Below are 113331 nucleotides of genomic sequence, written 5' to 3'. Positions count from 1 at the left end.
GGCCGGCCCTTCCTCGCCGATCCGATCCTCGATCCCATCCATCTGGGCTTCACGGCATCGCTCGTGCGCTATGCGGAGCTGCGGCGACTGAAGCCGGACATTCCCATCCTGATGGGCATCGGCAACGTCACCGAACTGACCGACGCCGACACCACCGGCATGAACGCGCTGCTGATGGGCATCATCTCCGAGCTGCGGCTCAATGCCGTGCTCGCGGTGCAGGTCAGCCCCCATTGCCGCACGGCGGTGCGCGAGTTCGATCGCGCGCGACGGGAATATTACGCCGCGCGGGAGGCGGGCGCCCTGCCCCAGGGCTTCGGCGGCGGGCTGATGGCGCTGCGCGACCGGCGCCCCTTTTCCACCACGCCGGAGGAGGTTGCGCGGCTCGCCTCGACGGTGGCCGACCGCAACTTCCGCATCGAGGTGACGCAAGAGGGCATCCACGTCTACAACCGCGACGGCCACCATGTGGCGGCGGACCCCTTCGCCCTCTTCCCCCATCTCAAGGTGGAGGACGACGGCGCGCACGCCTTCTATCTCGGCGTGGAGACGGCGCGGGCGGAGATCGCCCACCACCTCGGCAAGCGCTATGCGCAGGACGAGCCGCTGAAATGGGGCGTCGCGGGAGAGACCGGCGGCAGCGCCGAGGAGGCCCATCGGTTGACATTCAAGGAAGCGGGCTCGACGCTTTCTGCCGCAAAGAAGAAAGGCGACAGCGCGTGATCCGGGAGACCATCGTCACCACCGTCTCGCCCGCCGGGGAGGCGCACATCGCCCCCATGGGCGCGAGCGTGGTGGAAGGCGGCTATCTGCTCCAGCCCTTCCGCCCCTCCCGCACGCTGGACAATCTGGCGGCGGCGAAGAGCTGCGTGGTGAACTTCTCCGACGACGCCCGCATCTTTGCCGGCTGCATCACCGGCCGGCACCGCTCCTGGCCCACCGTTCCCGCCACCCGCATCCCCGGCGCTGCGCGCCTTGCCGACTGCCTCGCCCATGACGAGGTGGAAGTGGTGCGCATGGAGGACGACCCCACCCGCCCGCGCTTCTTCTGCCGCACCATACACCGCGAGACCCATGCGTCCTTCCTCGGCCTGAACCGGGCCGTGGCGGCGGTACTGGAAGGCGCCATCCTCGTCTCGCGCCTGCACATGATGGACCCGGACCGCGTGGACCGGGAGATGAACTACCTCTCCATCGCCATCGACAAGACCGCTGGCCCGGCCGAGCGCGAGGCGTGGGACTGGCTGTGCGAGACCATCGCCGATCACCGCGCGCGGGCCGCCTCATGACGGCGCACGTTCCGACCCGTCCGGGCCTTCTGGCTTCCGTGGCGACCCTCGACGAGATGCGCGTGGCCTTGAGCGCGGGCGTCGATATCGTCGATCTCAAGAACCCCGCCGAGGGCGCGCTGGGCGCATGGGCGCCGGACGCGCTGAGCGAGGCGGTGGCCCTGTGGCGCGCGGCCGGCGCGCCCGGCAGCCTCAGTGCCACGGTCGGCGACCACCCGCTCGACCCGGACCTTCTGCGCGCCGCCGCCGAGCGCACCGCCGCAACCGGCGTACCGCTGGTGAAGATCGGCTTCGCCTTCGGCGATGGCGCCCGCCTGCCGCCGGTGCTCGACGCCCTTCGCCCCCTCGCCCGCGAGACGCGCCTGATCGCCGTCCTCTTCGCCGATCAGGCCCCCGACTTCGCCGTGGTGCCGCTGTTCGCCGCCGCCGGCTTCCATGGCGTGATGCTGGACACGGCGGACAAAGCGGCCGGCGGGCTTCTCGCTCACATGGGCGTGGAGACCCTGGCCCGTTTCGTCGCGACCGCGCGGGCCGAAAGGCTCCTCACCGGCCTCGCGGGCTCGCTGAAGGTCGCCGATATCGCCCCGCTGGCGGCGCTCCGGCCGCACTATCTCGGCTTCCGCGGCGCGCTCTGCGCCGAGGGGCGGACGAGCGCGCTCGATCCGCTCCGCCTAGCCGCCGTGCGTGAGGCGCTGGCGGGGCGGGTCCTCGCCTGAGGCCGCTCAGGCGGGCGTGAGTGTGGCCGCCACCGCGTCGAGGATGTCGCCCGCCGCTGCAATCTCCGTCTCGGTCACGGTCAGCGGCGGCAGCAGGGCAAGGACGTTGCCTACGGGCCGGACGAGAAGCCCCTGCCCGGCCAGAGCCTCCGCCAGAGGTGGGGCGGGCCCTGCACACACCAGCCCCTGAACGAGGCCGGTGCCCGCTGTATCCGAGAACAGGTCCGGACGGCGCCAGCGCAGGGTGGCAAGCCGATCCTCCAGTTTCCAGCCCAGTTCCTGCACCCGTGCCTCGAAGCCGGGGGCGAAGGCGGCCGCGAGGACGGACAGCAGACCTGCGGTTGCATCCTCATCCAGTAGCGGCAGGCCGGAGGGCAGGCTGCGGGCCAGACGCGCGCCGAGCACCAGCGCGGAGGAGCCCTCCCCGTCCTCGGCACCGCCCGACAGATCGCCGATCACCATCACGTCCGGCGCCACGCCGCGCCACTCGTGGGCGAAGGCCATGCCGGTGCGGCCGAGGCCGGCATCGGTCTCGTCGAACAGCAGCACCACGCCATACTCATCCGCCATCTGGCGCGCCGTCGCGAGGATGGATCCCGGCAGGAAGCGCAGGCCGGCGTCGATGGAGGCAGGCGAGAGCAGCAGCGCCGCTACCTGCGGCCCCATGGCGGCTTCGATGGCGGCTTCCTCCTCCGGGATGCGCCGCACGCCCGCATCCGGCGCCAGCGGGAGACGCGGATTGTCGGAGACGACAATAATCTCCCGCCGCTTGGGCCGTCCCGTCGTGCGGTGGTGGAGACGGATGGTCTCGACCGCCGCGCGCCACGCCGTCGGGCGATCGGGAAAGAAGCGGGCGACATCGCCGAAGGAATGATCCGTCAGGAGGGCGGCACATCTGGCGGAGGCGGGAGCGCCCTCCCCTTCACCCACCTCTCCTTCCATGATGCGCGCGGGATCAAAGCGGACGGCGCCCGAGAAATCGAGCACCGGCGCCAAAACGGCGGCGGAGTCGTCGGGCGGCGCTTCGATGCCGTCAGCGTCTGGGGTGGTTACGGACACACGCGCCTCCATGCCCCACCCGAAGCAAGGAGCGCGCCGGGATCAGTCGTACTTGATGTAGGAAAAGCGCAGATCGTGCTGCGGCGTACCTTCCAGCGGCGAGTCTTCCGCCGCACCGGGCTGCCACTGCACCACCTCCTCGATCTTCTTCGCCAGCGCGAGATCGCGCACCGTGATGCCCTTGGCGTCGTGGGACTGCAGGCGCACCTCGACCCAGGCGTAGGAGGCGGTGAGGTCGGGATGGTGCCAGGCCGCCTCCGCCAGATGGCCGACGGTGTTGATAACCATCAGCGTGCCCTTCCAGCTGTTGGTCTTGTAGGTGCGCTTGATCCAGCCGTCCTCGTAGCGCCAGTGCGGCAGCTCGGCGGCGAGGTGGGCAATCACCTCTTCCGGCGGAAATGTCTTCTTGCGGTCAATGCTCATGGTGGGCTCCGAAGACGACCCAAGCGGCCGCCGTTCATCGAGTTGATCTCGCACAGTGCGCCATGGGGCGGGTGATGCTGTATAAGGACGAGGCCCGCGACAGGCCGGCGACGTAACCCGCACTGTCGCAGCGGATGGAGAACCATGTCGAACACGCTCGCCTTTCTCGTCAACACGTCGATCGTGCTCCTCACCGTCGCCGCCATGGAAGGCGTGGCGTGGGCGGCCCACAAATATGTGATGCACGGCTGGGGCTGGGGCTGGCACAAATCGCACCACGAGCCGCGCGAGGGCCTGTTCGAGCGCAACGACCTCTACGCCGTCGTGTTCGCCGGCATCGCCATCCTGCTCATCTATTTCTATCGCAACGGTGGGCCGCTGCTGTGGGTGGGCGTGGGGATGACCGTCTACGGCTTCCTCTATTTCTTCGTCCACGACGGCATCACGCATCAGCGCTGGCCGTTCCGCTACGTGCCACGCAACGGCTATCTCAAGCGCTTGGTGCAGGCGCACCGGCTGCATCATGCGGTGGAGGGCAAGGAGGGCTGTGTGTCCTTCGGCTTCATCTACGCGCCGCCGCCGGCCGCGCTGAAGGCCAAGCTGAAGAAGCTGCACGGCGGCAGCCTCAAGAACAGCGAGCCCGCGGAATAGCCGCGCAATTCCTGATCCTGAAACGAAAAGAGGCGGCCCATGGGACCGCCTCTTTTGCTATTTGCGCTGTCATGCCCAAGCTTGTCCGGGGCATCCACTCCGTCGCAGTTCGGATGCATGGTCACCTGAGAACCAGCGTGGCCGACCCGTGGATCCCCCGGACAAGCCGGGGGATGACGGTAGCCCGACGGCGCGCTCAGGCCTTGACCAGCGGCAGCTTGGGCACCGGGCTTCCGGAGCGGCCTGAGCCGCCGGCCGGCCCGCCCTTCGGGCCCTTGCCCTTGGGGGTGGGCCGGGCCTTCGCCTTGGCCGCGGGCTTGCGGCGCTTGGCGGGGGCCGGGACGATCTTTTCCGGCTTGGGGGTGACGGGGCCTTCGGGGAATTCGAAGCCGAGCTTCGATTCCTTGCCCTCGCCCTCCACCACCACGCGCACATGGCCGCCGTTCTTGAGCGCACCGAACAGCACGAGGTCCGCCAGCGGAGTCTTGATGAACTCCTGGATGACGCGGGCCATGGGCCGCGCCCCCATCTGCTCGTCGTATCCGCGATCCACCAGCCACGCGCCCGCCTCGTCGGAGAGCTCGATGGTGACGCTGCGGTCGGCGAGCTGCGCCTCCAGCTGGAGCACGAACTTTTCCACCACCTGGGTGATGACCTCGGTCGGAAGGTGGCCGAACGGGATCACCGCGTCGAGGCGGTTGCGGAACTCCGGCGCGAAGGTCCGATTGATGGCCTCCGAATCGTCGCCCTCGCGCTTGCTGCGGGTGAAGCCGTAGGCGGCCTTGGCGAGATCGGCGGCACCGGCGTTCGTGGTCATGATGAGGATCACGTTGCGGAAGTCGATCTGCTTGCCGTTGTGGTCAGTCAGCTTCCCGTGGTCCATCACCTGCAGGAGGATGTTGAAGAGGTCCGGATGGGCCTTCTCGATCTCGTCCAGCAGCAGCACGCAGTGCGGGTTCTGATCCACGCCGTCGGTCAGCAGGCCGCCCTGGTCGAAGCCCACATAGCCGGGAGGCGCGCCGATGAGGCGGCTCACGGTGTGGCGCTCCATATATTCCGACATGTCGAAGCGCAGGAGCTGCACGCCCAGGATCGAGGCGAGTTGCTTGGCCACTTCCGTCTTGCCGACGCCGGTGGGGCCGGAGAACAGGTAGCAGCCGATGGGCTTCTCCGGCTCGCGCAGGCCGGCACGGGCCAGCTTGATGGAGGCGGAGAGCGCTTCGATCGCCTTGTTCTGCCCGTAGACCACCCGCTTGAGGGTCGTCTGCAGGTTTGCCAGCACCTCAGCGTCGTCCTTGGAGACGGTCTTTGGCGGAATCCGCGCCATGGTCGCGATGGTCGCCTCGATCTCCTTGAGGCCGATGGTCTTCTTGCGCTTGGCCTCGGGCAGCAGCATCTGGGCCGCGCCCGACTCGTCGATCACGTCGATCGCCTTGTCCGGCAGCTTGCGGTCATGGATGTAGCGGGCCGACAGCTCCACCGCTGCCTTGATGGCGTCGTTGGTGTAGCGCAGCTTGTGGTAGTCCTCGAAGTAAGGCTTCAGCCCCTTCAGGATCTCGATGGCGTCGGGCACGGTCGGCTCGGCCACGTCGATCTTCTGGAAGCGGCGGACGAGGGCGCGATCCTTCTCGAAATACTGGCGGTATTCCTTGTAGGTGGTCGAGCCCATGCAGCGCAGCGACCCCGAGGCCAGCGCCGGCTTCAAAAGGTTGGACGCATCCATGGCCCCGCCCGAAGTCGCACCGGCACCGATGACCGTGTGGATCTCGTCGATGAACATGATCGCGTTGGGATAGGCCTCGATCTCCTTCACCACCTGCTTGAGGCGCTCCTCGAAGTCGCCGCGATAGCGGGTGCCGGCGAGCAGCGCGCCCATGTCGAGGGCGAAAACGGTGGCGGTGGCGAGGACGTCCGGCACGTCGCCGTCATTGATGCGCTTGGCGAGGCCCTCGGCGATGGCGGTCTTGCCGACGCCCGGATCGCCCACGAACAGCGGGTTGTTCTTCTGCCGGCGGCAGAGCACCTGGATGGTGCGGGTGATCTCGCTGTCGCGGCCGATGAGGGGGTCGATCTTGCCCTCATGGGCCTTCTTGTTGAGGTTGATGCAGTAGGCGTCGAGCGCGTCGGCCTTCTTCTGCTTGTCGTCGCCGGACTTGGTCTCGGTCTCCTCGTCGGCGCCGCGCACGGGCCGGCTCTCGGACATGCCGGAGCGCTTGGCGATGCCGTGGGAGATGTAGTTGACGGCGTCGTACCGCGTCATGTCCTGCTCCTGCAGGAAATAGGCGGCATGGCTCTCGCGCTCGGCGAAGATGGCGACGAGTACGTTGGCCCCCGTCACCTCCTCGCGGCCAGAGGACTGGACATGAATGACGGCGCGCTGGATGACGCGCTGGAAACCGGCCGTGGGCTTGGAATCGTCAGAGCCGGACTGGACGAGATTCTCCAGCTCGGTGTCGACATATTCGATGAGATTGCGGCGGAGCTTCTCCATGTCGACGTTGCAGGCGCGCATGACGGCGGCCGCATCCTGATCGTCGACGAGGGACAGAAGCAGATGCTCGAGAGTCGCGTACTCGTGGTGGCGTTCGTTCGCGAGGGCCAGAGCGCGATGGAGCGACTGTTCGAGGCTTCGTGAGAATGTGGGCATCGACACCTCTTTCGCGCGTCGCTCCGGACTTTCGGAATCTTCCCCCAGATCCGGAGCACGTGCACCATTCACACAAACTTCGTACTGGATGCCGCAGTGCGCAAGTCCCCCGCGGACAGGAATGCGCTTTCGCCCGGCGCCGATTTCACTTGACGGCGCGCGAACGGCCCACCCACCCGAGCTTTGGCTCGGGCGCCGAGACCATTATTTTTTCTGCGGGAAATTTGAACGCCGCCGGATGCGGCTCACTTCTTTTCCATCACGCACTGAAGCGGATGCTGATGCTTGCGGGCGAAATCCATCACCTGCGTCACCTTGGTCTCGGCGACCTCGTAGGTGAAAACGCCGCATTCACCCACGCCATGGTGATGGACATGGAGCATGATGCGGTTCGCCTCGTCGCGGTTCTTGCTGAAGAACCGTTCGAGCACATGGACCACGAACTCCATCGGCGTGTAGTCGTCATTCAGCAGCAGCACGCGATAAAGGCTCGGCCGCTTGGTCTGCGGCTTGGTGCGGGTAATGACGGATGTGCCCGGCCCGTCGCCCTTGCGCGGCGGCTCGCCCGCCATGGCGCGGGTCGGCACGAGGTCGGGCGCCGTTGAGGCGGAATGCGCCGGCTGAGACGACTGAATAAAGTGCTTCATGTTCCTCGCGCCCTACCGCGATCTCCGGCGGCAGCCCGGAGCCTCGGCGCAGCCCCTCACGGCTGGCAATAATAGAAAAATAGGTGCCGCTGCGCCAGTACCGCTGCGCACGCGTCACCGGTCAGGTAACTGCCGCCTTTATGTCGGGAGGAACGGCGCGTGGCGCAAGGTCAGCGGAACAATTCCGGCCTGCGGCGCTTTGGCGGACGCCTGAACGCAACAGGTGTGTGGATCGTGCCGCCTTCGATGCCCCTGAACGCAAAATGCCCGGCACGGGCCGGGCGGGGATGGCCTTGCGGCCGCACCATCAAAAGGAGGGCGCCGGGGCGCGACGCGAAACGAGCCCCCGGCGCGGAACCGTGAGGCCGCCCCCTAGGGGCTGGCCTCGCGGCATCATCAAGGCCCCGGCGCGCCTGGCGCGCCTGTGGGCCAAACCTCAGGCCAAAGGCCTTGGCGTCCAGCCTCAGCGGCCGAACTTGCCGAAAGAGGTCTCGAAGGGCTTGTAGCCCTCCTTCGCCAGCTCCGTGTAGAGCTCGCCGAGCTTGGTCGCCTGGGCGACGGCGCCCTCGTAGGCAGTCTTGAGGTAGGACTGCTGGATCTCGATGGCCTGCTCAAGGGTCTTGGCGCCGAGCAGCTTCTCGAGGGCAGCGCTGCCCTGCTCGAAAGAAGCCTTGGTGTAATCGGCGATTTCCACCGCGATCGCCTGGGCGCTCTTGGAAAGCGTGCCGAAGCTCTTCACGGCGGCTTCGATGTTGTCCTTGCTCATCTTCTGGAGCTCTTCAGCGCTCTGAACCATTGGGTGTCCCCTTTCGCGCCAGCAAACGCGCTGGCATTGCGTCGAGTGGATTATGCCTCCGCTCAGTTGTGGATATTATGCACTGCACAACGAAAGTCAAGTGATTTTGTGCAGCGCACAATATGGCAAGGGCGCCCGGTTTACGCCTTGGTAACTCCGCGTTTTTAGGGTCAGGCACTGGTCGCTTCCCTGGACCTCCGGTGCGACGCACAAGCCTGCCACAAGGCTTCCCTGTCACATCGGTGTTTCGGAAGAGGGGCGGCTTCTGCGACCAGCGACACGGGACAAAAGTACATGCGTTACGCTCGCGGCGGTCTGCCACATTGCTCGAAAGCCCTTGCACTTGCAGTGCTCGCGGCCTTCTCACTGACCGCCACCGTGGCCGACGCGAAGCCGCGCAAGAAGACACAGGTGGAGCGCAGCGCGAAGTCTTCGTCCAAGTCGACGTCGAAGTCCGCATCCAAGGCCAAGCCGTCCTCGAATACCAAGACGACCGCTGCCGCCGATCCCGATGGCGGACGCTGGCGCTACGGCTCGGCTGCGATCATCGTGGACGGGAATACCGGCAAGGTGCTGTACGAAGAAAATTCGGACGCCCTGCGACATCCTGCCTCAGTCACCAAGATTATGACGCTTTACCTCCTGTTCGAGCAGCTGGAGGCCGGAAACCTTCGCCTTGACAGCAAGTTGGAGGTATCCGCGAAGGCGGCGTCACAGCAGCCATCCAAGCTGGGCGTCAGGCCCGGCCAGACCATCGAGGTGGAGGACGCCATCAAGTCGCTGGTCACCCGCTCGGCCAACGACGTGGCGGTGGTGATCGCTGAAAATCTCGCCGGCTCTGAATCCGCCTTCGCCGAGGCGATGACCGAGAAGGCCCGCGCGCTGGGCATGAGCCGCACGGTCTATCGCAACGCCTCCGGCCTGCCGAACGTGAACCAGGTGACCACCGCGCGCGACCTGTCGATCCTCGGCCGCGCGATCCAGGACCGTTTCCCGAAGCAATACAAATACTTCGCCACTCGGACCTTCTATTATAAGGGCCAGGCCATCGGGAACCACAACCGGCTGCTGGGCCGGATCGAGGGCGTGGATGGCATCAAGACCGGCTACACCAATGCCTCGGGCTACAATCTGGTGACGTCCGTGAAGCGCGACGGCCGCTATCTCGTCGGCGTCGTCCTCGGCGGCTCCAGCGGCGGCTCCCGTGATGCGCGGATGAGCAGCCTCATCAGCAAGAACCTGCCCACCGCCTATGCCGGCGGCCGCGTCGCTCCGAAGATCACGGAGGTGGCCGACAACGCCTTCTCCATCGGCAAGCCGGGCAGCTTCAGCGCACCCATGCCGATCGCGGCCGCCCGCGACGAAATCCAGCCCCATGCCGTGGCGCCGCTGCCGAAGCCGGTGGTGGTGGAGGCCAATGCGGAGCCGGCGAGCACCGCCTCCATCTCGGCAAAGCCCGGCGCGCGCAGCGCCAACGCCGTCGTGGTGGCCGCCGCCCCGAGCGTCCCGCTCCCGCAGGCGCGGCCCGAGGTCAAGCCCGGCTCCGCCGAGCCCATCAAGCCGGTCGCCGTGAAGACGGTGGCGATCCAGAAGCCCACCGCCGCCAGCGTCGCCGCAGCGCCTGCCCCGGCCCCCATGCAGGTCGCTACCACCACCCAGTTCACGGCCGCCCCCGCCGGCATGCTCGGCTATCTCGGACCGTCGAGCCTCGCCCAGTCGCCGGCCGCCGCTGCCGCGACCGCCGCTGCCGAAGGCCGCGCCCATGTGAAGCCCCAGCAGGTTGCCGCCCGCGCCGAGGCTGCGGCTGCGACCCCGGCCGGCAAGGACACCTCGAGGCTCGGCGCGCCCGATGCCGCCGCCGAGCAGGCGATGCGGGCCGCGCGCATCGCCGCCATGGAGCCGGACGATCCCTACGCCCGCGCCCTGCGCTCCGCGCGCGAAGGTGTCGTGGACAATGCCGCCCGCGCACAAGCCGCCCCGCAGCCCGCAAGGCCGGTGCGCACCGCGTCCCTCGCTCCTGTGGCGGTCCCGCAGCCCACAGCCGCTCCGGCGCCTTCCCAGCGCAGCCATGCCCCCGCCTCGGCCAAAGCCGGATGGAGCATCCAGATCGGCGCGTTCGACGGCGAGCGCGAGGCCCGCAGCAAGCTCGACGCCGCGCGTGCCCGCGTGAAGTCCGCGCTGACCGGCGCCGATCCCTACACCGAGAAGGTGTCCAAGGGTTCGTCCGAACTCTACCGCGCCCGGTTCGCCGGCTTTGACGAGAAGTCGGCGAAGGAAGCTTGCCGTTTACTCAAGCGTAACGATTTCGACTGCATGCCTATCAGGAACTGAAGTCCTGCCAGAGAATCAGCGATGCTTGCGCAAGATCACGTCCTTCGCTCGGTTGATCCTCGACGCGAGATAGTCGCTTCCCCCGTGATCGGGGTGGAGCTTTTTCATGAGGGATCGGTGCGCCGCGCGGACAGCCTCCGCGCCCGCGCCCGGCTGAAGGCCAAGGACCTGATAGGCTTCCTCCTCGGACATCGCAGCGTCCAGGCCACCGCCGCCGCCCACATCCCCCGCACCCGCGTATCCCTGTGCGTCCTCACGCCAGGCGGGCGCCCGGCGGTCGAGATAAGCTTCGAGTAAAGCGAGCGACTGCGCATCGCACTGCGGGCGCAGCGCCACAAGGGAGGGGATGTCCATCTCCTCCAGACGCCGCCCCGCATGGGCACCGGCGAGGATCGTACCGCCCATGTCGCCGGTGGCGTGGTCCAGTTCCATCTCGAACATCGCCGTGCGGACACCCGAGGTCTTCGGCGCGCTGCGGCGCTTGAACAGCCCGCCGAGATAGCCGCCGATCCCCTGAGGGTCGAGCCGTCCCAGAAGCGCAATGCCGGCGGCGCCGAGCGGAAGCGCGATGCCGATCCGCCCCGTCACCAGTGCCCCGGCGGCGCCGAGCAGCGCCGCATAGGCCAGCGTCCGCATCATCGTCGCGATCAGCACCTTGGGGTCGGCCTTGGTCCAGACCGAGAGGCCATAGAGTCCGATCAGCAGCAGCAACGCACCGGCAACAAGGGTAATCACGCAAAACTCCGGAGCGATCGCCGCGCTGTTGCGCCGGCGGGATGCGTTAAGGGGTGAAGGTCCACCGCCGTCAACGGCCCATGGCCGCGATCAGGCGCCGGGCGCCATCGTCGCGGCGGGAGGTCAGGGCACGCTGCCCGCCGGCCGCATAGGCCGCCACGGCCGCAAGCAACTGCCTCAGCTCGCCGGCGGCGGAGGGATCGAACCGGCACCAGGCACCACCGGTGACCTGCGCCAGGCCGCGAAAGACATCCTCCACGCGAGCGTCGTGCCCCTCCTGGAACATGAACAGCTTCACGCCGCGCAGTGCGAGCTGCCCGGCCGCCTCCTTCAGCGCCGCCGGATCCTCCTCCACCGCGTCGCCGACGAACACGGCGGCCCTCAGCCCAGAGCGTTCCGCCTCCTTGCCGAGATGGCCAAGGACGCGGTTGATCTGGGTGAGGCCGCCCATGCAGGAGATGCGGCGCATCATGCCGCCCAGCGTCGCGGCATCGCGCACGAAGGGGGAGGCGCGGCACTCGTCCTGGCCCCGGTAATAGACGATCTGCATATCAAGGCCGCCGTGGGCGGCTGCAGAGGCGAACATGTCGGCCTGGATATCGCAGGCAAGCGCCCAGATGGGCTGTCGAGAGCCGGTGGCATCGAGGGCGAAGGACAGCCGGCCCCGTCCGTCCACCGGTCGGGCCGGGGGCATGTTGCGGGCCGCCGCGAGAAACGCCTCAACCTCGCCGGCGCCGGAAACGGGCACGGATGCTGCCGCCCGGGTTTCCGCCAGTTTTCCCTTGCTGTCGTCGCGCGTGGCCATCCGATCCTCTCCGTCTCACACATAAGCTCCAACGGCCGCCCCACCAAGGCCCCTGCCCGCCCCGCGACGGACTATGGCTTGATGCCGGGCGGCGCAGGGCCTATCTGCACCCCCCAAGCGGCCGTGCGCCGTGGCGAGGGGATGGGATGATGGCGACTTTGCCGAAGGTTGTGGGCCGCGTGCGCGACCTGCGGGCGGCGGTGGCGGGCTTCCGCGCCGAGGGCTCCAAGGTGGCGCTGGTTCCCACCATGGGCGCTCTGCACGTGGGCCACATGGCGCTGGCGGAAAAGGCACGGGAACTCGCCGGACGAACCGTGGTGTCGATCTTCGTCAACCCGGCCCAGTTCGCCCCGCACGAGGATTTCGACAAATACCCCCGCGCGCTTGAGGCGGACCTCAACAGGCTGGCGGACGTCGGCGTCGATCTCGTCTATGCGCCCACCGCGACGGAGATGTATCCGGCGGGATTCGCCACCCGCATCGCCGTCGGCGGGCCGTCCGAAGGGCTTGAGACCGATTTCCGGCCGCATTTCTTCGGCGGCGTCGCCACGGTGGTAGGCAAGCTTTTCATCCAGTGCGCGCCGGACTACGCCATGTTCGGCGAGAAGGACTACCAGCAGCTCAAGGTGGTGACCCGGCTGTCGAAGGATCTCGATCTCGGGGTGGAGGTCGTGCCCGTCCCGACGATCCGCGAGGCGGACGGGCTCGCCCTCTCCTCCCGCAACGCCTATCTGGACGAGGAGCAGCGCAAGGTTGCCCCGGTGATCTATGCCGCCCTCACCCGCGCCGCTGAACAGATTCGCGGGGGAACCGATCCTCAGGCGGCCGTAGACACGGCTTCCGGAATGATCTCAGCGCTCGGCCTCAGGGTGGATTACGTCGCGGCCCGCCACGCGGAGACCCTGGCGCCGCTGAAGGACGCCAAGGAGCCGATCCGCTTGCTCGCCGCGGCATGGCTGGGCGAAACGCGGCTGATCGACAACATTCCGGTGTGAGTTACGGGCGCGCCTAAACCGCGCCCATGTAGCTCGCGGCAAAGCCGATCACGACCAGCGCGAGGCCCACGGACAGGATCATCAGCACGCGGCCCGAGGTGACCCCCTGCCGCGCCTGGACCGCGGGCTTTACCGGCGCGCCATCCCTCGTGCGGCCATCGGTGCGATGGAATTCCACGTCCTCGCGGACTTCGTTCGGGTCCTGCATTACGGCCTCCTGACGATGTTGTGTCTCGTCAGGACAACGCTCGCCCGCGCCTCAGGTTTCCTCGATTCCGAAGGCGGCTAGCCGCCGGCCACTTCGCGCATGCGGGCGAAGGCGCGGTCGAGGTCGGCCTTGAGATCGGCCGTGTCTTCCAGCCCGATGTGGATGCGCACGGCCGGCCCTTCCACCTGCCACGGCGTCGCGGTGCGGTAGTCCTTGCAGTCGAACGGGATGGCGAGGCTCTCGTAGCCGCCCCACGAATAGCCCATTCCGAACAATGTGAGCGCATCGAAGAAGGCCGCGACCGCCGCCTCGGGCACCGGCTTCAGGATGAGGCTGAACAGGCCGCTGGCGCCGCAGAAGTCGCGCTTCCAGATGGCGTGGCCGGGATCGGACGGCAGCGCCGGATGCAGCACGCGCGACACTTCCGGCCGCGCAGCAAGCCACTCCGCCATCTCCAGCCCCGCCTTCTGGTGCTGGGCGAGGCGCACGGCCAGCGTCCTGAGCCCGCGGGCGGCGAGCGCGATGTCGTCGGGACCGACCGTGATGCCCAGCGCGCTATAGGTGGCGCGCACCTTGCGGAGCGCGTCTCCCACGGCGGAGATGGTGCCGATGCTCACGTCCGCATGGCCGCAGATGTATTTGGTGCCCGACTGGATCGAGATGTCCACGCCGAAGGCATGGGGCTTGAAGAAGACCGGCGTCGCCCAGGTGTTGTCGATCAGGGTGGTGATGCCGCGCGCCTTCGCCACCGCGACAATGGCCGGCACGTCCTGCATCTCGAAGCTCTGGGAGCCGGGCGCCTCCAGGAAGATGGCCGTGGTATTCGGGCGGATCAGCGCCTCGATCCCGGCGCCGATCAGGGGATCGTAATAGGTGGTCTCGACGCCGAGGCGGGCGAAGAGTCCGTCGCAGAAGTTGCGGGTCGGCCGGTATACGCTGTCCACCACGAGGACGTGATCGCCGCTGCCGGCCACCGCGAGCAGCGCCGTCGTCACCGCCGACAGGCCGGAGGGGGTGAGCACCACGCCGTCGCCCCCCTCCAGCGCGGTGAGCGCCACCTGCAGGCTTTCGCTGGTGGGATTGCCGTGACGACCATAGGTGTAGCGGGCGCGATGGTGGATCAGGTCATCATAGTTCGGATAAAGCACGGTCGAGCCGCGCACCACCGGGGTGTTCACGAATCCGTCGAAGCGGCGGGGATCGCGGCCGGCATGGACGATCGTCGTAGCCGCGCCCAGGGTCGCGCCTGACGCTCCGTGTGCCCCTTGGTCATCCCTGCTTGCGTCCGACATGCATGTCTCCTGTGGTCACGGTAGCTTGCGACCGGCCGGCCGCTATTGACCGCTCCGCTGTGAGGGGTTGTGATGGGCGGGATAGACGGCCTTGATCCGTCCGTCGAGCCATCTCGTGCCGGACAGCGGCAGGAGCGGCGGCGGAAGGGCCGACATCGCGAAAAAAGGAACCTTCCGTGAAACGACTCCTCTTCGCAGCAGCAGGACTTCTGTCGCTGGCTGGCGCCGTGCAGGCCGCGACCCTCGACGACGTGAAGGCGAGAGGCGCCCTCAACTGCGGCGTGACCCAGGGCCTGCCCGGCTTCTCCAGCCCCAATGACAAGAATGAATGGAGCGGGCTCGACGTCGACTTCTGCCGGGCCATCGCCGCCGCCATCTTCAACGACCCGTCGAAGGTGAAGTTCACCCCCCTCTCCGCCAAGGACCGCTTCACCGCGCTGACCTCCGGCGCCATCGACGTGCTGTCGCGCAACACCACCTGGACCATGTCGCGCGACACCACGCTGGGCTTCAACTTCGCCGGCGTCATGTATTACGACGGCCAGGGCTTCCTCATCCGCAAGTCGGTCGGCCTGAAGTCCGCAAAGGAGCTGCAGGAAGCCTCCATCTGCGTGCAGACGGGCACCTCCAACGAGCTGAATGTCGGCGACTATTTCCGCGCCAACAACATGAAGTATCGCGAGGTCATCGCCTTCGCGACCCTCGACGAGACGGTGAAGGCCTATGAATCCGGCCGCTGCGACGTGTTCACCTCGGACAAGTCCCAGCTCGCCGCGGTGCGCCTGAAGCTCACCAACCCGGCCGACCATGTCCTCCTGCCCGAGACCATCTCCAAGGAGCCCCTCGGCCCGCTGGTCCGCCATGGCGACGACCAGTGGTTCGACCTCGTGAAGTGGACCTACTTTGCGCTGCTCAACTCCGAAGAGCTGGGCATCACCCAGAAGAACGTGGACGAGCAGGTGAAGTCCGAGAACCCGGACATCAAGCGCCTGCTCGGCACCGACGGCAAATATGGCGAGGGCATCGGCCTCACCCCCGACTGGGTGGTGCGCATCCTCAAGGCCACCGGCAATTACGGCGAGATCTACGACCGCAACGTCGGCCCCGCCACGCCGCTCGGCATCGAACGCGGCCTGAACAACCTCTGGACCAAGGGCGGCATCCAGTACGGTCCGCCGGTGCGCTGAGGCTGACCCGGGCCGTTGGCCCGCGCCTTGCCTGAGAGCTGGGCTTGAAACGGGACGGAGGACGCGGCCATCGTGCCCTCCGTCACCAATAACACAGGCCAAAGGCCTGAGCTTTCGGGGGTTTCATGTCTGAAGTCAGCCCTGCCGCGCCGCCGCGGCCGACGGGCCGTCGCTGGTCCTGGACGGATCCAAAGCTGCGGTCGCAGGTGATCCAGATCACCGTCGCGATCATCCTCGTCTGGCTGCTGTGGTCGTTCTATTCCAATGCCCAGTCCAACCTGACCCGGCTCGGCATCGCCTCAGGCTTCGGCTTCCTCGACAACCGCGCCGGCTTCGCCATCAGCCAGTCGCTGGTCCCCTACAACGAATCCATGTCCTACGGCCGCGCCTTCCTGGTGGGCCTGCTCAACACCCTGCTGGTGGCCTTCCTCGGTGTCATCCTCGCGACCCTCATCGGCTTCCTGATGGGCGTGGCCCGGCTGTCGAAGAATGTGGTCATCAAGGCGCTGGCCTCCGCTTATGTGGAGATCACGCGCAACCTGCCGCCGCTGTTCCAGATCATGTTCTGGTACCTCGCCGTGCTGGCCACCCTGCCGGGTCCACGCCAGAGCTGGGGCTTCGGCCTCCAGCCGCTGCTCGGCGCCATCGGCTCGGGCCTGTCCTCCATCGGCCTCGGCTTCCTCGGCGCCCCGCTCTCGGCCTATGCGGCCACCCTCGCCGCCCCGGGGGTGTTCATCAACAATCGCGGCCTCGTGGTGCCGCGCCCGATCTTCGAGGACGGCTCCATGGCCATCCTCTACGCCCTCATCGCCGCCTTCGTCTTGAGCTTCCTGCTCGCACGTTGGGCAAAGAAGCGGCGGGAGGCGACGGGTCGTTTCTTCCCCGTCTTCTGGACCTCCCTCGGCCTTATCATCGTGCTGCCCCTCCTCGCCTCCGCCGCGATGGGCTTTCCGGTGAGTGTGGAGAAGCCGGAACTGCGTGGCTTCAACTTCGCTGGCGGCCTGCGCGTCATCCCCGAATTCGTGTCGCTGCTGCTGGCGCTCTCCATCTACACCGGCGGCTTCATCGCCGAGATCGTGCGCTCGGGCATCCTGGCGGTGTCGAAGGGCCAGAGCGAGGCGGCCCATTCGCTGGGCCTGCGCAATGGGCCGACGCTGCGCCTCGTCATCATCCCTCAGGCCATGCGGGTGATCGTGCCGCCGCTCACCAGCCAGTATCTCAACCTCACCAAGAACTCCTCGCTTGGCGTCGCGGTGGGCTATCCCGACCTGTTCGCGGTGTTCGCGGGCACAACGCTGAACCAGACCGGACAGGCCATCGAGATCATCGCCATCATCATGGCGGTCTATCTCACCATCTCCATCGTCACCTCGGCGATCATGGGCTGGTACAACAAGCGCGTCGCGCTGGTGGAGCGGTGACATGACGGACATCTCCGCCCCCCGCCCCTCCATCACGCCCGCGACACCCTTCGTCTCGACGGCGTTCCACGAGCCCCAGCCGGCTCCGGTCGCGACCCGTGGGCCCATCCTGTGGGCGCGCCAGCACCTGTTCGGCTCCGTGCCCCAGGTGCTGCTGACGCTGTTCGGCCTGTGGCTGCTCTATGTCACCGTGCCGCCGCTGATCAAATTCTTCCTGATCGATGCGGTGTGGACCGGCACCAACCGCGACGCCTGCCTCGCCGAGAAGCTCGGCCGTCCGGTGGGCGCCTGCTGGCCCTTCATCTGGGCCAAGCTCGACCAGCTCATCTACGGCTTCTATCCGGCCAGCGAGCGCTGGCGGGTGAATGTGGTCTACTGGCTCGGCGCCCTTCTGCTGCTGCCGCTGCTGATCCAGAGCGTGCCGTACAAGCGGCTCAACGCGATCCTCTTCTTCGGCGCCTATCCGGTGGTCGCCTTCGTGCTGCTCACCGGCGGCAACCTCGATCTCCAGCGCTTCGTGCTCGGCTGGCTCGGCGTCAACTTTTCCGCCCTCGGTGGCCCGCAGGGGCTGAGGACCGGCTTCTGGATCGACTATGCCCTTTCCACCGTGCTCCTGACCGCCATCGCCTACGGAATCTCCCGCGTCCTCGCGGGGCCGGAGGGTGGGCGCTCGTCGGCGAAGACCACGCTGAGCATCCTCGGCGTGCTGGCGGTGGTGCTGCTGGCGGTGGACATCGACGTGGGGCTGCCCCAGGTCGAGACGCGCCTGTGGGGCGGACTTCTGGTGACGCTGGTGATCGCCGTCACCGGCATCACCGTTTCCCTCCCGTTCGGCATCCTGCTGGCGCTGGGCCGGCGCTCGCGCCTGCCACTGGTGAAGTGGCTGTGCATCATCTTCATCGAGTTCTGGCGCGGCGTGCCGCTCATCACGGTGCTGTTCTTCGCCACCTACATGCTGCCCCTGTTCCTGCCCGGCCGCTTCACCATCGACGGGCTGCTGCGGGCGCTGGTGGGCGTCGCCTTGTTCGCCTCGGCCTATATGGCAGAGGTGGTGCGCGGCGGCCTGCAGGCGATCCCCAAGGGCCAGTATGAGGGCGCCATGGCTGTGGGACTGCGCTCGGGGCTCATGATGCGCCTCGTCGTGCTGCCGCAGGCGCTCAAGCTGGTGATCCCGGGCATCGTCAACAACTTCATCGGCCTGTTCAAGGATACGACGCTGGTGCTGATCGTCTCGATCTTCGACCTGCTCGGTTCCATGCGCGCGGCCTTCACCGATCCCAACTGGGCCTCGCCCACCACCCTGTTCACCGGCTTCGGCTTCGCCGGCATCATCTACTTCGTCTTCTGCTTCGGCATGTCCCGGTATTCGATGGCGCTGGAGAAGCGCCTCGACCGGGCTCACCGGCACTGAGAGGGGCAACACACGTGAGCGCAGATCCCATCATCGCCGCCGACGAGGCGACCGCCCCCAAGATCGCCGTCGAGATGACCGGCGTGAACAAATGGTACGGCGACTTCCACGTCCTGCGTGACGTGAACCTGACCGTGGAGCGGGGCGAGCGCCTCGTCATCTGCGGGCCGTCCGGCTCCGGCAAGTCCACCCTCATCCGCTGCATCAACCGTCTGGAGGAGCACCAGAAGGGCCGCATCGTGGTGGATGGCATCGAGCTGACCGACGACCTCAAGCGCATCGACGAGGTGCGCCGCGAGGTGGGCATGTGCTTCCAGCACTTCAACCTGTTCCCGCACCTCACCATCCTCGAGAACTGCACGCTTGCCCCCATGTGGGTGCGCAAGATGCCGAAGAAGGAGGCCGAGGAACTGGCCATGCACTTCCTCGAGAAGGTGAAAATCCCGCACCAGGCCCACAAATATCCCGGCCAGCTCTCCGGCGGCCAGCAGCAGCGCGTCGCCATCGCCCGCGCGCTCTGCATGCGGCCGCGCATCATGCTGTTCGACGAGCCCACCTCGGCCCTCGATCCCGAGATGGTGAAGGAGGTGCTCGACACCATGGTCTCGCTCGCCCAGGACGGCATGACCATGCTGTGCGTGACCCATGAAATGGGCTTCGCGCGTCAGGTGGCGAACCGGGTGATCTTCATGGATGCGGGGCAGATCGTGGAGATGAACGAGCCCAACGCCTTCTTCTCCAACCCGCAGCACGAGCGGACCAAGCTGTTCCTCAGCCAGATCCTGCATTGAGGCGCCGAAGAACGTCGTCCTCCGGTTCCGCCGGAGGACGACTCCCAGCAACCAACGCCCCCGCTCAGGTCACGGCGCGGTTGGCGCGCCGTTCACGCAAAGCGAACTGAAGGTTGCGGATGTAGATGAAGGTGGAGAGCGCCTGTCCGGCGATGAACACCGGATCCTTGCGGTAGATGGCATAGACCAGCAGCAGCGAGCCACCGCCGAGCGAGAAGGTCCAGAAGGCGAAGGGAATGACCGAGCGCTGGGCGCGCTCGCTGGCGATCCACTGCACCACGAAGCGCATCGTGAACATGAACTGCGCGACGAGGCCGAGCGCCACCCACCAATCGAATTGGTCGATGAACACCTCGTGGAGGTAGTTGCCGATCTCCGACAGGTAATAGACCATCAGCCGCGCTCCACCACGCGCGGCACCCGCCGCCGACGGATAAGCCAGAACACCCCGAACATGTCGGCGATGCCGACCCAGAGGCGGTTCCAGAAGCCGTACTTCGACACGCCGTGCCAGCGCTCGCGATCCACCACCTTGACGGTGCGGATCTCGTAGCCCTCGCGCCGCACCAGCGCCGCCATGAAGCGGTGCAGGCCGTCGAACACGGGCAGGCGCAAATGCACCTCGCGACGCACCGCCTTGAGGCCGCAGCCGGTATCGCGCGAGCCGTCATTCAGCAGGCCACGGCGAATCTTGTTGGCGAGGCGCGACTGGTAACGCTTGAAGGCGGTATCCTTGCGGCCCTGACGCTCGCCCTGCACCATGCCGACGCGGGGACCGCCCTCGTCGATGACGCGGATCATCTCGGGCAAATAGGCGGGATTGTTCTGCCCGTCGCCGTCCAGAAGCAGCAGGAGCTCGCCGCGTGCCGCCCGGGCGCCGGTGTCCACGCCGGCGGTCTTCCCGCAGGCCCTCTCGTGGACCAGGACGCGCATATAGGGGCGTGTCTGCTGGGCCAGCCGCAGGTTGGCGAGGGTGGCGTCGGTGGAGCCATCATCCACGAAAATCAGCTCGAACGGTTCGAACGACAGCGCCGCATCGATCTCGTCGATGAGCGGCAGCACGTTGTCCGCCTCGTCCTTGACGGCGATGACCACCGACAGGCGGGGTGCCGCGGAGGTTTCGGAGGAAAGGGAAGTCACGGTCTCGCCTCTTCGGCTGGAACGGCGGTGCCCCCGTCCCTCGGCGGCGGCAAAGGCAGGCCGGCGCGCGCGGGAATGACGGGAGCGAGGAGACGGGCGAGCCGCCTGGCTGACGGCCCCGCCATGGGCACGATCGTGCCCGCCGCGTCAACTGCGAAGACGACGCGGCGGGCCGCGAACAGCTTCACGGTCCACAGGGCGGCCGCCGTGCCAAGCACCGCGCCGGCCACCACGTCGCTGGGATAATGGGAGCTCAGCACGATCCGGGTCGCGGCGACGGGAAAGGCCGCCAGCAACAGGATCGTCCGCGCACGCGGAAACAGCGCGGCAAAGGCCACGGCGGCGGCAAAGGTGGTGGTGGAATGGCCGGAGGGGAAGGACGCGAAGCTCGATTTCCAGATGAGGAAATCGAAGGTCATTTCCGGGTTCGGCCCCTTGATATGCATGGCGGCATGGGGCCGCGCCCGGCCAAGCGTGTGCTTGACGATGGCCACCAGCAGCCCGACCGGCGCGATGGCGAGAAAGAGAAAGCCGAGCCGCGCGGCCACGCTGGCGGCGATCTGCCGGCTGACGGCATCGCCGGTGTTGGTGAGCATCAGCGCATAGGCGAGCCCGATACCGAGCGGCCACAGCACCACCCCGCTGAAACCAAGGTCCGTGATGCGATCGGCGAAGATGACCAGCCAGGTGGGCAGCCGGAGCCTGAGGCCGATGGTCGCCGGATCCACGAGCAGCATCAGCGCCGCCACCACGCCCGCCGCCAGGAAGCCGAGCGCCAGCGCTTCCCAGCGCCCGAGCAGGCCGAGGCGCGGGCGCGGCACGCCGACGCGCCGGTCGCGCAGGTAGGTGAGGCCCGGTGCGATGGACAGGAGCAGCAGTGCCGCCGCCTCCCCGACGCGGCGAAGCGCCGCTGTCAGCTCAGCGGAGCGGTCCGCACCGAAGGCCTCCCGGTCCCCGGTCAAGACCCCGCCTCGTCGGAGCGGAACACGGTAATGGAGGTGGGGCGGCCGCCGTTGTAGGTGAAGCCCGAGATGGTCGCGACGGCGTGGTATTTCAGGGCCAGCGCATTCGCGTGCTTCTCGAAGGCCGGGGTGAAACGCTCGTCGATAAAGGCCAGCGCGCACCCGCCCTTCTTGAGCAAGGCCGCGGCTTCGTTCGGCAGCCCGTAATTGATCTGTGTCCCCACGAGAAACACGAGGCTGGGTTCCTGATAGGGGAAGGAGGCGACCTGCGCGGCCGGGCAGCCCTGCTGGCGCACCACAGCCGCGAGGCGCTCGGAAATCCACAGCGCCCGCATCTGCGGCAGCATCACCTGCCACGCCGCGAGATACAGCAGCAGCGCTCCTGCGAGCGCGGTCAGGAACGCCCCCTCGATCCCGACGCGCGGGAACGATCGCGCCGCCCACCACAGCAGGACGACGCCGAGCAGCAGCAGCGGCCACGCGGCAAGGCCAAATCCGCTGCCGAAATAAAGATAGGCGCCGCCCAAAGCCAGAGACACGGCTACGGCGAAGCCCGGCCAGAACCACACGAACCCGGCGAGTCGCGACCCCGCCCGGGCCAGCCCGCCCCGCTCGATGGCGAGCGCGGAGAGGATGGCGAGCGCCGGATAGACCGGCAGCACATAGTGCGGGAGCTTTGTGACGGCGATCTCGAAAATCACCCAGCTCGGCACCAGCCAGCACAGGAGGAAGCGCACCGCGGTTTCGCGCCGATTGCGCCAGACATAGGGCACGGCCATCGCGGCAACCACGATGGAGGGCCAGAACGTGCCCCAGGCCGCGAGGAAGTAGGTGCCGGGCGGCCCCCAGTGGCCTTCCGCCCCCTCGGCGACCTTGCCCATCATGTCCACGCCGACAGCGTGCTGGTAAAAGGCGCCGTCGGTGACGATGTAGATCGCGACGAACCAGGGCAGCACCAGCAGCAGGCACCACGCCAGCCCCAGCAGAGGCTTCAGCGGGCGCAGGAATCCGCCCGAGCGATCGGCGATGGCGAGGGCTGCGATGGCGGGGCCGACGAATAGCGGCGCGACGGGACCCTTCACCAGAATACCGGCCGCGAGGGCCGTCCAGAAGATGAGCGCGAGGGTCAAATCCCCCTGCCGTGCCTCGGGCGGGCGCACATAGGCCCGCGCGAGCGCACCGAAAGTCGCGATCACGGTGAAGAGCAGCACCGCATCCGTCTTCGCGAGACGCGCCTCCACCCCCAGCAGCACGCATCCCGCCATCATCAGCGCCGCGAACAGCGCGCCCCGGCGGGACAGGAAGACGAGCGCCGTCCAATAGGTGAGCAGCACCGCGCCGATGGCGGCGAACAGGGACGGCAGGCGATAAAGCCAGATGGAGGCGCGGGCGGAGGGGCCGATCACCGCCTCGCCGGCCTTCACGCTCGCGGCCTGCAACCAGTAGATGCCGACGGGCTTTTTGTGCCGCGCCTGGATGTGGAAACGGATATCGACGTAGTTGCCGCTCTCCAGCATCTGCTTCGTCGCCTGGGCGAAGCGCGCCTCGTCGCGGTCGATGGGCGAGAGGTTGAAGAAGCCCGGCAGGAAGGCGATCAGCGCGACCGCTACGAGCAGCAGCACGGCGCGCCCATGGCGCTCCGATGCCGCGTCGAGGAGCCCAACGAGGCGCTGCGGCAGGTCGAGATCAAACGCCCGCCTCTTGTCGGACGCGGGCTGTAAAATGGCCATGCTTCGGTCTGGGTCCGCTCGAATTGGGCGCGGACAATAGCAGAACCGCCCGTGCCGAAAAGGCCCGGTGGAGGACGCGGGAGCGACCTTACGCCGGACCAGCCCCTGATGGAGACGAAAGGCGGCGAAGGCAAGGCGACCAAGGCGGAGAAGCCAAGACGCGCGGCAAGACGCGCGGCACGCGCCGCCTTCGCGCCTCCGGTGCTGCCCCAGCCACGACCGTCCCCTTCCGGCTTACTTGGTCAGAATGAGCTTGTTCTGCGCGGTCAGGCGCAGTTGGTAGGTCTGCTCGCCGTGGGTGATGGTCACCAGACGACCGGCGGCGAAGAGATCGCGGCTGTCGAGTTGCGCGCGAACCATCGGTATCGCCCGGCAGGTGTCGTCGGCGGGCCGGAATGTCCACCCTTCACCCGCCTCGACGCCATTCAGATGAGAGATCCTGTGTTCATACCTGCTCATTTTGAATCGCTCCAGATCAGGGCATGCACCCCGACCAGTGCAGCCAGCCGAGGCTCTCTTTAGAAGCATTCAATACTTGAATACCATCATCCTGTCCTTGAGTAATACAGTCCGCCCCGGCGATCAATCCCCGCCGCGGCTTACCGTCTACTTCCGTGCGAACGCGATCTCCCACGACGCTTCGCGCCCGCGCCTTGCGGCGCGCGCGGCATGCCCCTCCAGCGGCGCAGGAGAGCCTCAGAAGGCCTTGAAGGTGATGATGGTGCGGGTGTCCTGGATGCCGGGAATGGTCTGCACCTTCTGGTTCACGTAGTGGCCGATGTCGGTGTCCGGCTCCACGTAGAACTTCACCAGAAGGTCGAACTCGCCGGCCGTGGAATAGATTTCGGACGCGATCTCCGCATTGGCGAGGGCGTCGGCCACCTCGTAGGACTTCCCGAGCTGGCACTTGATCTGAACGAAGAAGGGAACCACGGCGTGCTCCGCTGGCGGCGGGATCGGAAGGCCCTCGCGGGCCGCGCCAAGGTGGACAAATCCGCCGGGACTGGCAAGGGTGGCGCCTCGCCCCCTCTTTCTACGGAGCTTTTGTCCGTCCATGAGCCGGCCCATTCCCATCGCCCTCACCATCGCCGGCTCGGATTCGAGCGGCGGCGCCGGCATCCAGGCGGACCTCAAGACCTTCTCGGCGCTCGGCGTCTACGGCGCCAGCGTCATCACCGCGCTCACGGCACAGAACACGCGGGGCGTCAGCGCCATCCACGACGTGCCGGACGATTTCATCGCCGCCCAGATGGACGCCGTGTTCTCCGATCTCGCGGTGAAGGCGGTGAAGATCGGCATGCTGTCCCGCCCCGGCGCCATCCGCACGGTGGCGGAGGGCTTGAAGCGGCACAAGGCGCGGCCGGTGGTTCTCGATCCCGTGATGGTCGCGGCCTCGGGGGCACGGCTGCTGAGCGATGATTCGCTCAATGACCTGCGCACCATCCTCATTCCCGCGGCTGATCTCATCACGCCCAACCTGCCCGAAGCCGGCGCATTGCTGGGCATCGAAGCCGCGCGGACGGAAGAGGAGATGCAGCGCCAGGGCGCCGCCCTGCTGGCGCTCGGCGCCCGCGCAGTGCTGATGAAGGGCGGGCACGGCGAGGGGCCGGAGAGCATCGACCTCCTCGTCACGCCGGACGGAACGCAGCGCTTCGCCGCGCCGCGCCACGCCACGAGAAACACCCACGGCACCGGCTGCACCCTGTCTTCCGCCATCACCGCCGGTCTCGCCTCCGGCCTCGCGCTGGCGGACGCGGTCGCGCGCGCAAAGAGCTACATCACCGGCGCCATTGCAGCCGCCGACCGGCTCGACGTGGGCACGGGCCACGGGCCGGTGCACCACTTCTTCCAGCTTTGGGACGTCGCAAGCAATTGACACCGCCGGAGCGCGCCATCAATTGCGGAAATTGATCGCCACGCCGAAGGTCATGCCCTTGCCGTCAGGCGGCGCCGGGAAGGGCGAGGCGCGCCGGGCCATGGCCATCGCCTCCTGATCCAGCACGGAATTGCCCGATGAACCCGCCAGCGACACGCCGGTCACCGCGCCCGACCCGGCGATCGTGATGCTGATGCCCGGCCGCCCCACGTTCGAGCCCTGGGGCCGCTTGAAGCGGTTGAGATGGGCGAAGGCGCGCGATTTCCAGTCCGCGAGCGCGGCGGAACGGGCGGCGGCGGCTCCCGGCGATGGCGCGGCCGTCGTCTGGGCTGTCGGAGCGTCGGAACGCGGCGCGGCGGAGGTGACGGGCGCCGAGCGACGGCGCGTGGGCTTCGCCTCCTTTTTCGGCTTCTCCGGCTCCTTCGGTTTTGGCTTCGCCTCCTCCACCTTCTTAGGCTCGGGCTTAGGCAGCACCACCTCGGCCTCGGCCGGCGCGGGCGGTGTCTCCGGCATCTTTTCGACCGTCTGCTGAACCTCGGGCTCCGGCGGCGGTGGCTCGGCGTCCTCGGGCTCGTCTGGGGCGTCGGGCACCGGCTCGGGCGCCTGCACCATCTGCGGGCCGGGTGCGACCTCTTCTTGGGACTGTTGGCTGACCGCCATGGGCGCCAGCTCGATCATGATGGCGGCGGGCGGAGACTGCTCGCCCGTCGGCTCCTTGTTCCAGTTCAGCGCCACATAGACCGCGGCGGCATGTAGTCCGACCACCACCAGCACGCCGACGGCGAGCCGCAGGATCATGTTGCGCAGGTGGTAACGGTCGAAGTCGTGCCAGTGGTGGTGATGGTGAACCGCGCTCACCGGGGCGTTTCCTGGCGCGTGTCCTGGCCCGTTTCCTGGGGCGCTCCCGGGGGGACTGGCGCGGCCGCAGCCGGCGCCGCAGGGCTGGCGGCGGGTGCCGCGGGTACCGCTTCGCCGCCTTCCAGACCCACCAGGGCCACCTTGAGATAGCCGGCGGTGCGCAGAAGGTTCATCACCTCCATCACGTCGCCATAGGGCACGGTCTTGTCGGCGCGGACGAACACGCGCTGCTGGCGGTCGGCATTGGTGCGCCCGTCCAGCATGGCGCCGAGGCCGGTGCGGGTGACGGCGTCATCCCCCAGCGCCAGCGTCAGGTCCTTCTTCACCGAGAGGAAGAGCGGCTTGTCCGGCCGCGGCTGCGGCTGGGCGTTGGAGGCGGGCAGGTCCACCTTCACGTCCACCGTGGCGAGGGGCGCCGCCACCATGAAGATGATGAGCAGCACCAGCATCACGTCGATGAACGGCGTGACATTGATCTCGTGGTTCTCGGCGAGGTCGTCCCCGCCGTGGTCGAGCTTGGCGGCCATCGGGGCTCACTCCGCGGCGGCGCGCAGGCGCGGGAGTTCGGCCTCGCCCTCGATCGCGGCGCGGTCGAGGTCGCGGGACAGATGCCGCATCACCTCGGCGGAGGTGTCCGCGAGGTTGGCCTTGTAGGCGGCGATGGCGCGCGCGAACACGTTGTAGATCACCACCGCCGGAATGGCGGCGACGAGGCCGATCGCGGTGGCGAGCAGCGCCTCGGCGATGCCGGGGGCCACCACCGCGAGATTCGTGGTCTGCGCCTTCGAGATGCCGATGAATGAGTTCATGATGCCCCACACCGTGCCGAACAGGCCGACGAAGGGCGCCGTGGCGCCGATGGTGGCGAGCACGCCGGTGCCGGCCGTCATGCGCCGGCCGGCCTTGGCCTCGATACGGGAGAGCGCGACGGCGACACGCTCCTTGATGCCGTCCACCGGAAGGCCGGCAGAGGCATGCCATTCCGCCAGCGCGGCGCGGACCGTGGCGGTGGCCGGGCTGTTGCGCTTCGGCATCTCGGCGGCCGCATCCGACAGGGTGACGGCACCGCGCAGCGCCTTCAGCGTGCGGGCGACGGCGCGCCGGGCGAACAGCAGCTCAAGGGATTTGGCGAACCACACGCTCCAGGTGAGAACCGAAGCAAAGGCAAGGCCCAGCATCACCACCTTCACCACCATGTCGGCGGCCATGAACATGCCCCACGGGGTCAAGTCATGCGGGAGGCGCCCGTCCACCCCGACTTCCGGCGCAGGCGCGGCGGGCGCGGCCTCGACGGGGGGTGCAGGCGCCGGGTTGGGAGACGCCGGGTTGGCGGACGCAGGCGCGGTTGCGGCATCTACGGCCGGTGCAACTGCGGCAGGTGCAGATGTAGCAGGGGCAGATGTAGCAGTGGACGGAGCAGCCGGCGTCGCGTGCTGGTGCGTCTCGGCCGGGGCGGCCTGCTGAGCCCAAACGGCGCCCGACCCCAGATTCACGGCCAGAAACAGGCCCAGGGAAAACGCCACCACGCCCTTCGGCGCGAGCGAAGATACATGGAAATCAGCACGCCCGGCAGACGTGCGCGAGATCAAGCCAAAGGGCATCGCATCACCAATAGTCGAAACGGACAGGCTGGCGATCCCTCCAACCGGGATTAGCTGGCTACCCTGCTTATAGCCCCAAATGGCTCCGAACGCTAACCCCGCCTGGTCATCGACCGTGAGCGGCGGCATGACGCAGGCGCATGTCTTCTCAACGCCCCGGCTAAAAAGCTACCTTCCGCTTGGGGATATCCGGCTTGCAAGTCCGGACCGCATCTGGGGCTTCATGGCGACGCAAAGGGCACAGCGCACGGCCGCGCGAACCGGGAGCGATCCCGTGCGGGCACCGGTGCGTGCGCCAGGTTCCGTCGCCCGGCTGCGACCCCTGGCGCGGCTGCTGGCGGTCTGGCTTCTCGCCTATGTGCTGCTGCTGCAGTCGGTGCTCGGCGCGGCCGCCATGGCGACCCGCACGGCTACCGGCACGGTCGAGGGTCTTTGCCTTTCCTCCGTCTTGGACGGGGCGGCCGACGGCGTGGCGCACCCGGACGACCCCGGGCCGCACGATCGCGCGCCGGGGGTCCACTGCGCGCTCTGTCCGGCCATCGGCGGGGCGCCGGCGCTTCCGGCTGGTCCCGCATTACCGCAGCCATTTGCGGTCCTGACGGCACAAGAGGCCGGAGCGGTCATCGTGCTTCCCCGCGCCGTGCTGCCCGCGGGCGAGCAGGCCCGGCCCCGCGCGCCCCCGGCCGCCTGACCCCGCACAGCACCGCCCTTTCCCGTTCATCCCGTGGCCGCCGCTGACCGGCGCCAGGAATACCTGTCATGCCCCATTCTTCCCGTGCGCGCAGCGGCGCGCCGCGTCGACGCCTGTCGTCGACGCTTCTGCTGTCCTCGACCGCACTCTTCGTCGTGTTCTCAAGCCCGGTCGCCGCCCAGGATGCCACTTTGCCGGAGGTGCAGGTGGACGGCGGCGCCGGCTCTTCCCTCACCGTCGCCAGCGAGGCGCAGGCGCGCGCCGCCATCGAGCGCACGCCCGGCGGCGCGGAGGTCGTCTCCGAACAGGCGTGGCAGGACACCCGCGCCACCACCGTCAAGGACATGCTGGATTTCGTGCCCGGCGTGTTCGCGCAGACCAAGTGGGGAGAGGACACCCGCCTCTCCATCCGCGGCTCGGGCATTGCCCGCAACGCCCACCTGCGCGGCATCCAGCTGTTCCAGGACGGCGTCATTCCGCTCAATACGGCGGACGGCAGCGGCGACTTCCAGGAGATCGACCCCACCGCCTACAAATATGTGGAGGTCTTCAAGGGCGCCAACGGCTACCAGCTCGGCGCCAATGCGCTGGGCGGCGCCATCAATTTCGTGACACCCACCGGCCGGGATGCTCCAGGCGTCACCGTGCGCATGGATGCCGGAAGCTGGGACTTCTTCCGCCTGCAGAGCAGCGCCGGCGGCTACCAGGGCGCCTTCGACGCCTTCGTTACCGCCTCGGCCCTGACCGCGCAGGGCTTTCGCCAGCATTCCGCAGGCGATTCCATCCGCGCCTCGGGCAATATCGGCTGGCGCCCGACGGAGGCGTTCGAAACCCGCTTCTTCTTCAACGCCAACGACATCGAGCAGCAGATCCCCGGCGCCGTCACCAAGACGGCGGCCCTCACCGATCCGCAGGCGGCCAACCCGACCAACCTCAAGCTCGATTACCAGCGCAACATCCAGTCGGTCCGCCTCGCCAACAAGACAACCTGGGTGATGAGCGACAACACAAAGCTGGAACTGGGCCTGTTCGGCTCCGACAAGGACCTGAACCACCCCATCTTCCAGATCCTCAACTATGATTACCTGACCTTCGGCGGCTTCGCCCGCGTGGTGGATGAACGCCTCATCGGCGGCTACGCCAACCGCCTCACGGCCGGCGTCACCACCGCCATCGGCTCCACCGATGCGCAGCGCTACGCCAGTATCGGCGGCAACGAGGGTGCCCTCACCTTCTTCGCCGACGAGGACGCCACCACCACCACCTTCTACGCCGAGGACAATTTCTACCTCACCAAGGACTTCTCTTTGGTCGGCGCCTTCCAGTATCTGACGGCGACACGCGACCGCGAGGGGTTCTACAAGGCCGCCACCGGCTCCCAGGACTACAATCTGTTCCTGCCGAAGGGCGGATTCGTCTGGGATCTTGGCGGCGGTGCACAGCTCTACGGCAACATCTCCAATTCCGGCGAGGTGCCGACCTTCTCGGAACTGACCAACTTCGCCAGCATCATCCTCTCGAACCTCAAGGCGCAGACGGCCACGACCTACGAACTGGGCAGCCGCGGCCGCACGGAGGATTTCAGCTGGGACGTCTCGCTGTACCGGTCGAACGTGCAGAACGAGCTGCAATGCAACGCCACCACGGTGTCCGGCGTCTGCACGGTGGTCAACCTCGGCTACACGGTGCACCAGGGCGTGGAAGCCGGCTTCGGCGGCACGCTCTGGAAGGGACTGTGGGAGAAGGGCCCGGCGCCGGACAAGCTCTGGTTCAATTTCGCCTACACCTATTCGGACTTCTTCTTCGACAATGACCCGGTGTGGGGCAACAACCAGCTGCCGGGCATCCCCCCGCACTATTTCCGCGTGGAGCTGCTCTACAAGCATCCGAGCGGCTTCTACGCGGGGCCGAACGTGGAGTGGGTGCCCGTTCCTTATTACGTGGACAATGCGAACACGCTGAACACGGCGGCCTATGCCCTGCTCAACTTCCGGCTCGGCTATGACAATGGCGGACCGTTCTCCGCCTACATCGATGCGCGCAACCTGTTCGACACGGCCTATATCGCCACCGTGAGCGTCACTGCGGTCGCCGCGCAGAACTCCGCCTTGTTCGAGCCCGGCTCCGGCCGCGCCGTCTACGCGGGCGTGCGCTACACCTTCTGAGAAGGCCAGGAAACCCGAGCGGGCCAAGAAACCTGAGCGGGTAGAAACAAAAACGGCCGGGCGATGGCCCGGCCGTTTTCATATTTCTCAGAAATCCTTGCCGCCTCCCGAGCAAACCGGCCTGCCGGTTTGCGACCCTCGCGAAGAGGCCGGGCGGCGTCAGGGGTACGCTCTACCTCAGAAGTCCATGCCGCCGCCCGGCATGGCCGGGGCCGCGGGGCCGGACTTCTTGGGCAGCTCGGCGATGAGCGCCTCGGTGGTGATGAGCAGGCCGGCGATGGAAGCGGCGTCCTGCAGAGCGGTGCGCACGACCTTGGTGGGGTCGATGATGCCCGCCTTCACCATGTCCACATATTCGCCGGTCTGGGCGTTGTAGCCGAAGGTGTAGTCGTTGGACTCGAGGATCTTGCCCACCACGACGGAGCCATCATCGCCGGCGTTCTGCACGATCTGGCGCGCCGGAGCCTGGATGGCGCGGCGGACGATCTCGATACCGGTCTTCTGATCGGCGTTATCGACCGTCAGGTTTTCAAGGGCCTTGATGGAACGCAGCAGGGCGACGCCACCGCCGGGGACGATGCCTTCTTCCACCGCGGCGCGGGTGGCGTGCAGGGCGTCGTCAACGCGATCCTTCTTCTCCTTGACCTCGACCTCGGTCGAGCCGCCAACGCGCACCACGGCGACGCCGCCGGCGAGCTTGGCGAGGCGCTCCTGGGCCTTCTCGCGGTCATAGTCGGAGGTGGTGGTCTCGATCTGCGCGCGGATCTGGGCGATGCGGGCCTCGATGTCGGCCTTCTCGCCGGCGCCGTCGACGATCGTGGTGTTCTCCTTCTCGATCACCACCTTCTTGGCGCGGCCGAGCATGGAGAGGTTGACGCTGTCGAGCTTGATGCCGACTTCCTCGGAGATCACGGTGCCGCCGGTCAGGATCGCGATGTCCTGCAGCATGGCCTTGCGGCGATCACCGAAGCCGGGGGCCTTCACGGCCGCGACCTTGAGGCCGCCGCGCAGCTTGTTCACCACGAGGGTGGCGAGAGCCTCGCCTTCCACGTCCTCGGCGATGATGAGCAGCGGACGGGCCGACTGCACCACCGCCTCGAGCACGGGCAGCAGCTCCTGCAGGCCGGCGAGCTTCTTCTCGTTGATGAGGATGTAGGGCTCCTCGAACTCAACGCGCATCTTCTCCGCATTGGTAATGAAGTACGGAGAGAGATAGCCGCGGTCGAACTGCATGCCTTCCACGACATCCAGCTCGGTCTCGGCGGTCTTGGCTTCCTCGACGGTGATGACACCCTCGTTGCCGACCTTCTTCATCGCCTCGGCGAGGAACTTGCCGACCTCGGCGTCGCCGTTGGCGGAGATGGTGCCGACCTGGGCGATCTCGTCGTTGGAGGTCACCTTGCGCGAGTTGGCGGCGAGATCCTTGACGATGGCCTCGACGGCGAGATCGACGCCGCGCTCAGGTCCATCGGATTCATGCCGGCGGCAACCGCCTTGGCGCCTTCCTTCACGATGGCCTGGGCCAGCACGGTCGCGGTGGTGGTGCCGTCGCCGGCGAGATCGTTGGTCTTGGAGGCGACCTCACGCACGAGCTGCGCGCCGAGGTTCTCGAACTTGTCCTCGAGCTCGATCTCCTTGGCCACCGACACACCGTCCTTGGTGATGCGGGGGGCGCCGAAGCTCTTCTCGATCACCACGTTGCGGCCCTTGGGACCGAGGGTGACCTTGACGGCATTGGCGAGGATGTCGACGCCGCGCAGAACCTTGTCACGCGCGTCTACGGAGAATTTTACGTCCTTGGCAGCCATGGGGCGTGCTCCTTCAGATTGGGACGATTGAATGGGATGGCGAATGCCGCGGGACCGGGCGCCTCGGGCTGCCTCGATCCTGCGACCGAAAATTCAGGCTGCCTGAGATCAGGCCGCCTTTTGGGCGCCGGCCGCGTTCTCGATGACGCCGAGGATGTCGCTCTCCTTCATGATGAGGAGATCCTGGCCGTCGATCTTCACTTCGGTGCCGGACCACTTGCCGAACAGCACGATGTCGCCAGCCTTCACGTCGAGCGCCACCAGCTCGCCCTTCTCGTTCCGGGCGCCGGGACCGACCGCGACGACTTCGCCCTGCTGCGGCTTCTCCTTGGCGGTGTCGGGAATGATGATGCCGCCGGCCGACTTCTGCTCGGCCTCGATGCGCTTGACGACCACGCGGTCGTGCAGGGGACGGAAACCCATTGGGAAACCTCCGGTTCGATGTTGTCCATCGGGGTTGCCTGTTTTGAAGGCGCCGGGAACCCCTCCACCCGGCCCGACCGCGATCTAAGGGCGGCAAATCCGAGCCGCAAGGGGTCCGCGCAAAAAATTTGGCACTCTCGGGAACTGAGTGCCAGCAGTCGATATTCTGCGGGCTTTCAGGGAGTGCGCCGCCTCCAGGTCCGCCGCTCCGTCACGCCCGCCATCCGCGCGACGGTTGTCAGCAGTCCCGGCCGAAGGCTGCTAGATCATTGTTTTTGCAGACGGAAACCATTCTTTAGCCTTGGCGTTGGCAAAGTCTGTAGCCGACAATGAGGTTTCCGGTCCCGCCCCTTCCCTTTTCGATGGCAGCGGGGCCGCGGATTGGAGGTGTGACCCATGGTTTCCAAGGTGTCGCGTGACTTCGTCCTGCAGATGGAAGGCTACGGCCTCGCCACGGCCGAGATCCTCTACCGCCTGCCCGACCATCCCAACTTGCTCCAGACCTTCCTCTGGCAGGAGTACGATCTCTGCCCGCGCTTTCCGGAGCTGAACAAGTTTCTGGAGTTCTGGCAGCGCGAAATCGAGGGGCGGCTGCATTCGGTCCGGGTCGCCCATTCCGGCCTCATCTAGCCGGCGGAGCTGAGGTCCGTTGACGGCATGTTCCTGCTGAACTGAGAGGTCGGAGGCCCGGCAGGGGCTTTGCCTATCGGTCTGTCGTCTTTTATGGTCCCCATGGGCGGACAGCACATGCACGTCCCCGCGGGGGTGGGGCGTGCATGTCGGCTCCATCCGGGCCGGCCACGCTAACGCTACGGCAGTTTTCGAGGGCCGTGCCCTGCCACCGCCGTTTTCCGGTTATAGCTGAAGCGTCCAATCCATGAGGGCGCCTTGGACCATCGCACTCCCCGCACCTCCGAGCTCCTGGCAGCTGTGCTTGCCGCGCAGGAACAGGATCACGTCGCCATCGGCGATCTGGTCAACGCGCTGCGAAACAGGGCCTTCGGCATCCTTTTCCTGATTTTCGGCATCCCCAACTGCATCCCCATGCCGCCGGGCATCCCGGTGGTGTGCGGCATCATCCTTGGACTGATCGGCCTGCAGATGATGCTGGGCCGGCAGGAATTGTGGCTGCCGGAGGGGATTGCCCGCCGTACCTTTTCCCGCGCCATGCTGGAATCAATCGTCACCCGCTCGCGACCGTGGATCGAACGGTTCGAGCGCATCTCGCGTCCCCGCTTCGAGCAATTCGCCGGCCCGACCGCGCGGCGGCTGGTGGGGGCGACGGTGGTGGTGCTCGGCTTCATCCTGATCCTGCCCATCCCTTTCCTCGGCAATCTGCCGCCGGGATTTGCCATCTGCATCTTCGGCCTCGGCCTCGTGGAGCGGGACGGCCTCGTCATTGTCGCCGGCTTCGGCGCGACGATCCTCGGCCTGATGGTGACAGCGCTGATGAGTTGGGCCATCTACCAGGGCGCCATCGCCATCTTCTGAAACCCCTGCCCATCCCATGCGTGTTGACGCCTTCGATTTCCACCTCCCCGAGGCCCGGATCGCCCTGCGCCCCGCCGAGCCGCGCGACACGGCGCGGATGCTCGTCGTCCGCCCCGGCGCCGCGCGAGAGCTGGAGGACCGCAGCGTCCGCGACCTGCCGGATTTCCTGCGCCCCGGCGATGCGGTGGTGGTGAACGACACCCGCGTCATCCCCGCCGCACTGGAAGGCGTGCGCTCGCGCGAAGGCGGCTCGGACGTGGCGGTGGAGGCAACCCTCATCAAGCGCCTCGCGCCCGACCGCTGGCGCGCCTTCGCCAAGCCAGGCAAGCGCCTGCGCGTCGGCGACCGAATCCGCTTCGGCGGCGAGGGCGGCGCCTGCCTGCTCGGCACGCTCGACGCGACCGTGGCGGGCAAGGAAGAGGACGGCTCCATCGTCCTCGCCTTCGATCTCGCCGGCGATGTGCTGGACGAGGCGGTGGCGGCGGTGGGGCACATGCCCATCCCGCCCTACATCGCCGCCCGCCGTCACGAGGACGCGCGGGACAAGGACGACTACCAGACCCTGTTCGCCCGCGTCGCCGGCTCCGTGGCGGCGCCGACCGCGAGCCTCCATTTCACGCCCGACCTCCTCGCCCGCATGGCCGCCGCCGGGGCGACCTTGCACAAGGTGACGCTGCATGTGGGCCCCGGCACCTTCCTGCCGGTGAAGGCGGAGGACACGTCGGGCCACACGATGCACGCCGAATGGGGCGAGGTGTCGCGCGAGACGGCGGATGCTCTTAATGCCGTGAAGGCCAAGGGCGGGCGCATCCTCACCATCGGCTCCACCTCCACCCGCCTCATCGAGAGCGCGGCGGGGGAAGACGGCACCATCCGCCCCTTCGTGGGGGAGACGGACATCTTCATCACCCCGGGCTACCGCTTCCGCGCGGTGGATGCAATGCTCACCAACTTCCACCTCCCGCGCTCGACGCTGGTGATGCTGGTGGCGGCCTTCATCGGCCATGAGGCGCAGAAGCGCGCCTATGCCCATGCGATCGCGGAAAACTACCGCTTCTATTCCTATGGCGATGCGTGCCTGCTTCTGCCACAAGGCGGCGCATGACGCCCGACACGCCTGCCGACACCTTCTCCTTCACCCTCTCCGCCACCGACGGCGCCGCCCGCACCGGCTATGTCTCGACGCCGCGCGGGCGCATCCGTACGCCGGCCTTCATGCCGGTGGGCACCGTCGCGACGGTGAAGGGGCTCTATTTCGACCAGGTGCGGGCGGCGGGCGCGGACATCGTGCTCGGCAACACCTACCACCTCATGCTGCGCCCCGGTGCCGAACGGGTGGCGAAGCTCGGCGGCCTGCACACATTCATGCGCTGGGACGGGCCGATCCTCACCGATTCCGGCGGCTTCCAGGTGATGAGCCTGTCGAGCCTGCGCAAGATGAGCGAGCAGGGCGTCACCTTCCGCTCCCATGTGGACGGGGCCTATCACGAGATGAGCCCGGAGCGCTCGGTGGAGATCCAGGGCCTGCTCGGTGCCGACATCCAGATGCAGCTCGACGAGTGCGTCCGCCTGCCCTGCACCGACGAGGAAGCGGAGCGCGCCATGCGGCTTTCGCTGCGCTGGGCAGAGCGCTCCAAGCGCGCGTTCGAGACGCAGCCCAAGGGGCGGGCCATCTTCGGTATCGTGCAGGGCGGCGCGGTGCCGGCGCTGCGGGTCGAATCGGCGCGTGCGCTGGCTGACATGGATTTCCCCGGCTATTCCATCGGCGGCCTCGCGGTGGGCGAGCCGCAGGAGGTGATGCTCGCCATGATCGAGACGGTGGCGCCGCACCTCCCCACGAACAAGCCTCGCTATCTCATGGGCGTCGGCACGCCGGACGACCTGCTGGAGAGCGTCGCGCGCGGCATCGACATGTTCGATTGCGTGATGCCCACCCGCTCCGGCCGGCACGCTTTGGCCTTCACCCGCTTCGGCCGGATCAACCTCAAGAACGCCCGCCACGCGGAAGACCCCCGCCCGCTCGACGAGGAGAGCGACTGCCCGGCCCTGCGCGACTATTCCCGCGCCTATCTCCACCACCTCGTACGGTGCGAGGAGATGCTGGGGGCCATGCTGATCTCGTGGGCCAACATCCATTATTACCAGCAGCTCATGGCCGGCGCCCGCGCCGCCATCGCCGCCGGGCGGTATGCGGACTATGTGGCGCAGACCAAGGAAGGCTGGGCGCGCGGCGATCTGCCGGTGTGGGAAGGCTGAGGGCGGGCGCTGCCCGACCTTTCCTCATGAGCCGTCATCGCCCGGCGCGGCCGGGGCATGACACCGTTAGGGGATGAGACGGCCTCTCAGAACCAGATCCGTCCGCGCACCGCCTGCTGGGCCGCCCACCACAGAGCAAACTGCCGGCGGAACGGCGAGAGGCCGGCGGGCTGGCGGAACGGGTCGCGGACCTTGGCGAGGGCCTTGAGATCACCCGCAACCAGCGCCAGCGGCAGGAAGGGCGCGGCGATGGAGGTGGCGGCATAGGTCTGCCCGGCCGCCTCGCGGGCTTCCCAGAGATGGCGGGCCGCCGTCTCCCGCAATTCCGCCAGCGCCGCCAAAAGGCCGGGCGTGACCGTGCCCGACACCGCCTCTTCCCGTCCGACGCTATGGCGGGCCAGGAGATCGAGCGGGATGTAGCACTGCCCGCGCGCGGCATGGATGGGGAAGGCGCGCATCAGCCCCGTCATTGCAATCGCGACGCCGCCATGCCCCGCCAGATCGCCGGACCGGCCCACGTCCGGCAGCAGGATCAGCGCGGAGAGCTGGAGCAGCGCCGAGGCGGTCTCGCCCGCATAGCCCTCAAGGTCGCCGACCGTAGGCATGGGATCGTCGTAAAGGTCGAAGATTCGCGCATCCGCCATCGCGATCAGGCTCGGGCGCGGCAGGCGAAAGCGCGTGATGGTGTCGAGCAAGGCTGCGGCGATGGGGTGGCCGGAGACATCGCCCCTGCCCTCCCCCTCGATCACCTCCCGCCACCAGGCAAGCCGCACTTCACCCGGCAGGGGCTCGCGCACCACCTCGCGCACGCGGGCGACATCGAGATTGTAGGCAAAAAGGGCGAGAAGGTGCTTGCGCTTGTCCTGCGGAGCGAACAGGGCGGCGAGGAAACGGTCGCGGTCCTGGGCCTGCACCTGCGCGGCGCAATAGGCATAGGCTTCGTCCAGCGCTTTCCCGTCCGTCTCGCTCATGGCTCAGACCGCGATCAGCGCCGCGCCCACCCGCCGGCCTTCGGCAAGGAGCACGTTGTAGGTGGCGGCGGCCGAGGGCGTGGGCATCAGCTCGAAGCGGATGCCGGCCTCGCGCAGAACCTGCTTCAGCGGCTCCTTCAGGTGCGCGGGGTCCTTGCCCGTGCCGATGAGCAGCAGTTCGACGGCCCCCGCATCCGCGACCACGGGGGCGAGCGCGGCGGCATCGATCTCCGCCATGCGCATCGGTGCCCAGCCCCGGATTCCCGAAGGCAGCGCCAGGATGGAGCCGGCGTGGGACATGCTGGCGAAGTGGAAGAAAGTGTCGCCATAGCCGTCTATGGCGACCTGTCGCGGCAGGAAGGGCGCGCCGTCCGGGGCGGCCACCACCCGCGCCTCAGGCCTTGGCCGGACGGGCGGGGCCGGCCTTGCCGCCCGGCTTGCCATTCTTGCCCTTGGCGGAAGAAACGCCGGTTGCGGGCGTTGCCTCAGGCGGAACGCTGGCCGCGGCGTCCTTCGCCTCCATCTTCACCAGGTCGTCCAGCTCCTTCACCTCGGGATCGGCTTCCTTGGCGGGAAGGCTCACCGTGGAGGCGCGCAGGCCGAGATGGATGAGGATGGGGGCCGCGACGAAGATGGTGGAATAGGTGCCGATCACCACGCCCACCGTCATCGCCAGCGAGAAGCCGCGCAGCACCTCGCCGCCGAAGAAATAGAGGGCGAGAGTGGCGAAGAACGTGGTGGTGGAGACGATGATCGTGCGCGAGAAGGTGGCGTTGACCGCGATGTCGAGCAGCTCCGGCAGTGGCAGCTTCTTGTAGCGGCGCAGCATCTCGCGGATACGGTCGTACACCACCACCGTGTCGTTGAGCGAATAGCCCATGATGGTGAGGATGGCGGCAATGGACGTCAGGTCGAAGTCGATGCCGAACGCCGAATAGATCATCAGCGTGACGAAGATGTCGTGCAGCGTCGTCACGATGGCGCCGACGGCGAACTGCCACTCGAAGCGGAACCACAGATAGGCGAGCACCGCCACAGCACCGAGCACCAGCGCGAGAATCGACTGGCGCACCAGTTCGCCGGACACGCTCGGGCCGACCGTCTCCACGCGGCGGACCGTGTAATCGGAGCCGAGCACGCCGTTCACCTTGGCGAGAATGGCCTGCTGGGCCTCATCGGTGGTGCCGAAGGCGCCGATGCGGATCAGCACGTCGCGCGGCGAGCCGAACTCCTGGATCTGCACGTCTCCCACGTCGAGATCGGTCAGGTGCTCGCGCAGCGCGCCGATGTCGGCCTGCTGCTGGCTGGTCTGGGCCTCGATGAGCGTGCCGCCCCGGAAGTCGATGCCGAGGTTGAAGCCGTGGATAGCGAACAGCAGGCAGGCCACGATGGACAGCGCCGCGGAGAGCGGGAACGTCCAGTGCCGCAGGCGCATGAAGTGGATGTTGGTCTGCGCCGGGATGTAGTCGATCAAAGGCATGTGCGGCGCACCTTCAGATGGGCAGCTTCGCCGGCCGCCGCCACTTCACCCAATAGGCGATCATGAGCCGCGTCAGGGTATAGGCGGTGAACATGGTGGTCAGAAGGCCGAGGATGTAGGTGACGGCGAAGCCGCGCACCGGACCCGACCCGCCCATGAGGAACAGGATGACCGCCGTGGCGAGCGAGGTGATGTTGGCGTCGAGGATCGTGCCCAGCGCGTTCACGAAGCCCTTGTCGATGGCCGAGATGGCGGACCGGCCCTCCCGCGCCTCGTCGCGCATGCGCTCGAAGATGACGACGTTGGAATCCACCGCCATGCCGATGGTAAGCACCACGCCGGCGATGCCGGGCAGCGTCAGCGTCGCGCCGAGCACGGACTGGAGCGAGAACATCAGGATGATGTGCACGGCCAGCGCGATGAGCGCGAACAGGCCGAACAGGCCGTACACGGCGACCATGAACACGGTGACGAGGCCACCAGCCACATAGGCCGCGGTCTTGCCCGCCTGGATCGAATCCGCGCCGAGGCTCGGACCGACCGTGCGCTCCTCCACCACCTTCAGCGGGGCCGGCAGGGCGCCGGCGCGCAGCAGGATGGCGAGGTCGTTGGCCTGCTGGACGGTGAACGCGCCGGAGATCTGGCCCGAGCCGCCGAGGATCGGCTCGCGGATCACCGGAGCGGAGATCACCTGGTTGTCGAGCACGATGGCGAAGGGCCGGCCCACCGCCTCCTGCGAAACCGTGGCGAAGCGCTTGGCGCCGTTGTTGTTGAAGCGGAAGGAGACAATGGGCTCACGCGAGTTCTGGTCGAAGCCCGGCTGGGCGTCCACCAGATCCTCGCCGGAGACGCGCACCTGCTTCTCCACCAGATAGGGCTGGCCGTCCTGGCCCTTGAGCACTTCGGATTCCGGCGGCGCGCGCCCATCCAGCGCCTGCTGCGGCGACATGGACTGGTCCACCATGCGGAAGGAGAGCTTGGCGGTCTGGCCGAGCAGGTTCTTCAGCCGCTGCGGATCCTGAAGGCCCGGCACCTGCACCAGAATGCGATCGAGGCCCTGACGCTGGATGTTGGGCTCCACCGTGCCGAGCTGGTCGATACGGCGGCGGATGATCTCGATGGACTGGTCCACCGCCGAGCGCATCTTGGCGTTGAGGCCGGCATCGGTGAGCTGCACGGTGACGACGCCGTCGGCGGCGGACGAGACGGTCATGTCCATCTCGCCCGAGGAATTGCCGAACAAGGCGTTGGTGACCGGCGCGGCGAGCTTGCGCAGCTCGGTGACGGCCTTCTGCGTGTCGTTGGGATCACGCAGGCGGAGCGTCACGCTGGTATCGCGCAGCGCGAGGTTGGAATAGCCGATCTTCTGGTCGCGCAGGACGCGCCGAACCTCGTCGCGGAGCTGCTCGGTGCGTTCCTTGCGGAGCGCCGGCCCGTCCACCTCCAGAAGGATGTGGGAGCCGCCCTGCAGGTCGAGGCCCAGCGTCACCCGGCTCGACGCCAGCCACGAGGGCAGATGGGCGAGCGCGCTGGGCGGCAGCACGTTGGGCAGCGCGAACAGCATGCCGATGGCGATGGTGATGAGGATCGCCGCAGTCTTGAAACGGGAGAAGTGCAGCATGTCGCGCGCGGTCTTTCAGAAAGCGTGAGGCGGCCGGATCAACCGGCCGAGGCCTCGTCCTTGGCCGGTTCGCCCTTGGCGCGGACGGTGGCGATCTGCGAGCGCATCTGGCGGATGCGGACGTTGTCGGCGATCTGCAGCTCGACCTCGTTCTCGTCCACCACCTTGGTGACCTTGCCGACGAGGCCGCCGCCGGTGACCACCACGTCGCCGCGGCGCAGGGAGTTCACCATTTCCTGATGCACCTTGGCCCGCTTCTGCTGCGGGCGCAGGATGAGGAAATACATGACCACGAAGATCAGCAGGAACGGGGCGAGCTGAATGAGCATGTCGGCCCCGCCGCCGGCTCCCGTGGCGCCTTGGGCGAAAGCGGGCGTGATGAACATCTCGATCCTCGTTCGTCTGTGAAGGGAATCCGCATACCGCCGGGGTCCGGCGAAGCGGCGGGACTATAGCGGCCGGCCCGACGAATGCAAACGCGGGGCCGGTTCGTTCACGCAGCTGTTGAAAAGAGGGACCCGCAGGACGCCGATATCGTCCCCCGGACAGGCGACACCGAAGGTGGAGCGCCGAGCCGGGGGCCAGCGCAAGACTCGGGACTGCGCCGCTATTGGCGGGAAGCGCCCTCCCCTCTCCCCCCCCCCCCGCGGGAGAGGGGCCGGGGGTGACGGGGTTGGTGCCGCTCGCCCGGCGGCGGGTCAAAGGGAAATACACCCCTCACCCCAACCCCCTCCCGCAAGGGGAGAGGGAGCCGATCGGCGCGATACCGACCAAGACGCGCAAGTTACTTCCCGTCGAACAGCAGGGCGAGGCGAGTCATCCAGGGCTCGTCGGTCTGGTCGAGGCGCAGGGGCGTGACGGAGATGCGGCCCTCGTCCAGCGCGCGCAGGTCCGTGCCGGGGGAGGTTTCGTAGATTCGGCGCTCGAAGGCGATCCAGTAATAGGGGTTGTTGCGGCCGTCGCGGCGCTCGTCGATGCGCATGAGGCGCTGGTCGCGCTCGCCCTGGGCGGTGGCGGCGATGCCGGTAATTTCTTCCGGGAGGCGGTCCGGGAAGTTCACGTTCATCACGATGCCGGGGGGAATGCCCTCGTCCAGCAGCATCCGGATGATCTTCGGCGCGTGGGTCTCGGCGGTCACGAAGTTCGGATTTTCCCGCGTGCGCATGCCAAACGCCTGCGACAGCGCGATGGAGGGAATGCCGAGGATCGTCCCCTCGATGGCGCCGGCGACGGTGCCGGAATAGCTCACGTCCTCGGCGATGTTCTGCCCGCGGTTGACGCCGGAGAGCACGAGGTCGGGCGGATTGTCGATGAGCAGATGGCGCACGGCCATGATGACGCAGTCCGTGGGCGTGCCCTTCACCGCATAGCGCTTCTCCTCCACCTGCCGCAGCCGCAGCGGGTCGGAGAGGGACAGCGAATGGGCGACGCCCGACTGGTCGAACTCCGGCGCCACCACCCACACGTCGTCGGTGAAGGTGCGCGCGATGGCCGCGCAGCTGTCGAGGCCCGGCGCGTGGATGCCGTCGTCATTGGTGACCAGAATGCGCATCGGATGTCCCTTTGTCCGGCCCACGGCCGGCAGTAACTGCTTCCGTCGCCTCCCGGCCGTCATCCCCCGGCTCGTCCGGGGGATCCACGGTTGGGCTGGGCGCCGGTCCGCCGAGATCGCTCCGGCGGCGGGGTGGATGCCCCGGACGAGCCGGGGCATGACAACATCACAGGACGGAGGCGACCGGGACGGCCCTTGCGTCCCTACTTCAGCTTCTCGATCAACTTCAGCCCGCCCATATAGGGCAGCAGCGCGTCCGGCACGGCCACGGAGCCGTTCTCCTGCTGGTACGTCTCCAGCACCGCGACGAGGGCGCGGCCGACCGCCACACCCGAGCCGTTGAGCGTGTGGACGTAGCGCGGGCCTTTCCCTTCCGCCGGACGGTAGCGGGCATTCATGCGCCGCGCCTGGAAATCGCCGCACACCGAGCAGGAGGAGATTTCGCGATAGGCGTTCTGCCCCGGCAGCCAGACCTCGATGTCGTAGGTCTTCTGCGAGGCGAAGCCCATGTCGCCGGTGCAGAGCGTGACCACCCGATAGGCGAGGTCCAGCTTCTTCAGCACCGCCTCGGCGCAGGCGAGCATGCGCTCATGCTCCTCGACCGACTTCTCCGGCGTGGTGATGGAAACCAGCTCCACCTTGGTGAACTGATGCTGGCGGATCATCCCCCGCGTATCTCGCCCCGCCGCACCGGCCTCCGCCCGGAAGCAGGGGGTGCAGGCGGTGAGGCGCAGGGGAAGCTCTTCCTCGGAGAGGATGGACTCGCGCACGAGGTTGGTCAGGGGGACTTCGGCGGTGGGGATGAGCCAAAAAGGAATATCGTGCTCGATCGGCTCGTTTGGATCGCGATCTGCTAGCACTGACGCCCCGCCCATCCATTCGTCAACCGCGTTCCGCATGAATTGAAGCGCTGCCGCGCGCACGTCCGGTGTATCGACCAGTCGGCCATCTCTTGAGCGTTCAAACGTCGCGTTCGCGGCGAACTGCTTTATTGCGTTCTGCATAACGAGGCTCACGTCATTGATCGTGGCCCCTTTTTTTGTCTGGAACTGATCTTCCCGAAACTTCGGCAGCTGCGCCGTCCCAAACATGGCGTCATCCCGCACCAGCAGCGGCGGATTGACCTCCATGTACCCGTGCTCCCCCGTATGCACATCGAGGAAGAACTGCCCCAGCGCCCGCTCCAGCCGCGCCAGCGGGCCCTTGTTCACCACGAAGCGCGCGCCGGAGAGCTTGGCGGCGGTTTCGAAATCCATCTGGCCGAGGGCTTCGCCCACCTCGAAATGCTGCTTCGGGGTGAAGCTGTAGGTGCGGGGCGCGCCGAAGCGGCTCTTTTCAATGTTGTCGTGCTCGTCGGCGCCCTCCGGCACCTCGGCGAGGGGGGCGTTGGGGATGGCGGCGAGTTCGCCGTTCAGCTCGGCCTCGATGCGCTTGGCCTCTTGCTCCAGCGCCGGCACGTCTTCCTTCAGCTTGGCCACCTCGGCCATGAGGGCCGAAGCTGTGGCCTCGTCCTTCTTCGCCTTGGCGGCGCCGATCTCCTTGGAGGCGGCGTTGCGGCGGGCGAGCAGGGTTTCGAGCTTGGTCAGAGTCTCGCGGCGACGGGTGTCGAGGTCGAGGAGCTTGGCGACGAGGGCTTCCGCCGCCGCCTTGGCCTCGTCAGAGTGATTGCCGCGGCGGGCTAGCGCGTCGATGAGGCCGGCCGGTTCCTCGCGGATCCATTTGATGTCGTGCATGGCAAGCTCCGCCGTGGCCCTCGGGCCATTAAGGCAGCACTTCGCGCCCTCACCACCGTCATCCCCCGGCTTGTCCGGGGGATCCACGCTTCCGCGTAGACCGGCGCCCGGCGGCGCGGTGGATGCCCCGGACAAGCCGGGGCATGACGGCGGTTCACAGGAGAACCCGCGCGCCCAAGAATCCAATAATCCGGGAAGGCCCCGCCGTCCGCGTCAGTCGGCCGTTGCGGCGTCGGCTGCGTTGCGCGCCGCTTCCGCCACGAGCCGCCGCTTCTCGACGATGCCCACCAGATAGACGGACACCTCGTAGAGAAGCAGCGTCGGCAGAGCAAGGGAGAGCTGGCTGATGACATCCGGCGGGGTCAGCACCGCCGCCAGCACGAACACGCCGACGATGGCGTAGCGCCGGGACTTCACCAGCATCGCCTTCGTCACCACACCTATCTGCCCGAGCAGCGTGAGGATGACCGGAAGCTGGAAGCAGATGCCGAAGGCCAGAATCAGCGTAGTAATCAGCGAAAGGTATTCCGAGACCCGCGGCAGCAGGGAGATTTCCGCCTGCCCGTCGCCGCCCGCCTGCTGCATGCCGAGGAAGTAGGTCATGGCGAGCGGCATGGCGACGAAATAGACGAAGGCCGCGCCGATGAGGAAGCAGATGGGTGTGGCGATGAGATAGGGCCGGAACGCGTTCTTCTCGTGCTTGTAGAGCCCCGGCGCCACGAACATGTAGACCTGCGTCGCCACCACCGGGAAGGAGATGAAGGCGGCGCCGAACATGCCGAGCTTGATCTGGGTGAACAGGAATTCCTGCGGCGCCGTGTAGATGAGCTTCACCCCGTTGCCGAAGCCGGAGGCGAACTCGTAGGGCCACAGCAGGATGTTATAGATCTGCTTCGCCAGCATGAAGCAGGCGATGAAGGCCACGAGGAACGCCACCAGCGACTTGATGAGCCGCGAGCGCAGCTCGACCAGGTGCTCGATGAGCGGGGCCTTGGAGGCGTCGATCTCGTCCTGGTCGCTCATCACGCGCTCTTCGCTTCGCCCGCAGCGGGCTTGGCTTCGCCTGCGGCGGGCTTGGCCTCGCCTGCGGCGGGAAGGCTCTCGGGAGCCGGCTCAACGGCAACGGCAGTCGGCGCAACCGGCGCGGGGGGCACAGCAGCCTCCACCGAATTGCGGATTTCGGCGCGGATGGCGGCCATGGGGTCGGGCAATTCCACGGGCGGGGGCAGATCGGGCAGCGCCGCCGGGGTGGCAGGGGCCGGCGGCGTCGGGTTCGCGCCTTCCACGGTGGAGCGAATCTCCTCGCGGATGGAGCGCAGCGGGTCGAACATGTCGGAGGTCGCGAGAGTGGAGCGCGTTGTTTCCGTGATGTCGCTGATTTCCTTGCGCATGTCGGCGATGTCCGCCTCGCGCAGGGCTTCCTGGAACTGTCCCTGAAACTCGCCGGCCATGCGGCGCAGCTTCGTGACGGTGCGTCCCACGGTGCGCAGCACCGTGGGCAGCTCCTTGGGACCGATGACGATCAGCGCGACAATGCCGATCAGCATCAGCTCGGACCAGCCGATATCGAACATGAGGCCGTCTGTCCGGCGGGGGTGCCGCCGCCCTCTTCAAGTGTTCAGGGGCAGAGGTCCGTCAGACGGGCTTCTTCTCGGCTTCGGGGGCGCTCGACGTCTGGTGCGGAAGCGGGCGCGGCACCTCGGGGGCGGCCGGGGGAGCCTTCGCCGGCTCGTCGTCGTCCGCCATGCCCTTCTTGAAGGACTTGATGCCCTTCGCCACGTCGCCCATCAGATCGGAGATCTTGCCGCGACCGAACAGGAGGAGCACCACGGCCAGCACCACGATCCAGTGCCAGATGCTCAACGAACCCATCTAACCACCCTCCAAGGATATATTTTGCGCCCCAACGGCAAGCCGTGAAGCATTTCGGACGGCGACACTAGGCTCCGCCCGCGGCGAAAACAAGGACTTCACCGGGATCGACCAGAAGCCCGACCTCGTCGCCTTTTTTCACGTTTCCCGCGTCCCGCAGGCGCAGCACCAATGGCCGCTCCAGCGCGTCCACGATCACTTCCACGAGATCAAGCTCGCCCAGAAAGCGACGCTCCAGCAGCCGCCCCGGCACGCCCTGCCCGGCCGCGGACAGCGCCAGGCCCTGCGGGCGGATGGCGACGATGGCTGGACCATCGGGCACCTGCGGAGCCGCGAACCGGCCGAGGGGCGTATCCGCCACGCCGGCGACCACATTGGCCTCGATCTCGTTCAGCTCGCAGAAGAAGCGCGCCACGCCGATGTCGGCCGGGCGCCGGTAGAGTTCCGCCGGCGGGCCGAGTTGCACCAGCTTGCCATGGCGCAGCAGGGCGATGCGATCGGCAAGGCGCATCGCCTCCTCGGGATCGTGGGTGACGATGATGACCGTCGCCTTCGCGTCGCGCAGCACCGCGAGGGTGTCCGCGCGCACCTGGTCGCGCAGACGCCGGTCGAGGCCGGAGAAGGGCTCGTCGAGGAGCAGGATGCCCGGTCGGGGCGCCATGGCGCGGGCCAGCGCCACCCGCTGCTGCTGGCCCCCGGAAAGCTCGTGGGGATAGACATCGGCGAGGTCGGCGAGGTCCACCCGCGCCAGCGCGAGGCGCGCCTCCCGCATCGCCTCCGCGCGCTTGAGGCCGTTGAGGCCGAACATCACGTTCTCGAGGTTGGTGAGGTGGGGGAACAGGGCGTAGTCCTGGAACACCAGCCCGACGCCACGCCGCTCCGGCGGCACGAAGACCCCCTGCCCCGCCACCACAGCACCGTCGATGAGAATGCGCCCGCCGTCCGGCTGCTCGATACCCGCCGCGAGGCGCAGGAGCGAGGTCTTGCCGCAACCCGACTGGCCGAGCAGGCACAGCACCTCGCCCGGCTCCACCGACAGACTCACGCCGCGCACGGCGGCGACATCGCCATAGGCGAGCCGCACGTCCTCGAAGGACAGGCCCTTGGCGAAGGCGGCGGGGGTGCGGCTGCGGCTCATCCCCAGCGTCTCGATCTCGTCAGCCAGAACAGCCTCCTCATGCGTCGCCATCATCGTCCGGCTCGGAGGCGCCTTCCAACTCCTCCTCCGGCGGCGGAGAGAGGTGGAAATCCAGCATGTCCGGCTCCAGAGCCTCTTCGTCCTCGCGCAGGCCCGGATCGTCGGACGGCAGGGGAATGGCGAAACCGGCAGGGATTCGCCCGTCGATAAGGCCGGCGCCCTTCAGCTCGTCGAGGCCCGGCAGATCCTGCACCGCATCGAGGCCGAACTGCACAAGGAAGGCCGGCGTCGTGCCGTAGGTCACCGGCCGCCCCGGCGCCTTGCGGCGGCCGCGCAGGCGCACCCACCCCGTCTCCAGCAGCACGTCCAGCGTGCCCTTGGAGGTGGAGACGCCGCGAATCTCCTCGATCTCCGCGCGGGTGACCGGCTGGTGGTAGGCGACGATGGCGAGAACCTCGATGGCCGCGCGCGAGAGCTTGCGCGCCTCCGGCACGGGGCCGGCGACCACGCGGGCGAGGTCCGGCGCCGTGCGCAGCATCCAGCCACCGGCGGCCTTCACGATGTTGACGCCGCGCCGAGCGTAATCCGCGGTCAGGGCCTCCATCAGCGCGGCGATGTCGGCGTCGGCGGACAAATGCGGCTTCATCGCCTTGGCGTCCACCGGCAACGGCGAAGTGAACAGAAGCGCCTCGATGGCCCTCAGGTCGCGCGCGAAGGCGTAGGCGCGCTCGTCCTCCGGGCGCACGTCGAACAGGTCGATGCGCGGGACGGGACGGGTCATCTCTCCTCTCCGGGCGCCGTGTCGGACGCGTCAAACGGCAGAAGCGGCTCCGGCTCCACGGCGGGTCGGGGACGCAGCCACAGGGGGGCGAAGGGGGCATCCTGGCGAATGTCGAGCATACCCTCGCGCACCATTTCCAGGCTGGCCGAGAAGCTCGACGCGAGCGCGGTTGCCCGCTGCTCGGGCGTCGCCGCGTAATCTAGCAGGAATTGGTCGAGCCGCATCCACTCGCCCACCACATCCGCCCCCAGCAGCCGCTCCAGCCGGGCGCGGGCCTCGGCGAGCGACCAGACGGTGCGCGTCTTGAGCGTGACGTGGGACAGCGCCTTGGTCTGGCGCTGGCGGGCATAGGCGGTGAGCAGGTCGTAGATGGTGGCCGTGTAGACCGTATAGAGCGGCTCCTTGGAGGGCGGCGGCAGAGCCCGGGCGAAGGCGTCGCGGCCCATCTGCGGGCGGGCCATCAATTGCGCGGCGGCGCGGCGGATGCGCTCCAGATGGCGCAGACGCCGGGCGAAGGCGGCGGCCATCTCCTCGGCGCTCGGTCCCTCCTCCTGCGGCGGGGCCGGCAGCAGCAGACGCGATTTCAGGTAGGCGAGCCACGCCGCCATCACCAGATAGTCGGCGGCCAGCTCCAGCCGGCCGCGCCGCGCCTCCTCGATGAAGGTGAGGTATTGGTCGGCGAGGGCGAGGATCGAGATTTTGGCGAGATCGACCTTCTGCGTCCGCGCCAGCGCGAGAAGGAGGTCGAGGGGTCCCTCGAAACCGTCCACGTCCACCACGAACGTCTCGTCGGGCGTCGCCGGGGCGCGGTCCGTGCCGATCTCGAAGGCGTCCGGTATGGAATCGCCTGAGGCCGGCCCCGTCACGGGTCAGCCCACCGTCTTGAGCTGGGCCGCGACCGCCGCCCGCAGCTCCCGCGCATCCACCGGGTCAGGCACCACGCGCAGTGACAGGGCCTTGGCGGCGCGCGCATAGGCCTCGCCGGTGAGGACGGGCGCGGACGCGGCCACCTTCTCCATCTCCTCCATCTTGCCGTTGCAGTGGAGGAGCATGTCGCAGCCCGCCGCCAGCGCATCGCGGCCACGGGTCTCCATGGTGCCGGCGAGCGCGCCCATGGAGAGGTCGTCGCTCATCAGCAGGCCATCGAAGCCGATGGAGCCGCGCACCACCTCGGCGAGCACCACCGGCGAGGTAGTGGCGGGGCGGTCGGGGTCGATGTCGGAATAGACCACGTGGGCGGTCATGCCGAGGGGCAGATCGGAAAGGTCGCGGAAGGCCGCGAAATCCATGCCCTCCAGCTCGCCGCGCGTCGCGGTGACGACAGGCAGCTTCTCGTGGCTGTCCACCGGCGCGCGGCCATGGCCGGGGATGTGCTTGAGGACGGGCAGCACGCCGCCTTCCATCAGCCCCACCGCCGCCGCCCGCGCCAGCGCCGCCACCGCCACGGGCTCGGTGCCGTAGGCGCGGTTGCCGATGATGCCGTGGCCATCGGGGTGGCGCAGATCCGCGCAGGGCAGGCAATCGACATCGATGCCGAGGGCGTAGAGGTCCGCCGCGATGGCCCGCGAATTCAGCCGCACCGCTTCCAGCGCCGCGATGGGATCGGACAGGTAGAGGTTGCCGAACGCCTCGGCGGGCGGATCGTCGGTCCAGTGCGGCGGGCGCAGGCGCTGCACCCGGCCGCCTTCCTGATCGATGAGCACCGGCGCGGTCCAGCCCACCGCCTCGCGCAGGTCGGCGACCAGCGCGCGGACCTGATCGGGGTCCGCGATGTTCCGGGCGAACAGGATGAACCCCCAGGGCTCCGCATCCCGGAAGAAGCTGCGCTCGGTGGCCGAGAGGTTCGGGCCGGCACAACCGGCGATGAAGGCGCGCGACGTCATGTCTCCGGCCTATAAGCGGGCATGGGCGCCGTCAAGCGCGCCTGCGCAGCGCTCCCGCCTGTCCCCTCGCAGATTTTGCCCCGGCCTGTCGGGCGTGGTCATACTCGCGCGTCCTCGTCGTGACCCAACGGAGCCCCGCCCATGATGTACGCCATCCTTTGTTACCATGAAGAAGACGTCGTGTGCTCCTGGAGCCAGGAGCAGGACGACGCCGTGATGGCGAAGCTCGCGGTGGTGCAGGAACGGCTCGTCAAGGCCGGCAAGATGGGCGCATCGCTGCGGCTGCTGCCCACCACCGCCGCCACCACCCTGCGCAAGACGCAGGAACCGCCCCTCGTCATCGACGGCCCGTTCGCGGAGACGAAGGAGCAATTGCTCGGCTTCTACCTGGTGGACGCCGACGACCTTGACGGGGCGCTGGCCATCGCCAGGGACCTCGCCGCCGCCAATCCCGGCGGCGCCTACGAGATCCGCCCCGTGGGCATGTTCTTCCCCGACCAGCGCACCGCGGACCGGAAGACCGGCACATGACCACGCCCGCCCTGACCGATCCGGACTGGATCAGCGGCACCCTCACCGCCGCCCGGCCGCAGGCGGTGGCGGCGCTGCTGCGCTATTTCCGCGATCTCGACACCGCCGAGGAGGCGTTCCAGGAAGCCTGCCTGCGGGCCCTGAGGGCGTGGCCGGTGAACGGCCCGCCGCGCGATCCTGCCGCCTGGCTCATCCTCGTCGGCCGCAACGCCGCCCTCGACGGGGTGCGCAAGCGGGCGCGGCACGATCCCCTCCCCCCCGACGACCAACTCTCCGACCTCGACGACGCCGAGGCGCCGCTGGCCGAGCGGCTGGACAATTCCCACTATCGTGACGACGTGCTGCGCCTGCTCTTCATCTGCTGCCACCCGGAGCTGCCGGCAACGCAGCAGATCGCGCTTGCCCTGCGCATCGTCTCCGGCCTCACGGTGAAGGAGATCGCCCGCGCCTTCCTCGTCAGCGAGGCGGCCATGGAACAACGCATCACCCGCGCCAAGGGTCGCATCGCCCGCGCCGACGTGCCGTTCGAGGCCCCCGGGCCGGTGGAGCGGGCCGAGCGGCTGGGGACGGTGGCGGCCATGGTCTATCTCGTCTTCAACGAAGGCTATTCCGCCGGCGGCGAGCCGAGCCGCGCGGGCTTGTGCGACGATGCCATCCGCCTCGGCCGGCTGCTGCTGCGCCTGTTTCCCACCGAGCCGGAGATCATGGGGCTCGTGGCCCTGATGCTGCTCCAGCACGCCCGCGCCACCGCCCGCTTCGATGGGGACGGCCGGGCCATCCTGCTCGACAGGCAGGATCGCTCGAAATGGGACCGCGAGCGCATCGCCGAGGGGCTGGCGCTCATCGACAAGGCCATGCGCCACCGTCGGCCCGGCGCCTACCAGATTCAGGCGGCGGTGGCCGGCCTTCACGCCCGCGCCCGCACGCCGGAGGAGACCGACTGGATGCAGATCGACGCGCTCTATGCGGCGCTCGAATTCCTCCAGCCATCGCCGGTGATTACTCTCAATCGCGCCGTCGCGGTCAGCAAGGTGAAGGGCGCCGAGGCGGCGCTCGCCATGATCGAGCCGCTGACGCCTCAGCTCTCCGGCTATTTCCACTTCTTCGGCGCGCGCGGAGCGTTCCTGCTGGAGCTTGGCCGGCATCAGGAGGCGCGCATTGCGTTCGACCGGGCCATCGCGCTCGCCAATACTCCGGCCGAGGCGGAGCATATCCGCGCGCAGCTCGACCTCATCCAGTCACGGGCCTGAGAAAAAATGCGGGCTGGCTGTCGGGAGCGGCACCGCCCGCCCGTCATCACAACAGGCGCGATCCGGCGCCGGAGGAAGAACGCATGTCCGACACCGCCGAGACCACCATGCCGTCCATCGATCCCGCCGCCATGCCGCCGGTGAAGGGCGGCGTCACGGCCTATGTCACGGTGGAAGGCGCCATGAAGGCCGTCGATTTCTACCAGAAAGCCCTCGGCGCCGAGCTTGCCTTCGCCATGCCGCCGGACGAGAGCGGGCGGACGATGCACGTCCACCTCTACATCAACGGGTCGTCGGTGATGCTCGCCGATCCCTATCCGGAATATTGCTCCGGCCCGGTGGAGAAGATCGGCGGCTTCAACCTGTCCCTCCATGTGACCGACACGGACGCCGCCTTCTCCCGCGCGGTGGAGGCCGGCGCGACGCCGGTGATGCCGCCGGAGGACATGTTCTGGGGCGCCCGCTACGCGCAGGTGCGTGATCCGTTCGGCGTGCTCTGGGCGTTCAATCAGCAGCGCTGAGCGCGCGGGAGGGGCGGCTCAGCCCACCGCGCTCACCCGCTCCTCGTCCATGCCTTCCTCGTCCGGGTGGCGCGCCGGCACAATCTCCAGCGCCTCCTCGGCCTGCGCGCGGGCGAGGGCCGCGGCGGCATCCTCCGCCTCCCGCTGGCGGTTCCAGAGGGCGGCATAAAGCCCGCCCTTCGCGAGCAGCTCCGCATGGCAGCCGCGCTCGGCGACCTTGCCGTCGGCGAGGACAAGGATCTCGTCCGCGCTCACCACGGTGGAGAGCCGGTGGGCAATGACCAGCGTGGTGCGCCCCTCGGACACGCGGTCGAGCGCGTCCTGGATTTCCTTCTCGGTATGGCTGTCCAGCGCCGAGGTCGCCTCGTCCAGCACCAGGATCGGCGGGGCCTTGAGCAGCGTGCGAGCGATGGCCACGCGCTGCTTCTCGCCGCCGGAAAGCTTCAACCCGCGCTCGCCCACCTCGGTCTTGAAGCCCTTGGGCGTGGCGCGAATGAAGCCGTCGATGCGAGCGAGGCGCGCCGCCTCCTCCACCTCGGCCTCCGACGCCGCCGGGCGGCCGTAGCGGATGTTGTAGGCGATGGTGTCGTTGAACAGCACGGTATCCTGCGGGACCATGCCGATCGCGGCGCGCAGGCTCTCCTGCGAAATGTCCCTAAGATCCTGCCCGTCGATGGTGATGCGGCCGCCGGAGACGTCATAGAAGCGGAACAGCAGGCGCGACAGGGTGGACTTGCCCGCCCCCGAAGGCCCGACGATGGCCACGGTGCGCCCCGCCGGCACCTCAAAGGAGATGCCCTTCAGGATTTCCCGGCCCTCGTCATAGGAGAAGCGCACGTCCTCGAACCGCACCGTGCCGCCCGAGACCACGAGGTCCGGCGCGCCCGGCCGATCGGTGACTTCCGGCGCCACCTGCAGCACGGCGAACATGGCCTCGATGTCGACGATGGCCTGCTTGATCTCGCGATAGATGAAGCCGAGGAAATTCAAGGGGATGTAGAACTGGATCATCATGGCGTTGACCATGACGAACGAGCCCACCGTCTGCCGCCCGGCCCGGATGTCCAGCACGCACATCACCATCACCGCCGCGAGGCCGATGGAAAAGATGAGCGCCTGCCCGGCGTTCAGCCACGCCAGCGAGGTGTAGGTGTTCACCGTCGCCTTCTCGTAGCGCGCCATGGAGCGGTCGTAGCGGGCCGTCTCCCAGCGCTCTGCGCCGAAATACTTCACCGTCTCGTAGTTGAGCAGGCTGTCGATGGCCTTGGTGTTGGCGTCGGTGTCGCTCTCGTTCATCTCCTTGCGGATGGCGAGGCGCCACTCACTGGCGACATAGGTGAAGAGGGAATAGAGCACCACGGTTGCCGCCACGACGGCCGCATAACGCCAGTCGAAGGCGAAGAACAGCACGCCCAGCACCATCACCAGCTCGACGAGGGTCGGCGCCAGCTGCAGCGCCAGCATGCGCACGATGGTCTCGATGCCGGAGCGCGCCCGCTCGAGCACACGCGTCAGCCCGCCCGTCTTGCGCTCCAGATGGAAGCGCAGAGACAAGGCGTGCATGTGCTCGAATGTCTGCATGGCGAGGCGCCGCACGGCATTGAGCGCCACCTTGGCGAACAGGCCGTCTCGCAGCTGGGTCACGCCCGCCATGAGAATGCGCCCAAGCCCATAGGCCAGCGTCAGCGCCACCGGCGCGCCGATGACGAGCGCCCAGAAGCCGACATCCGGCGTCGCGGCCTTGCCGGCGGCGACTTCGGCGGTCAGCGCGTCCGTCGCCCATTTGAACAGGAAGGGCACCGCCATGGTGGCGCCCTTGGAGGCGAAGAGCAGGACAAAGGTGACGACGACGCGCGCGCGCAAGTCCGCCCTGTCGGCCGGCCACAGATAGGGCCAGAGGCTGCGCAGGGTGGAAAACATGGCGTCGGAGGAGACGGCGGCCCGCCGGGCTGCGGGCTTCTGGGTCTTTGACATGATGGCCTAACTTTGGTCCGAAGCGCCGGGCGTGCAGCACCCTGACGGACGGCGGAGCGCCTTGAACAGCGCGTCGATCTCTTCAGCCAGCGCATCAAGCGCTGCCCGATCAAGGCAGTAGCTGGACCGCTGCCCCTCGGTACGGCTGCGGATCAGCCCGGCATCGAGGAGAACCTTCAGATGTTGCGAGACGGTGGACTGCGCAAGGGGCAGCGCGCGTACGATCTCGCCGCACACGCACCGCTCCTGCCCGGCCAGCGTGTCCAGCATGGCGAGCCGCGCCGGGTGGGCCAGCGCGCGCAGCTTCGCCGCGAGATCGGCCCTTGCGGCGCCGGCTTCATCGGCAACGGCCGGGTCTGGGCTTGGGAAGGTCGGCACATTCATCGTTCATCGACGATAGACGATGAACGACCATCCAACAAGCTTGTTGCCCCGCCCGCGTCATGGGGTCGTCGCGCGTGCGCACTATTCGCGCTTGGGCGGCCTGCCCTACCGGCCGCCAAGTTTGGTAAAGTGCGCGCATGGCCAGAATCGACAGTGTCTGTGTGTATTGCGGCTCCGCCACCGGCAGCGACCCGGTGTTTGCCGAAGAGGCCCGGAATTTCGGGCGTATCCTTGCGGCCGAGGGCGTGCGCCTCGTCTATGGCGGCGGCGGCATCGGGCTGATGGGCGAGGTGGCAAGCGCGGTGGCGCTGGCCGGCGGCGCCGTCACCGGCATCATCCCGCGCTTCCTGATGACCCGCGAGCGCGCCTTCGCCCACGAGGCGGAGATGATCGTCGTGGAGGACATGCACGAGCGCAAAAGGCTGATGTTCGAGCGGGCGGACGCCTTCGTGGCCCTGCCCGGCGGCGTTGGCACGCTGGAGGAACTGGTGGAGCAGCTCACCTGGGCCCAGCTCGGCCGGCACAAGAAGCCGATCCTGATCCTCAACACGGCCGGCTTCTGGGATCCATTCGTGACGCTGGTGGATCACATGCGCGGCGCCGGCTTTATCCGCTCGGACACGCCGGTGGAGATGCTCACGGCCGACCGCGCCGAGGACATTCTGCCCCGCCTGCGCGCCGCGGCCGCCAAGGTGCCAGAGCGCGCGCTCCATGCAGCGGACGGCACCATCGCCGAACGCATGTAGACGCGCGTTTCGCCCCGATGCGCGGATCAGCCGTGGGGCTGGTCCAGCGCGGCGATGGCGACCATGACCACGGACCCGATCAGCATGATAGCGACAACGGTCTGCATCTCCCGGACCCTTTGCTGCACTGCGGCAGAAAGAGCGTAGCCCGGGAAGAATAATTGTTGCATTGCACAACACGCAAGGCACCGATGTGCCCAGCGCAACGCAGCGGTACCAACGGTAGCGAACCGGCCCGCCGCTGCGGCCCGGCCCCGTTCACGGCTCTCCGAAAAGGCCGCGCGCCGGCGGGACGGGCGTCCTCGAAAGGCGACCGGGTGTGGGGCCGGTCGATGTAGGGCTGAGCAGCGAGCCGGTGTACTGCGGCTCACCGCCGTCGATGTTCAGCTTGAGAAGCGAGGCTTGAACCAGTTTGAAGCGAAACTGATCACTGAGCGCATTGATCCGCAGCGAGGGATCGCTGACGGGATGGCTGTCCTGGAGGGGTGAGACCACCGAGGACGGGTGGCGTGTGAACTTGACAGAAGTGTTCGAGTTCGGCACGCATCCCTTGGAAGTCCCGCCCCCCAATGCACCGCCGCAAGGACCAATCATGAAGCGCATTCACGGCGTGTTGCCTGGCGTCTTCGCTGCTGCAGCTCTGGTCGCTGCGGTCGGCTGCTCCTCTACCGCACAAGCGCAATCCAATCCGATGGTCAAGCTGACCGATCCCTGCCCGATTAAGGCTGAGAACTGGCGTGGCAAGGCCTTCTACGAAATTCTGTTCATGTTCCGCCAGCCCGACGGCGGCGGGATCGGCAACTATTTCAACTCGCTCGGCAACACACTTCCCGAGCCCAACGACGCGATGGACGCGCGCTTCCGTGCTCTCAATGCGGACACCCTGAAGAAGGAATTCGGGGGCGACGGGGTCTTCTTCAATGGCCCGCGGCGTCTCGTGGCGAACACCGTAACCGGGATGTCCTGGGATGGCTGTAAGCAGAGAGTGATCGCCGGGATCCCCTTGAACCTGGACGGCGTCTTCGAAGTCCCGAGCCTGGAAAAGTTCGTTTCGGGATCGCTGCCGACCTACAGGCCAATGGTCTCCAAACGTACCAGTGCCATGATCTTCAATGCGGGCGAAACGGTGTACGAGTTGATCACGCCCGAAGGCGCCGTCTACACCATGTTCAGCCTCTCCCTGAAGACCGATCCCGAGAACACCATCGAAAACCTGCCCACCCTGAGCAAGCGCCTGACCTTGCCGACCGGATGGCAGTTCAGATCACGCAAGCTGGACAATGAGATGGTTCTGACGGCCAACGCCGACTCCAACCCACCCAATACCGTCGTTCTCGACCAGCTTGAGGGCAACTACCAATACAACGCTGGCGCCAGCGCCAAAAAATAGCCTGTGTGCCGCCCGGCAAATGCAGCCGGGCGGCCGGCATTCGCCAGAGGTATTCCACGCTTTCATCACGTTCTGGGTGCGACCTGATAGCGAGCGAAGCCGCGTACCCGTCGGCGCGGTCGCCATCCCGCCCGGGGTCGCCGCCTGAGCCGCGGTCTCCGCGCACTGGAAGGATGGAAGAAAGGATAGATGTGGCGACCCCGGCAGGGCTCGAACCTGCGACCTAGTGCTTAGAAGGCACTTGCTCTATCCAGCTGAGCTACGGGGCCTCGATCCGCCTTTTACGGCGGGCGGCCGCACAGCGGAAGCGCCTTTCCCGATGGGGATCGGAACGCAGCCGGCTCAGTGGGTCCACTGGCCGCTGCGGTTGAAGGCGAAATTGTCGGAATAGGCCATGCGGCGGCGGCCGGCCTCATGCGGCTCGGACACCCGGTAGGGGATGCCGCGCTTCTCGCAATAGGCCACGGCCTCTTCCTTCGTCTCGAAGGACAGGTGGATCTGGCTGCGCATGTCGGCCGAGGAGGTGTAGCCCATCAGCGGCTCCACGCGACGGGCGTGCTCCGGCTCGTAATCGAGCACCCAGTGCTTGGTCTTCGCCACGCCGGACTGCATGGCGTTGCGCGACGGCTTGTAGATGCGAGCGACCATGGTTCGAACCCGTCAGAATGCCGGGCGGCCCCAGCCGGGCGGCCCCTTTCGTCTATAATAAAGCCGCGCGGGCGAGGCAACCGAACACGGTGCCGCGCCGGACCTCAACGCCTCAGCGCAGGATCAGGCATTCCGCCGCCGCCTGCGCCGATTCGGCGGCGGTGAGGTGGCTCACCTTGCCGGAAAGCACCAGCGAGCGGGTCTGGTCGGTCACCACGGCCCGGCCGTCGGCACCCTTCACCAGCAGGGGCGCGCTCGCCACGTAGATCGCGCGGGCATCGGTGGAGAGCTTGGCCGCGCAACGATCAGCGGCGGCCTTGTCGGCGAAGGCGGGAGCCGTCGAGAGGAGCCCTGCGGCCACTGTCATCGCCGCCATGTTCCACGAGGTCGTCCACGTCTTGGTCCGCATCCGCTCACCCTTCACCACGTCCCGGCACCCGCCGGCGCGCCTTCTTGTTGAGGAGAACGCAGGGGAATGCAAGCCGGGCCGGTCAAGTGGCGAACCACCATGTGGCGAGGCCGAGGAAGGCGAAGAATCCCACCGTGTCCGTCACCATCGTCACGAACACGCCCGAGGCGACCGCCGGATCGAGCTTGAGCTTCGAGATGGCCAGGGGAATGAGGATGCCGAACAGGCCGGCCGCGATCATGTTCAGGATCAGCGCCGAGGAGATCACCACGCCGAGATGCACGTTGGCGAACCAGAACCCGGCGATGACCCCGAGCAGGCAGGCGAGCGTCGTGCCATTCACCAGCCCCACCAGGACCTCGCGCGAGACGATGCGGCGGGCGTTATGGCTGGACAATTCCTTGGTGGCGAGCGCGCGCACCGCCACCGTCATGGTCTGGGTGCCGGCATTGCCGCCCATGGAGGCGACGATGGGCATGAGGATGGCGAGCGCCACCATCTTCTCGATGGTGCCCTCGAACAGGCTGATGATGGAGGCGGAGACGAAGGCCGTACCCAGGTTCACCACCAGCCACGGCAGGCGGCTGCGCGCGGTGAAGGCCACAGTATCGGACAATTCCTCGTCGCTGCGCACGCCGCCGAGGGCGCGCAGGTCTTCGTCCGCCTCTTCCTGGATCACGTCCACCACGTCGTCGATGGTCATGACGCCGACGAGCCGCCCGGCATCGTCCACCACCGGGGCGGAGACGAGGTTGTAGCGCTCGAACATGCGCGCCACGTCCTCCTGGTCCTCGGAGGCCTTGACCACCTTGGCCTGCTCGGCCTTCACCGCGCTCATCAGCACCGGGCGGCGGGTGCGCAGCAGCCGGTCGAGGGGCACGGAGCCGACGAGGCGATAGGCGGGGTCCACCACGAACACCTCGTAGAAGGTGTCCGGCAGGTCGGCGGTCTCGCGCATGTAGTCGATGGTGCGGCCGACGGTCCAGAAGGGCGGGACAGCGATGAACTCGGTCTGCATGCGCCGGCCGGCGCTTTCTTCCGGATAGTCGAGAGAGCGCTGCAGGGCCACCCGCTCCGGCGCCGGCAGGTGCTCCAGCACCGTGGCCATTTCATCCTCGTCGAGATCCTCGAGGATGTAGACCGCATCGTCCGAATCGAGGTCCCGCATGCCGCGGGCGACGGTGATCGGCGAGAGGCTGCGCAGGATGGAGACGCGGACCGTCTCGTCCAGCTCGGTCAAGGCGGTGAAGTCGAACGCCGGCCCCAGCATCTCGATGAGCCGGCGCCGCTCGTCGGCGTCCAGCTCCTCGATGAGGTCGCCCATGTCGGCTTCGTGCAGATCGCCGGTGACCGCCTTGAGCCCATCCACGTCGCGCGCGGCGATGGCCTCCTGCACGCGGGAGCGGAAGGCGTCCGAGAGATTGCCCTCCTCGTCGCGCACGCTCAGGGCCGCGCCCTCGGCCCTGGTCTGGGCACCAGCCAGTGCGGCGGCCGGATCAGCATCGTCGCGCATGGGCTCCTCCCGAAGGGTAGGACGGGTACGGACGCCCGCTTCCGTCGCGGATGCGGGCATGGGCTCTGGGGATGCGGCGCCGGCCGCTCCGCATGGCGGCGGAGGGGCAGGCGCCTCCCGCTGCGTCTAGTGATCCCAGGGACGTTTGTGAAGCCTTCAGCCGGCGATCCGCCCTTTTCGCTGGACCCCGTGGCGAACATGTCATTATGAACGCGCACCCGCCGGCCGGACGGAGATATCGCCAGATGACCACCCTGCCCTATTCCGAGCGCCCGCTCTTCCGCCCCGGGCCGCGCACACTCAACTGGATGATTCCGCTGGGCATGGGCGCCGTCGGCTGGGCGCTTTACATGCGCTACATGGTGGTGGAGCCGACCCTCGTGTCCCTCGCCTGCGAGGCGGGGCTGGAGAGTTCCGGCTGCTACGGCCGCGCCGCCGTGCTGGCGCTGTCGCTGTGGAACGTGTTCGGCGGCGTGGCTCTGGTGGTGGCGCTGATCCAGCTCCTGGCGCCGGGCCTCGCCACCTTCTCCGTGGGCATGGTGTTCGCGAGCTTCGCCCTCGTCTTCCATAACGAGGTCGCCGGCGCGCTGGCGGCGATGATGCTCATCCTCTCCTTTGCACGGCCTGGACCCGCCACAGCGTGAAGGCCATGACGAGGCAGAGCGCGCCGAACCAGGCCGCCTGCCAGTTGGCGAGGGTCTCGTTGAGCGGCACATAGACGCCCGCCAACAAGAAGCCCCACATGGCGATCAGTTCGCCGAGGCCGGCGCCATCGCGATCCGCCCGCCGCACCAGCAGCGGCGCTGCCACCGCCGCGACCAGCGCGGTGAGCGGGAACACCGGGAAATCCTTGTAGCGCGGATCGAACACCAGCTCGAACGCGATCGAGCCCACCGCGACCGTGGCGAACGCCAGCACCGCGGCGGAGGCGATGGCAGCGCCGGACGCCACGGACCAGCGGCGGGAATCGAGCGCCACCGAGAAGGGGGCGAGCCCCTGCCCGCGCACGATCACCGACGGCATCACCACCATGGCACCGGCGGCGGCAGCGAAGATGAGGCCGTTGCGCAGCCAGCCGACGAAGCCGAGGCTTTCCAGCGGCAGCGCGGAGAGCGCGGCACCGAGCGTCGCCCCGCCGAACAAGGCGATGAGGGCGACGGCGTACCATTCCAGCGGCCGCACTGGCTCCGGGCGGCGGCGGGCGGCGGCGAAGGCCGCGCCGAACACCGCAGCGACGGACAGGAGGCCCACGACGATGTGCGTGCGCCAGCCGGGGAAATCCTCCACCGGCTGGCCCCAGGCGAACTTGGGCAGGCGCGTGCCGGCGTCGATCACGCCCCAGTGGCCGCCCACCGTACCCTCGCTCCGCCGCTTCCAGGGCTGGTCGAAGGCCTCGATGACATTGACCCGATAGCCCTGGCGCTTGGCCAGGGCCACCACGTCGTGCATCACCCGGGCCTGATTGGCCGGCGAGGGCAGCGCATCCTCGCGCATGCGCCCGGCGCTGGGCCAGCCGGTCTCGCCGATCAGGATCTCCTTGCCGGGAAATTCCTCGGCCATGCGCTGGCGGATTTCATCCACATGCGGGCCGGCATCCTCGGCGGAGACGGGCAGGTCCTCCCAATAGGGCAGGATGTGGATGGTGACGAAATCCACGTTCTCGGTGAGGCCCTTGTTGCGCTCCCAGAACTCCCACACGTCGGCATAGGTGACGGGCACCGTCCCCACCTCGCGCTTCACGCGGGCGAGCACGCTGGCAAGCTCGGTCGCCGACATCTCGCCGCGCAGCAGCACTTCGTTGCCGACCACCACGCCCTTAACCACATCCGGATTTTCCTTGGCGAGGCGGATGCCCGTATCGAGTTCGACACGGTTGCGCTCGGCGTCCGGGCCGAGCCAGATGCCGAGGAGCATGGTGAGGCCATGCTTGCGGGCGAGCGCGGGCGCCTTGTCGAGCCCCATTTCAATGGAATAGGTGCGCACGCAGGACGTGATCTGCGCGAGGCGGACGAAATCCTCCTCGATCTGCGCCTCGGGAATCACCAGCCCCTTCTGGAACGGCGACTGCCCGTCGCGGAACGGGGCGTAGGAAACGCACGGCAATTTCTCGCCCGCGGCCAGCGGCGACGGAGGCATCTCCTCGGGGCGGCCGAGATAGGTCCACAGGCCGGCGATGAGCCCGCAGACCAGGAGCGCCAGCACCAGAGGCAGCCGCACAAAGGAAGGCATCTCGTCTCCAGGGGTGAAGGTGTTCCCCCGCGCCACATAGAGCCTTGGGCGGGCGGTGTGAAGCCTCCGCCTGCGGGCGCCGGGAACTCCAGGGGGCCCGTTACCCTTACCAAACGGCATGTGCCGAAGAACGCGCCGTCATGCTGACAAAATCACTTCCTTCTCCTAGGGTGTCGGGCGCGGCGCCCGCCGACCATTTTCTCGAGATCATGATCCTCATGCACCCCTACCGCCTCCCGCTGCTCGCGGCCGCAATCGTTTTCGCGTGCCTCTCGCCGGCCTCGGCCCAGAACCAGCCGGCCGACCAGAAGCCGCCGGCGGAGCAGCAAATGACCCCCGAGCAGAAGGCTGCAGCCGACCAGCGCCGTTCGGTCGAGGAGTTCAACGAGGCAGCCAAGCTTCCCGGTGCTGCCGGCCTGCCCGAATGCGTCTTCACCGGGCGGCGGATCGCCGCACTGATCTGGAACGACGACGTGGACACCGCGCGGCGCCACCTGGAATTCTACGAGCGCTTCGGCTGCCCCACCGAGCATCTGAAGGTGGCCGTCCGCTGCCTCGTGCGGCAGGGCAAGATCGACACCAAGGCCCGCGAGCGGGTCGATGCGCGCGCCCAGCAGTGCTGGGTGAACCCCGATTACGTCGCCGCTGCCGCCGCCCCGGCCTCTGCGGCCGGTGCCGCACCTGCCGCCGCCCCGGCTCCAGGTGGCGCAGCGCAACAATAAGATCATGGCGCAGACACCCGGCTGACGCAGCGACGTCGAAGAGGCGCCATGATCGGGATTTATCTCTCTGCGTGAGAGTGTTAGTGTCTCGATGCATTGCAGCGTAAATTTACCGTTAACGCTGCAATGTCGACCTAGGGGCAGGTCGAAAGGGTGCCTCGGTTCGTTCTCGTAAATCCTCTGAAAACGTCCTTTGGAACCTGTGCCCTAAGCCAGCGTTAGGTTCCGACTTCCCCTATGGGTGGGCCTCGCCATGCGTCCCGGTCTTGCTGCTGCGGCAGCGGTCATTGCGGTTGTGACTTCGTTCCACGCCGCGATGTGGCTTTCCATGCGTCCTGAGGCAAGCGCTCCGAACATCACGGACCGCTTTCAGAGCCTGTCTTTCGCGCCCTTCTCGCGCGACATGAGCCCGGAGGGCGACGCGCCCACCACCGAGGCTCAGGTCCGTTCGGACATGGCGGTGGTCGCGCCCTACAGCCGCGGCGTGCGCACCTATTCCTCCACCAACGGCAAGGAACTGATCGCCCCCATCGCGGCCGAGCAAGGCCTGCGCGTGACCGCCGGCGCCTGGCTCAATCGCGAGGTCGATCCGAAGACCGGCGAACAGATCAAGGTGAAGGACAAGAAGACCGGCGAAATGGTTCTCGCCAAGGACGGGAACGACCGCGAGCTTGAGAACGTGGTCAAGGTCTCCCGCCAGAACCGCAACGTGAACGCGGTCATCGTCGGTAACGAGACCATCCTGCGCGGCGACATGACGAAGCCGGAGCTGGCCGCCGTCATCCGCAAGGTGAAGCGTCAGGTCAACGTGCCGGTGAGCACCGGCGAAATCTGGAACACCTGGCTGGAGCCGGACGCCGGTGAGCTGGTGGCTTCCGTGGACTTCATCCTCGCCCACATCCTGCCCTACTGGGAGGACGTGCCGGCGGACCAGGTGGTCGACTATTCCATCAACGCCTACAACCGCCTGCGCGCAGCCTACCCCGGCAAGCGCATCGTGATCGGCGAGTTCGGCTGGCCCTCGCACGGCTACAACCGCGGCGCCTCCGTGCCTGATCCCATGGAGCAGGCCAAGATCATCCGCAATTTCGTCGCCCGCGCCGATGCGCTGGGCATCGAGTACAACATCATCGAGGCGTTCGACCTGCCCAAGAAGCAGAACGAAGGCTCCGTGGGTCAGTACTGGGGCGTGTTCGATGCCGACCGCACCCTGAAGTTCCCCCTCACCGGCCCGATCTTCGAGAAGACCTACAACCAGACCGCCATTCTGGCGCTGCTGCTGGGCGTGCTCTTCACCCTGCCGCTGCTGCGGATGCGTGACCTCACCATGACGCAAGGCCTCGTGCTGGCCGCCTCCGCCAATGGCGTCGCCGCGTGGCTGGCCCTGGTGGTGGACTACTGGCTGAACCATTATGTGAGCGGCGGTGACTACCTCACCCTGGCGCTGAGCGTGGTGATGCTGGTGCCGCTGGTGTTCGTGCTGCTCTATCGCATCGAGGAGCTGGCGGCGGTTGCCTTCGGCAGCGGCCCCAAGCGCCTCGTCGAGGAGCAGGCGCACGCCGCGCCCTCGCGCTTCCCCAAGGTCTCCATCCACGTGCCCGCCTATCGCGAGCCGCCGGAGATGCTGATCCAGACCATCGATGCCCTCGCCCGGCTGGAGTATCCCAACTACGAGGCGATCATCATCGTCAACAACACGCCGGACCCGGCGATGGTGGAGCCGGTGCGCGAGCACTGCGCCAAGCTCGGCGACCACATCAAGTTCATCAACGCCGAGAAGGTGGCGGGCTTCAAGGCCGGCGCCCTGCGCATCGCCCTCGACGCCACCGCCCCCGATGCCGAGATCATCGGCGTGATCGACGCGGACTATGTGGTGACGCCCGACTGGCTGAAGGACCTCGTGCCTGCCTTCGACGATCCGACCGTGGGCCTCGTCCAGGCGCCGCAGGATCATCGCGACGGCGAGCGCAGCCCGCTGCACGAGGCGATGAACGCCGAATATGCCGGCTTCTTCGACATCGGCATGGTCCAGCGCAACGAGGATGACGCGATCGTCGTCCACGGCACGATGTGCCTTATCCGTCGCGCCGCCATGGTGGAGGCCGGCAACTGGTCATCCGACACCATCTGCGAGGACACCGACCTCGGCCTGTCCATCGCCGAGAACGGCTGGAAGACCCATTATACCCGCAAGCGCTACGGCTATGGCCTGCTGCCCGACTCGTTCGAGGCGTTCAAGAAGCAGCGCCATCGCTGGGCCTATGGCGGCTTCCAGATCATCAAGAAGCACTGGCGCCGGTTCCTCCCGGGCAACTCTCGCCTGACCACGGCCCAGAAGCGGCACTTCGTGCTCGGCTGGATCTCCTGGCTTGGCTCGGAATCGGTGGGCGCCTTCATGGCCATCGCGTCCCTGCTGTTCGTGCCCTTCGTCGCCTACTTCTCCATCTCGGTGCCGGCCCATGTGCTGACGCTGCCCATCCTCATCACCTTCCTGGTGTACGTGCTGCACTTCATCAGCCTGTATCGCCTCAGGGTGGAGACCACGCCGATGCGCATGCTCGGCGCGGCGGTGGCCGCGAGCGCGGTACAGTTCACGGTGGCGAAGGCGGTGTTCGACGGCTTCCGCTACAAGGACCTGGCGTTCGCCCGGACCGCCAAGGGCAACAACTGGCTGGCCGGCGCGGCGCGCTCCTTCCCGGCGCTGCCCGAGGCGATCATCGGCGGTCTCCTGATCGCAGCCGGCACCTACATGCTGGTGGCGAACAACCTGCCGGGCTCCGCCATCGTGAAGACCTCCAACGACTGGCGCCACATCCGCGAGATCAACCTCTACGGCATCGCCCTCTTGGTGCAGAGCCTGCCGTTCGTGGCCGCCGCGATCATCGGTGCCTTCGAGCCTTCCCGGCTCAATGATTTCGCCACCTGGCGGGCCGTGCGCGCCAAGCTCGCGGCGGTGCCCCGCCGCCTCGGCCTCAACGCGCCGCCCGCCGTCGCGGACTGAGCGGCCCTGCATCTGAACCGAACGCCCGGCCCTCGCGCCGGGCGTTTGCTTTTGCGCCCCTTCCCGCGCGGTCGGGGGCCCCTGAGAGCGATCCGACGTGGCCAACACCCGACCCTCCACTCCAGCCCCCCCGCCTCCCGTGCTGATTCTGGCGGGCGGCCTCGGCCGGCGGATCGACGCCCCCGCGCTGGGCGCACCGGAAAAGCCGCTGGTGCCCCTGGCCGGGCGTCCCCTCATCGCCCACGTCATCGACAGGATTCGGCCGCAGGCCGGCCAGATCCTCATCAATGCCAACGCACCTGCTGGGACTTACGAGGGCTTCGTCCTGCCCGTCCTGCCGGACACGATCGCCGGACATCCCGGGCCGCTCGCCGGCGTGCTCGCCGGGCTGGAGCATCTCGCCCGGTCAGAGCCGGCGTCCAGCCTGATCACGGTTCCCGCCGACACGCCCTTCCTGCCGGATGACCTCATCGCGCGCCTGACGCAACGGCACCTTGAGACTGGTACGGTGGTATGCGCGGCGTCGGGCGGACAGCGCCATCCGGTCATCGCTTTGTGGCCGGTGACGGTCCGCGCCGCGCTGCGGCAAAGCCTTGAGGCGGGACGGCTGAAAGTCGGGCTTTTCCTCGACGGCCTCAATGCCGTAACGGTGGCATGGGAAGGGCATCCGGATGACCCGTTCTTCAACGTGAACACGCCGGAAGACCTTGCCATTGCAGAGAAACGCCTCGCTGCCCGCCGATGAAGCATGGTCATGCTTGCGGCAGGAATGGGGAGGGTTTAGGACTGCAGGACGGCGGCTTCGCATTCGCGAAGATGCTGGAGCGGAGACGGACTTGCCGCTCGGAGACCGGACCGCCACCTCCGGATCTCTGCCGAAACGGGTCTGTCCGCCCAAAGGATGAGGGATCCATGGACGCCACCACCAACACCGGGGCAAAAGCGGCCAAGCTTAGCTTGGGGGACAAGAGCTGGGACCTTCCGATCCACGAAGGCTCCATCGGACCGGAAGTGGTCGATATCTCCAAGCTCTACGGCCAGACGGGGATGTTCACCTACGACCCCGGCTTTACCTCGACCGCTTCCTGCGAAAGCAAGATCACCTACATCGACGGCGACGAAGGCGTGCTGCTGTATCGCGGCTACCCCATCGAGCAGCTCGCCGAGAACGGTGACTTCCTCGAGACCTGTTACCTGCTGCTCTACGGCGAGCTCCCCACTGCGGCGCAGAAGGCGGAATTCGACAAGTCCGTGACCAATCATACGATGGTCCACGAGCAGATGACCCGCTTCTTCCAGGGCTTCCGCCGCGACGCCCATCCGATGGCCATCATGGTGGCTTCGGTCGGCGCCCTCTCGGCCTTCTATCACGACTCCACCGACATTTCCGACCCCACCCAGCGCCTGATCGCATCCATCCGCATGATCGCGAAGATGCCGACGCTGGCGGCGATGGCCTACAAGTATTCCATTGGCCAGCCGTTTGTTTATCCGAAGAACGATATCGACTATACGTCGAACTTCCTTCGTATGTGCTTTGCGGTTCCGTGCGAGGAATACAAGGTCAACCCCATCCTCTCGAAGGCGATGGATAAGATCTTTATCCTCCACGCCGATCACGAGCAGAACGCCTCCACCTCCACGGTGCGCCTCGCCGGCTCCTCCGGCGCCAATCCGTTCGCCTGCATTGCGGCCGGCATCGCCTGCCTGTGGGGTCCCGCCCATGGCGGCGCCAACGAGGCGGCCCTCAAGATGCTCGCCGAGATCGGCTCGGTGGATCGCATCCCCGAATACATCAAGCGCTCGAAGGACAAGAACGATCCCTTCCGCCTGATGGGCTTCGGCCACCGGGTCTACAAGAATTACGACCCGCGCGCCAAGATCATGCAGCAGACCTGCCACGAAGTGCTCACCGAGCTCGGCATCAAGGACGATCCGCTGCTCGACGTGGCCGTGGAGCTGGAGCGCATCGCGCTCTCCGACGACTACTTCATCGAAAAGAAGCTCTACCCGAACATCGACTTCTATTCGGGCATCACCCTCAAGGCGATGGGCTTCCCCACCACCATGTTCACCGTGCTGTTCGCTCTCGCCCGCACCGTGGGCTGGATCGGCCAGTGGAAGGAGATGATCGAGGACCCGAGCCAGCGCATCGGCCGTCCCCGTCAGCTCTACACCGGCGCCGCCCAGCGCGACTACGTGGCCATGTCCAAGCGCAAGTGAGCGCAACTGCATCTCCGGAAATGGAAAACGCGGCCTCCTGGCCGCGTTTTTCGTTTCAAGGATCGATGCAAGCTAGAGCACGCGCCGATCTGATTACGTCGCAATCAGATCGGACCACGCGTTCTCATTCTTGAGTTTAGAGCGCGATCAGCCCGGCGGCGGCAGCGCGCCGGGGCGGCCCTCCCGGGCAAGGCGCAGCACCACCTCTGCGGCGCGGGCGCTGGGGCTGGGGCCGGCGATGCCGAAGATGTCGTCGAAACTGGCAAACGCCGCCTCCTGCCGCTGCCGCGCCGGGCTGTCCTCCAGCAGGTCGCAGAGGGCGCCGGTGAGCGCCGGCACCGTGCAGTATTCCTGAAGGAACTCCGGGACCACGTTGTCCCCCGCCACCAGATTGGCGAGAATCACCGTCGTGCCCTTCAACACACGCCGGCCGATCTGAGCCTCCAGCCAGCCGATGCGGTAGGCGGCGACATGGGGAATGCCGGCAAGCGCCAGTTCCAGCGTCACCGTACCGGATGCCGCAAGGGCGGCGTGGGCCGAGCGGAAGGCGGCGAGCTTTTCCGCCTCGCCGGTCACGATCCGCGGCTTCAGCGACCAGTGGGCGATGGTCTCTCGCACCAGCCCCTCCAGACGCGGCAGGGTGGGCAGAACCAACTCCATCTCATGGACGCGGCCGACCTCGGCCAGCGCTGCGCCGAAATCCGCGCCGATGCGCGAAATCTCCCGCCGCCGGCTTCCGGGCAGCACCAGCACCAGCGGCGGCTTGGCCCGGCGCCGTTCGGCCTCGGCGGGCGACGGCCTCAGTTCGCCGAGCCGCTGAAGGAGGGGATGGCCGACATAGACGGTGGGCGGCCCGCCCAGCCTGCGGTGAACCTCCGGCTCGAAGGGCAGCAGCGCAAGCAGCGCGTCCACATAGGGCCGCATGGCTGCGGCGCGGCCGGATCGCCAGATCCAGACCGTCGGCGAGACATATTTGACGATGGGAATATTCGGGTTGCGTGCCCGCACCCGCGCGGCCACACGATGGGTGAAGTCCGGCGCATCCACCAGCACCAGCACGTCCGGCGGATCGGCGAGCACCGCCTCCACCGTCTCCTTGAGACGCCGGAGGATCGTAGGCAGCTTGCCAACCACGGCCGCGATGCCGATGGCCGTGAGATCGTCCATGGGATAGAGGCTTTCGAGCCCCGATGCCGCCATGCGCCGCCCGCCTACACCCCGGAAGGAGGCCCCCGGCGCGCGCGCGGCCAGCGCCTCCATCAGCGCGCCGCCCAGTTGGTCGCCCGATTCCTCGCCCGCGACGATGAACACGTTCGGCGCGCGGCTGGCCTCCCGTGCGTTCACGTGCCGCCCCCTCCGATGCCGGCAACGAACAGGCCGGCCGCATCGGCCGCCTCCACCAGCGCCTGCGCATCGGGCACGATCGCGCCCCCCGCCTCGAAGGCGATGCCGGCCAGGCCCACCTCCGCAGCGCGCGTCACCGTCTGCGGGCCAAGGGACGGCAGGTCCACCCGCCGATCCTGGCCGGGCTTCGGCGCCTTCACCAGCACGCCGTTGCCGGCGGCAAAACGCAGCCGACCGGAACGGCGCATCTCGCCATAGCGCGCCAGCATCTGGTCCGTCCCCTCCGCCGCCTCCACGGCCGCAACGAGCCCGTCCACCACGATCACCCCCTGCCCCACATCGAACGGCCCGAGGGCGCGGATGACGTCGAGCCCGCGCGCGATGTCCGCCTGCTGGGCTGCGCTGGGCGCGTGCGCGCCGAGCACGCCCTGAGGCAGCAAGAGGCGCGGTGCAACTTCGTGCGCGCCGACCAAGGTGAAACCCTGCTCGGCCACCAGCCCCAGTACCCCGGACAAGAGGTGGTTGTCCCCGCCCCGGAACAGACGGGCGATGCGCGGCAGCAGCCGCAGCATGGTGAAATCAAATCCAAGGTCGCGCAGCCGGGGGCGCGTGAGGGCGCCCACCATCACCACCTCGCGCACCCCGCGCGCCCTGGCCCATGCGGTGACCGACCCTAGCGAGCCGAGGCGGAACCAGCGGTGCGGCCAGCGCTCCAGCGCCGGATCGGCGAAGCCCTGAATGAGGAGCATCACCACCTCGCGGCCGTCCGCCGCCGCGGCCTCCGCGACCGCCGCGGGAAACGCTCCGCTGCCTGCGACGATCCCCAAGGCCCCGTTGCCGAGTGGAGCGGGGCCGAGCGGGGCGGTGCCGCGCGCGGCCCCCGTGGCACGCCCCTGCCCGTCTTCCCCCGGCAGGCCCACGGCTCAATCCTCCTTGATGACGCCCCGCGCGGGATGGCAGATGGGGCGCTTGCGATCGGCATCGATGAAAGCCACGACGGCCGCCGCGAACGCCGATTCCTCCACCATCTGGCGCACCTTCTCGAGGCGCTGGTCAAACGTGCCCTCGCCGAAGAAGAGGTCCCGATAAACCGCCCGGGCGGCATGCAAATCGGACTTGGTGAAGCCGCGCCGCTTCATGCCCACCACGTTGAGGCCGACCAGCTTGCCGGCCTGGCCCAGCACGTTGGCGAAGGGGATCACGTCCTCGCGCACGCCGGTCAGGCCGGAGATCATGCACTGGGCACCGATGCGGGTGAATTGGTGCACCGCGCACTGCCCGCCGAGAAAGGTGAAGTCGCCGACGCTCACATGGCCGCCGAGCACCGCATTGTTGGCGAAGATGACTCCGTCGCCGACCGTGCAGTCGTGGCCCACATGGGAGCCGGTCATCATCATCACGCCGTTGCCGATGCGCGTGATGCCGCCGCCGCCCACCGTGCCGGTGCTTGCGGTGGCATGCTCGCGCAACATGCAGTCCGAGCCGATGACGAGCTTCGTCGGTTCGCCCTTGTAATGCACCGACTGGGGCGCTGAACCGAGCGAGGCGAAGGGGAAGACCTGGGTGCGGGCGCCGATGGTGGTGACGCCCTGGATGACCACGTGGGCGTGCAGCTTCACGCCCGCTTCGAGCACCACATCGGGACCGAGGATGGCATAGGGACCGATCTCGACATCATCCGCGAGCCCTGCCGGGTTCGCCACCCGGGCGGTGGGATCGATCTTCGCCACTAGCTGTTCTCCACGATCATCGCGCCGACCTTGGCCTCGGCGACCAGTTCGCCGCGCACCTTGGCCTCGCCGCGATACCACCACATGTTTCGCCGCCGGCTGATGCGGGTCATGTGGTATTCAAGCACGTCGCCCGGCACCACGGGGCGGCGGAACTTCGCCTCGTCGATGGTCATGAAATAGACCAGCGCGGGCTTCTCCTTGTTTTCCTTGCCCAGTACGCAGACGACGCCCGCCGTCTGCGCCATGCCCTCGATGATGAGCACGCCGGGCATCACCGGATTGCCCGGGAAGTGGCCAAGGAAGTGCGGCTCGTTGGCGGTGACGTTCTTCACGCCGATGCAGGAGAGATCACCGTCGATCTGCTCGACGCGATCCACCATCAGGATGGGATAGCGGTGCGGCAGGCATGCGAGCACCTTCTGGATGTCCGCGCTGCCGAGCACCTTCGGAGCTTCGGCGGGGGACGCACCGGCCTCGCCGGCTGCGCGCGTGGTGTCGTTCATTCCTGCGGTCCTTCCCCTTCCTCGTCGTCCTTGCCCCTTCGGGCGCTGGCCGCGGCGATGCGCTTGAGCGTCGCCACCTCCCGGAACCACTCCCGCACGGGCTTCGCCGGCGAGCCGCCCCAACGCACGCCGGGGGGCACGTCGCCCTTCACATTGCTGGAGGCGGCGATCTGCGCGCCGGTGCCGATGGTGACATGGCCCACCACACCCACCTGCCCGCCGAGCATCACGAAATCGCCCAGCGTAGTCGAACCCGAAATGCCGGTCTGGGACACGACGATGCAATGACGGCCGATCACCACGTTGTGGGCAATCTGCACCAGATTGTCGATCTTGCTGCCCTCGCCGATGACAGTGTCGGTGATGGCGCCGCGATCGATGGTGGTGTTGGCGCCGATCTCGGCATTGTCCTGAACCACCACGCGGCCGAGCTGCGGCACCTTCACATGGCCCGCCGGGCTCGGCTGGTAGCCGAAGCCGTCGGAACCGATGCGGGCACCGGCGTGGATGATGACGCCGTTGCCGAGGTAGGCGTGGATCACGCTGGCACCGGGTCCGACGGCGCAGTTGCGCCCGATGCGCACATTCGGCCCGATGATCGCGCCGGCGCAGATGACCGTGCCGGCGCCGATCTCCGCGCCGGGGCCGATGACGGCGCCTGGATCCACGGTCACCCCATCCTCGAGCCGTGCCTTGGGATGGACCTGCGCGCCGGGCGCGACACCCTCATGGCCGAAGATGGGCAGCGGCCGGAGCGCTGCGGGGAACATGCGACGGGATACCGCGAGGAAGGCAGCGGCCGGGCGCGCCGCGATCAGCAGCGGCAGGCCGGGCGGAGCCTTGGGCGCGAAACGCTCGGATGTGATGAGCGCGCCGGCGCGAACATTTCCGAGTTTCTCGGCAAACAGAAAGGAATCGCAGAAGGCGAGTTCGTCCGGTCCGGCGGTTTCAAGCGTCCCGAGGCCCATAATGCGGCGCGCACCGAACGCGACCGCCTCCTCCGGACCGGACGCGACGAGCCGCGCGCCGGAGACGGAGGCGACTTCCGCAAGAGTCATGGGCTCCGGAAGGGGGAAGAACAGGTCGTGACTCATGACGGATACGGCCCCGGCGCCGGATGACGAAACAGGCGATTCACGGACGAGGCGCGCAGCCCTCAACCTTGCCCCGGCGGGAGCAGGATGTCCGTGGGCAAGCCGCCCCCAGGCGCCAGCAGGCCCACCGCGAACTTTCTCTTCGGGACCGGGCTCGCCGAGACCCTGCCGTTCCACCCACACGACCCCGGCACCTTCAAGGCCCGGCATGAACGAAAGCCGCGAGAAGAAGGGGTCTCGGAAGGTACAGACGCCTGTTGAGAAAACCACGCGGTGGAAAGCCGGTGCGTGAACGCGAAATGCGCCCCTCCCATAACGAGACTGCCTCCCCGATGCAATGCACCGGGGAGGCAGTCTCGAAGTGAGGTTTCTGACTGGAACCGCTGGATCAGAAACGGGTACCGCCGGAGAAGCGGAACGCCTGGGTCTGGTCGTAGGTCGCCTGAGAAAGCACCCAGGCATAGTCGAAGCGCAGCGGACCGAACGGCGACTGCCAGATCAAGCTGACGCCCACCGAAGAGCGAACCGCGTTGTCGTCATTCACGCAGACGTTGTTGTAGCCCCAGGTCTTGGACGACGGGATGGTCGAGCAGTTCACCAGGTTCGGATTGCCATAGAAGTTGTCCTTGTCCCAACCGTACACGCCCGGGAACTTCGTCGGTCCACCGTAGTCGAACAGCGACCCGGCGTCGGCGAAGATCGCGCCCTTCATGCCGATATCCTTGGGCAGGAAGGCAAAGGGGAACTGAATTTCCGCCGAAACACCCCAGTAGGTCGTGCCGCCGAGCGCGTTCAGCTCATTATTGGCGCAGTTGTAAATGAGGGGCGAGCCCTTGTTGGACGCCGCGCAGGGCGCGAGGTCGCGGGGACCGATGCCCGACGGCGCGAAACCGCGGACGAGGTTCGGACCCATGTAGAAGTTGTCGAGCACGTCGAGGCTGTCATCGCCCCACGACGAGACGTAACCAGCCTGAGCGCGAAGGATAAGCACGCTGTCTCCAGGCAGGGGCGTGTAGTGGCGGACGTCACCCGTGGTGCGGATGAAGTTCACGTCACCGCCGAGGCCGGCCATATCCTGCTTCAGCTCGGCATAGATGCCCTGGGTCGGGTTCACATTGTTGTCGAGGGAATTGAACGACAGAGTGTAGCCGAGAGCCGAAGTGATGGTGGCACCCTGCGCAGCCGCATCTCGGATGGCCCACGAGATCGAGGACGCGCAATAGTTGTAGTACTCATAGGTCGCGGTGTAGTCGTCGCAGAGATTGATCTCGCGCTGGTAGAGATTGTAGCGCAGCGCGAGCGTCACCTCGTCGGTGATGGGCAGGCCGAAGCGCAGGCCACCGCCGATCATGGTGGTGCCATAGGGCGTGTAGCTCGTGGTCTGCGTCTCTTTCCAGTAGAGATCGAAACCAGCCGCGAGGCGATAGCCGAGGAAGTAGGGCTCGGTGAAGGAGAACTCGGCGCCCTGGGCATTCTGGCCCAGCGTTCCCGACACCTTCACATACTGGCCACGGCCGAGGAAGTTCTTCTCGCCCAGCGACACCTCGCCGATGATGCCGTCCGAGGTCGAGTAGCCGCCGGAGATGGAGAACTCACCCGTGGGCTGGTCTTCCACATCCACCGCGAGGATCACGCGGTCGGGCGCGGAGCCCGGCTCGGTGGTGATCTTCACGTTCTTGAAGTAGCCGAGGTTCCGCAGCCGGCGCTCGGCCCGATCGACCAGCACGCGGTTGTAGGCGTCACCCTCGCCGATATCGAACTCGCGACGGATCACATAGTCGCGGGTGCGGGTGTTGCCGCGGATCTCGATGCGCTCGATGTAGACCCGCGGGCCTTCCTCAAGCACGAACACCACGTTGATGATCTTCGCCTGGAAGTCGCGGTCGCCGCGCGGACGCACCTGGGCGAAGGCGTAACCGGACTTGGACGCCTCGATGGTCAGGTTCTCGACCGACTTCTCGACGAGCTCGGCGTTGTAGATCTGGCCATCCTGGGCCCGCACGACGCGCTTCAGGGAGTCGCCCGGCAGATCGCGGATGTTCGAGACCACATCCACCTTGCCGAAGCGATACTGGTCGCCTTCATCCAGGGTGAAGGTGAGGATGTAGCCGCCGCCGGCCGGATCGAGCTCGGCGGTCGCGCCGATGATGCGGAAGTCGGCATAGCCGTTCTTCAGGTAGAAGCGGCGCAGCAGTTCCTGGTCCGAGTTCACGCGGTCCGGATCATAGGCGTCGGTGGACTTCAGGAACGACAGCCAGTTGGTCTGGGTCGTGGAGATGACGTCCTTCAGCTTCCAGTCCGAGAAGGCCTTGTTGCCGACGAACTTGATGTCCTTGATGCCGGTCTTGTCGCCTTCCTTGATCTCGAAGACGAGGTCCACGCGACCGTTGCCGCGGTCGATGGTGACCGGGTTGACGCGCACGTCGCTGCGGCCGGAGCGGCGATAGATCTCGATGATGCGCTGGGTGTCCGCCTGCACGGTGGACTTGTTGAACGGCGCGCGGGGCTTGGACTGAACCTCGCCCTCCAGCACCTCGTCCTTGATCTTCTTGTTGCCCTCGAAGACGACGCGGTTGATCACCTCGTTCTCGGACACGCGCACGATGATGCGCCCGCCGGACTGGTTGACCTGCACGTCGGAGAACAGGCCGGTCGCATAAAGCGCCTTCCAGGCCTCGTCGATCTTTGCAGCCGTATAGGGACCGGAGCCGAAATAGGAGCGGATGGTATCCGCATCCACACGGCGGTTGCCCTCAACCACGATGGAGCTGGACTGGGCTGCGGCGGGGGACGCCACAACGAGAGAACCGGCAACCGACCCCGCCGCAATCATCGCGGAGAGACCAAAGGCGGCGGCCAGATTTCTCAGAACCCGGAGCGGAGCAGTCATATGGTGCGCAACCTTGAAATATCGTTGTTCTCGAACCCGCCGCCCTTACCGGACAAGCGCCCGGACACAGGGACGGATTCTCACCCTGCGCTGCCGCTTGTACAGTCTTTTACCGCAGGTGCAAACCGAGCGGCGGCCGAAGACTGCCCTTTTCCGGAGACCGTTGCCCGCTCGCCACGACCCCGGTGCGGCAAATCAAAATCCCTTACATCGCAGCAATATGCAGCACGTCGTTCCAGGTGGCGAAGATCATCAGCATCAGCACCAGCGCGAGGCCGATGCGGAAGCCGATGTCCTGCGTCCGGGCACTCAGCGGGCGGCCACGGATCGCCTCGAAAGCGTAGAACAGAAGGTGGCCGCCATCCAACAGCGGGATGGGAAAGAGGTTAAGCAATCCGATAGAGACGGACAGCACCGCCGCCAGGGATAGAAGTGCTCCGATACCAAACGTCGCGACCTGCCCGGACACCTGGGCGATGCGGATGGGTCCGCCGAGCTGGTCGGCCGACTCGCGCCCGGCCACGAGGCCTCCGAGGTAATCGAAGGTGCGGGCCACCACGAACCAGGTCTCCTGCACACCCATGCCGATGGCCTCGACGGGGCCGAAGCGCTGGGTCGTCACATCGCCTGCCGCGAGCGAGCGGGAGATTCCGAGAAGCCCGGTGCGGTGCGTGTTGCCGAACGGGTCCTTGACTTCCTTCAGCTCAGGCGTGGCCGTGAGAGTGACCTGCCGGTCGCCGCGCTCGACGGTGAACGCCAGCGGCTGGCCGGCGTGGGAGCCGACGATGCGCTGCATGTCGGAGAAGCTCGTCACCTTGGCGCCGTCGATCTCCACCACAAGGTCGCCGGGCTTGAAGCCGGCCACGTCCGCGGCGCTGCCGGGATTGATCTGATCCACGCGCGGCGCCGTCACCTGCTTGCCGAACACCATGAAGACGATGGCGAAGATGGCGATGGCCAGCAGAAAATTGGCGATGGGGCCCGCCGCGACGATGGCCGCGCGCCACGCCACCGGCTTGTAGAAGAAGCTCTCGCTGCGCTCGGCGGCCGACATCTGCGACAGGCGGGCGGCATCCGGGGTGGAGGCAGCGTCCTCGTCGCCGAAGAATCGCACATATCCGCCGAGCGGCACCGCGGCGATGCGCCAGCGGGTGCCGTGCCGGTCGTTGAAGCCGGCGATCTCGGGCCCGAAGCCCAGGGAGAAGGTCATCACCCGCACGCCGGCCCGGCGCGCGACCCAGAAGTGCCCCAGCTCGTGGAAGAACACCACGATCGTCAGGACGAACAGGAAGGGGATGACATAACCGAGGAGAGTGGAGGACAGCGTGCCAAGGTTCGCACCGAGACCGGAAATCACATCCATCATCCGTTCCTCTTCTCGCGGCCAACCGCGGGGGTGGCCAAACCTACACACTTATCGCGCGCTCGCCAGCCTCGGTGCACCGGAGCCGCGCGACGGAAACTGCTCTTAGGATGCCTTTGCGGCAAACTTGGGCAGAAGTCCGGTTGCCGTTCTGCGCGCAAGCTGGTCGGCGTCCAACGCCTCGGCGATGCTCGCCGGTGCGGGACCACCGTTGATGCGGTCGAGGGTCGCGGCCACGATATCGGTGATGCCGTAGAAGCCGATCCGCCCCTCCAGGAAGGCCGCGACGGCGATCTCATTCGCCGCATTGAGGATGGTGGCGGCGACGCCGCCCTGCTTCAGCACCTCATGGGCGAGGCCGAGGGCGGGGAAGCGCGCGAGGTCCGGCGCTTCGAAGCTGAGGCGCCCGAGCGCCACGAGATCGAGCTTGCGGCAGGAGGTGGCCACCCGTTCGGGGTAGGCGAGGCAATGGGCGATGGGCACGCACATGTCCGGAAGCGCCAGTCCGGCAGTCACCGAGCCGTCGATGAAGGAGACGAGGCCATGCACCACCGACTCGGCATGGACCACGGCGTCCAGCTGGTCGGCGGATACCGCGAACAGGTGCTGGGCCTCGATCAGCTCCAGCCCCTTGTTCATGAGCGTCGCGGAATCGATGGTGACCTTGGCGCCCATGTTCCAGTTGGGATGCTTCAGCGCATCCTGCGGCAAAGCGCGGGCGATCTCCTCCCGGCTCTTGAGCCGGAACGGGCCGCCGGAGGCCGTGAGCGTGATCTTCTCCACCGCCTTGTGGGGACCGGCCGAGAGCGCCTGGAAGATGGCGTTGTGCTCGGAATCCACGGGCAGGATCTCGGTGTCGAGCCGGGCCGCCTCGGCCATGAAGAAGGCGCCAGCGGCGACGAGGCACTCCTTGTTGGCGAGCGCGACGCGACGGCCGGGCGCGAAGGCGGCGACCGTAGGGGCGAGCCCGGCGCAGCCGACGATGGCGCTCACCACCACGTCCGTGTCGCGGCGCGCGGCGTCCAGCACCGCCTCGGGTCCGGCGCCGCTCTCGATGCCGCTGCCGGCGAGGGCGTCCTTCAACGCGGCGCCCCCGGCGGGGTCGGCCAGCGCCGCGAAGCGGGCGCCGAGGGCGCGCGCGGTCTCGGCAAGGGCAGCGGCATCGCGCCCGCCGGCCACGGCCTCGACCTCATAAAGGCCGGGCGCATCCGCCAGAACCTTGCGGACGCTGTGACCGATGGAGCCCGTGGCCCCGAGCACGGAGAGACGTTTCATGGGAGCGTCCTACCACAAAAGCAGACCGGCCGCCGGGTCGCCCGCATTGCGCAGCACCGCGGCGACGACCGCCACCAGCGCGGCCGCGGCGAAGCCGTCGAGCCGGTCGAGCAGGCCGCCATGGCCGGGAATGAGCCGGCTCGCATCCTTCACGCCGAACAGGCGCTTGACCGCCGATTCCGCGAGGTCGCCGGCCTGGCTGACGATGCTGAGCAGGAGGGAGAGGCCGGCGAGCGGCAGCAGGGCCGGCGCGCCGGACGCGTAGGCGACCGCGAGGCCGCAGAGGGTTCCAAGAAGCGTTCCGCCGATGGCGCCTGACCACGTCTTGTTCGGCGACACCCGTGGCCACAGCTTCGGCCCGCCAAGGGCGCGGCCGGTGAAATAGGCGAAGATGTCGGTAGCCCAGACGATGGCGCACAGATAGAGCACGGCCGAAAGGCCCAGCGGCGAGGTGCCGCGCAGGACCACCACGGGGAGCGCCGCGCTGGCCGCCGCCAACACGCCGGCCAGCGCCCAGGCGCTTTGCCGCGGCACGGCAAGGGTGCAGGCGGCGGCGCTGAGCACGGCCGCGCTGAAGGCCCAAGTGGGATCGGAGGTCACCGCCAGCACGCCGCCGGCCACAAGGCCGAGGCCGCCGAGGCCAAGATAGACCGGGCGATGATCGAGCCGCGCGATGACAGCCCATTCGTTCAGGACAAGCAGCCCGGCAACCACCCAGAGAATGGCGAAGGGGATACCGCCGAACCACGCCGTGGCGAGCACCACCGGCACGAGGACGAGGGCGGACAGGGTGCGATTGCCGAGGTCTGAGCCGAAATGCACGAGGGTCAGGGTCCGGTGCGGGGCGTCACGCCGCCGAACCGCCGGTCGCGCCGGGCAAATTCGTCGATGGCCGCGAGGAGGGCGGCCTTGTCGAAGTCAGGCCAGTAGATGGGCAGGAACACGAACTCGGAATAGGCGGCCTGCCACAGCAGGAAATTCGACAGCCGCTGCTCACCGGAGGTGCGCACGATGAGGTCAGGATCGGGGATGCCGGCGGTTTCGAGCCGCTGGGAGATCATCTCCACGTCCACGTCCTCGGGCTTCACCCGCCCGGCCGCCACATCCGCCGCGATGCGCGCGACGGCCGAGGCGATCTCCTGGCGCGCGCCATAGTTGAAGGCAACCACCAGCGTGAGGCCGGTATTGTCGCAGGTCAGCGCTTCGGCATCGTCGAGCAGCTGGCGGATGTCGGGGGCAAGGCCGGCCCGCTCCCCGATCACCTTCACCCGCACGTTGCCGGAATGCAGCTCGGCGAGATCGTGACGCAGGAAGAACTTCAGCAGCCGCATCAGCTCCGTCACCTCGCTGACGGGGCGCGACCAATTCTCCGCGGAGAAGCTGTAGATGGTGAGGAAGCGGATGCCGATCTCGCGCGCGGCCCGCACGCAGCGGCGCAGCGCCTCGACGCCGCGGCGATGTCCCTCCACGCGCGGCAGCTTGCGGGACGTGGCCCAGCGGCCGTTGCCGTCCATGATGACGCCGACATGCACGGGAACGCATCGCGGCGCCGGTGCGGGCGTCGGCTGGCCACCCGCCACGGGAACGGCGGGCGGCGTCCGGCCGGGTACGGCGGTCTCGCTCGCGGCACGCGCGGTCATGGCTTGCTCAGGGCTCACACCTTCGTCCTCAAACCGCGTTGGCTCTCAAACCGCGCCGGCCGACAGAAACTGGCCGGCAGCCCCTGCCCCGCCGCGTTGCCTGCACTCAGACGGAAAGGATTTCCTTTTCCTTCTGGGCGAGGGTCTGGTCGATCTCGGAGATGGTCTCGTCGGTCGCCTTCTGGACATCCTTCGAGAGGCGCTCCAGCTCATCGGACCCCATCTCGCTGTCCTTTTCCAGCTTCTTCAGCAGGTCCATCCCGTCGCGACGCACATGACGTACCGCGACCCGGGCGGCCTCGGCGTACTTGTGCGCAACCTTGACGAGCTCCTGGCGGCGCTCCTGGTTGAGTTCCGGGATGCGCAGGCGCAGCACCTGGCCCTCGGTCGCCGGGTTGAGGCCGAGATTCGAATCGCGGATCGCCTTTTCCACGGCATTCACCATGCCGCGGTCCCACACCTGCACGGAGAGCATGCGGGCCTCGGGGACGGAGACGGTGGCCACCTGGTTCAGCGGCATCCGCGCGCCATAGGCCTCGATCGTGATCGGTTCGAGAAGGCTGGCCGAGGCGCGGCCGGTGCGCAGGCCTCCCAGTTCTTCCCTGAGCACGCCGACCGCGCCATGCATGCGGCGCTTGAGATCGGCCATGTCGAAGGTCCCGGTGGTCATGACTATCCTCTGTGTTCAAGATCGCGGGCAGGCTTCAATCGCACGGAAACGTTTCAGATTCCATGCGTCGGTGCGGCCCCGACAGGAAAGGCCCGGCGGGCGGTGACGGATCCGGGTGCCCGGAGACTGTCGCCGCGACAATCGGCATGGCAGCGCGACACGGCAATTCGGTGGCCGCGCAGCGCCCGCCCTCGCCGAGCCGGATCAGGGCGCGACGACGGTGACGCGCCCCTCGCCCATCGCCGCCGTGGCGATGGCGCCGGGCTCACGGATGGAAAACACGATTATCGGCAACGCCGCTTCGCGGGCAAGCGCGAACGCAGCCGCATCCATCACCTTCAGATCGCGGGAGAGCGCCTCGTCATGGGTGATGCGGTCGTAGCGCGTGGCCGAGGGATCGAGCTTGGGATCGGCGGAATAGACGCCATCCACATTGGTCGCCTTCAGCACAGCGTCGCAGTCCAGCTCGGCCGCGCGGAGCACGGCTCCGGTGTCGGTGGTGAAGTAGGGATTTCCCGTTCCGCCGGTGAGCACCACGATGCGGCCGCGCCGCAGGTGCCGCATGGCCGGCTGGCGGGCGTAGGGCTCGCACACCGTCGGCATGGGAATGGCGGAGAGCGTGCGCGCCGGGGCGCCGGCAGCCTCGATGGCCCGTTCCAGCGCCAGGCCGTTCATGACGGTGGCGAGCATGCCCATGTGGTCGGCGGTGGCGCGGTCGAGGTTCTCGTCCGCGACGCGCGCGCCGCGCAGGATGTTGCCGCCGCCGACGACGACCGCCACCTCGCACCCCGCCGCACGGGCGGCGACGAGGTCACGGGCGATGCGGGCGACGGTGGGCGGATGCAGGCCGAAGGGCTCGGCGCCCATGAGCGCCTCGCCGGAGACCTTCACCAGGATGCGGGGATAAGGCAGTCCCGGCGCCGCGAAGGGCGCCGGGGGTTCGGGATAGTCCGAATCGTCGGAAATCGCGGTCATGGGAGCCCCCTCCCCGCCTGCGATCAGGACTGGCCGGCGGCGGCGGCCACCTCGGCCGCGAAGTCGGTCTCTTCCTTCTCGATGCCCTCGCCGAGCGCGTAGCGCACGAAGGCGGTGAGCTTGACCGGAGCGCCGACCTGGCCCTCGGCCTCCTTCAGCACCTGCGCGACGGACTTGGAGCCGTCATGCACGAAGGGCTGGTCGAGGAGGGTGTTCTCCTTGAAGAAGCTCTTCATGCCGCTTTCGGCGATCTTGTCCTGCACGTTGGCGGGCTTGCCCTGGTGCTTCTCGAGCAGGATGGCCTTCTCGCGGGCGATGGTGGCCTCGTCGATGCCGGAGGCGTCGAGCGCCAGCGGGTTGAGGGCCGCCACATGCATGGCGATCTGCCGGCCGAGGGTGGAGAGCTTCTCCACGTCGCCCTCGGACTCGAGCGCCACGAGCACGCCGATGCGGCCCTGGCCCTCGACCACGGCACCGTGCACGTAGGAGGCGATCACGCCCTTGGAGACCGTGAGCTTCACCGAACGGCGGAGCGTCATGTTCTCGCCGATGGTGGCGATGAGCGCCGTGAGGCGGTCGGCGACGGTGACGTCCTCGCCCGGAAACTTGGCGGCGGCGACGGCCTCCAGGGAGCCGTCCGTGTTGAGGGCGACCTTGGCCACCTCACGCACGAACGCCTGGAAGTCGGGGTTGCGCGCCACGAAGTCGGTCTCGGCATTCACCTCGACGGCGGCGGCGTAGTGGCCGGAGGACTCGACCGCGACCAGGCCCTCGGCGGCCACGCGGCCGGCCTTCTTGGCGGCCTTGGCGAGGCCCTTCTTGCGCAGCCAGTCGATGGCAGCCTCGACGTCGCCGTTCGTCTCGGTGAGCGCGGACTTGCAGTCCATCATGCCTGCGCCGGTCTTGTCGCGCAGTTCCTTCACGAGCCCGGCGGTGATCGCAGCCATGTTCAATCCCTTCTTCTCGCGCCACGGCCGGCCACGGTGCGCCCGAGCCGGCCGTGGGGGCGCGGTGCGCCCCATTACTCTCGATTCGTTTTCAGATCTGCGACAAGGTTGGTGACAGGTGTCACTCGACCTCGGCAGACAGCTCCTTGGCCTGGGCGATCCAGCCGTCGACACGGCCCGGCAGACCCACTTCCTCGCCGATGCGGTGCGCATCGGTGGCATCGAGACCGGCGATCTGGCCGAAGTGGAACACGCCAAGATCGTTGAGCTTCTGCTCGATCTCGGGGCTGACGCCGGTGAGCTTCTTCAGGTCGTCGGCGACGCCGCGCGGACCGGAGAGCGGCTCGAAGGACGACCACACGCTGGTCTCGACCGGCAGGTCCTCGACGAGGGGGGCCTCTTCGGCGCCCGTGTCGTAACCGAGGTCGCTGTGGCCACGGCCGATGCCGTCGATGGCGGCGCGGGCGATGAGGTCGCAATAGAGCTGGATGGCGCGGCCGGCGTCATCGTTGCCCGGGACCGGGAAAGCGATGCCGTCGGGATCGCAATTGGTGTCGAGGATGGCCGCCACCGGGATGCCGAGGCGCTGGGCTTCCTTGACCGCAATGTCTTCCTTGTTCGTGTCGATCACGAACAGCAGGTCCGGCAGGCCGCCCATGTCGCGGATGCCGCCGAGCGCCTTGTCCAGCTTCTCCTTTTCACGGGAGAGCGTCAGGCGCTCCTTCTTGGTGTAGCCGGAAGACGCCTCGGGAGCGGCCAGCATCTCCTCCAGCTTCTTCAGCCGGGCGATGGAGTTGGAGATGGTCTTCCAGTTGGTGAGCATGCCGCCGAGCCAGCGGGAATTCACATAATACTGGGCGGAGCGGCGGGCGGCGTCCGCCACCTGCTCCTGCGCCTGGCGCTTGGTGCCGACGAACAGCACGCGGCCGCCTTGGGCCACGGTGTCGGACACGGCCTGCAGGGCGCGGTGGAGCGCCGGCACGGTCTGCGACAGGTCGAGAATGTGGATGTTGTTGCGAACGCCGAAGATGTACGGAGCCATCTTGGGGTTCCAGCGGTGGGACTGATGTCCGAAGTGCACGCCAGCTTCGAGGAGCTGACGCATCGAATAGTCGGGAAGAGCCACTTGGTATTCTCCGGTTGAGCCTCCGCGGACGTACCTTCGCCAATGACGATAGGCACCGGATGGCCGATCTGGCCTGTGTCCGCGTGCGGAATGGGTCGGGCACATACACGAAGGATGCCCCGCAGGCAAGCGTGGCGGCTCCCGGCAGCCCTCGCTACCGCGCTTGAGGAGCCAGAATCGTGCCATGATGTGAACGGCCCGATGGGAGCACGGGGGAAGCCGATCGCGCGGGCCGCGCCCGGCGTGGCCCGCCAACTGGCAATGACAAGGATAAGAACATGTGCCGCTTCTGCGTGGGAACCCTGTTCACGAACAAGAGTCTCTTCAGCGACTGGTCCATCGGTTCCACCGGTCCGGCGTCCTGGCGCGCGGGTCCCTCGCGACGCAGCTTCATGACCCTTGCCGGCGCCGTGACCGGCATGGCCGGGCTCGCCCTGCCGTCTGACGGCGCTCGAGCGCAAGTGGCGGGGGGCGCCGACATGATCTTCCAGGGCGGCACCATCCTGCCTCTGGCCGCCGCCGGCCCCAAGTCGGTCGAGGCCGTGGCCGTCAGGGGTGGCGCGATCATCGCGGCAGGCTCCGTCGCGGATATCGCCGGGCTGAAGGGCGCCGCCACGAAGATCGTCGATCTGGACGGACGCACGCTCCTGCCCGGCTTCATCGATCCGCACCAGCACAGCTGCTTCGTCGCCCTGTTCTCCGAACTGCTCGCCGATGTGGGCTATTCCAATTACCCCACCCGCGCCGACCTGATCGCCGGCCTCAAGGCCCTCGACGCGAAGCTGCCGGCGGGCCAATGGCTGCTCGCCTACAATTTCGACAATCTGCTGCAGGGCGGCGACCTGTCCATGGCCGAGCTGGACGGCGTGTCGAAGGATCGTCCGATCCTGGTCTGGTACATCAACATGCATGACGGGGCGGCCAATTCCCCCGCCTTTCGCATCGCCGACATTCCGGCGGATGTGGGTATGCTCCCGGGCGGGGGGCATTTCGGCCGCGGCGCGGATGGCAAGCTGAACGGGCTCATCTACGAAGAAAGCGCCCTGCTGAAATTCGTCACGCATGCGCTGCCGAAGATCACGCCGGCGATCTTCGCCAAGGCGATGACCGACTTCTTCAAGATGAGCGCCTCGCTCGGCAATACCGCGACCCATGAGCCGGGCACCGTCCAGCCCGACTGGATCGAGGGGCTGACCAAGCTCACCGCCACGGGAACGGGCCGCCTGAGCGCCAGCCTGATGTATGACAACATGGCCGCCGCCGATGCCTACAAGGCCCTCGGCCGCGGCGCCAAGGCGGCACTATTTCCCGAGTCCCGATTCTCGCTCTACGGCATCAAGATCGTGGACGACGGCTCCAACCAGACCAAGACCGGCGCGCAGACGATCCCCTATCTCGGCGGCGACGAGAAGGGCCAACCCAATTATGCGCCGGCCGAGCTGAAGACCATGGTGGCGGCGATCAAGGCGGCCGGCTGGCCGGTGCAGATCCACTGCAACGGCGATGCCGCCATCGACAATGCGCTCGATGCCATCGAGGCCGCCTATGGCGCCAATCCGTCGACGGGAATCAACCGCATCGAGCATGCCACCCTGGCGCGGCCCGACCAGCTGGTGCGCATGAAGAAACTGGGCGTCCAGCCGAGCTTCCTGATGAACCACGTCTATCTCTACGGCGCCGCCTATCGCGACCAGCTGTTCGGTCCGCAGCGCACCGCCTTCATGGATCCGGCCGGCGCCTGCGTGAAGGAGAGCCTGCCCTTCACCCTGCACACGGACGCGCCCTGCTCTCCCCTCGGGTCCCTGCGTCTCGTTCAGACCGCGGTGACGCGGCGCTGCGCCATCGACAATTCCATCATCGGCCCCGACCAGGCGATCGCCGTGGAGGATGCGCTGCGGGCGGTGACCTCGGCGGCGGCGGCACAGATCGGCCAGGCCGATCGCCTCGGCACGCTGGAGGTGGGCAAGCAGGCCGATCTGGTCGTGCTGGAGCAGGATCCGTTCAAGGTCGCGCCCGACGCCATCATGAAGATCAAGGTCTCGCAGACCTGGGTCGGCGGCGAGAAGATCTTCGGGTGACGGAGCGAGGCTGACCTCTGCCCGCTGGGGTCAGCCCTGTGCCCGCTGGCGCTCTTCCTCCACCAGTTCCTTCTTGGAGAGCTTGCCCACCACGGTCTTGGGCAGGCTCTCGCGGATCTCGATGGCCTTGGGCATCTCGATCTTGGAGATCTGGGCGGAGAGGAATTCCATCAGCTCGGCCGGCGTCGCCTCGGCATTCTGGCGCAGGGTGACAAAGGCCTTGGGCGCCTGCCCGCGATAAGTGTCGGGGATGCCGATGGCCACAGCCTCGGCTACCGCCGGATGGAGGTAGAGCGCCTCCTCGATCATGCGTGGGTAGACGTTGTAGCCGCCGCAGAGAATCACATCCTTGATGCGGTCCACGAGGAAAAGGTAGCCGTCCTCGTCCAGATAGCCCACGTCGCCGGTCCTGAGCGCCCCCTCGACGAAGACGGCGGCGGTCTCGTCCGGACGGTTCCAGTAGCCGGCCATCACCTGCGGGCCGCGCAGGCAGACCTCGCCTTTTTCGCCCACCGGCATCAGGCGGGTGGAATCGGCCAGATCGCGGATCTCGATCACGGTCTCGGGCAAAGCAGTGCCCACCGACCCATCCTTGATGAGGCCAAGCGGCGGATTGGCGCTGACCACCGGCGAGCTTTCGGACAGGCCATAGCCTTCCACCAGCGGGCAGCCGGTCAGCTCCTGGAAGCGCATGCGCACGTCGAGCGGCAGCGGCGCACCGCCGGAGATGGCGAGCGTGAGGGACGACAGATCGCGCTTCTCGATGTCCGGCACCGCGTTGATGGCGGCATAGATGGTCGGCACGCCGGGGAACATGGTCGGCTTCTCGCGCTCGATGTCGTCGAGCAGCGACATGAGGTTGAAGCGCGGCACCAGGATGATCTCGGCACCGAGGCAGATGGGGATGAGCATCACCGTCTGCATGGCGAAGACGTGGAACAGGGGCAGCACCCCCAGCACCCGCTTCACCCCGATGCGCTCGCACTCGGCATGCCGGACCAGTTGCCGGGCATTGGCCGAGACGTTGGCGTGGGTGAGCATGGCGCCCTTGGGCACGCCCGTGGTGCCGCCGGTATATTGCAGGACGGCCAGGTCCTTGGCCGGGTCCACCTGCACCGGCTGAGGCCTGTCGCCGTGCTTCAGCAGGGAGGCGTAGTCCACATGCATCCCGTCGCCGGTGCTGTAGACCGCCTTCTCCTTGCGCTTGAACAGGTTGAAGAGAAGGCCCTTGGGAAACGGCAGGATGCCGGCCATGGGGCAGACGATGATGGATTTCAGTCCCGTCTCGTGCGCCACGGCGGCCACGCGGTCGTGGATGAGTTTCAGGTCCGGAACCACCATGATTGTGGTGCCGGAATCGCGGATCTGGTGCCTGAGCTCGCGCTCCACATAGAGCGGGCTGAAGTTCACCACCGTGCCGCCGGCCTTCATCACCGCGAAGAAGAAGATGACGGAATAGGGCGTGTTGGGCAGGCAGAGGCCCACGTGGCTGCCTTTGCGCACGCCCATGGCCTGAAGCCCGGCCGCCACTTTGTTCACGGCCGTTCCCACCTCGGCATAGGTCCATTTGCGGCCGAGGAAGCTCAACGCCGGCTTGGCGGCGTGCGCGGCGACGCTGGCCTCCAGAAGCTCGGGCACGGGCGAGATGGCGAGGCGCGCCGCATCGGTGCGATGGAGCATGATGTCCCTCCTGCGCCGGCGCTTTTCTATTCTTTGGCAAGCCGGCAGCGTGATCCCCGACGATGCGTTCAGCAGCGCCGTGATTCAATGATCCTGGCGCTTGATTGCGCCGGAAAGACGTATGGAGCGGGTGTCCCGCATGGACGCCGGCGACGCGGACGCCGCCGGCTGGTGCAAACCCTACTTGGTGATGAGAGCCGCCGCCTGCGGCGCGTCGAACTTGTAGCGCAGGCCGACCGAAATCATGTCGGCATAGCCATCGCTCACCTGGCCGACCAGCGTGCCGCGCAGCGCGTTGGCGGGGTCCGCCGGCGTGAGGAAGATGGGGCTCGTCTCGCCGAACAGGTGCGTGTAGGCGAAATCGAACGAGAACTGCTGCGTGAAATTGTAGGTGAAGCCGGCCGAGACCCACAGACGGTTGGTGTCCGGCAGGCGCGGGGAGCGCGTGGAATCAGGCACCGGGGTCAGCTCGTAGCCGATGCCGGTGCGCAGGGCGAGCTTCGGATCCCACTGATATTCGACACCGCCGGAGAAGAACCATCCGTCATTCCACTGGAGGTCGAGGGTGCTGACCGGGATGTTGTTGGCCTTCACCACCAGTTCCTGCACCGTGGACCAGTTGGTCCACTCGACGGTGCCGAGCACGGTCCATTTGGGATCGAGCTGCGAGCGGAAGGAGGCCGTGACCTGATCCGGAAGGGTGAGACCGGCAGTGACATAGCGGTTCTGCAACGGGATGAGCTTCGCGACCGAAAGGTCCAGCTCGCCGTTGAGCGTGTGCGTGACCTGGGACTTGTACCCGATGCCGAGGGTGGTGCCGGGCGCTAGGGTGAACAGGACGCCGAGATTGATGCCGAAGCCGATGTCGTCGCCGTCCACCTGGGCATAGAGATTGTTGGCGGGCGGCACGAAGCCGGCGAACTGGGCGTTGGTGAGCTTGGCGTCGATGTAATTGACGTTGAGGCCGCCGCCGATCGTCATCCAGTCGGTCACCTTGTAGGCCACCGAGACCTGGGCGTTCATGTCGAAGATGCGGCTGTAGCAGCCGTAATAGCGGCCGGACCAGTTGCACGGCGCATCGGTGACGAGGCCGTAGGGCGAGGTCATGCCGAATCCGATCGCCCACTTGTCCCAGGCGTAGGTGGCGAAGAAGGTCGGCAGGGTGCCGTTGTCGATCATGTCGCTGACACCGACGGTGCCGAGGCTCGTACCGGTGATGGGCGCGCCCGCCGCGAACACGTCGATGGACGCATGCGGCGCGATGTAGGTGACGTTGCCTTCGACATTCAGCCCCGGATTGAAGCTGATGGCCGCGGGGTTCCAGGTCATGGCGGCGAGGCCGTCGCCGCCCGCCGCCGTACCGGCAAATGACGTGCCCTGGTAATAGGAACTCTGCTCGCGCAGCCCGAACCCACCGGCCTCGGCCGAACCGCCCGCCAGCACGGCGGGAATCGCGACGGCAGGAATGGCAAGCACCGGAGCCACGCGCCGCGACCAAATGTGAATCGCACTGGCCCGATTGTGCGTCGTCATGAGACCCCCTCCTAGGCTGTATTCCTCCGGGCCCGGCACGCTGCGGTGCACTATACGTTTTATCGGTGCCCTATACGTCACCTAGCATGCCGTTCGCCGATGATCCGTCAACCTGCTTCCTACGGCGTCGCGGGGCTCGACGCTGGGGAATCCGGTGGGCGTGGCTCCGATGCAACAGTGCAGAAAAGACAGCGATACTGTCCAGAAGTGTCGAGGGTCGCAGGGCTTCTAGCGACCGGCTTATAGCCGCTTCCTGCTCCGTTCCTTGTGAAGTCGCGACCGGAAGGTCATCTGCCAAACGGGTCTTGCGGCGGAGGTCAAAGCATGTATCTTCAGGGCGACTGGGTGACGTATAGGTGAACCGGTGGCATCCTCTGGCAAACGTGGTGGCGCGTCCGCATTGACCGACACGTTCTACACCGTGACGCAGCTGGCGCGGGATCTCTCCGTCACGCCGCGGACCATCCGCTTCTATGAGGACAAGGGGCTCATCACCCCCCGCCGCGCCGGCACCATGCGCGTTTACACCAAGCGTGACCGCGCCCGGATGGCGCTGATCCTGCGCGGCAAGCGCCTGGGCTTTTCGCTGCGCGAGATCAAGGACTATCTGGACCTTTACGACCTCGACCCGAGCCAGGCCGAGCAGATCCGCCTGCTGCTGAAGAAGGTGCAGGATCGCCTCGAAATGCTGGAAGATCAGCGTCTTGCGCTTGAGGAAAGCATTATCGAGCTGAAAGACATAGAGGAGCAGGCGCTCGCTGCCCTCGCCATCGAGACCGGCGACCAGAAGGCCGCCGGCTAGGCCGGTGCCGCCCGGGTCGCGCCGGGCCGGGCATAGGCCATCCTGAGTTTCATGAGGAGCGTTGCCCGGGCGAAATGTCTTTCGCGCGGATCGCCTCCTTACGTCCTACGCCCAGGCCAACGGAGCATTCTGGCCGGCGGAGGACATACGCAAAACCCGCTGCACCAAGCGGCGGACGACAAGAATGGACAGGCAGGAGAGCCCAATGAACGCGCCGATGCGAAACGTCGTGATTGCAGGCTATGCCCGCTCGCCTTTCACCCTCGCCAAGAAGGGTGATCTGGCGCGCGTGCGCCCCGATGATCTCGCCGCCCAGGTGGTGGCCGATCTCGTGGCCCGCACCGGCGTGAAGGTGGAAGACATCGAGGACCTGATCGTCGGCTGCGCGTTTCCCGAGGCCGAGCAGGGCTTCAACGTCGCCCGCCTCATCGGGATGATCGCCGGCCTGCCGGAGAGCGTGGCGGGCGTGACGCTGAACCGCTTCTGCGGCTCCTCCATGCAGTCGGTGCACAACGCCGCCGGGCAGATCCAGCTGGGTGCAGGCGAGGTGTTCATCTGCGCCGGCATCGAGAGCATGAGCCGCGTGCCCATGACCGGCTTCAATCCCATGCCCAACCCCGCCCTCTACAAGGCGATGCCGCAGGCCTACATGGGCATGGGCGAGACCGCCGAGAACGTCGCGGCCAAGTGGCAGATCACCCGCGCCGACCAGGACGCCTTCGCCCTCAAGAGCCACCAGAAGGCGACGAAAGCCGAGGCGGAAGGCCGCTTCAAGGACGAGATCGTCGCCATCAAGGCCAACGGCAAGGTCAACAAGACGGTCGATCAGGACGGCTGTATCCGCCGCGACGCGACGGCCGAGGCCCTCGCCGCCCTCAAGCCCTCCTTCGACGAGCATGGCACGGTGACGGCCGGGACGGCCTCCCCCCTCACCGATGGCGCTTCCGCCGTGCTGGTGTGCTCCGAGGACTATGCGCTGAAGAACGGTCTTACCCCCCTCGCCCGCATCCGCAGCGTGGCGGTGGCCGGCTGCGCGCCGGAGATCATGGGCATCGGCCCTGTCGCCGCGACCAGAAAGGCGCTCGCCCGCGCCGGCATCGACATGGGCGAGATCGACGTGGTGGAGCTGAACGAGGCGTTCGCCTCCCAGGCCCTCGCCTGTCAGCGGGAATTGGGCATCAAGGACGAGGTGCTGAACCTCGATGGCGGGGCCATAGCCCTCGGCCATCCCCTCGGCGCCACCGGCGCCCGCATCGTCGGCAAGGCGGCGGCGCTCCTGAAGCGCGAAGGCGGCAAGTATGCCCTCGCCACCCAGTGCATCGGCGGCGGGCAGGGCATCGCCACCATCCTCGAGCGCGTCTGAGGAGGGCCGGATGTCTTTTGAAATCAGGAAAGTCGCCGTCATCGGCGCCGGTGTCATGGGCGCCGGCATCGCCGCCCACGTCGCCAATGCGGGCATTGAGGTGCTGCTCCTCGACATCGTTCCCGAGGGCGCGGCCAACCGCAACGTCATCGCAGAGAAGGCCGTTGAGAAGCTGCTGAAGGCCGATCCCGCGCCCTTCATGTCTAAGGCGGCGGCGAAGCTGGTGAAGCCCGGCAACATCGAGGACAACCTCGCCGACATCGCCGATTGCGACCTCATCATCGAGGCCATCATCGAGCGGCTCGACCTCAAGCAGGCGCTTTACGCGAAGATCGAGGCCGTCCGCCGGCCGGGCTCGGCGGTGTCGTCCAACACCTCGACGATTCCGCTCGCCGACCTCACGGCCGGACTGCCGGAGAGCTTCCGCCGCGATTTCCTCATCACCCATTTCTTCAATCCACCCCGCTACATGCGCCTGCTGGAGATCGTCGCCGGACCGGAGACGAATCCGGACACGGTGGCGGCCGTCGCCCGCTTCGCCGACGTGAAGCTCGGCAAGACGGTGGTGATGTGCAAGGACACCCCCGGCTTCATCGCCAACCGGCTCGGCACCTACTGGCTGCAGCTGGCGGTGGGCGAGGCCTTCGCGCTGGGCATGAAGGTGGAGGATGCGGACGCGGTGATGGGCCGCCCCTTCGGCTTTCCCAAGACCGGCGTGTTCGGCCTCATCGACCTCGTGGGCCTCGACCTGATGCCCCATGTGCAGGGCTCGCTGAAGCGGGCGCTTCCGGCCACGGACCCTTTCCACGCGACGCTTCGCGACGAGCCGCTGATCGAGAAGATGATCTCGACCGGCTACACCGGCCGCAAGGGCAAGGGCGGCTTCTACCGCCTCAACCGCGACGGCGGGCAGAAGCTGAAGGAGGCCATCGACCTTTCAACCGGCGCCTACCGCCCGCAGGCCAAGGCGCAGGTGGCGGAGCTGGAGGACGGCGGCGGCCGGGACCTCTTCGCCCTCCTCTCCGCCCCCGGCGAAGGCGGGCGCTATGCCCGCGCGGTGATGGTGCGCACGCTGGCCTATGCCGCGCGGCTGGTGCCCGAGGCGGCCGACGACATCGTCGCCATCGATGATGCCATGCGCCTGGGATATAATTGGAAATCCGGCCCCTTCGAGCTGATCGACAAGATCGGGGCCGCCCGCCTCATCGACCTCCTGAAGGCCGACGGGGAAGAGGTACCGCCGCTCCTGGCGCTTGCCGCGGACAAGCCCTTCTACCGGGTGGAAAACGGCCAGCGCCAATACCTTGACCTTGATGGCACCTACCGCGACATCGTTCGCCCGGAAGGGGTGCTGCTGCTCGCCGACATCAAGCTGAAGTCGCAGCCGCTCGCGAAGAACGGATCGGCGGCGCTGTGGGACATCGGCGATGGTGTCGTGTGCCTGGAATTCACTTCCAAGAGCAATTCGCTGGACGAGGGCATCATCACGATGCTCGCCAAGGCGCTGAAGCTCGTAAAGGACAAGTACAAGGCGCTCGTCATCTATAATGAAGGCTCCAACTTCTCGGTGGGTGCCAATCTCGGCCTCGCCCTGTTTGCCTGCAACATCGGCGCCTTCGGCGAAGTCGAGAAACTGGTCGCAGCCGGGCAGAAGACCTATCAGGATGTGAAATACGCGCCATTCCCGGTGGTGGCGGCGCCGTCCGGCCTGGCCCTTGGCGGCGGATGCGAGATTCTCCTGCATGTCAGCGCGGTTCAGGCCCATGCCGAGAGCTATATCGGGCTCGTCGAATGCGGAGTCGGCGTTCTGCCGGCCTGGGGCGGGTGCACCGCCATGCTGGAGCGCTGGGCGGCCGACCCGAAATTCCCGAAGGGACCCATGCCGGCCCCCTCGAAGGTCTTCGAGACCGTCTCCACCGCCACCGTCGCCAAGTCCGCCGCCGAGGCGAAGGAGCTGAAGTTCCTGCGCGAGGGCGACGGCATCACCATGAACCGCGACCGCTTGCTGGCCGACGCCAAGGCCAAGGCCCTGTCCATGGTGGATGGCTACCAGCCGCCCAAGCCCGTTGAGTTCTTCCTGCCCGGTCCCTCCGGCAAGGCGGCCATGGACATGGCGGTGGAAGGCTTTGCCAAGAAGGGCCTGGCGACCCGGCACGACAAGGTGGTCTCCGCGGCCCTCGCCGAGGTGCTCACCGGCGGCGACGCCGACCACATCGCCCCGGTCCCGGCGGCGCGGGTGCTGGAGCTGGAGCGGGAAGGCTTCATGAAGCTCATCCGCACCACCGCCACGCTGGACCGCATCGAGCACATTCTTGAGACGGGCCGGCCGCTGCGGAATTGAGGGAGCAAATCCCCTCTCCCCTTGCGGGAGAGGGTCAGGGTGAGGGGTATGGCTCCGCCGGGCACAACCGCTCCGGAGACGGCGGCCGCCCCCTCACCCCCGCCCCCTCTCCCGCAAGGGGAGAGGGGAGCAACACAACAAGGGAGCCAACGCCATGCAGGTCTATACCCCCCCGCTGCGCGACATGCGCTTCGTCCTCCACGAGCTGCACGGCAGCGAAGAGCTGAGCACGCTCAAGGGGCTGGAGGAGCTTTCGCCCGATCTCATCGATGCGGTGCTGGAGGAGGCGGGCAAGTTCGTCACCGAAGTGCTCGCGCCGCTCAACCAGTCCGGCGACCTCGAGGGCTGCACCTATGAGAACGGCGTGGTGCGCACGCCCAAGGGCTTCAAGGAAGCCTACACCGCCTTCCGCGAGGGCGGCTGGAACGGCATTGCCTGCGATCCGCAATATGGCGGCCAAGGCCTGCCGGCGAGCGTGAACAAGCTGGTTGAGGAGATGCTCTGCTCGGGCAACCTCGCCTTCGGCATCTGCCCCGGCCTCACCCACGGCGCTTATCAGGCGCTCAAGGCCTATGCCTCCGAGGAGCTGAAGGAGCGCTTCCTGCCGAAGATGGTGGATGGCGTGTGGTCCGGCTCCATGTGCCTCACCGAGCCACAATGCGGCACCGATCTCGGCCTCGTGCGCACCAAGGCGGAGCCGCAGCCGGATGGGTCCTACAAGGTCACCGGCAACAAGATCTTCATCTCCGCCGGCGAGCAGGACATGACGGAGAACATCGTCCATCTGGTGCTCGCCCGCCTGCCGGACGCGCCCAAGGGAATCAAGGGCATCTCCCTGTTCCTGGTGCCCAAATTCCTGCCGAAGGAGGATGGCTCCGTCGGCCCGCGCAACGGCGTGCTGTGCACCGGCATCGAGCACAAGATGGGCATCCACGGCTCGTCCACCTGCCAGATGTCGTTCGACGAGGCCACCGGATGGCTGGTCGGCGAGCCCCACAAGGGCATGCGCGCCATGTTCGCCATGATGAATTCGGAGCGCCTCTCCGTGGGCACGCAGGGCCTCGGCCTTGGCGAAGCCGCCTATCAGGCCGCCGTCGTCTACGCCAAGGAGCGCCTGCAGGGCCGTTCGCTGACCGGCGCCAAGCATCCGGACAAGCCGGCCGACCCCATCATCGTGCACCCGGACGTGCGGCGCACGCTGATGACCATGCGCGCCTACAACGAGGGCTGCCGGGCCCTCGCCGGTTGGGTCGCCCGCGCGCTCGATCTCATGGAGCGGGCGGAGGACCCGGAGGAGCGCAAGCGCGCCGAGGACTTCACGGCGCTGATGACGCCCATCGTGAAGGCGCTGTTCACCGACCTCGGCTTCGAGGCGACCTCCATGGGCATGCAGGTCTATGGCGGCCACGGCTACATCCGCGACCACGGCATGGAGCAATATGTGCGCGATGCCCGCATCGCCATGATCTACGAGGGCACCAACGGCGTGCAGGCGCTGGACCTCGTGGGCCGCAAGCTGCCGGCGCACATGGGCCGCTACCTGCGCTCCTTCTTCCATCCCGTGCTCAACTACATGGATGCGAAGCTGGACGACGAGAATCTCGGCCCCCTCATCACCCCCCTCTCCAAGGCCTTCGGCGCGCTCCAGCTCGCCACCGCCCATATCGCCGAAAAGGGCCTGAAGGACCCGGAGGAGGCCGGCGCCGCCGCGACGCAGTACCTTCGGCTGTTCGGGCTCGTGGCGCTGGGCTACATGTGGGTGCGCATGGCGGAAGTGGCCTACGAGAAGCGCGTCTCCAACCCGGACGACGCCGCCTTCTACGATGCCAAGATCGTCACCGCGCGCTTCTTCATGGAGCGTATCCTGCCGGACGTGGCGGCCCTGTGGGGTTCCATCAAGGCCGGCAAGGGCGCCATGATGGCGCTGGACGAGGCGATGTTCTGAGGGCGTGTTTCTGACTTAGGACGGCACCGCCCTCGCCTTTTGCACCCCCCTCTCCCGCGTGCGGGGGAGGGTTGGGGAGGGGGCCATCCCTCTCCACCTGATGCGGCCGGGTGAGCGCGGACACCGCTTCCCCCTCCCTGCCCTCCCCCGCACGCGGGAGAGGGTTCAAACAATTCCGGGGCCTACAGCATTTTCCGCCCGCCTTGGCTCACGGAAACCGCTCTAAAGGGCCTCTCACAAGGACACTCCATGGCCGATCTCTCCTCCCTCGTCGAAGCCATCCGCGAGCGCGCCGATGCCCTCTCGGAGCTGGGCTACAAGGTGCGCTTCGATCTTTCCGATACCGGCGAGGCCATCCTGCTCGATGCCACCGGCGGCGGTGTTGAGGTGGGCGAGGGCTCGGGCGAGGCGGATGCGGTGCTGAAGCTCTCCACCGATACGCTGGACAAGCTCATCACCGGGCGAATCGGGCCGATGATGGCCTTCTCCACCGGCCGGCTGAAGGTGGAGGGCTCGCAGGGCGTCGCCTTGAAGCTCGCCGGCCTGCTCGACAAGGACTGAGGCCGGACGGGCGCCCCTCTCAGTCGTTCGGCGCCGGGAGTTTCGCGCCACCGGCGGCGAGCGCCGCCAGCAGCGTCTGGCGCAGCGCCTTGTTTTCGAAGGCGTGGCGTGTGCCGGTGACGGAGAGGTGATCGCCGTCCACGTAGTAGAAGCGCGCGCCCTCTCCCGCCGTGCAGCGGTCGTCCCGGCAGAAGATGTCGGCCATGCGGAAGGCCGCCGCGCCGTCATGCCGGCCGGCGGTGGCAAGGATGACCTCGTTCGCCGGGCCGACGATCTTCATCGCCTTGGCCAGCGGCTGGCTCATGCAGGCGTCGGAGCCGCCCGTCTGGTTGAACTCACGGGTCGCAACGCAGCCGGCAGGGGCCGGCTTGTATTCCGGCGACTGGCCCAGCACGATCACCTGCGGCCCAATCTTGCGCAGTTCGGCGACCGTGCGCTCCATCATGTGGGCGAACACCCGCTCACTTGAGGCCCGGTCGCGGGCGGTGCCGCCCGGCACCTCGGGGCTGACCAGCGCGAAGCCCTTGCCGGACAGGGTGGTCCACAGGGACCAGCGGCTCACCAGAACCACCACCTTGGGCTTGACGCGGCGAATCTCGTCCATCACGGCGTTGACGTAGCTGGCGCAGACGGCGCCGTTGTTGTGCTCCTGCCGGGCGATGCCGCCCACCAGCGGCGGGCAGCCGGCCATGGTCTGGAGCCGCGCCGTGAGCCCGAGCTTCTCCACCGCCTCCGCGAGGCCGAGGAAGGTCGCGCCGGCGTGGGAATCGCCCCACACCAGCACGTCATAGCTGCCCGTCGCAGCCCCCGGGCCGCGCGCGCAGAGGGCGATGGGCTGCATCTGGTCGGGGGTCCAGAAGCGGGCGTTGTTGTTGCAGCTGCGCTGGAACACGCTGCGGTCGTCGGCCGCCGCCTCGGCCGCCGCGCCGAGAGGGGAGATGGGGAAGACGCCCCGGCCGACCTTCTGCAGGGCCAGCGCGACGCCCACGGTGAGGAGAATGGCGCAGGCCCCCGCGCCGATGCGCAGAAGCCGCCGCCCACCCAGCGCGCTGCCGCGCCGCAGCGGCGTCTCCACATATTTCAGCGACAGGCCGGAGATGACGCCCGCCGCGAGGATGACGATGCCCGATTCGATATAGGTGGTGTGCCGCCCCTTCCAGATCGCAATGAGCACCAGCATGGGCCAGTGCCACAGATAGAGCGCGTAGGAGATGCGGCCCACATAGACCATGCCCTTCAGGCTCAGCGCGCGGGCGACGATGCCGCGCGGCGCGAAGGCGCCGGAATGGATGATCGCCACCGCGCCCAGCACCGGCGGGAGCGCCCACAGGCCGGGGAAGACCGTCTGCTTGTCGTAGGCGAACACGGGGATGACGATGGCCGCCGCCCCGGCGATGCCGAGCCAGGAGGCGGCTTTCTCCGGCAGGCGTGGCAGCGTGACCATGGCGAGCAGCGAGCCCGCGAGCAATTCCCACGCCCGGCTCTGGAGCAGGAAGAAGGCGGCCGACTGCTCGCTCTCCACGATGCTCTCGGCATAGGCGAGCGAGGCGAGCGCGATGAGCGTGAGCCCGCCGACCGCCAGCCGGCGGCCGCCCAGCTTCATCAGCACGAACAGGACGAGGGGGAAGAAAATGTAGAACTGCTCCTCCACCGCCAGCGACCACAGATGCAGCAGCGGCACCTCGTCTGCGGCGGGACCGAAATAGTTGAGCAGGTTCTCGAAATGGATGTTGGCGAAGAACAGGGCCGAGGGCACCAGCGTGCCCACATAGCCCTGCATCTGCCGCGGCATCAGGATGAGCGCCGCGAACAGGGTGGTCGCCGCCATCATGAGGAAGAGCGCGGGGAAGATGCGGCGGATGCGGCGGTCGTAGAAATCCGCCAGCGAATAGGTGCCCGCCGTCATCTCCTGATGGAGGATGGACGTGATGAGAAAGCCGGAGATGACGAAGAAGACGTCGACGCCGATATAGCCCCCGGTGAAGGGCGGTATGCGTGCATGGAACAGAACCACGCTGCCGACGGCGATGGCCCGAAGGCCGTCGATGTCGGACCGGTAGGCCAGACTCATCCTGGTGTCCTTGATCGGCGCGCCATACGCGCACGCCCCCGCGGCGACCGCCTTACCGGCAAAATTCGGCCGGGGCAAATCGCGCGCCGGGAGCGCGCGGCGCGGCGTCCGGCCTGACGCAGCGTCGTGCGGTCAGGTCCACGGCCGCGCTTCAGCAGAGCGAGTCCGGTGGCGGCAGGGGCCGCGGCAACGTCCGCCGCGTGCCGATCCTTGCCGGTCAGTCCTTGGCGGTGATTCCTTGGCGGTCAGTCCTTGGCCGTGCGTCCTTCGCCGGTCGCCGGCGCGAGGGAGGCGCTGGTGTTGCCGCCTTCGCCCAGCGCCTTGAGCAGGGCCGTGCGCAGGGCCGGGTCACGGCTCATGTGGTGGGCGCCGGTGGCGGAGAGGTGGTCGGCGTCCACATAATAGAACTGCTCCCCCTCCCCGGCGCGGCAGGTGCCGTTGCGGCAGAAGACATCGGAGAGCAGGAAAGTGGTGGTGCCGGGATAAGTCGCCGCCGCCTTGGTGATCATCTCGTTGCCGATGCCCACCACCTTGTCCACCGATGCGCTCGGCAGTTCCAGGCAGTTGCCGAGATTGCGCTTGTAGAATTCGCTCTCGGCGACGCATCGGCCCGGGGAGCGGCCGAACTCCGGCGTCTGTCCCACCAGCACCACATGGATGCCGAGGCCGGAGAGTTCCTTCAGGGTGCGGTCCAGCATGTGGGCGAAGACCTTCTGGCTCACCGCCTTGGAGCGCACGTCGCCGCCGGGCACCTCGTCGGAGGTGAGGGTGAAGGCGGGGCCGGCCTTGCTGGTCCACATGGCCCAGCGGCCGACCAGCACGGCGACCTGGGGCTTCACGCGGCGGATTTCATCCAGCACCTCGGAATTGAAGGCGGTGCAGGTCCAACTCGGCATGTCGTCGCGGTGCGCCTGGCCGCCGATCAGGGGCGGGCAGCCGGCCATGGTCTGGAGGCGTGCGGTGTGGCCGAGGGCGGCCACTTGCTCGGCGATGCCGATGAAGGAGGCGCCAGCGTGGGAATCCCCCCACACTACCACGTCATACTCGCCCTTGGCCGCGTCGGGTCCCACCGAGCAGGCCGAGGCCGGATTGAGCGCGGCGGCGCTCCAGCCCTTCGGCGAATTGTTGCAGGTACGGCTGAAGGGGCTCTTGTCCTCCATCGCCGCCTCGGCGCGCGCGCCCAGCGGTGAGATGGGATAGAAGCCGCCGCCCAGGCGCTCGAACAGCACGCCCACCGCCAGCGTCATGGCCATGGCCATGATGCCCACCGCGAAGCGCGCCCGGCGCTTGCCGCCCAGCGAGCCGGCGTGGCGCAGCGGCGTCTCGACATATTTCAGAGACAGCGCGGCGAAGATGAAGGCGACGATGAGCAGACCACCGCCCTCGAAATAGGTCAGCGCGCGGCCCTTCCAGATGGTGCCGAACACCAGCAGCGGCCAATGCCACAGATAAAGCGCATAGGAGATGCGGCCGACATAGACCACCGGCGGGCGGCTGAGGAACCAGTTGGCGTAGCCGCCCATGTTGATGGTGCCGGCATAGATCACCGCCGCCGTTCCGAACACGATGGGCGCGGCGGACAGGCCGGGGAAGGTCATGTCGTGGCCGTAGGCGAAGACCGGCACCACGATGGCCGTCAGTCCCGCGACGCCGATCCAGTTCGCGGCCTTTTCCGACACCTTCGGCATGTGCACCAGCGCCAGCAGCGCGCCGACCAGAAGCTCCCAGGCGCGGCTCTGCAGCAGGAAGAAGGACGCGGTGGGCTGGGTGCGCGCGCTCAGCTCCGCGTAGACGCCGGACACGACCGTGATGATGAGGAAGCCGAGGATCGCCATCCGGCGCGGGCCGAGGGTGACGCGCCCGCCGACCTTCAGGAAGGCGAACATGAGCAGCGGGAAGAAGATGTAATACTGCTCCTCCACCGCCAGCGACCACAGGTGCAGCAGCGGCGTCTCGTCGGCCTTGGGGCCGAAATAGCTCATCAGTCCCTGGAAGTGGATGTTGGCGTAGAACAGCGCGGAGGGAATGATGGATTCCGCGAACTGCACCATCTGCCGCGGCATCAGCAGGAAGGCGGCGACGAAGGTGCTCACCGGCAGCACCACGAACAGCGCCGGGAAAATGCGGCGGATGCGGCGGTCGTAGAAGTCGACGAGCGAGAACTCGCCCTTCATCATGTCGTTGTAGAGGATCGAGGTGATGAGGTAGCCGGACAGGACGAAGAAGATGTCCACGCCGATGAAGCCGCCCCGGAACGGCGGGATGTGGGCGTGAAACAGCAGGGCGACCACGACTGCAACGGCCCGCAAGCCATCGATATCCGGCCGATACTTCAGATTCATGCCCCGCCCCCGGATCAAGGCGCGCAGCCGCCCGCGCGCAAACCTCGTCTTTTTCCGGATAACAAACAGGCGACCTTGGGGCAATTGCCGGGCATGGCCAAGATTTGGTCACACCCGTTAATCATCCCGTCATGGGGCGCGGGTGCAACACCCGGAGGTACCACCGACCCGCATGCGCGGCCCGGTAGCATGCCCCCTACTCCGCCGCAATTCGTTCCGCGGGCGCGGGACGGGGCGGGTGGGCACGATCATCATGCCGGCCGGAGACCGCGTGGTGCACGATAGCGTCCAGCCGGTCGAGATAGAGATAGATCACCGGCGTGATGAACAGCGTGAGCAGCTGTGACACCAGGAGCCCGCCGACGACCGCGACGCCCAGCGGCTGGCGCAGCTCGGAGCCCGCGCCCGCGCCGAGCGCGATGGGCAGCACGCCGAAGATGGCGGCGAGCGTCGTCATCATGATGGGCCTGAAACGCAGCAGCGCCGCCTCGCGGATGGCATCCTGCGCCGCCGCGCCGGCGCGCCGGCGTTCCAGCGCCACGTCGATCATCATGATCGCGTTCTTCTTCACGATGCCCACCAGCATGATGATGCCGATGATCGCGATCACCGAAAGCTCCATGCCCGCCGCCATGAGCGTCAAAAGCGCGCCGATGCCGGCGGAGGGCAGGCCCGAGAGGATGGTGATGGGGTGGATGAAGCTCTCGTAGAGCACGCCCAGCACGATGTAGATGACGACCACCGCCGCGAGGATCAGCAGAGGCTGGTTGGACAGCGAATCCTGGAACACCTGCGCCGTGCCCTGGAAGCCGGTGACGACGCTGTCCGGCACCCGCGCCTCGGCGGCCGCGGCGTTGATCTCCTCCACCGCCTGGCCGAGCGAGGTGCCCGGCGCGAGGTTGAAGGAGATGGTGACGGAGGGCTGCTGCTGCTGGTGCTGCACCGAGAGGGGGCCGACCGTGCGCTTGATGTTCGCCACCGCCTCCAGCGGCACCACGTTGCCGGAAGAGGTGCGCAGATAGACCCGGCCGAGGTCGCTCGGGTCGCGCTGGAAGATGGGCTGCACCTCGGCGATGATCGCGAACTGGTTGGTGGGCGTGTACAGCGTCGCGATCTGCCTCGTGCCGAACTGGGTGTAGAGCGCGTCCCGCAGCTGCTGCTCGGTGATGCCGAGGGCCGCCGCCTTGTCCTTGTCCAGCTCGATGGTGAGCTGGGGATTGGTGATCTGGAGGTCGGAGGTCACGTCCCTGAGGCCGGGCAGCGTCGCGAGCTTCTGCTCCATCTGCTGGGCGAAGGTGTAGAGGGTCGCGGTGTCGGGGCTCTGCAGCGTGTACTGGTACTGGCTCTTGGAGGCGACGCCGCCGACGCTGATGTTCTGCACCGCCTGGAAGAACACGTTCACGCCCGGCACCTGCCCGACGCGCTTCCTCAAATTCTGGATGACCTCGTTGGCGGAGAGCTTGCGCTCGCCCGGCCCGGAGCCCTTGGGCTTCAGGGCGATGAACATGCGGCCGGTGTTGGTGGTGCGGCTGATGCCCGTGGCACCGGCGGTGGAGACGAGATAGTCCACGTCCGGATCGGCGCGCACCACGGCCGCAACCTGTTTCTGGCGCTCCACCATGGCCGCGAAAGAGCTGTCGGTCGCCGCCTCCACCGTGCCGGTGATGAAGCCGTTGTCCTCCTGCGGGAAGAAGCCCTTGGGGATGACGATGTAGAGATAGACCGACAGGCCGATGGTGGCGAAGGTCACCACCAGCATGAAGGGGCGGTGGCGCAGCACGAAGTCGAGGCTCACCCGGTAGGCCGCGAGCCAGGCGTCGAACATCCGCTCGGTGACGCGGAAGAACCAGCCGGGCTTCTTCGTGTGGTCCACCGGCTTCATCACGCGGGCGCACAGCATGGGCGTGAGCGTGAGGGAGACGAAGCCGGAAACCAGGATCGCGATCGAGATGGTGACCGCGAACTCGCGGAACACCCGGCCCACCACCCCGCCCATGAACAGCACGGGGATGAACACTGCCACCAGCGAGAGCGTCATGGAGATGATGGTGAAGCTGATCTCCCGCGAACCCCGCAGCGCGGCGCGGAACGGGCTCTCCCCCGCCTCCACATGGCGATAGATGTTCTCCAGCACGACGATGGCGTCGTCCACCACGAAGCCGACGCACAGCGTCAGCGCCAGCAGCGTCATGTTGTTGATGGAATAGCCGAAGCCCCACATGGCCGCGAAGGTGGCGATGATGGACAAAGGCAGCGCCAGCGAGGGGATGAGGGTCGCGCGCACGTTGCGCAGGAACAGGAAGATCACCAGCACCACGAGGACGATGGCTTCGAACAGGGTCTTCTGCACGTCCGCCACCGCGTCGCGGACGGAGACGGAGCGGTCGTTCAGCACCTCGATGCCCACCGAGCCGGGAAGCTGAGCGCGGAACTGGGGCAGGCGCCGGCGCACCTCGTCCACCACCTGCACGGTGTTGGCGTCGGGCTGGCGGACCACGGCCAGCACCACGGAGCGGCGGTCGTTGAACCAGCTGGCGACGCGCTCGTTCTCCACGCCGTCGGAGACGACGGCGATCTCCTCGAGGCGCACCACCGAGCCGTCGCGCGCCTTCACCACCACCCTGCGGAACTGGGAGGCGTCGGCCTTGGGCGTGCCCATGTCGATGGTCTGCGCCTGCTTCGGACCGGAGACGATGCCGAGCGGCGTGTTGGAGGCCGCCGCCTCCACCGCGCGCTGGATGTCGTCGGGCGAGATATTGCGGGCGCCGGCGGCGGCGGGATCGACGCGGATGCGCACGGCATATTTCTGTGAGCCGTAGATCTGCACCTGCGCCACGCCGGGCAGCTGGGAGATCTGCTGTCCGACCAGCGTGTCGGCATATTCGTTCACCGCCGACAGCGGCAGGGTGTCGGAGGAGATGGCGAGCAGGATCACCGGCGCGTCGGCGGGGTTCACCTTCCGGAAGCTCGGCGGGGTCGTCATCTCGTCCGGCAGCTGGCGCTGGGCCACGGAGAGGGCCGACTGGACGTCGAGGGCGGCCGCGTCGATGCTGCGGTTCAGGTCGAACTGCACCGTGATCGAGGTGGAGCCCTGCGTGGACGAGGAGGTGAGCGAGGAGATGCCCGCGATGGTGGCCAGCTGGCGTTCGATGGGCGTCGCCACCGAGGTCGCCATGGTCTCGGGGCTCGCGCCCGGCAGCGTCGCGGTGATGTTGATGGTGGGGAAATCCACCCGCGGCAGCGCCGCCACGGGCAGCTGGCGATAGGCGAACAGGCCCGCCACCACGAGCGACAGCATGATCAGCGTCGTCATCACGGGGCGGCGGATGCACAGTTCGGAGAACATGGGCTCAGCTCCCGGTGGCGGGTGCGGCGGTGCGGGTGCGCACGTTCACGCGGCTGCCCTCGCGCAGGGAGAGCTGTCCGTCGGTCACCACCGTCTCGCCGCCGCTGAGGCCCTTGGAGATCACACTTCGCCCATCCACCGTGCGGGCGACGGTGACCGGCCGCACGTGGGCGATGCCATCGTCCACGACGAAGACGAACGGCCCGTCCTGCCCGTTCTGGACCGCCTCGCTCGGCACCGCGACCACATTGTCCTCGATGCGCAGCGTCACCGTCACCGCGCCGAGGGCGCCGGGCCACAGGCGCTCGTCGGCATTGGGGAAGATGGCGCGGGCGGTGAGGGTGCCGGTCTGCGGCTCGATGGTGTTGTCGATGACCGCGACAATGCCGCCGGAGATGGTCTCGCCGGTGCCCTGGAAGGCGAAGGACACCTTGGCGTCCTTCGCCTCCCTGAGGCCGGCGATGTAACGCTCCGGCAAGCCGAAGGCGACATAGATGGGAGCGAGCTGGCGCACGGTGGCGAGGGTATCGTCCACCCGGATCACCGCGCCGGGGCGCACGGCGGAGACGCCGATGCGGCCGGTGACGGGCGAGCGGATCTCGTAATAGCCGCGCTGCACCTTGAGCGCGGTGAGGTTGGCCTCGTCCTGCGCGACGGTCGCCTTCTGCACGTCGGCGGTGGTGCGGGCATCGTCCACCTGCACCTGGGAAACGGCGTTGCGGGTGGCGAGGCCGGCATAGCGCTCCACATCGCGCAGGCTCTTGTCCAGTTGCACCTTGTCCCGGTTGAGCGTCGCCTCGGCCTGAAGAATCTGCGCGTCGATGACGCGGGCGTCGAGCCGGTAGAGCAGGTCGCCCTCCTTCACGCTCGCGCCGTCGGCAAAACCCACCGTCTCCACGGCGGCGGCGACGCGGGAGCGCACCGGGACCGTGACCATGGATTCCACCGTGCCCAGCGCCTCGACCCGCACCGGCAGGGAGGTCCGCTCCGCCGTTCCGGCGAGCACGGCGATGACCCGCTGCTGCGGTGCCTGCGCCTTCTGGCCGCCCGCGGCGAGCCACGGCTTCTTGTCCCACACCCATGCCCCGCCGCCGAGGAGGGCCAGGAACAGGACCGCGAGGACAATCTTGCGACCGGCCGATCCGCCGCTCTTTGCGCTATCCGGTGCGTGCTCGGCTGGCATGAAGTCCTCGATACTCCCACGGCGTCGAAACGTTTCGCGCCGCAATGCAACAACAATTCAGCGCGCTGGTCCAATTAAGCTTTTGTCACGGCATCTCGCCATGGAAGCGCGCGCAATGACGCATTCGTGAAGGGTGAGGGCCACGCTTAAAGCCCCCGCCTTTACGTGACCTTTGGTCAGAGTCGGCCAGCAAGACCGGCCAGTTGCTCCAGCGCGCGGTCGATGGTGGCGTCGTGCTTGGCGAAGCAGAAGCGCACCACGCTCTTCACTGCATCCTGCGCATAGAAAGCCGACACCGGGATGGCCGCCACCTTCCGCGTCTTCACGAGATCGAGACAGAAGGCCTCGTCATCGATGGAGACACTTTGGGGGGAGAGGTCGATGGAGAGGAAATAGGTGCCGCGCGAGGACAGCACGTCGAAGCCCAGTTCCTTGAGCCCCGTTGCGAGGCGGTCGCGGGAGCGCTGGAGGCCGGCGCGCATGGTGGTGAAATAATCGTCCGGCTTGCCGAGCCCGTAGGCCACCGCCGCCTGGAGGTTCGGCGGCGTGGTGAAGGTGAGGAACTGGTGCGCCTTGGACAGCACCTTCATGAGGTGGGGCGCGGCGAACACGAGGCCCACCTTCCAGCCGGTCATGCCGAAGATCTTGCCGGCGGAAGAAATCTTGACCGTGCGCTCGCGCATCCCCGGCAGCGCCATCAGCGGCTCGAAGGTGAGGCCGTCGAACACCACGTGCTCCCACACCTCGTCGCACACCGCATAGGCGTTGAAGCGCACGCAATAGTCGGCAAGCAGTTGCATCTGCGCGCGGTCGTAGACGACGCCGGTGGGGTTCTGGGGATTGTTGAAGAGCACGAGCTTGGTGCGCTCGGAGAATACCTGGTCCAGCTTCTCCGACGTCATGGCCCAGGAGGGCGGCTCCAGACGCACGAGGCGGGGAATGCCCCCTGCCCGCTGCACCAGCGGCAGATAGGCATCATAGAGCGGCTGGAACAGCACCACCTCGTCGCCCGGCTCGATCAGCGCCAGCAGCGCGCCGGCCAGCGCTTCGGTCGCGCCGGAGGTCACCATGATCTCGGCGTCTGGATCGAGCTCCAGCCCCTGCCAGTGGCGATAATGCGCCGCCGCCGCCTGACGCAGCTCCGGCAGGCCCATCATGGGCGGATACTGGTTCCAGCCATCTACCACCGCCCGCGCAGCGGCCTCGCGCACGTCGAGCGGCCCGGGATCGTCCGGGAAGCCCTGGCCGAGGTTGACCGCCGCATGGGTGCGGGCAAGGCCGGACATCACCTCGAAGATGGTGGTGGGCAGGCCGGCATAGAGGGGATTGAGCGGACGCGGCGTAAAGTGCGGCTGGGACATGGGAAATTCGCAAGGCAAGGAAGGTGGGGCGACTGGCCTGCGCCGTTTAGCCCCTTCAGCCCTCCTGCGAAAGCCCGGTGGACACCCCCGCCTCCCCCGGCATCAGCGGCCGCAGGGCCGCCAGCAGCGCCTCGGGCGTCACCTGCGCCATGGGCATCAGAACCTTGGCCGCCTCGGTGCGGCGGCCGGGGCGCATCACCAGCACCACCGTTTCCGCGCCGCCGCAGGCCGGATCACCGCAGGAGATCTCGGAGACGGAAACGGTGGCCGCCTCCTCCAGCGCCAGGGTGGTGCGCACCAGGTCGGCCAGGGTGCGCGAGGCATCGAGGCCGGGTCCGGCCTCGCCGCGGCGGCGCATGAACAGTCGCATCCGTTGGGTCTCCGCATACGCACGACTTCAAGAACGCCCCTGTTTCATCCACGCTCGCGGCATGAACATGACGGCGGCGGTTGTCGGCCTCTATTCGTCGTCCTCGTCCTGCTCCGGCGGAAAGCCGAGCAGGCGACGGGCGCGGGCGATGGAGCGCTTGAGTTTGCCGGCCTGCAGCCGCAGCACCACATAGCTCACCCGCCCGTCGGTCACCGCCCGCACCTCTATCACCGCTTGTCCGTAGGCGATGCGCATGCCCGGCGCGGGCTTGTCGTCGGAGCGGTCGGCGAAGGCGTCGGCGATGGTGAGGCCGAGTTCGGCGTCCGGAACGGCAAGGCCGTAGAAGCTGGCGAGATCGCCCAGCCGCACCTCGCCGACGAAGGGGAAGGCCGCGCTGTCGTCGAGCGGCGTCGCTTCCTCGGGCCGGAACAGGCGGTCCAGTTGGTGCACACGCTTGGGCGGTGCCAGCACATAGCCGTAGTCGCCGGCCTTGAGGGGGCCGGCCGCCTCGGGCGTGAGCGTCTCGTTGGCGCGCACCACCATCATCAGGCGCGCCCACTCGGGCAGTTGCGCCTGCCCCACCACGGGCGTCGCCGCCATGACGGGATAGGCGACCAGCTCCATTTCCGTCTGTCCCGGCAGGTCGATCTCGAAGCGCCGGACGCCGGGATCGGGATCGGACAGGGCCACGTCGAGCCGCCGCGCCGCGTAGCCCATGGTCCAGCCGTGCAAGATCAGCGAGACGACCACCACCGCGAAGGCGACGTTGAAATACACCTCCGCCATGGGCAGGTGCGCCAGCATGGGGATGGTGGCGAGGAAGATGGATACCGCCCCGCGCAACCCGGCCCAGGAGACGAACAGCTTCTCCTTCAGCGAGAAATGGAACGGCGCGAGGCAGGCGAACACCGCCGCCGGCCGACCCACAAGAATCAGGAAGGCCGCGACGCCGAGCGCCGGCAGGGCGTATTGCAGGAGCTTCTCGGGCGAGACCAGCATGCCCAGCATCACGAACATGACGATCTGGCAGAGCCAGGTGATTGTATCGAGAAACGAGGTGATGGAGGCGATGGCCCGCACCGGCCGGTTTCCCACCACCAGTCCCGCCAGATAAACGGCGAGGAATCCCGAGCCGTGCAGCAGCGAGGTAAGCGCGAACAGCAGCACCGCCACGCCCACCACCATCACCGGATGAAGACCGCCCGGCAGGTCCACGCGATTGAGCAGCGCCACCAGCGCATATCCGCCCGCGACGCCGAGCACCGCGCCCAGAACCATCTCGCGGAGCGCGCCGAACACCACCACGAGACCGGGATCGCCCACATGGCCGCCGGCGCTGCTCGTGAGCATTTCCACCAGCAACACGGTGAGGAATACGGCGGCGGGATCGTTGGTGGCGGATTCGATCTCGATCACCGAGCCGACCCGGCGGCCGAGGCGCAGCCCCTGCGCGCGGACCAGGAACAGCACGGCCGCCGCATCGGTGGAGGCGACGATGGCGCCGACCAGCAGGCCCTCCATCCAGCCAAGGCCGAGGAGTGGCACGGCCACCAGCGCCACCAGCGCGGCGGTGAAAGCGACGCCGACCGTGGAAAGTCCCACAGCGGGCAGGATGGCGCCGCGCATGGAGGCGACCCGCATCCTCAGGCCGCCGTCGAACAGGATTACCGCCAGCGCGGCGGATCCCACCATGTAGGTGGCCCAGTAGTCATCGAAATGGATGCCTCCCGGCCCCCCCTCGCCGGCCGCCACGCCGACCACGAGGAACACCAGCAGGATGGGCGCGCCGAACCGGGCGGCGAGCAGGCTGGAGAGCGTTCCAACCACGACCAGCGCCGCAACCACGAGGAGGACTATGTTTGATACAACAACCGATCCCATGTGTCCAAAAAGCCCTGGCCCCGCCGAATCCTGAACGTCACAGTAGCGCGGCGACCGTCTAAGGCGTAAGGTTCTCGCATCGTGGTGCGGAATTACCAATTCTGTATTACGAACGGACCGATCCGGGGGCGGAAAGGGACGCGAATGACATCAAGCGCCACCCCCAACGCCTATCTCGTCATGGCGATGGTCAGCGAAGAGGGGAAACTTCTCCTCCAGAGCGAAACGATTTGCTTCGACCGCGAACTGGCTTTTTCCATCGCGGACGACGAGGGAGACCATCGCACCTGGGTCGGGGTCTATGCCCTTGATGCCGATGGCCGCAGCCTCCAGAACAGCGCCGTCTATTGCAGCGGCTGCCTCCACGCTCCCGGCACCGGCACCCCCCGCCACCTCACGGGCAGCGCGCAGGCTGGCGTGATCTTCTCCTGACGCGCGACGCTCAGCCGCCGGAGCGATCCGGCGCGAGCCGCCCGTTGATGAAGGCGACGGCCTCGAACGGCGAAGCCACCCGCACGAGGCGCACGCGACGGCTGCCGCACAAGTCGCAGCGCAGGCTGTTGGCCCGCATTTCAGATGTGTCCTCCAGCCGGCCGTCCTCGTCGCCCCGAGGGGAGAGGATGGAGCGGCGGTGGCAGCGGTCGCATTCGGCGCAGATCATCCCCCTCCACTACCACGCGATCGCGGTCACATGATGGCCGCATTTGCGCCCGCGCGCTCGGAAGGTCGCGTCACAGCAGCGCGCGCACCTCGAAGAAAAGCCGGACCTGCCGCTCGGCGAAGGCGATGTCCTCCGGCCGCCCGGCCTCGGCGGCGCCGATGAGTGCCTTCAGGGCATTGTCCAGCTCCGGCCCCTTCTCACCTTCCGCGAAGCGGTGCAGCAGCACGCGACCGCAATCGCCGAGCGTGGCCAACCACGATCCGTCGTGGAGCCAGATGGGGCGGATGAGTTGGGTTTCCCAGAAGCGTGCCATGGTGGAGGACTAACGGGGCCAGGGCCGGTTTGTTTCCCGGCTCAGACAGCTTCCAGCACCGCCACCGCGAACCAGCGGCGCGGGTCGGTCCACAGTGCCGCCTGCCGCCAGCCGGCGGCCTGCGCCATGCCCATCAGCCGCGGAGCCGCATACTTGTAGGAATTCTCCGTGTGGATGGTCTCGCCAGGCGCGAAGGTGAAGCGCACGCCGTCGAGCCGCACGGTCTGCGCCGCCCGGCTCTCCAGATGCATCTCTATGCGGCTCTCGGCTTCATTAAATACGGCGCGATGGTGGAAGGCGGAGAGGTCGAAATCCGTCCCCAGTTCCCGGTTCATGCGCGTCAGAAGGTTGAGGTTGAAGGCGGCGGTCACGCCCTGATGGTCGTCATAGGCGGCTTCCAGCACCGCGCGGTCCTTCGGCAGGTCAAACCCCAGCACCAGCGCCGCGCCAGCGCCCAGCGACTGCCGCGCATGGGTCAGGAACGCCTCGGCCTCGGCCGGCGTGAAATTGCCGATTGTCGAGCCGGGGAAGAAGCCAATGCGCCGCCCTCCTTCGCCAAGATCCGGCAATTCCAGCGGCCGTGTGAAATCGCCCTCCACCGGCGTCATGGCAACCGACGGATAATCCCGTGCCAGCGCGGTCACGGCAGCCCGCATGTGCGGGCCGGAGATGTCGATGGGCACGTAGGCGACGGGGCGCTCCAGCGCATCGAGCAGCAGGCGCACCTTCACGCTCGATCCGGAGCCGAACTCCACGAGGCTCGCGCCCGGCCCGGCGAGGGCGGCGATGTCGCCGGCATGGGCCTTCAGCACGCCCAGCTCGGTGCGGGTGGGATAGTATTCGGGCAGGCGGCAGATGAGGTCGAACAGGCGCGAGCCGGCCTCGTCATAGAAATACTTGGGCGAAAGCTGCTTTGGGCTGGCAGACAGCCCCTCGATCACGTCGGCGCGGAAGGCGGCGCGCTCGGGGGACTCTCGGCTCTCAGGGGCGCACAGAAGGGACGAAGCGCGCATCAGGCATCCTCGGCAAGGCGCAGGCCGGCGAAGGCCCAGCGCTGGTGGGGATAGAAGAAATTGCGGTAGGTGGCCCGCACATGGCCTTCAGGCGTCGCGCAGCAGCCGCCGCGCAGCACCATCTGCGACGACATGAACTTGCCGTTGTATTCGCCGAGCGCGCCCGGCGCGGGGCGATAGCCGGGGTAGGCCACATAGGGGCTCTGGGTCCATTCCCAGACATCGCCGAACATCTGCGCAGGCAGATCATCCGTGGCGGCGGGAAGCGGGCGCAGCGCGTCGCTGTCGAGGAAATTGCCGGCGACGGGCAGGCCGCGTGCCGCCACCTCCCACTCCGCTTCGGTGGGCAGGCGCTTGCCGGCCCAGCGGGCGAAGGCGTCGGCCTCGTAATAGCTCACATGCACCACCGGCGCGGCCGGATCGAGCGGGGCGAGGCCATTGAGGTTGAACGCCTGCCAGTCACCGTCATGAAGCTCCCAATAGAGCGGCGCCTCATATTCCCCCGCCTTCACCCGCGCCCAGCCGTCCGCGAGCCACAGGTCCGGCCGGCGATAGCCGCCATCCGCGATGAAGGCGCGCCACTCACCATTGGTCACGGCGCGGGAGGCGAGGCGGAAGGGGCGCAGCAGCACCTCATGGCGCGGCCCCTCATTGTCATAGCAGAAGCCCTCCCCCGCGTGGCCCATCTCGAAGATGCCACCGGGATAATCGACGAACGCCAGCGGCCGCGCCTCCGCCGTCGGCGCGGGCACCGCGGGCCGGTAGGCGGGACGCAGGGGATTGGCGGCGAACAGGTTCAGGATGTCCATCAGGATCAGTTCCTGATGCTGCTGCTCGTGGTTGATGCCGATCTTCACCAGCGGCGCGAGACGGGCGACGGTCTCCTCGTCGGCCCCGGTGAGGAGGTCTGTCATGGCGTGGGTGACATGCCGGCGATAGTCCGCCACCTCCGTCACCGTGGGGCGGGTGATGAGGCCGCGCGCGAAGCGGGCATGGCGGGGACCGGCGGCCTCATAATAGGAATTGAAGAGGAAGGCGAAATCCGCGTTGGCGACTTGGTAGCCCGTCAGGTGCGGCACCAGCAGGAACGTCTCGAAGAACCACGAAACGTGCGCGAGGTGCCATTTGGTGGGGCTGCAATCCGGCATGGATTGCACCGTCTGGTCCTCGGGATGGAGGCGCTCCGCCAGGTCTTCGGTCTGTCTGCGCACCTTGAGAAAGCGGGCGATGGCGGGGCCGCGCCCGGTCTCATCCGAGGCCTCGGGCCGAATAGGCTGCGGCGTCGCGAGGGGTTTCCAGGGCTTGTTCATTCGTCCTCGCTCACCGATGCGGCCTCGGACCGCCTCCGACATCAACGCCACAGACGCCGTGTGGTTTCTACGGCCGAGTTCGGGCCATGGACCTCCGGCGTTACATTGAAGCCACGCACGATGTCGCGAGGCTGTGGGACCTGCTCAGCCGCGAGCCAGAGCCACGAGGGCATCGATGGAGCGGCGGGAAGGGCTCGCGGCGCGGAACAGCGCCAGCGTGCCCACCCGCCCACGACCGGGGGGAAGAGGGCGCGTTTCCACCTCCCCTGCCCTGCGCCAGCGCTCCACCGCCGCTTCGGGCAAAAGCGTGCGTCCGAGCCCGGCGGCGACGCAGCCCATGATGCCGTCCAGCGTGCCCAGTTCCAGCAATGGCAGGTCGCCAAACGCCTCGGCGAAGCGCGCGCGGTAGCAGCAGCCCGCCCGGAAGACGACGGCGGCCGCCTCCGCCGCGCCGCCGATGGGCAGCACCTCCACCAGGTCTTCCTCGAACAGCGGCACGCTTTCAAAACGCGCCTCTGCCGCCTCCTCGGCCACGAAGGCGAGGTCGATGTCGCCCCGCCCGAGCGCCGCGACCAGTTCGCCGCTGGTGCCGGTGGTGATGGAGAGGCGCAGGTCCGGCAGCTGCGCCCGCGCCGCTTTCAATAGCGGCGGCAGGCGCACGGCGGCGGTGGTCTCCATGGTGCCGAGGCGCAGCGGCGGGAAGGCCTCGGCCGCCGAACGCAGCCGCTTCTCCGCCTCTTCCGACAGACGCACGATCCGCGCGCCATAGTCGAGAGCCATCGCACCGGCGGCGGTGGGCACCATGCGGCCGTCGATGCGCTCCACGAGCTTCTGGCCGAGCCGGTCCTCCAGCTTGCGCAGGCGGGTGGTGACATTGGACTGCACGCAGCCGAGGCGCCCGGCGGCGCGGGTGACGCTGCCGGTCTCGGCCACCGCTTCCAGGAAGCGGAAATCGCGCAGGTCCATCATCAGAAGTGAACGATAATATCAGAATGTTTCAATTTCAATGATTGATGGAAGCGCGATAATGGCGGCCACCCCTCGGGAGACAACGCCATGACCGCCGCCACGCCCGATGCTCCCGCCGCCGCCCGCTGGCCCGACCGGCGCATCCTCGACCTGTTCGGCATCGAGCACCCCATCCTGCTCGGCCCCATGGCCGGCCCCGGCTCGCCGGAGCTGGCCATTGCGGTGGGCACGGCCGGCGGCCTCGCGTCTTTACCCTGCGCCATGTATGGGGCGGACGATCTTAAGGCGGCGGTGGCGAAGATCCGCGCGGGCCTGCCGGGCAAGCCGCTCAACCTCAACTTCTTCTGCCACACGCCCCCGCAGGACGATCCGGCGCGGGCGCTGCGCTGGCGGGCGCGGCTCGCCGATTACTACGTCGAGGCCGGGCTCGACCCGGCCGCGAGCACCCCCTCCCCCTCCCGCGCGCCGTTCGACGACACGTTCTGCGCCGTCGTGGAGGGGGTGCGCCCCGAAGTGGTGAGCTTCCATTTCGGCCTCCCGGCGCCGGCCCTCGTGGCGCGGGTGAAGGCGACGGGCGCAAAGATCATCTCGTCCGCGACCACGGTGGCCGAGGCGCGCTGGCTGGAGGATCACGGCTGCGACGCCATCATCGCCATGGGCTTCGAGGCCGGCGGCCATCGCGCCCTCTTCCTCGGCGGCGATTATTCGCAGACCCCCATCGGCTGGCAGGACGTGGCCCGGCAGGTGGGCACCTTCTCCCTCGTGCCGCAGGTGGCGGATGCGGTGAGGGTGCCGGTGATCGCCGCCGGCGGCATCGCCGATGCGCGCGGTATCGTGGCGGCGCTGGCGCTGGGGGCTTCGGCGGTGCAGATCGGCACCGCCTACCTGTTCTCGCCGGAAGCGAAGGTGCCAGCCGTCCACCGCGCCGCCCTGGAGGCCGCGACGGACGAGAGCACCGCGCTCACGAACATCTTCACCGGCCGCCCCGCGCGCGGCATCATGAACCGCGTGATGCGCGAGATCGGCCCCATCGCGCCGGAGGCCTCAGCCTTCCCCACCTCCGGCGGTGCTCTTGCCCCGCTGCGCGCCAAGGCTGAAGCGGAAGGCCGGGACGATTTCACCAACCTCTGGTGCGGCCAGTCCGCCGCCCTGAGCCCGCGTCTTCCGGCCGCCGACCTCACGCACAAGCTCGCCACGGAGGCGCTCGCAAGGCTCGCCTGAGCCCGCGGACGCAACTGGCCCCACGTTTGCACCTGCTCCAATCAGCGTTCCTGTGCGGATGGTTTGGAGGATGCGATGTCGGACGATGCCCTGAGCCCGGTGATCGTGGCCAAGAAGACGATCGAGGCCGAAAACATGGCCTCCTTCGAGCTGATCCCCGCCGAGGGCGGCGAACTGCCCGCCTTCACCGCCGGCTCGCATGTGGATGTGACCATCCCCGGCGGCCTCGTGCGGCAGTATTCCCTCATCAACAGCGAGAGCGAGCGCCATCGCTACGTGATCGGCGTTTGGAAGGATGCCAACAGCCGCGGCGGCTCCAAGGCCCTGTTCCAGCAGGTGAACGAGGGCGACCGCCTCGCGGTGGGCACGCCGCGCAATCGCTTCGCCGTGCCGCGCGACACCAAGCGCGCGCTGCTGTTCGCCCGCGGCATCGGCGCGACGCCCATTCTC

General features: G+C 67.6%; 104 protein-coding genes, 1 tRNA gene and 1 pseudogene (2 of these 106 only partly in view). 36 read left to right on the top strand and 70 right to left on the bottom strand.

Annotation, left to right across the window (positions count from 1 at the left end):
- The 3 genes in view from J2126_RS22865 to J2126_RS22855 are tightly spaced (each overlapping or abutting the next) and all read left to right on the top strand, a layout consistent with a single transcriptional unit that may run on beyond the window.
- Positions 1-723, top strand: the 3' portion of a protein-coding gene (locus tag J2126_RS22865) for a DUF6513 domain-containing protein (protein ID WP_209489081.1). 699 nt of this gene lie to the left of the window's left edge; only the last 723 of its 1422 coding nucleotides appear in the window; the start codon falls outside the window, past its left edge; the stop codon is at positions 721-723.
- Positions 720-1289: a DUF447 domain-containing protein gene (locus J2126_RS22860; RefSeq protein WP_209489080.1), complete on the top strand. Its 570-nt coding sequence runs from the start codon at positions 720-722 to the stop codon at positions 1287-1289. Before J2126_RS22865 ends, J2126_RS22860 begins: the two co-directional genes overlap by 4 nt.
- Complete coding sequence (locus tag J2126_RS22855; RefSeq protein WP_209489079.1) at positions 1286-2005, top strand: (5-formylfuran-3-yl)methyl phosphate synthase; 720 nt, start codon at positions 1286-1288, stop codon at positions 2003-2005. Before J2126_RS22860 ends, J2126_RS22855 begins: the two co-directional genes overlap by 4 nt.
- A 6-nt stretch (positions 2006-2011) precedes the next feature.
- On the opposite strand, the gene J2126_RS25525 is transcribed toward J2126_RS22855, so the two are convergent.
- Complete coding sequence (locus J2126_RS25525) at positions 2012-3064, bottom strand: aminotransferase class III-fold pyridoxal phosphate-dependent enzyme (protein ID WP_209489078.1); 1053 nt, start codon at positions 3062-3064, stop codon at positions 2012-2014.
- Between the two features lie 42 nt (positions 3065-3106).
- Entirely contained in the window at positions 3107-3487 is a 381-nt protein-coding gene (locus J2126_RS22845) for a 4a-hydroxytetrahydrobiopterin dehydratase (protein WP_209489077.1), read from the bottom strand.
- A 144-nt stretch (positions 3488-3631) separates the two neighbouring features.
- Between J2126_RS22845 and J2126_RS22840 the strand changes: the two genes are divergently transcribed.
- The gene (locus tag J2126_RS22840) at positions 3632-4138 is read left to right on the top strand and encodes a sterol desaturase family protein (RefSeq protein ID WP_209489076.1); all 507 of its coding nucleotides are present in this window, start codon (positions 3632-3634) and stop codon (positions 4136-4138) included.
- A gap of 196 nt (positions 4139-4334) precedes the next feature.
- Here the strand turns inward: J2126_RS22840 and clpA are convergent, their stop codons facing one another.
- The 3 genes from clpA to J2126_RS22825 form a co-directional block, all read right to left on the bottom strand.
- On the bottom strand, positions 4335-6785 hold the full coding sequence (gene clpA, locus J2126_RS22835; protein WP_209489075.1) for an ATP-dependent Clp protease ATP-binding subunit ClpA: 2451 nt from the start codon (positions 6783-6785) through the stop codon (positions 4335-4337).
- Positions 6786-7030: 245 nt separating this feature from the next.
- The gene (clpS, locus tag J2126_RS22830; RefSeq protein WP_209490489.1) at positions 7031-7357 is read right to left on the bottom strand and encodes an ATP-dependent Clp protease adapter ClpS; all 327 of its coding nucleotides are present in this window, start codon (positions 7355-7357) and stop codon (positions 7031-7033) included.
- 538 nt (positions 7358-7895) lie between these two features.
- Positions 7896-8228: a phasin family protein gene (locus tag J2126_RS22825; RefSeq protein ID WP_209489074.1), complete on the bottom strand. Its 333-nt coding sequence runs from the start codon at positions 8226-8228 to the stop codon at positions 7896-7898.
- 294 nt (positions 8229-8522) lie between these two features.
- Here J2126_RS22825 and J2126_RS22820 point away from each other — a divergent pair, with 294 nt between their 5' ends.
- Complete coding sequence (locus tag J2126_RS22820; RefSeq protein WP_209489073.1) at positions 8523-10559, top strand: D-alanyl-D-alanine carboxypeptidase; 2037 nt, start codon at positions 8523-8525, stop codon at positions 10557-10559.
- 15 nt (positions 10560-10574) lie between these two features.
- Here the strand turns inward: J2126_RS22820 and J2126_RS22815 are convergent, their stop codons facing one another.
- Positions 10575-11294, bottom strand: coding sequence for a molecular chaperone DnaJ (locus J2126_RS22815; RefSeq protein ID WP_209489072.1), 720 nt, complete (start codon positions 11292-11294; stop codon positions 10575-10577).
- Between the two features lie 70 nt (positions 11295-11364).
- On the bottom strand, positions 11365-12099 hold the full coding sequence (locus J2126_RS22810) for a VWA domain-containing protein (protein WP_209489071.1): 735 nt from the start codon (positions 12097-12099) through the stop codon (positions 11365-11367).
- 149 nt (positions 12100-12248) lie between these two features.
- Between J2126_RS22810 and panC the strand changes: the two genes are divergently transcribed.
- Positions 12249-13094, top strand: a complete 846-nt coding sequence (gene panC, locus J2126_RS22805; protein WP_209489070.1) for a pantoate--beta-alanine ligase — start codon at positions 12249-12251, stop codon at positions 13092-13094.
- A 13-nt stretch (positions 13095-13107) separates the two neighbouring features.
- Here the strand turns inward: panC and J2126_RS22800 are convergent, their stop codons facing one another.
- Both J2126_RS22800 and metC read right to left on the bottom strand, forming a co-directional pair.
- Entirely contained in the window at positions 13108-13302 is a 195-nt protein-coding gene (locus tag J2126_RS22800; protein WP_209489069.1) for a hypothetical protein, read from the bottom strand.
- Positions 13303-13379: 77 nt separating this feature from the next.
- Complete coding sequence (metC, locus tag J2126_RS22795) at positions 13380-14594, bottom strand: cystathionine beta-lyase (RefSeq protein ID WP_209489068.1); 1215 nt, start codon at positions 14592-14594, stop codon at positions 13380-13382.
- Positions 14595-14770: 176 nt separating this feature from the next.
- Between metC and J2126_RS22790 the strand changes: the two genes are divergently transcribed.
- From J2126_RS22790 to J2126_RS22775, 4 genes are all read left to right on the top strand, one after another.
- Positions 14771-15781, top strand: coding sequence for an amino acid ABC transporter substrate-binding protein (locus tag J2126_RS22790; protein WP_209489067.1), 1011 nt, complete (start codon positions 14771-14773; stop codon positions 15779-15781).
- 125 nt (positions 15782-15906) lie between these two features.
- Entirely contained in the window at positions 15907-17202 is a 1296-nt protein-coding gene (locus J2126_RS22785; RefSeq protein WP_209489066.1) for an amino acid ABC transporter permease, read from the top strand.
- Position 17203: 1 nt separating this feature from the next.
- On the top strand, positions 17204-18613 hold the full coding sequence (locus J2126_RS22780) for an amino acid ABC transporter permease (RefSeq protein WP_209489065.1): 1410 nt from the start codon (positions 17204-17206) through the stop codon (positions 18611-18613).
- Positions 18614-18687: 74 nt separating this feature from the next.
- A complete protein-coding gene (locus tag J2126_RS22775) occupies positions 18688-19404 on the top strand; it encodes an amino acid ABC transporter ATP-binding protein (protein WP_209490487.1) in 717 nt (238 codons plus the stop codon).
- Between the two features lie 64 nt (positions 19405-19468).
- Here J2126_RS22775 and J2126_RS22770 read toward each other — a convergent pair whose 3' ends face one another.
- The 6 genes from J2126_RS22770 to J2126_RS22745 form a co-directional block, all read right to left on the bottom strand.
- Positions 19469-19798 carry a lipid-A-disaccharide synthase N-terminal domain-containing protein gene (locus tag J2126_RS22770; RefSeq protein ID WP_209489064.1) on the bottom strand — a complete coding sequence of 110 codons (330 nt, stop codon included), beginning with the start codon at positions 19796-19798 and terminating at the stop codon, positions 19469-19471.
- A complete protein-coding gene (locus J2126_RS22765) occupies positions 19798-20544 on the bottom strand; it encodes a glycosyltransferase (RefSeq protein WP_209489063.1) in 747 nt (248 codons plus the stop codon). Before J2126_RS22765 ends, J2126_RS22770 begins: the two co-directional genes overlap by 1 nt.
- Positions 20541-21506: a phosphatase PAP2 family protein gene (locus J2126_RS22760; RefSeq protein WP_209489062.1), complete on the bottom strand. Its 966-nt coding sequence runs from the start codon at positions 21504-21506 to the stop codon at positions 20541-20543. Before J2126_RS22760 ends, J2126_RS22765 begins: the two co-directional genes overlap by 4 nt.
- Positions 21503-23236: an ArnT family glycosyltransferase gene (locus J2126_RS22755; protein WP_209489061.1), complete on the bottom strand. Its 1734-nt coding sequence runs from the start codon at positions 23234-23236 to the stop codon at positions 21503-21505. Before J2126_RS22755 ends, J2126_RS22760 begins: the two co-directional genes overlap by 4 nt.
- Positions 23237-23470: 234 nt before the next feature.
- On the bottom strand, positions 23471-23596 hold the full coding sequence (hemP, locus tag J2126_RS25870; protein WP_209489060.1) for a hemin uptake protein HemP: 126 nt from the start codon (positions 23594-23596) through the stop codon (positions 23471-23473).
- Positions 23597-23932: 336 nt separating this feature from the next.
- Entirely contained in the window at positions 23933-24169 is a 237-nt protein-coding gene (locus tag J2126_RS22745; protein WP_209489059.1) for an Lrp/AsnC ligand binding domain-containing protein, read from the bottom strand.
- A gap of 121 nt (positions 24170-24290) precedes the next feature.
- Here J2126_RS22745 and thiD point away from each other — a divergent pair, with 121 nt between their 5' ends.
- Positions 24291-25112 (top strand): bifunctional hydroxymethylpyrimidine kinase/phosphomethylpyrimidine kinase, encoded by an 822-nt coding sequence (gene thiD / locus J2126_RS22740; protein ID WP_209489058.1) that lies wholly within the window; start codon positions 24291-24293, stop codon positions 25110-25112.
- A gap of 18 nt (positions 25113-25130) precedes the next feature.
- Here thiD and J2126_RS25865 read toward each other — a convergent pair whose 3' ends face one another.
- Genes J2126_RS25865 through exbB form a run of 3 tightly spaced genes read right to left on the bottom strand, consistent with a single transcriptional unit; the run spans position 25131 to position 27571 of the window.
- Positions 25131-25970, bottom strand: a complete 840-nt coding sequence (locus tag J2126_RS25865; protein ID WP_209489057.1) for an energy transducer TonB family protein — start codon at positions 25968-25970, stop codon at positions 25131-25133.
- On the bottom strand, positions 25967-26497 hold the full coding sequence (exbD, locus tag J2126_RS22730; RefSeq protein ID WP_209489056.1) for a TonB system transport protein ExbD: 531 nt from the start codon (positions 26495-26497) through the stop codon (positions 25967-25969). Before exbD ends, J2126_RS25865 begins: the two co-directional genes overlap by 4 nt.
- Before the next feature lie 6 nt (positions 26498-26503).
- Positions 26504-27571 carry a tonB-system energizer ExbB gene (exbB, locus tag J2126_RS22725; RefSeq protein WP_209489055.1) on the bottom strand — a complete coding sequence of 356 codons (1068 nt, stop codon included), beginning with the start codon at positions 27569-27571 and terminating at the stop codon, positions 26504-26506.
- 127 nt (positions 27572-27698) lie between these two features.
- Here exbB and J2126_RS22720 point away from each other — a divergent pair, with 127 nt between their 5' ends.
- Both J2126_RS22720 and J2126_RS22715 read left to right on the top strand, forming a co-directional pair.
- Entirely contained in the window at positions 27699-28262 is a 564-nt protein-coding gene (locus J2126_RS22720) for a DUF2946 family protein (RefSeq protein ID WP_209489054.1), read from the top strand.
- Positions 28263-28330: 68 nt separating this feature from the next.
- Positions 28331-30427: a TonB-dependent receptor family protein gene (locus tag J2126_RS22715; RefSeq protein WP_209489053.1), complete on the top strand. Its 2097-nt coding sequence runs from the start codon at positions 28331-28333 to the stop codon at positions 30425-30427.
- Positions 30428-30604: 177 nt separating this feature from the next.
- Here the strand turns inward: J2126_RS22715 and groL are convergent.
- Positions 30605-32235, bottom strand: a pseudogene (groL, locus tag J2126_RS22710) (chaperonin GroEL).
- Positions 32236-32343: 108 nt separating this feature from the next.
- Entirely contained in the window at positions 32344-32658 is a 315-nt protein-coding gene (gene groES, locus J2126_RS22705) for a co-chaperone GroES (protein ID WP_209489052.1), read from the bottom strand.
- Between the two features lie 396 nt (positions 32659-33054).
- Here groES and J2126_RS22700 point away from each other — a divergent pair, with 396 nt between their 5' ends.
- From J2126_RS22700 to tgt, 4 genes are all read left to right on the top strand, one after another.
- Complete coding sequence (locus tag J2126_RS22700; RefSeq protein ID WP_209489051.1) at positions 33055-33288, top strand: usg protein; 234 nt, start codon at positions 33055-33057, stop codon at positions 33286-33288.
- Between the two features lie 258 nt (positions 33289-33546).
- Positions 33547-34149 carry an exopolysaccharide biosynthesis protein gene (locus J2126_RS22695; RefSeq protein ID WP_209489050.1) on the top strand — a complete coding sequence of 201 codons (603 nt, stop codon included), beginning with the start codon at positions 33547-33549 and terminating at the stop codon, positions 34147-34149.
- 16 nt (positions 34150-34165) lie between these two features.
- A complete protein-coding gene (gene queA / locus J2126_RS22690; protein WP_209489049.1) occupies positions 34166-35254 on the top strand; it encodes a tRNA preQ1(34) S-adenosylmethionine ribosyltransferase-isomerase QueA in 1089 nt (362 codons plus the stop codon).
- Complete coding sequence (tgt, locus tag J2126_RS22685) at positions 35251-36405, top strand: tRNA guanosine(34) transglycosylase Tgt (protein ID WP_209489048.1); 1155 nt, start codon at positions 35251-35253, stop codon at positions 36403-36405. Before queA ends, tgt begins: the two co-directional genes overlap by 4 nt.
- An 86-nt stretch (positions 36406-36491) precedes the next feature.
- On the opposite strand, the gene J2126_RS22680 is transcribed toward tgt, so the two are convergent.
- From J2126_RS22680 to nagZ, 14 genes are all read right to left on the bottom strand, one after another.
- Positions 36492-37376 carry a phytoene/squalene synthase family protein gene (locus tag J2126_RS22680; protein WP_245327525.1) on the bottom strand — a complete coding sequence of 295 codons (885 nt, stop codon included), beginning with the start codon at positions 37374-37376 and terminating at the stop codon, positions 36492-36494.
- Between the two features lie 3 nt (positions 37377-37379).
- On the bottom strand, positions 37380-37760 hold the full coding sequence (locus J2126_RS22675) for an Mth938-like domain-containing protein (RefSeq protein ID WP_348634366.1): 381 nt from the start codon (positions 37758-37760) through the stop codon (positions 37380-37382).
- Between the two features lie 10 nt (positions 37761-37770).
- Positions 37771-38856 carry a protein translocase subunit SecF gene (gene secF, locus J2126_RS22670; protein WP_245327523.1) on the bottom strand — a complete coding sequence of 362 codons (1086 nt, stop codon included), beginning with the start codon at positions 38854-38856 and terminating at the stop codon, positions 37771-37773.
- A gap of 13 nt (positions 38857-38869) precedes the next feature.
- Entirely contained in the window at positions 38870-40477 is a 1608-nt protein-coding gene (gene secD, locus J2126_RS22665; RefSeq protein WP_209489046.1) for a protein translocase subunit SecD, read from the bottom strand.
- Between the two features lie 38 nt (positions 40478-40515).
- Positions 40516-40863 (bottom strand): preprotein translocase subunit YajC, encoded by a 348-nt coding sequence (yajC, locus tag J2126_RS22660; RefSeq protein ID WP_209489045.1) that lies wholly within the window; start codon positions 40861-40863, stop codon positions 40516-40518.
- A 398-nt stretch (positions 40864-41261) separates the two neighbouring features.
- Positions 41262-42029 carry a 5'/3'-nucleotidase SurE gene (surE, locus tag J2126_RS22655; RefSeq protein ID WP_209489044.1) on the bottom strand — a complete coding sequence of 256 codons (768 nt, stop codon included), beginning with the start codon at positions 42027-42029 and terminating at the stop codon, positions 41262-41264.
- A 203-nt stretch (positions 42030-42232) separates the two neighbouring features.
- Complete coding sequence (gene serS / locus J2126_RS22650) at positions 42233-43762, bottom strand: serine--tRNA ligase (RefSeq protein WP_209489043.1); 1530 nt, start codon at positions 43760-43762, stop codon at positions 42233-42235.
- A gap of 213 nt (positions 43763-43975) precedes the next feature.
- On the bottom strand, positions 43976-44785 hold the full coding sequence (tatC, locus tag J2126_RS22645; RefSeq protein ID WP_209489042.1) for a twin-arginine translocase subunit TatC: 810 nt from the start codon (positions 44783-44785) through the stop codon (positions 43976-43978).
- Entirely contained in the window at positions 44785-45336 is a 552-nt protein-coding gene (gene tatB / locus J2126_RS22640; RefSeq protein WP_209489041.1) for a Sec-independent protein translocase protein TatB, read from the bottom strand. The genes tatC and tatB overlap by 1 nt, the downstream gene beginning before the upstream one ends.
- A gap of 61 nt (positions 45337-45397) precedes the next feature.
- Positions 45398-45634: a twin-arginine translocase TatA/TatE family subunit gene (locus J2126_RS22635; RefSeq protein WP_209489040.1), complete on the bottom strand. Its 237-nt coding sequence runs from the start codon at positions 45632-45634 to the stop codon at positions 45398-45400.
- Positions 45635-45701: 67 nt separating this feature from the next.
- Positions 45702-46823 (bottom strand): ABC transporter ATP-binding protein, encoded by a 1122-nt coding sequence (locus tag J2126_RS22630; RefSeq protein WP_245328071.1) that lies wholly within the window; start codon positions 46821-46823, stop codon positions 45702-45704.
- Positions 46810-47553, bottom strand: a complete 744-nt coding sequence (gene scpB / locus J2126_RS22625) for an SMC-Scp complex subunit ScpB (protein ID WP_209489039.1) — start codon at positions 47551-47553, stop codon at positions 46810-46812. Before scpB ends, J2126_RS22630 begins: the two co-directional genes overlap by 14 nt.
- Positions 47550-48419 (bottom strand): segregation and condensation protein A, encoded by an 870-nt coding sequence (locus tag J2126_RS22620; RefSeq protein ID WP_432445345.1) that lies wholly within the window; start codon positions 48417-48419, stop codon positions 47550-47552. The genes scpB and J2126_RS22620 overlap by 4 nt, the downstream gene beginning before the upstream one ends.
- A 3-nt stretch (positions 48420-48422) precedes the next feature.
- On the bottom strand, positions 48423-49436 hold the full coding sequence (gene nagZ, locus J2126_RS22615; RefSeq protein ID WP_209489038.1) for a beta-N-acetylhexosaminidase: 1014 nt from the start codon (positions 49434-49436) through the stop codon (positions 48423-48425).
- 141 nt (positions 49437-49577) lie between these two features.
- On the opposite strand from nagZ, the gene J2126_RS22610 reads away from it, so the two are divergent.
- From J2126_RS22610 to J2126_RS22600, 3 genes are all read left to right on the top strand, one after another.
- Entirely contained in the window at positions 49578-49967 is a 390-nt protein-coding gene (locus J2126_RS22610) for a YciI family protein (protein ID WP_209489037.1), read from the top strand.
- Complete coding sequence (locus J2126_RS22605) at positions 49964-51217, top strand: RNA polymerase sigma factor (protein WP_209489036.1); 1254 nt, start codon at positions 49964-49966, stop codon at positions 51215-51217. Before J2126_RS22610 ends, J2126_RS22605 begins: the two co-directional genes overlap by 4 nt.
- 83 nt (positions 51218-51300) lie before the next feature.
- Positions 51301-51738 (top strand): VOC family protein, encoded by a 438-nt coding sequence (locus tag J2126_RS22600; protein WP_209489035.1) that lies wholly within the window; start codon positions 51301-51303, stop codon positions 51736-51738.
- Positions 51739-51756: 18 nt separating this feature from the next.
- Here J2126_RS22600 and J2126_RS22595 read toward each other — a convergent pair whose 3' ends face one another.
- Entirely contained in the window at positions 51757-53712 is a 1956-nt protein-coding gene (locus tag J2126_RS22595; protein ID WP_209489034.1) for an ABCB family ABC transporter ATP-binding protein/permease, read from the bottom strand.
- A gap of 6 nt (positions 53713-53718) precedes the next feature.
- The gene (locus tag J2126_RS22590; RefSeq protein ID WP_209489033.1) at positions 53719-54096 is read right to left on the bottom strand and encodes an ArsR/SmtB family transcription factor; all 378 of its coding nucleotides are present in this window, start codon (positions 54094-54096) and stop codon (positions 53719-53721) included.
- Positions 54097-54233: 137 nt separating this feature from the next.
- Here J2126_RS22590 and J2126_RS22585 point away from each other — a divergent pair, with 137 nt between their 5' ends.
- Positions 54234-54842, top strand: a complete 609-nt coding sequence (locus J2126_RS22585) for a TIGR00730 family Rossman fold protein (protein WP_209489032.1) — start codon at positions 54234-54236, stop codon at positions 54840-54842.
- A 258-nt stretch (positions 54843-55100) separates the two neighbouring features.
- Here the strand turns inward: J2126_RS22585 and J2126_RS22580 are convergent, their stop codons facing one another.
- Entirely contained in the window at positions 55101-55445 is a 345-nt protein-coding gene (locus J2126_RS22580) for a hypothetical protein (protein ID WP_209489031.1), read from the bottom strand.
- On the opposite strand from J2126_RS22580, the gene J2126_RS22575 reads away from it, so the two are divergent.
- Positions 55435-56232, top strand: coding sequence for a hypothetical protein (locus tag J2126_RS22575; RefSeq protein WP_209489030.1), 798 nt, complete (start codon positions 55435-55437; stop codon positions 56230-56232). The two genes, J2126_RS22580 and J2126_RS22575, sit on opposite strands and share 11 nt — an antisense overlap.
- Positions 56233-56424: 192 nt before the next feature.
- Here J2126_RS22575 and J2126_RS22570 read toward each other — a convergent pair.
- The 4 genes from J2126_RS22570 to mgtE all read right to left on the bottom strand — a co-directional run bounded on the left by J2126_RS22570 (position 56425) and on the right by mgtE (position 58802).
- Positions 56425-56501, bottom strand: a tRNA-Arg gene (locus J2126_RS22570).
- A gap of 73 nt (positions 56502-56574) precedes the next feature.
- Positions 56575-56880, bottom strand: a complete 306-nt coding sequence (locus J2126_RS22565; RefSeq protein ID WP_209489029.1) for an ETC complex I subunit — start codon at positions 56878-56880, stop codon at positions 56575-56577.
- A 112-nt stretch (positions 56881-56992) separates the two neighbouring features.
- A complete protein-coding gene (locus J2126_RS22560) occupies positions 56993-57289 on the bottom strand; it encodes a hypothetical protein (RefSeq protein ID WP_245327519.1) in 297 nt (98 codons plus the stop codon).
- An 82-nt stretch (positions 57290-57371) separates the two neighbouring features.
- Positions 57372-58802, bottom strand: a complete 1431-nt coding sequence (gene mgtE, locus J2126_RS22555; protein WP_209489028.1) for a magnesium transporter — start codon at positions 58800-58802, stop codon at positions 57372-57374.
- Positions 58803-59047: 245 nt separating this feature from the next.
- On the opposite strand from mgtE, the gene J2126_RS22550 reads away from it, so the two are divergent.
- Positions 59048-59446 carry a hypothetical protein gene (locus J2126_RS22550; RefSeq protein ID WP_209489027.1) on the top strand — a complete coding sequence of 133 codons (399 nt, stop codon included), beginning with the start codon at positions 59048-59050 and terminating at the stop codon, positions 59444-59446.
- Here the strand turns inward: J2126_RS22550 and J2126_RS22545 are convergent.
- Positions 59406-61031, bottom strand: a complete 1626-nt coding sequence (locus J2126_RS22545) for a glycosyl hydrolase family 17 protein (RefSeq protein ID WP_209489026.1) — start codon at positions 61029-61031, stop codon at positions 59406-59408. The genes J2126_RS22550 and J2126_RS22545 overlap by 41 nt on opposite strands.
- A gap of 209 nt (positions 61032-61240) precedes the next feature.
- On the opposite strand from J2126_RS22545, the gene J2126_RS22540 reads away from it, so the two are divergent.
- From J2126_RS22540 to gltA, 4 genes are all read left to right on the top strand, one after another.
- Positions 61241-61753, top strand: a complete 513-nt coding sequence (locus J2126_RS22540) for a hypothetical protein (RefSeq protein WP_245327518.1) — start codon at positions 61241-61243, stop codon at positions 61751-61753.
- 253 nt (positions 61754-62006) lie between these two features.
- Entirely contained in the window at positions 62007-64754 is a 2748-nt protein-coding gene (locus J2126_RS22535; protein WP_209489025.1) for a glycosyltransferase, read from the top strand.
- 97 nt (positions 64755-64851) lie between these two features.
- Entirely contained in the window at positions 64852-65499 is a 648-nt protein-coding gene (mobA, locus tag J2126_RS22530; protein WP_209489024.1) for a molybdenum cofactor guanylyltransferase MobA, read from the top strand.
- Between the two features lie 167 nt (positions 65500-65666).
- The gene (gene gltA / locus J2126_RS22525; RefSeq protein ID WP_209489023.1) at positions 65667-66977 is read left to right on the top strand and encodes a citrate synthase; all 1311 of its coding nucleotides are present in this window, start codon (positions 65667-65669) and stop codon (positions 66975-66977) included.
- Positions 66978-67124: 147 nt separating this feature from the next.
- Here gltA and lpxB read toward each other — a convergent pair whose 3' ends face one another.
- The 14 genes from lpxB to J2126_RS22455 all read right to left on the bottom strand — a co-directional run bounded on the left by lpxB (position 67125) and on the right by J2126_RS22455 (position 82537).
- Entirely contained in the window at positions 67125-68321 is a 1197-nt protein-coding gene (lpxB, locus tag J2126_RS22520; RefSeq protein WP_209489022.1) for a lipid-A-disaccharide synthase, read from the bottom strand.
- Positions 68318-69241 (bottom strand): LpxI family protein, encoded by a 924-nt coding sequence (locus J2126_RS22515; protein WP_209489021.1) that lies wholly within the window; start codon positions 69239-69241, stop codon positions 68318-68320. Before J2126_RS22515 ends, lpxB begins: the two co-directional genes overlap by 4 nt.
- A gap of 3 nt (positions 69242-69244) precedes the next feature.
- Positions 69245-70051, bottom strand: a complete 807-nt coding sequence (gene lpxA, locus J2126_RS22510) for an acyl-ACP--UDP-N-acetylglucosamine O-acyltransferase (protein WP_209489020.1) — start codon at positions 70049-70051, stop codon at positions 69245-69247.
- Positions 70051-70557, bottom strand: a complete 507-nt coding sequence (gene fabZ, locus J2126_RS22505; protein ID WP_209489019.1) for a 3-hydroxyacyl-ACP dehydratase FabZ — start codon at positions 70555-70557, stop codon at positions 70051-70053. Before fabZ ends, lpxA begins: the two co-directional genes overlap by 1 nt.
- Positions 70554-71651: a UDP-3-O-(3-hydroxymyristoyl)glucosamine N-acyltransferase gene (gene lpxD, locus J2126_RS22500; protein ID WP_209489018.1), complete on the bottom strand. Its 1098-nt coding sequence runs from the start codon at positions 71649-71651 to the stop codon at positions 70554-70556. Before lpxD ends, fabZ begins: the two co-directional genes overlap by 4 nt.
- Before the next feature lie 388 nt (positions 71652-72039).
- Positions 72040-74541, bottom strand: a complete 2502-nt coding sequence (bamA, locus tag J2126_RS22495) for an outer membrane protein assembly factor BamA (protein ID WP_209489017.1) — start codon at positions 74539-74541, stop codon at positions 72040-72042.
- A 205-nt stretch (positions 74542-74746) separates the two neighbouring features.
- Positions 74747-75904 (bottom strand): RIP metalloprotease RseP, encoded by a 1158-nt coding sequence (gene rseP, locus J2126_RS22490; protein ID WP_209490475.1) that lies wholly within the window; start codon positions 75902-75904, stop codon positions 74747-74749.
- Positions 75905-76009: 105 nt separating this feature from the next.
- On the bottom strand, positions 76010-77179 hold the full coding sequence (gene dxr, locus J2126_RS22485; RefSeq protein WP_209489016.1) for a 1-deoxy-D-xylulose-5-phosphate reductoisomerase: 1170 nt from the start codon (positions 77177-77179) through the stop codon (positions 76010-76012).
- Positions 77180-77188: 9 nt separating this feature from the next.
- Positions 77189-78001 carry a phosphatidate cytidylyltransferase gene (locus J2126_RS22480; protein WP_209489015.1) on the bottom strand — a complete coding sequence of 271 codons (813 nt, stop codon included), beginning with the start codon at positions 77999-78001 and terminating at the stop codon, positions 77189-77191.
- A gap of 5 nt (positions 78002-78006) precedes the next feature.
- Positions 78007-78819, bottom strand: coding sequence for an isoprenyl transferase (locus J2126_RS22475; protein ID WP_209489014.1), 813 nt, complete (start codon positions 78817-78819; stop codon positions 78007-78009).
- A gap of 106 nt (positions 78820-78925) precedes the next feature.
- The gene (frr, locus tag J2126_RS22470) at positions 78926-79489 is read right to left on the bottom strand and encodes a ribosome recycling factor (protein WP_209489013.1); all 564 of its coding nucleotides are present in this window, start codon (positions 79487-79489) and stop codon (positions 78926-78928) included.
- A 204-nt stretch (positions 79490-79693) separates the two neighbouring features.
- Complete coding sequence (gene pyrH, locus J2126_RS22465) at positions 79694-80464, bottom strand: UMP kinase (RefSeq protein WP_024279301.1); 771 nt, start codon at positions 80462-80464, stop codon at positions 79694-79696.
- 23 nt (positions 80465-80487) lie between these two features.
- Positions 80488-81411, bottom strand: coding sequence for a translation elongation factor Ts (gene tsf, locus J2126_RS22460; RefSeq protein ID WP_024279302.1), 924 nt, complete (start codon positions 81409-81411; stop codon positions 80488-80490).
- Positions 81412-81532: 121 nt separating this feature from the next.
- The gene (locus J2126_RS22455; protein WP_209489012.1) at positions 81533-82537 is read right to left on the bottom strand and encodes a 30S ribosomal protein S2; all 1005 of its coding nucleotides are present in this window, start codon (positions 82535-82537) and stop codon (positions 81533-81535) included.
- A 278-nt stretch (positions 82538-82815) separates the two neighbouring features.
- On the opposite strand from J2126_RS22455, the gene J2126_RS22450 reads away from it, so the two are divergent.
- Entirely contained in the window at positions 82816-84615 is a 1800-nt protein-coding gene (locus J2126_RS22450) for an amidohydrolase (RefSeq protein WP_209489011.1), read from the top strand.
- Between the two features lie 30 nt (positions 84616-84645).
- Here the strand turns inward: J2126_RS22450 and J2126_RS22445 are convergent, their stop codons facing one another.
- Positions 84646-86295 carry a long-chain-fatty-acid--CoA ligase gene (locus J2126_RS22445; RefSeq protein WP_209489010.1) on the bottom strand — a complete coding sequence of 550 codons (1650 nt, stop codon included), beginning with the start codon at positions 86293-86295 and terminating at the stop codon, positions 84646-84648.
- A gap of 180 nt (positions 86296-86475) precedes the next feature.
- Complete coding sequence (locus J2126_RS22440; RefSeq protein WP_209489009.1) at positions 86476-87828, bottom strand: OmpP1/FadL family transporter; 1353 nt, start codon at positions 87826-87828, stop codon at positions 86476-86478.
- A 400-nt stretch (positions 87829-88228) separates the two neighbouring features.
- Here J2126_RS22440 and J2126_RS22435 point away from each other — a divergent pair, with 400 nt between their 5' ends.
- From J2126_RS22435 to J2126_RS22415, 5 genes are all read left to right on the top strand, one after another.
- A complete protein-coding gene (locus J2126_RS22435) occupies positions 88229-88630 on the top strand; it encodes a MerR family transcriptional regulator (RefSeq protein WP_245327516.1) in 402 nt (133 codons plus the stop codon).
- 217 nt (positions 88631-88847) lie between these two features.
- Positions 88848-89993 (top strand): thiolase family protein, encoded by a 1146-nt coding sequence (locus J2126_RS22430; protein ID WP_209490474.1) that lies wholly within the window; start codon positions 88848-88850, stop codon positions 89991-89993.
- 10 nt (positions 89994-90003) lie between these two features.
- Positions 90004-92334 carry a 3-hydroxyacyl-CoA dehydrogenase/enoyl-CoA hydratase family protein gene (locus tag J2126_RS22425; protein WP_209489007.1) on the top strand — a complete coding sequence of 777 codons (2331 nt, stop codon included), beginning with the start codon at positions 90004-90006 and terminating at the stop codon, positions 92332-92334.
- A gap of 154 nt (positions 92335-92488) precedes the next feature.
- On the top strand, positions 92489-94279 hold the full coding sequence (locus tag J2126_RS22420) for an acyl-CoA dehydrogenase C-terminal domain-containing protein (protein WP_209489006.1): 1791 nt from the start codon (positions 92489-92491) through the stop codon (positions 94277-94279).
- Between the two features lie 249 nt (positions 94280-94528).
- On the top strand, positions 94529-94840 hold the full coding sequence (locus tag J2126_RS22415; protein WP_209489005.1) for an SCP2 sterol-binding domain-containing protein: 312 nt from the start codon (positions 94529-94531) through the stop codon (positions 94838-94840).
- Positions 94841-94859: 19 nt separating this feature from the next.
- Here J2126_RS22415 and J2126_RS22410 read toward each other — a convergent pair whose 3' ends face one another.
- From J2126_RS22410 to J2126_RS22380, 7 genes are all read right to left on the bottom strand, one after another.
- Entirely contained in the window at positions 94860-96911 is a 2052-nt protein-coding gene (locus J2126_RS22410; protein WP_209489004.1) for an acyltransferase family protein, read from the bottom strand.
- Positions 96912-97156: 245 nt separating this feature from the next.
- Entirely contained in the window at positions 97157-99253 is a 2097-nt protein-coding gene (locus tag J2126_RS22405) for an acyltransferase family protein (RefSeq protein WP_209489003.1), read from the bottom strand.
- 196 nt (positions 99254-99449) lie between these two features.
- On the bottom strand, positions 99450-102599 hold the full coding sequence (locus J2126_RS22400; protein ID WP_209489002.1) for an efflux RND transporter permease subunit: 3150 nt from the start codon (positions 102597-102599) through the stop codon (positions 99450-99452).
- A gap of 4 nt (positions 102600-102603) precedes the next feature.
- A complete protein-coding gene (locus J2126_RS22395; protein WP_209489001.1) occupies positions 102604-103782 on the bottom strand; it encodes an efflux RND transporter periplasmic adaptor subunit in 1179 nt (392 codons plus the stop codon).
- Between the two features lie 176 nt (positions 103783-103958).
- Entirely contained in the window at positions 103959-105143 is a 1185-nt protein-coding gene (locus J2126_RS22390; RefSeq protein WP_209489000.1) for an aminotransferase, read from the bottom strand.
- A 55-nt stretch (positions 105144-105198) separates the two neighbouring features.
- Entirely contained in the window at positions 105199-105513 is a 315-nt protein-coding gene (locus J2126_RS22385; protein WP_209488999.1) for a hypothetical protein, read from the bottom strand.
- 90 nt (positions 105514-105603) lie between these two features.
- The gene (locus J2126_RS22380) at positions 105604-107394 is read right to left on the bottom strand and encodes a potassium/proton antiporter (protein ID WP_209488998.1); all 1791 of its coding nucleotides are present in this window, start codon (positions 107392-107394) and stop codon (positions 105604-105606) included.
- 144 nt (positions 107395-107538) lie between these two features.
- Between J2126_RS22380 and J2126_RS22375 the strand changes: the two genes are divergently transcribed.
- Complete coding sequence (locus J2126_RS22375) at positions 107539-107826, top strand: hypothetical protein (protein ID WP_209488997.1); 288 nt, start codon at positions 107539-107541, stop codon at positions 107824-107826.
- Positions 107827-107836: 10 nt separating this feature from the next.
- Here the strand turns inward: J2126_RS22375 and J2126_RS22370 are convergent, their stop codons facing one another.
- The 5 genes from J2126_RS22370 to J2126_RS22350 all read right to left on the bottom strand — a co-directional run bounded on the left by J2126_RS22370 (position 107837) and on the right by J2126_RS22350 (position 111660).
- The gene (locus J2126_RS22370) at positions 107837-108055 is read right to left on the bottom strand and encodes a hypothetical protein (RefSeq protein WP_209488996.1); all 219 of its coding nucleotides are present in this window, start codon (positions 108053-108055) and stop codon (positions 107837-107839) included.
- Between the two features lie 70 nt (positions 108056-108125).
- Positions 108126-108368, bottom strand: coding sequence for a hypothetical protein (locus J2126_RS22365; protein WP_209488995.1), 243 nt, complete (start codon positions 108366-108368; stop codon positions 108126-108128).
- A gap of 41 nt (positions 108369-108409) precedes the next feature.
- Positions 108410-109381, bottom strand: a complete 972-nt coding sequence (egtD, locus tag J2126_RS22360) for an L-histidine N(alpha)-methyltransferase (RefSeq protein ID WP_209488994.1) — start codon at positions 109379-109381, stop codon at positions 108410-108412.
- A complete protein-coding gene (gene egtB, locus J2126_RS22355) occupies positions 109381-110691 on the bottom strand; it encodes an ergothioneine biosynthesis protein EgtB (RefSeq protein WP_209488993.1) in 1311 nt (436 codons plus the stop codon). The genes egtD and egtB overlap by 1 nt, the downstream gene beginning before the upstream one ends.
- Before the next feature lie 144 nt (positions 110692-110835).
- Positions 110836-111660 carry a LysR substrate-binding domain-containing protein gene (locus J2126_RS22350; RefSeq protein WP_209488992.1) on the bottom strand — a complete coding sequence of 275 codons (825 nt, stop codon included), beginning with the start codon at positions 111658-111660 and terminating at the stop codon, positions 110836-110838.
- 87 nt (positions 111661-111747) lie between these two features.
- On the opposite strand from J2126_RS22350, the gene J2126_RS22345 reads away from it, so the two are divergent.
- Together J2126_RS22345 and J2126_RS22340 are read left to right on the top strand one after the other, a co-directional pair.
- On the top strand, positions 111748-112881 hold the full coding sequence (locus tag J2126_RS22345; RefSeq protein ID WP_209488991.1) for an NAD(P)H-dependent flavin oxidoreductase: 1134 nt from the start codon (positions 111748-111750) through the stop codon (positions 112879-112881).
- Between the two features lie 75 nt (positions 112882-112956).
- Positions 112957-113331, top strand: the beginning of a protein-coding gene (locus J2126_RS22340) for a PDR/VanB family oxidoreductase (RefSeq protein ID WP_209488990.1). The gene runs 585 nt beyond the window's last position; only the first 375 of its 960 coding nucleotides appear in the window; the start codon lies at positions 112957-112959; the stop codon falls past the right edge of the window.

It is taken from the genome of Xanthobacter flavus (assembly GCF_017875275.1).
Classification (GTDB): domain Bacteria; phylum Pseudomonadota; class Alphaproteobacteria; order Rhizobiales; family Xanthobacteraceae; genus Xanthobacter; species Xanthobacter flavus_A.
The sequence above is the reverse complement of the archived record's forward strand: the minus strand, read 5'-3'. Positions and strand labels throughout refer to the sequence as shown.

Coding starts and splice junctions, on each gene's coding strand:
- J2126_RS22855 (WP_209489079.1), top strand. CDS start 1,286: ATGACGGCGCACGTTCCGACCCGTCCGGGCCTTCTGGCTTCCGTGGCG.
- J2126_RS22845 (WP_209489077.1), bottom strand. CDS start 3,487: ATGAGCATTGACCGCAAGAAGACATTTCCGCCGGAAGAGGTGATTGCC.
- J2126_RS22840 (WP_209489076.1), top strand. CDS start 3,632: ATGTCGAACACGCTCGCCTTTCTCGTCAACACGTCGATCGTGCTCCTC.
- clpA (WP_209489075.1), bottom strand. CDS start 6,785: ATGCCCACATTCTCACGAAGCCTCGAACAGTCGCTCCATCGCGCTCTG.
- clpS (WP_209490489.1), bottom strand. CDS start 7,357: ATGGCGGGCGAGCCGCCGCGCAAGGGCGACGGGCCGGGCACATCCGTC.
- J2126_RS22825 (WP_209489074.1), bottom strand. CDS start 8,228: ATGGTTCAGAGCGCTGAAGAGCTCCAGAAGATGAGCAAGGACAACATC.
- J2126_RS22820 (WP_209489073.1), top strand. CDS start 8,523: ATGCGTTACGCTCGCGGCGGTCTGCCACATTGCTCGAAAGCCCTTGCA.
- J2126_RS22810 (WP_209489071.1), bottom strand. CDS start 12,099: ATGGCCACGCGCGACGACAGCAAGGGAAAACTGGCGGAAACCCGGGCG.
- panC (WP_209489070.1), top strand. CDS start 12,249: ATGGCGACTTTGCCGAAGGTTGTGGGCCGCGTGCGCGACCTGCGGGCG.
- J2126_RS22800 (WP_209489069.1), bottom strand. CDS start 13,302: ATGCAGGACCCGAACGAAGTCCGCGAGGACGTGGAATTCCATCGCACC.
- metC (WP_209489068.1), bottom strand. CDS start 14,594: ATGTCGGACGCAAGCAGGGATGACCAAGGGGCACACGGAGCGTCAGGC.
- J2126_RS22785 (WP_209489066.1), top strand. CDS start 15,907: ATGTCTGAAGTCAGCCCTGCCGCGCCGCCGCGGCCGACGGGCCGTCGC.
- J2126_RS22780 (WP_209489065.1), top strand. CDS start 17,204: ATGACGGACATCTCCGCCCCCCGCCCCTCCATCACGCCCGCGACACCC.
- J2126_RS22775 (WP_209490487.1), top strand. CDS start 18,688: ATGACCGGCGTGAACAAATGGTACGGCGACTTCCACGTCCTGCGTGAC.
- J2126_RS22770 (WP_209489064.1), bottom strand. CDS start 19,798: ATGGTCTATTACCTGTCGGAGATCGGCAACTACCTCCACGAGGTGTTC.
- J2126_RS22755 (WP_209489061.1), bottom strand. CDS start 23,236: ATGGCCATTTTACAGCCCGCGTCCGACAAGAGGCGGGCGTTTGATCTC.
- hemP (WP_209489060.1), bottom strand. CDS start 23,596: ATGGTTCGCGCGCAACTCGACAGCCGCGATCTCTTCGCCGCCGGTCGT.
- thiD (WP_209489058.1), top strand. CDS start 24,291: ATGAGCCGGCCCATTCCCATCGCCCTCACCATCGCCGGCTCGGATTCG.
- exbD (WP_209489056.1), bottom strand. CDS start 26,497: ATGGCCGCCAAGCTCGACCACGGCGGGGACGACCTCGCCGAGAACCAC.
- exbB (WP_209489055.1), bottom strand. CDS start 27,571: ATGCCCTTTGGCTTGATCTCGCGCACGTCTGCCGGGCGTGCTGATTTC.
- J2126_RS22720 (WP_209489054.1), top strand. CDS start 27,699: ATGACGCAGGCGCATGTCTTCTCAACGCCCCGGCTAAAAAGCTACCTT.
- J2126_RS22715 (WP_209489053.1), top strand. CDS start 28,331: ATGCCCCATTCTTCCCGTGCGCGCAGCGGCGCGCCGCGTCGACGCCTG.
- groES (WP_209489052.1), bottom strand. CDS start 32,658: ATGGGTTTCCGTCCCCTGCACGACCGCGTGGTCGTCAAGCGCATCGAG.
- J2126_RS22700 (WP_209489051.1), top strand. CDS start 33,055: ATGGTTTCCAAGGTGTCGCGTGACTTCGTCCTGCAGATGGAAGGCTAC.
- queA (WP_209489049.1), top strand. CDS start 34,166: ATGCGTGTTGACGCCTTCGATTTCCACCTCCCCGAGGCCCGGATCGCC.
- tgt (WP_209489048.1), top strand. CDS start 35,251: ATGACGCCCGACACGCCTGCCGACACCTTCTCCTTCACCCTCTCCGCC.
- J2126_RS22680 (WP_245327525.1), bottom strand. CDS start 37,376: ATGAGCGAGACGGACGGGAAAGCGCTGGACGAAGCCTATGCCTATTGC.
- secF (WP_245327523.1), bottom strand. CDS start 38,856: ATGCCTTTGATCGACTACATCCCGGCGCAGACCAACATCCACTTCATG.
- secD (WP_209489046.1), bottom strand. CDS start 40,477: ATGCTGCACTTCTCCCGTTTCAAGACTGCGGCGATCCTCATCACCATC.
- yajC (WP_209489045.1), bottom strand. CDS start 40,863: ATGTTCATCACGCCCGCTTTCGCCCAAGGCGCCACGGGAGCCGGCGGC.
- surE (WP_209489044.1), bottom strand. CDS start 42,029: ATGCGCATTCTGGTCACCAATGACGACGGCATCCACGCGCCGGGCCTC.
- serS (WP_209489043.1), bottom strand. CDS start 43,762: ATGCACGACATCAAATGGATCCGCGAGGAACCGGCCGGCCTCATCGAC.
- tatC (WP_209489042.1), bottom strand. CDS start 44,785: ATGAGCGACCAGGACGAGATCGACGCCTCCAAGGCCCCGCTCATCGAG.
- tatB (WP_209489041.1), bottom strand. CDS start 45,336: ATGTTCGATATCGGCTGGTCCGAGCTGATGCTGATCGGCATTGTCGCG.
- J2126_RS22635 (WP_209489040.1), bottom strand. CDS start 45,634: ATGGGTTCGTTGAGCATCTGGCACTGGATCGTGGTGCTGGCCGTGGTG.
- J2126_RS22630 (WP_245328071.1), bottom strand. CDS start 46,823: ATGGCGACGCATGAGGAGGCTGTTCTGGCTGACGAGATCGAGACGCTG.
- scpB (WP_209489039.1), bottom strand. CDS start 47,553: ATGACCCGTCCCGTCCCGCGCATCGACCTGTTCGACGTGCGCCCGGAG.
- nagZ (WP_209489038.1), bottom strand. CDS start 49,436: ATGACGTCGCGCGCCTTCATCGCCGGTTGTGCCGGCCCGAACCTCTCG.
- J2126_RS22610 (WP_209489037.1), top strand. CDS start 49,578: ATGATGTACGCCATCCTTTGTTACCATGAAGAAGACGTCGTGTGCTCC.
- J2126_RS22605 (WP_209489036.1), top strand. CDS start 49,964: ATGACCACGCCCGCCCTGACCGATCCGGACTGGATCAGCGGCACCCTC.
- J2126_RS22600 (WP_209489035.1), top strand. CDS start 51,301: ATGTCCGACACCGCCGAGACCACCATGCCGTCCATCGATCCCGCCGCC.
- J2126_RS22595 (WP_209489034.1), bottom strand. CDS start 53,712: ATGTCAAAGACCCAGAAGCCCGCAGCCCGGCGGGCCGCCGTCTCCTCC.
- J2126_RS22590 (WP_209489033.1), bottom strand. CDS start 54,096: ATGAATGTGCCGACCTTCCCAAGCCCAGACCCGGCCGTTGCCGATGAA.
- J2126_RS22585 (WP_209489032.1), top strand. CDS start 54,234: ATGGCCAGAATCGACAGTGTCTGTGTGTATTGCGGCTCCGCCACCGGC.
- J2126_RS22575 (WP_209489030.1), top strand. CDS start 55,435: ATGAAGCGCATTCACGGCGTGTTGCCTGGCGTCTTCGCTGCTGCAGCT.
- J2126_RS22580 (WP_209489031.1), bottom strand. CDS start 55,445: ATGCGCTTCATGATTGGTCCTTGCGGCGGTGCATTGGGGGGCGGGACT.
- J2126_RS22565 (WP_209489029.1), bottom strand. CDS start 56,880: ATGGTCGCTCGCATCTACAAGCCGTCGCGCAACGCCATGCAGTCCGGC.
- J2126_RS22560 (WP_245327519.1), bottom strand. CDS start 57,289: ATGCGGACCAAGACGTGGACGACCTCGTGGAACATGGCGGCGATGACA.
- mgtE (WP_209489028.1), bottom strand. CDS start 58,802: ATGCGCGACGATGCTGATCCGGCCGCCGCACTGGCTGGTGCCCAGACC.
- J2126_RS22550 (WP_209489027.1), top strand. CDS start 59,048: ATGACCACCCTGCCCTATTCCGAGCGCCCGCTCTTCCGCCCCGGGCCG.
- J2126_RS22545 (WP_209489026.1), bottom strand. CDS start 61,031: ATGCCTTCCTTTGTGCGGCTGCCTCTGGTGCTGGCGCTCCTGGTCTGC.
- J2126_RS22540 (WP_245327518.1), top strand. CDS start 61,241: ATGATCCTCATGCACCCCTACCGCCTCCCGCTGCTCGCGGCCGCAATC.
- J2126_RS22535 (WP_209489025.1), top strand. CDS start 62,007: ATGCGTCCCGGTCTTGCTGCTGCGGCAGCGGTCATTGCGGTTGTGACT.
- gltA (WP_209489023.1), top strand. CDS start 65,667: ATGGACGCCACCACCAACACCGGGGCAAAAGCGGCCAAGCTTAGCTTG.
- fabZ (WP_209489019.1), bottom strand. CDS start 70,557: ATGAACGACACCACGCGCGCAGCCGGCGAGGCCGGTGCGTCCCCCGCC.
- lpxD (WP_209489018.1), bottom strand. CDS start 71,651: ATGAGTCACGACCTGTTCTTCCCCCTTCCGGAGCCCATGACTCTTGCG.
- bamA (WP_209489017.1), bottom strand. CDS start 74,541: ATGACTGCTCCGCTCCGGGTTCTGAGAAATCTGGCCGCCGCCTTTGGT.
- rseP (WP_209490475.1), bottom strand. CDS start 75,904: ATGGATGTGATTTCCGGTCTCGGTGCGAACCTTGGCACGCTGTCCTCC.
- dxr (WP_209489016.1), bottom strand. CDS start 77,179: ATGAAACGTCTCTCCGTGCTCGGGGCCACGGGCTCCATCGGTCACAGC.
- J2126_RS22475 (WP_209489014.1), bottom strand. CDS start 78,819: ATGACCGCGCGTGCCGCGAGCGAGACCGCCGTACCCGGCCGGACGCCG.
- frr (WP_209489013.1), bottom strand. CDS start 79,489: ATGACCACCGGGACCTTCGACATGGCCGATCTCAAGCGCCGCATGCAT.
- pyrH (WP_024279301.1), bottom strand. CDS start 80,464: ATGACCGCGATTTCCGACGATTCGGACTATCCCGAACCCCCGGCGCCC.
- tsf (WP_024279302.1), bottom strand. CDS start 81,411: ATGGCTGCGATCACCGCCGGGCTCGTGAAGGAACTGCGCGACAAGACC.
- J2126_RS22450 (WP_209489011.1), top strand. CDS start 82,816: ATGTGCCGCTTCTGCGTGGGAACCCTGTTCACGAACAAGAGTCTCTTC.
- J2126_RS22445 (WP_209489010.1), bottom strand. CDS start 86,295: ATGCTCCATCGCACCGATGCGGCGCGCCTCGCCATCTCGCCCGTGCCC.
- J2126_RS22440 (WP_209489009.1), bottom strand. CDS start 87,828: ATGACGACGCACAATCGGGCCAGTGCGATTCACATTTGGTCGCGGCGC.
- J2126_RS22430 (WP_209490474.1), top strand. CDS start 88,848: ATGCGAAACGTCGTGATTGCAGGCTATGCCCGCTCGCCTTTCACCCTC.
- J2126_RS22425 (WP_209489007.1), top strand. CDS start 90,004: ATGTCTTTTGAAATCAGGAAAGTCGCCGTCATCGGCGCCGGTGTCATG.
- J2126_RS22420 (WP_209489006.1), top strand. CDS start 92,489: ATGCAGGTCTATACCCCCCCGCTGCGCGACATGCGCTTCGTCCTCCAC.
- J2126_RS22415 (WP_209489005.1), top strand. CDS start 94,529: ATGGCCGATCTCTCCTCCCTCGTCGAAGCCATCCGCGAGCGCGCCGAT.
- J2126_RS22410 (WP_209489004.1), bottom strand. CDS start 96,911: ATGAGTCTGGCCTACCGGTCCGACATCGACGGCCTTCGGGCCATCGCC.
- J2126_RS22405 (WP_209489003.1), bottom strand. CDS start 99,253: ATGAATCTGAAGTATCGGCCGGATATCGATGGCTTGCGGGCCGTTGCA.
- J2126_RS22400 (WP_209489002.1), bottom strand. CDS start 102,599: ATGTTCTCCGAACTGTGCATCCGCCGCCCCGTGATGACGACGCTGATC.
- J2126_RS22395 (WP_209489001.1), bottom strand. CDS start 103,782: ATGCCAGCCGAGCACGCACCGGATAGCGCAAAGAGCGGCGGATCGGCC.
- J2126_RS22390 (WP_209489000.1), bottom strand. CDS start 105,143: ATGTCCCAGCCGCACTTTACGCCGCGTCCGCTCAATCCCCTCTATGCC.
- J2126_RS22385 (WP_209488999.1), bottom strand. CDS start 105,513: ATGCGACTGTTCATGCGCCGCCGCGGCGAGGCCGGACCCGGCCTCGAT.
- J2126_RS22380 (WP_209488998.1), bottom strand. CDS start 107,394: ATGGGATCGGTTGTTGTATCAAACATAGTCCTCCTCGTGGTTGCGGCG.
- J2126_RS22375 (WP_209488997.1), top strand. CDS start 107,539: ATGACATCAAGCGCCACCCCCAACGCCTATCTCGTCATGGCGATGGTC.
- J2126_RS22370 (WP_209488996.1), bottom strand. CDS start 108,055: ATGATCTGCGCCGAATGCGACCGCTGCCACCGCCGCTCCATCCTCTCC.
- J2126_RS22365 (WP_209488995.1), bottom strand. CDS start 108,368: ATGGCACGCTTCTGGGAAACCCAACTCATCCGCCCCATCTGGCTCCAC.
- egtD (WP_209488994.1), bottom strand. CDS start 109,381: ATGCGCGCTTCGTCCCTTCTGTGCGCCCCTGAGAGCCGAGAGTCCCCC.
- egtB (WP_209488993.1), bottom strand. CDS start 110,691: ATGAACAAGCCCTGGAAACCCCTCGCGACGCCGCAGCCTATTCGGCCC.
- J2126_RS22350 (WP_209488992.1), bottom strand. CDS start 111,660: ATGATGGACCTGCGCGATTTCCGCTTCCTGGAAGCGGTGGCCGAGACC.
- J2126_RS22345 (WP_209488991.1), top strand. CDS start 111,748: ATGACCGCCGCCACGCCCGATGCTCCCGCCGCCGCCCGCTGGCCCGAC.